This window comes from Duganella sp. CF458 (assembly GCF_900113115.1).
In the GTDB taxonomy this organism is placed as follows: domain Bacteria; phylum Pseudomonadota; class Gammaproteobacteria; order Burkholderiales; family Burkholderiaceae_D; genus Rugamonas.
In genome coordinates, this window is the sequence record NZ_FOOF01000014.1 from 1 (window position 1) to 114,174 (window position 114,174).

107 protein-coding genes are annotated in these 114,174 nt (G+C 62.8%); 64 read left to right on the top strand and 43 right to left on the bottom strand.

The window, feature by feature from the left end; genetic code table 11:
* Window positions 1–144: 144 nt before the first annotated feature.
* Window positions 145–1,446 (bottom strand): M20/M25/M40 family metallo-hydrolase, encoded by a 1,302-nt coding sequence (locus tag BM269_RS20710; RefSeq protein WP_170860444.1) that lies wholly within the window; start codon window positions 1,444–1,446, stop codon window positions 145–147.
* Window positions 1,447–1,497: 51 nt separating this feature from the next.
* On the opposite strand from BM269_RS20710, the gene BM269_RS20715 reads away from it, so the two are divergent.
* A complete protein-coding gene (locus tag BM269_RS20715) occupies window positions 1,498–2,247 on the top strand; it encodes a DUF72 domain-containing protein (RefSeq protein ID WP_090441426.1) in 750 nt (249 codons plus the stop codon).
* Here BM269_RS20715 and BM269_RS20720 read toward each other — a convergent pair.
* Together BM269_RS20720 and BM269_RS20725 are read right to left on the bottom strand one after the other, a co-directional pair.
* Entirely contained in the window at window positions 2,244–3,128 is an 885-nt protein-coding gene (locus tag BM269_RS20720; RefSeq protein WP_229204724.1) for an alpha/beta hydrolase family protein, read from the bottom strand. The genes BM269_RS20715 and BM269_RS20720 overlap by 4 nt on opposite strands.
* Complete coding sequence (locus BM269_RS20725) at window positions 3,125–3,709, bottom strand: TetR/AcrR family transcriptional regulator (RefSeq protein ID WP_229204725.1); 585 nt, start codon at window positions 3,707–3,709, stop codon at window positions 3,125–3,127. The genes BM269_RS20720 and BM269_RS20725 overlap by 4 nt, the downstream gene beginning before the upstream one ends.
* A 122-nt stretch (window positions 3,710–3,831) precedes the next feature.
* On the opposite strand from BM269_RS20725, the gene gmk reads away from it, so the two are divergent.
* The 3 genes from gmk to BM269_RS20740 are packed head-to-tail and all read left to right on the top strand — an operon-like array spanning window position 3,832 to window position 7,022.
* The gene (gene gmk, locus BM269_RS20730; RefSeq protein WP_090441428.1) at window positions 3,832–4,473 is read left to right on the top strand and encodes a guanylate kinase; all 642 of its coding nucleotides are present in this window, start codon (window positions 3,832–3,834) and stop codon (window positions 4,471–4,473) included.
* A 41-nt stretch (window positions 4,474–4,514) separates the two neighbouring features.
* Window positions 4,515–4,718 carry a DNA-directed RNA polymerase subunit omega gene (gene rpoZ / locus BM269_RS20735; RefSeq protein WP_090441431.1) on the top strand — a complete coding sequence of 68 codons (204 nt, stop codon included), beginning with the start codon at window positions 4,515–4,517 and terminating at the stop codon, window positions 4,716–4,718.
* A gap of 24 nt (window positions 4,719–4,742) precedes the next feature.
* Window positions 4,743–7,022, top strand: coding sequence for a RelA/SpoT family protein (locus BM269_RS20740; protein ID WP_090441434.1), 2,280 nt, complete (start codon window positions 4,743–4,745; stop codon window positions 7,020–7,022).
* 7 nt (window positions 7,023–7,029) lie between these two features.
* On the opposite strand, the gene BM269_RS20745 is transcribed toward BM269_RS20740, so the two are convergent.
* From BM269_RS20745 to greB, 6 genes are all read right to left on the bottom strand, one after another.
* On the bottom strand, window positions 7,030–7,668 hold the full coding sequence (locus BM269_RS20745) for a transposase (protein WP_090441437.1): 639 nt from the start codon (window positions 7,666–7,668) through the stop codon (window positions 7,030–7,032).
* 109 nt (window positions 7,669–7,777) lie between these two features.
* A complete protein-coding gene (locus BM269_RS20750; RefSeq protein WP_170860445.1) occupies window positions 7,778–9,001 on the bottom strand; it encodes an ABC transporter permease in 1,224 nt (407 codons plus the stop codon).
* A 14-nt stretch (window positions 9,002–9,015) separates the two neighbouring features.
* The gene (locus BM269_RS20755; protein WP_170860446.1) at window positions 9,016–9,699 is read right to left on the bottom strand and encodes an ABC transporter ATP-binding protein; all 684 of its coding nucleotides are present in this window, start codon (window positions 9,697–9,699) and stop codon (window positions 9,016–9,018) included.
* On the bottom strand, window positions 9,696–10,913 hold the full coding sequence (locus BM269_RS20760) for an efflux RND transporter periplasmic adaptor subunit (RefSeq protein WP_090441442.1): 1,218 nt from the start codon (window positions 10,911–10,913) through the stop codon (window positions 9,696–9,698). The genes BM269_RS20755 and BM269_RS20760 overlap by 4 nt, the downstream gene beginning before the upstream one ends.
* Before the next feature lie 7 nt (window positions 10,914–10,920).
* Entirely contained in the window at window positions 10,921–11,601 is a 681-nt protein-coding gene (locus BM269_RS20765) for a YIP1 family protein (RefSeq protein ID WP_090441445.1), read from the bottom strand.
* A gap of 96 nt (window positions 11,602–11,697) precedes the next feature.
* Window positions 11,698–12,261, bottom strand: coding sequence for a transcription elongation factor GreB (gene greB / locus BM269_RS20770; RefSeq protein WP_090441448.1), 564 nt, complete (start codon window positions 12,259–12,261; stop codon window positions 11,698–11,700).
* 39 nt (window positions 12,262–12,300) lie between these two features.
* Between greB and BM269_RS20775 the strand changes: the two genes are divergently transcribed.
* The 12 genes from BM269_RS20775 to BM269_RS20830 all read left to right on the top strand — a co-directional run bounded on the left by BM269_RS20775 (window position 12,301) and on the right by BM269_RS20830 (window position 24,536).
* Window positions 12,301–12,882, top strand: coding sequence for a hypothetical protein (locus BM269_RS20775; protein WP_090441451.1), 582 nt, complete (start codon window positions 12,301–12,303; stop codon window positions 12,880–12,882).
* Between the two features lie 15 nt (window positions 12,883–12,897).
* Window positions 12,898–13,989: a sensor histidine kinase gene (locus BM269_RS20780; RefSeq protein ID WP_090441455.1), complete on the top strand. Its 1,092-nt coding sequence runs from the start codon at window positions 12,898–12,900 to the stop codon at window positions 13,987–13,989.
* Window positions 13,982–14,629, top strand: coding sequence for a response regulator (locus tag BM269_RS20785; protein ID WP_090441458.1), 648 nt, complete (start codon window positions 13,982–13,984; stop codon window positions 14,627–14,629). The genes BM269_RS20780 and BM269_RS20785 overlap by 8 nt, the downstream gene beginning before the upstream one ends.
* A gap of 113 nt (window positions 14,630–14,742) precedes the next feature.
* Window positions 14,743–16,320: a GGDEF domain-containing protein gene (locus BM269_RS20790; RefSeq protein ID WP_090441461.1), complete on the top strand. Its 1,578-nt coding sequence runs from the start codon at window positions 14,743–14,745 to the stop codon at window positions 16,318–16,320.
* A gap of 290 nt (window positions 16,321–16,610) precedes the next feature.
* Window positions 16,611–18,071, top strand: coding sequence for a flagellin N-terminal helical domain-containing protein (locus BM269_RS20795; RefSeq protein WP_090441464.1), 1,461 nt, complete (start codon window positions 16,611–16,613; stop codon window positions 18,069–18,071).
* 76 nt (window positions 18,072–18,147) lie between these two features.
* Window positions 18,148–18,522: a flagellar protein FlaG gene (locus BM269_RS20800; RefSeq protein ID WP_090441467.1), complete on the top strand. Its 375-nt coding sequence runs from the start codon at window positions 18,148–18,150 to the stop codon at window positions 18,520–18,522.
* A 177-nt stretch (window positions 18,523–18,699) separates the two neighbouring features.
* Window positions 18,700–21,354 carry a flagellar filament capping protein FliD gene (fliD, locus tag BM269_RS20805; RefSeq protein ID WP_229204726.1) on the top strand — a complete coding sequence of 885 codons (2,655 nt, stop codon included), beginning with the start codon at window positions 18,700–18,702 and terminating at the stop codon, window positions 21,352–21,354.
* A 21-nt stretch (window positions 21,355–21,375) separates the two neighbouring features.
* Entirely contained in the window at window positions 21,376–21,813 is a 438-nt protein-coding gene (fliS, locus tag BM269_RS20810; RefSeq protein WP_090441470.1) for a flagellar export chaperone FliS, read from the top strand.
* A gap of 12 nt (window positions 21,814–21,825) precedes the next feature.
* Window positions 21,826–22,152 carry a flagellar protein FliT gene (locus BM269_RS20815; RefSeq protein ID WP_229204727.1) on the top strand — a complete coding sequence of 109 codons (327 nt, stop codon included), beginning with the start codon at window positions 21,826–21,828 and terminating at the stop codon, window positions 22,150–22,152.
* Between the two features lie 14 nt (window positions 22,153–22,166).
* Window positions 22,167–23,432 (top strand): flagellar hook-length control protein FliK, encoded by a 1,266-nt coding sequence (locus tag BM269_RS20820; RefSeq protein WP_090441473.1) that lies wholly within the window; start codon window positions 22,167–22,169, stop codon window positions 23,430–23,432.
* Window positions 23,419–23,775, top strand: a complete 357-nt coding sequence (locus BM269_RS20825; protein WP_090441476.1) for an EscU/YscU/HrcU family type III secretion system export apparatus switch protein — start codon at window positions 23,419–23,421, stop codon at window positions 23,773–23,775. The genes BM269_RS20820 and BM269_RS20825 overlap by 14 nt, the downstream gene beginning before the upstream one ends.
* A 26-nt stretch (window positions 23,776–23,801) precedes the next feature.
* Window positions 23,802–24,536 carry a flagellar brake protein gene (locus tag BM269_RS20830; RefSeq protein WP_090441952.1) on the top strand — a complete coding sequence of 245 codons (735 nt, stop codon included), beginning with the start codon at window positions 23,802–23,804 and terminating at the stop codon, window positions 24,534–24,536.
* A 74-nt stretch (window positions 24,537–24,610) separates the two neighbouring features.
* On the opposite strand, the gene fliE is transcribed toward BM269_RS20830, so the two are convergent.
* Window positions 24,611–24,952 (bottom strand): flagellar hook-basal body complex protein FliE, encoded by a 342-nt coding sequence (fliE, locus tag BM269_RS20835; protein WP_090441479.1) that lies wholly within the window; start codon window positions 24,950–24,952, stop codon window positions 24,611–24,613.
* Window positions 24,953–25,122: 170 nt separating this feature from the next.
* On the opposite strand from fliE, the gene fliF reads away from it, so the two are divergent.
* The 13 genes from fliF to fliR all read left to right on the top strand — a co-directional run bounded on the left by fliF (window position 25,123) and on the right by fliR (window position 36,525).
* Entirely contained in the window at window positions 25,123–26,859 is a 1,737-nt protein-coding gene (gene fliF / locus BM269_RS20840) for a flagellar basal-body MS-ring/collar protein FliF (RefSeq protein ID WP_090441482.1), read from the top strand.
* Window positions 26,852–27,850: a flagellar motor switch protein FliG gene (gene fliG, locus BM269_RS20845; RefSeq protein WP_055930739.1), complete on the top strand. Its 999-nt coding sequence runs from the start codon at window positions 26,852–26,854 to the stop codon at window positions 27,848–27,850. The genes fliF and fliG overlap by 8 nt, the downstream gene beginning before the upstream one ends.
* The gene (locus tag BM269_RS20850; protein ID WP_090441485.1) at window positions 27,850–28,602 is read left to right on the top strand and encodes a flagellar assembly protein FliH; all 753 of its coding nucleotides are present in this window, start codon (window positions 27,850–27,852) and stop codon (window positions 28,600–28,602) included. Before fliG ends, BM269_RS20850 begins: the two co-directional genes overlap by 1 nt.
* A gap of 1 nt (window position 28,603) precedes the next feature.
* Entirely contained in the window at window positions 28,604–30,007 is a 1,404-nt protein-coding gene (gene fliI / locus BM269_RS20855; protein WP_090441489.1) for a flagellar protein export ATPase FliI, read from the top strand.
* 34 nt (window positions 30,008–30,041) lie between these two features.
* On the top strand, window positions 30,042–30,482 hold the full coding sequence (gene fliJ / locus BM269_RS20860; RefSeq protein ID WP_090441492.1) for a flagellar export protein FliJ: 441 nt from the start codon (window positions 30,042–30,044) through the stop codon (window positions 30,480–30,482).
* 12 nt (window positions 30,483–30,494) lie between these two features.
* Window positions 30,495–31,955, top strand: a complete 1,461-nt coding sequence (locus BM269_RS20865) for a flagellar hook-length control protein FliK (RefSeq protein WP_090441495.1) — start codon at window positions 30,495–30,497, stop codon at window positions 31,953–31,955.
* A 129-nt stretch (window positions 31,956–32,084) separates the two neighbouring features.
* Window positions 32,085–32,603: a flagellar basal body-associated protein FliL gene (gene fliL, locus BM269_RS20870; protein WP_090441498.1), complete on the top strand. Its 519-nt coding sequence runs from the start codon at window positions 32,085–32,087 to the stop codon at window positions 32,601–32,603.
* A gap of 14 nt (window positions 32,604–32,617) precedes the next feature.
* Window positions 32,618–33,598, top strand: coding sequence for a flagellar motor switch protein FliM (gene fliM / locus BM269_RS20875; protein WP_090441501.1), 981 nt, complete (start codon window positions 32,618–32,620; stop codon window positions 33,596–33,598).
* A gap of 15 nt (window positions 33,599–33,613) precedes the next feature.
* Window positions 33,614–34,033: a flagellar motor switch protein FliN gene (gene fliN / locus BM269_RS20880; protein ID WP_055930721.1), complete on the top strand. Its 420-nt coding sequence runs from the start codon at window positions 33,614–33,616 to the stop codon at window positions 34,031–34,033.
* Entirely contained in the window at window positions 34,030–34,647 is a 618-nt protein-coding gene (gene fliO, locus BM269_RS20885) for a flagellar biosynthetic protein FliO (RefSeq protein WP_090441504.1), read from the top strand. Before fliN ends, fliO begins: the two co-directional genes overlap by 4 nt.
* Window positions 34,637–35,383 carry a flagellar type III secretion system pore protein FliP gene (gene fliP, locus BM269_RS20890; protein ID WP_090441507.1) on the top strand — a complete coding sequence of 249 codons (747 nt, stop codon included), beginning with the start codon at window positions 34,637–34,639 and terminating at the stop codon, window positions 35,381–35,383. The genes fliO and fliP overlap by 11 nt, the downstream gene beginning before the upstream one ends.
* 11 nt (window positions 35,384–35,394) lie before the next feature.
* Window positions 35,395–35,664, top strand: a complete 270-nt coding sequence (gene fliQ, locus BM269_RS20895; protein WP_055930712.1) for a flagellar biosynthesis protein FliQ — start codon at window positions 35,395–35,397, stop codon at window positions 35,662–35,664.
* 3 nt (window positions 35,665–35,667) lie between these two features.
* Window positions 35,668–36,525 (top strand): flagellar biosynthetic protein FliR, encoded by an 858-nt coding sequence (gene fliR / locus BM269_RS20900; RefSeq protein WP_090441510.1) that lies wholly within the window; start codon window positions 35,668–35,670, stop codon window positions 36,523–36,525.
* On the opposite strand, the gene flgL is transcribed toward fliR, so the two are convergent.
* From flgL to flgG, 6 genes are all read right to left on the bottom strand, one after another.
* Window positions 36,483–37,712: a flagellar hook-associated protein FlgL gene (gene flgL / locus BM269_RS20905; RefSeq protein WP_307154161.1), complete on the bottom strand. Its 1,230-nt coding sequence runs from the start codon at window positions 37,710–37,712 to the stop codon at window positions 36,483–36,485. The genes fliR and flgL overlap by 43 nt on opposite strands.
* A gap of 21 nt (window positions 37,713–37,733) precedes the next feature.
* The gene (gene flgK / locus BM269_RS20910; protein WP_090441513.1) at window positions 37,734–39,683 is read right to left on the bottom strand and encodes a flagellar hook-associated protein FlgK; all 1,950 of its coding nucleotides are present in this window, start codon (window positions 39,681–39,683) and stop codon (window positions 37,734–37,736) included.
* A gap of 62 nt (window positions 39,684–39,745) precedes the next feature.
* Window positions 39,746–40,675 carry a flagellar assembly peptidoglycan hydrolase FlgJ gene (flgJ, locus tag BM269_RS20915; RefSeq protein WP_090441516.1) on the bottom strand — a complete coding sequence of 310 codons (930 nt, stop codon included), beginning with the start codon at window positions 40,673–40,675 and terminating at the stop codon, window positions 39,746–39,748.
* Between the two features lie 10 nt (window positions 40,676–40,685).
* Window positions 40,686–41,792, bottom strand: coding sequence for a flagellar basal body P-ring protein FlgI (locus BM269_RS20920; RefSeq protein WP_090441519.1), 1,107 nt, complete (start codon window positions 41,790–41,792; stop codon window positions 40,686–40,688).
* A gap of 2 nt (window positions 41,793–41,794) precedes the next feature.
* The gene (locus tag BM269_RS20925) at window positions 41,795–42,451 is read right to left on the bottom strand and encodes a flagellar basal body L-ring protein FlgH (protein WP_090441522.1); all 657 of its coding nucleotides are present in this window, start codon (window positions 42,449–42,451) and stop codon (window positions 41,795–41,797) included.
* 15 nt (window positions 42,452–42,466) lie between these two features.
* The gene (flgG, locus tag BM269_RS20930) at window positions 42,467–43,249 is read right to left on the bottom strand and encodes a flagellar basal-body rod protein FlgG (RefSeq protein WP_090441524.1); all 783 of its coding nucleotides are present in this window, start codon (window positions 43,247–43,249) and stop codon (window positions 42,467–42,469) included.
* A gap of 166 nt (window positions 43,250–43,415) precedes the next feature.
* Between flgG and BM269_RS20935 the strand changes: the two genes are divergently transcribed.
* From BM269_RS20935 to BM269_RS20945, 3 genes are read left to right on the top strand one after another with little or no spacing between them, the layout of a single operon-like run.
* Window positions 43,416–46,688: a type VI secretion system Vgr family protein gene (locus tag BM269_RS20935; RefSeq protein ID WP_090441527.1), complete on the top strand. Its 3,273-nt coding sequence runs from the start codon at window positions 43,416–43,418 to the stop codon at window positions 46,686–46,688.
* Window positions 46,689–46,695: 7 nt separating this feature from the next.
* Window positions 46,696–49,275 (top strand): phospholipase D-like domain-containing protein, encoded by a 2,580-nt coding sequence (locus BM269_RS20940; protein WP_090441530.1) that lies wholly within the window; start codon window positions 46,696–46,698, stop codon window positions 49,273–49,275.
* Window positions 49,276–49,303: 28 nt separating this feature from the next.
* Complete coding sequence (locus BM269_RS20945) at window positions 49,304–50,722, top strand: PilZ domain-containing protein (RefSeq protein ID WP_139232816.1); 1,419 nt, start codon at window positions 49,304–49,306, stop codon at window positions 50,720–50,722.
* 41 nt (window positions 50,723–50,763) lie between these two features.
* Here the strand turns inward: BM269_RS20945 and BM269_RS20950 are convergent, their stop codons facing one another.
* The 6 genes from BM269_RS20950 to flgB form a co-directional block, all read right to left on the bottom strand.
* On the bottom strand, window positions 50,764–53,091 hold the full coding sequence (locus BM269_RS20950) for an EAL domain-containing protein (protein WP_090441536.1): 2,328 nt from the start codon (window positions 53,089–53,091) through the stop codon (window positions 50,764–50,766).
* Window positions 53,092–53,197: 106 nt separating this feature from the next.
* A complete protein-coding gene (flgF, locus tag BM269_RS20955; protein WP_090441539.1) occupies window positions 53,198–53,941 on the bottom strand; it encodes a flagellar basal-body rod protein FlgF in 744 nt (247 codons plus the stop codon).
* A gap of 20 nt (window positions 53,942–53,961) precedes the next feature.
* The gene (locus tag BM269_RS20960; protein ID WP_090441542.1) at window positions 53,962–55,503 is read right to left on the bottom strand and encodes a flagellar hook protein FlgE; all 1,542 of its coding nucleotides are present in this window, start codon (window positions 55,501–55,503) and stop codon (window positions 53,962–53,964) included.
* A gap of 24 nt (window positions 55,504–55,527) precedes the next feature.
* On the bottom strand, window positions 55,528–56,220 hold the full coding sequence (locus BM269_RS20965; protein WP_090441545.1) for a flagellar hook assembly protein FlgD: 693 nt from the start codon (window positions 56,218–56,220) through the stop codon (window positions 55,528–55,530).
* A 2-nt stretch (window positions 56,221–56,222) separates the two neighbouring features.
* Window positions 56,223–56,627 (bottom strand): flagellar basal body rod protein FlgC, encoded by a 405-nt coding sequence (flgC, locus tag BM269_RS20970; protein ID WP_055930683.1) that lies wholly within the window; start codon window positions 56,625–56,627, stop codon window positions 56,223–56,225.
* Complete coding sequence (gene flgB, locus BM269_RS20975; RefSeq protein ID WP_090441548.1) at window positions 56,627–57,046, bottom strand: flagellar basal body rod protein FlgB; 420 nt, start codon at window positions 57,044–57,046, stop codon at window positions 56,627–56,629. Before flgB ends, flgC begins: the two co-directional genes overlap by 1 nt.
* A gap of 128 nt (window positions 57,047–57,174) precedes the next feature.
* Between flgB and flgA the strand changes: the two genes are divergently transcribed.
* The 4 genes from flgA to BM269_RS20995 all read left to right on the top strand — a co-directional run bounded on the left by flgA (window position 57,175) and on the right by BM269_RS20995 (window position 60,391).
* Complete coding sequence (flgA, locus tag BM269_RS20980) at window positions 57,175–57,861, top strand: flagellar basal body P-ring formation chaperone FlgA (RefSeq protein ID WP_090441958.1); 687 nt, start codon at window positions 57,175–57,177, stop codon at window positions 57,859–57,861.
* Window positions 57,862–57,956: 95 nt separating this feature from the next.
* Complete coding sequence (gene flgM / locus BM269_RS20985) at window positions 57,957–58,280, top strand: flagellar biosynthesis anti-sigma factor FlgM (protein ID WP_090441552.1); 324 nt, start codon at window positions 57,957–57,959, stop codon at window positions 58,278–58,280.
* Window positions 58,281–58,286: 6 nt separating this feature from the next.
* A complete protein-coding gene (locus BM269_RS20990; RefSeq protein ID WP_229204729.1) occupies window positions 58,287–58,751 on the top strand; it encodes a flagella synthesis protein FlgN in 465 nt (154 codons plus the stop codon).
* A gap of 74 nt (window positions 58,752–58,825) precedes the next feature.
* Window positions 58,826–60,391 (top strand): hypothetical protein, encoded by a 1,566-nt coding sequence (locus BM269_RS20995; RefSeq protein ID WP_211482732.1) that lies wholly within the window; start codon window positions 58,826–58,828, stop codon window positions 60,389–60,391.
* A 1-nt stretch (window position 60,392) separates the two neighbouring features.
* On the opposite strand, the gene motD is transcribed toward BM269_RS20995, so the two are convergent.
* The 8 genes from motD to BM269_RS21035 form a co-directional block, all read right to left on the bottom strand.
* Complete coding sequence (gene motD / locus BM269_RS21000) at window positions 60,393–61,154, bottom strand: flagellar motor protein MotD (RefSeq protein ID WP_090441557.1); 762 nt, start codon at window positions 61,152–61,154, stop codon at window positions 60,393–60,395.
* A gap of 1 nt (window position 61,155) precedes the next feature.
* Entirely contained in the window at window positions 61,156–61,902 is a 747-nt protein-coding gene (locus BM269_RS21005; RefSeq protein ID WP_090441560.1) for a flagellar motor protein, read from the bottom strand.
* Window positions 61,884–62,615 carry an RNA polymerase sigma factor FliA gene (locus tag BM269_RS21010; protein ID WP_090441563.1) on the bottom strand — a complete coding sequence of 244 codons (732 nt, stop codon included), beginning with the start codon at window positions 62,613–62,615 and terminating at the stop codon, window positions 61,884–61,886. Before BM269_RS21010 ends, BM269_RS21005 begins: the two co-directional genes overlap by 19 nt.
* A gap of 17 nt (window positions 62,616–62,632) precedes the next feature.
* Window positions 62,633–63,433 carry a MinD/ParA family ATP-binding protein gene (locus tag BM269_RS21015; protein WP_090441565.1) on the bottom strand — a complete coding sequence of 267 codons (801 nt, stop codon included), beginning with the start codon at window positions 63,431–63,433 and terminating at the stop codon, window positions 62,633–62,635.
* A complete protein-coding gene (gene flhF, locus BM269_RS21020; protein ID WP_090441568.1) occupies window positions 63,426–64,811 on the bottom strand; it encodes a flagellar biosynthesis GTPase FlhF in 1,386 nt (461 codons plus the stop codon). Before flhF ends, BM269_RS21015 begins: the two co-directional genes overlap by 8 nt.
* 132 nt (window positions 64,812–64,943) lie before the next feature.
* The gene (flhA, locus tag BM269_RS21025) at window positions 64,944–67,073 is read right to left on the bottom strand and encodes a flagellar biosynthesis protein FlhA (RefSeq protein WP_090441570.1); all 2,130 of its coding nucleotides are present in this window, start codon (window positions 67,071–67,073) and stop codon (window positions 64,944–64,946) included.
* A 34-nt stretch (window positions 67,074–67,107) separates the two neighbouring features.
* The gene (gene flhB, locus BM269_RS21030) at window positions 67,108–68,247 is read right to left on the bottom strand and encodes a flagellar biosynthesis protein FlhB (protein ID WP_090441571.1); all 1,140 of its coding nucleotides are present in this window, start codon (window positions 68,245–68,247) and stop codon (window positions 67,108–67,110) included.
* Window positions 68,248–68,328: 81 nt separating this feature from the next.
* Window positions 68,329–69,360, bottom strand: a complete 1,032-nt coding sequence (locus BM269_RS21035; protein WP_090441574.1) for a fumarylacetoacetate hydrolase family protein — start codon at window positions 69,358–69,360, stop codon at window positions 68,329–68,331.
* A 92-nt stretch (window positions 69,361–69,452) separates the two neighbouring features.
* Here BM269_RS21035 and BM269_RS21040 point away from each other — a divergent pair, with 92 nt between their 5' ends.
* On the top strand, window positions 69,453–69,851 hold the full coding sequence (locus BM269_RS21040; protein WP_090441577.1) for a DUF2061 domain-containing protein: 399 nt from the start codon (window positions 69,453–69,455) through the stop codon (window positions 69,849–69,851).
* Window positions 69,852–69,870: 19 nt separating this feature from the next.
* On the opposite strand, the gene BM269_RS21045 is transcribed toward BM269_RS21040, so the two are convergent.
* The gene (locus tag BM269_RS21045; protein WP_090441580.1) at window positions 69,871–70,905 is read right to left on the bottom strand and encodes an Rpn family recombination-promoting nuclease/putative transposase; all 1,035 of its coding nucleotides are present in this window, start codon (window positions 70,903–70,905) and stop codon (window positions 69,871–69,873) included.
* 150 nt (window positions 70,906–71,055) lie between these two features.
* On the opposite strand from BM269_RS21045, the gene BM269_RS21050 reads away from it, so the two are divergent.
* Window positions 71,056–71,433 (top strand): VOC family protein, encoded by a 378-nt coding sequence (locus BM269_RS21050; protein WP_090441584.1) that lies wholly within the window; start codon window positions 71,056–71,058, stop codon window positions 71,431–71,433.
* 9 nt (window positions 71,434–71,442) lie between these two features.
* A complete protein-coding gene (locus tag BM269_RS21055) occupies window positions 71,443–71,865 on the top strand; it encodes an EF-hand domain-containing protein (protein ID WP_090441587.1) in 423 nt (140 codons plus the stop codon).
* On the opposite strand, the gene BM269_RS21060 is transcribed toward BM269_RS21055, so the two are convergent.
* On the bottom strand, window positions 71,866–72,582 hold the full coding sequence (locus BM269_RS21060) for a pseudouridine synthase (protein ID WP_090441590.1): 717 nt from the start codon (window positions 72,580–72,582) through the stop codon (window positions 71,866–71,868).
* Between the two features lie 143 nt (window positions 72,583–72,725).
* Here BM269_RS21060 and BM269_RS21065 point away from each other — a divergent pair, with 143 nt between their 5' ends.
* Window positions 72,726–73,019, top strand: a complete 294-nt coding sequence (locus tag BM269_RS21065; RefSeq protein ID WP_090441593.1) for a hypothetical protein — start codon at window positions 72,726–72,728, stop codon at window positions 73,017–73,019.
* Window positions 73,020–73,158: 139 nt separating this feature from the next.
* On the opposite strand, the gene BM269_RS21070 is transcribed toward BM269_RS21065, so the two are convergent.
* From BM269_RS21070 to BM269_RS21085, 4 genes are read right to left on the bottom strand one after another with little or no spacing between them, the layout of a single operon-like run.
* Window positions 73,159–74,157 (bottom strand): S49 family peptidase, encoded by a 999-nt coding sequence (locus BM269_RS21070; protein WP_090441596.1) that lies wholly within the window; start codon window positions 74,155–74,157, stop codon window positions 73,159–73,161.
* Complete coding sequence (locus tag BM269_RS21075) at window positions 74,154–74,519, bottom strand: Rieske (2Fe-2S) protein (RefSeq protein WP_090441599.1); 366 nt, start codon at window positions 74,517–74,519, stop codon at window positions 74,154–74,156. Before BM269_RS21075 ends, BM269_RS21070 begins: the two co-directional genes overlap by 4 nt.
* The gene (locus BM269_RS21080) at window positions 74,519–75,178 is read right to left on the bottom strand and encodes an HAD-IA family hydrolase (protein WP_090441602.1); all 660 of its coding nucleotides are present in this window, start codon (window positions 75,176–75,178) and stop codon (window positions 74,519–74,521) included. Before BM269_RS21080 ends, BM269_RS21075 begins: the two co-directional genes overlap by 1 nt.
* Window positions 75,179–75,188: 10 nt before the next feature.
* Window positions 75,189–76,208: an RluA family pseudouridine synthase gene (locus BM269_RS21085; protein ID WP_090441605.1), complete on the bottom strand. Its 1,020-nt coding sequence runs from the start codon at window positions 76,206–76,208 to the stop codon at window positions 75,189–75,191.
* A 572-nt stretch (window positions 76,209–76,780) separates the two neighbouring features.
* Between BM269_RS21085 and BM269_RS21090 the strand changes: the two genes are divergently transcribed.
* Genes BM269_RS21090 through glp form a run of 4 tightly spaced genes read left to right on the top strand, consistent with a single transcriptional unit; the run spans window position 76,781 to window position 84,340 of the window.
* Complete coding sequence (locus BM269_RS21090) at window positions 76,781–79,963, top strand: Rne/Rng family ribonuclease (RefSeq protein ID WP_090441608.1); 3,183 nt, start codon at window positions 76,781–76,783, stop codon at window positions 79,961–79,963.
* Complete coding sequence (chrA, locus tag BM269_RS21095) at window positions 79,956–81,317, top strand: chromate efflux transporter (protein WP_090441611.1); 1,362 nt, start codon at window positions 79,956–79,958, stop codon at window positions 81,315–81,317. Before BM269_RS21090 ends, chrA begins: the two co-directional genes overlap by 8 nt.
* A 13-nt stretch (window positions 81,318–81,330) precedes the next feature.
* Window positions 81,331–82,443 (top strand): GTP 3',8-cyclase MoaA, encoded by a 1,113-nt coding sequence (gene moaA / locus BM269_RS21100; RefSeq protein ID WP_090441614.1) that lies wholly within the window; start codon window positions 81,331–81,333, stop codon window positions 82,441–82,443.
* Between the two features lie 7 nt (window positions 82,444–82,450).
* Window positions 82,451–84,340: a molybdopterin molybdotransferase MoeA gene (gene glp, locus BM269_RS21105; protein WP_090441618.1), complete on the top strand. Its 1,890-nt coding sequence runs from the start codon at window positions 82,451–82,453 to the stop codon at window positions 84,338–84,340.
* A gap of 24 nt (window positions 84,341–84,364) precedes the next feature.
* Here glp and BM269_RS21110 read toward each other — a convergent pair whose 3' ends face one another.
* The 5 genes from BM269_RS21110 to BM269_RS21130 all read right to left on the bottom strand — a co-directional run bounded on the left by BM269_RS21110 (window position 84,365) and on the right by BM269_RS21130 (window position 88,369).
* Window positions 84,365–85,420 (bottom strand): hypothetical protein, encoded by a 1,056-nt coding sequence (locus BM269_RS21110; RefSeq protein WP_139232817.1) that lies wholly within the window; start codon window positions 85,418–85,420, stop codon window positions 84,365–84,367.
* Between the two features lie 14 nt (window positions 85,421–85,434).
* On the bottom strand, window positions 85,435–86,187 hold the full coding sequence (locus BM269_RS21115) for a hypothetical protein (protein WP_139232818.1): 753 nt from the start codon (window positions 86,185–86,187) through the stop codon (window positions 85,435–85,437).
* Between the two features lie 200 nt (window positions 86,188–86,387).
* A complete protein-coding gene (locus BM269_RS21120) occupies window positions 86,388–86,726 on the bottom strand; it encodes a hypothetical protein (protein WP_090441625.1) in 339 nt (112 codons plus the stop codon).
* Window positions 86,727–87,977, bottom strand: a complete 1,251-nt coding sequence (locus tag BM269_RS21125) for a DNA recombination protein RmuC (protein WP_090441628.1) — start codon at window positions 87,975–87,977, stop codon at window positions 86,727–86,729.
* Window positions 87,977–88,369, bottom strand: coding sequence for a group II truncated hemoglobin (locus BM269_RS21130; protein ID WP_170860447.1), 393 nt, complete (start codon window positions 88,367–88,369; stop codon window positions 87,977–87,979). Before BM269_RS21130 ends, BM269_RS21125 begins: the two co-directional genes overlap by 1 nt.
* Window positions 88,370–88,460: 91 nt before the next feature.
* Here BM269_RS21130 and BM269_RS21135 point away from each other — a divergent pair, with 91 nt between their 5' ends.
* Both BM269_RS21135 and BM269_RS21140 read left to right on the top strand, forming a co-directional pair.
* Window positions 88,461–89,690, top strand: coding sequence for a sensor histidine kinase (locus BM269_RS21135; RefSeq protein WP_090441960.1), 1,230 nt, complete (start codon window positions 88,461–88,463; stop codon window positions 89,688–89,690).
* A gap of 3 nt (window positions 89,691–89,693) precedes the next feature.
* Window positions 89,694–90,689, top strand: coding sequence for a response regulator (locus BM269_RS21140; protein ID WP_090441634.1), 996 nt, complete (start codon window positions 89,694–89,696; stop codon window positions 90,687–90,689).
* Window positions 90,690–90,694: 5 nt separating this feature from the next.
* Here the strand turns inward: BM269_RS21140 and BM269_RS21145 are convergent, their stop codons facing one another.
* A complete protein-coding gene (locus BM269_RS21145) occupies window positions 90,695–93,220 on the bottom strand; it encodes an ABC transporter permease (protein WP_090441637.1) in 2,526 nt (841 codons plus the stop codon).
* A gap of 16 nt (window positions 93,221–93,236) precedes the next feature.
* Entirely contained in the window at window positions 93,237–94,250 is a 1,014-nt protein-coding gene (locus BM269_RS21150; protein WP_090441640.1) for an adenosine deaminase, read from the bottom strand.
* A 328-nt stretch (window positions 94,251–94,578) separates the two neighbouring features.
* On the opposite strand from BM269_RS21150, the gene BM269_RS21155 reads away from it, so the two are divergent.
* The 18 genes from BM269_RS21155 (at window position 94,579) to BM269_RS21240 (ending at window position 114,173) form a co-directional block, all read left to right on the top strand.
* Entirely contained in the window at window positions 94,579–96,501 is a 1,923-nt protein-coding gene (locus BM269_RS21155; protein WP_057260456.1) for a PrkA family serine protein kinase, read from the top strand.
* 49 nt (window positions 96,502–96,550) lie between these two features.
* Window positions 96,551–97,819 carry a YeaH/YhbH family protein gene (locus BM269_RS21160; protein ID WP_090441643.1) on the top strand — a complete coding sequence of 423 codons (1,269 nt, stop codon included), beginning with the start codon at window positions 96,551–96,553 and terminating at the stop codon, window positions 97,817–97,819.
* Window positions 97,820–97,824: 5 nt separating this feature from the next.
* Entirely contained in the window at window positions 97,825–99,354 is a 1,530-nt protein-coding gene (locus tag BM269_RS21165) for a SpoVR family protein (protein WP_090441964.1), read from the top strand.
* 366 nt (window positions 99,355–99,720) lie between these two features.
* The gene (locus BM269_RS21170) at window positions 99,721–100,383 is read left to right on the top strand and encodes an energy transducer TonB (RefSeq protein ID WP_090441646.1); all 663 of its coding nucleotides are present in this window, start codon (window positions 99,721–99,723) and stop codon (window positions 100,381–100,383) included.
* Between the two features lie 87 nt (window positions 100,384–100,470).
* Window positions 100,471–101,391, top strand: coding sequence for a MotA/TolQ/ExbB proton channel family protein (locus BM269_RS21175; RefSeq protein WP_211482733.1), 921 nt, complete (start codon window positions 100,471–100,473; stop codon window positions 101,389–101,391).
* Window positions 101,392–101,395: 4 nt separating this feature from the next.
* The gene (locus BM269_RS21180; protein WP_090441649.1) at window positions 101,396–101,821 is read left to right on the top strand and encodes an ExbD/TolR family protein; all 426 of its coding nucleotides are present in this window, start codon (window positions 101,396–101,398) and stop codon (window positions 101,819–101,821) included.
* A gap of 54 nt (window positions 101,822–101,875) precedes the next feature.
* The gene (locus BM269_RS21185) at window positions 101,876–102,298 is read left to right on the top strand and encodes an ExbD/TolR family protein (RefSeq protein WP_090441651.1); all 423 of its coding nucleotides are present in this window, start codon (window positions 101,876–101,878) and stop codon (window positions 102,296–102,298) included.
* An 84-nt stretch (window positions 102,299–102,382) separates the two neighbouring features.
* Window positions 102,383–103,594, top strand: coding sequence for a tetratricopeptide repeat protein (locus BM269_RS21190; protein ID WP_229204730.1), 1,212 nt, complete (start codon window positions 102,383–102,385; stop codon window positions 103,592–103,594).
* A gap of 101 nt (window positions 103,595–103,695) precedes the next feature.
* The gene (locus BM269_RS21195; protein WP_090441657.1) at window positions 103,696–104,646 is read left to right on the top strand and encodes a bifunctional riboflavin kinase/FAD synthetase; all 951 of its coding nucleotides are present in this window, start codon (window positions 103,696–103,698) and stop codon (window positions 104,644–104,646) included.
* 11 nt (window positions 104,647–104,657) lie between these two features.
* Window positions 104,658–107,522 carry an isoleucine--tRNA ligase gene (gene ileS, locus BM269_RS21200; protein ID WP_090441660.1) on the top strand — a complete coding sequence of 955 codons (2,865 nt, stop codon included), beginning with the start codon at window positions 104,658–104,660 and terminating at the stop codon, window positions 107,520–107,522.
* A 50-nt stretch (window positions 107,523–107,572) separates the two neighbouring features.
* The gene (gene lspA / locus BM269_RS21205) at window positions 107,573–108,085 is read left to right on the top strand and encodes a signal peptidase II (RefSeq protein WP_090441664.1); all 513 of its coding nucleotides are present in this window, start codon (window positions 107,573–107,575) and stop codon (window positions 108,083–108,085) included.
* A gap of 10 nt (window positions 108,086–108,095) precedes the next feature.
* Complete coding sequence (coaBC, locus tag BM269_RS21210; protein WP_170860448.1) at window positions 108,096–109,316, top strand: bifunctional phosphopantothenoylcysteine decarboxylase/phosphopantothenate--cysteine ligase CoaBC; 1,221 nt, start codon at window positions 108,096–108,098, stop codon at window positions 109,314–109,316.
* Window positions 109,313–109,762 carry a dUTP diphosphatase gene (dut, locus tag BM269_RS21215; protein ID WP_090441670.1) on the top strand — a complete coding sequence of 150 codons (450 nt, stop codon included), beginning with the start codon at window positions 109,313–109,315 and terminating at the stop codon, window positions 109,760–109,762. Before coaBC ends, dut begins: the two co-directional genes overlap by 4 nt.
* 10 nt (window positions 109,763–109,772) lie before the next feature.
* Window positions 109,773–110,882 (top strand): M48 family metallopeptidase, encoded by a 1,110-nt coding sequence (locus BM269_RS21220; protein WP_090441674.1) that lies wholly within the window; start codon window positions 109,773–109,775, stop codon window positions 110,880–110,882.
* Window positions 110,879–111,268 carry a surface-adhesin E family protein gene (locus tag BM269_RS21225; protein ID WP_090441677.1) on the top strand — a complete coding sequence of 130 codons (390 nt, stop codon included), beginning with the start codon at window positions 110,879–110,881 and terminating at the stop codon, window positions 111,266–111,268. Before BM269_RS21220 ends, BM269_RS21225 begins: the two co-directional genes overlap by 4 nt.
* Window positions 111,269–111,288: 20 nt before the next feature.
* Complete coding sequence (locus tag BM269_RS21230; RefSeq protein ID WP_090441681.1) at window positions 111,289–112,296, top strand: XdhC family protein; 1,008 nt, start codon at window positions 111,289–111,291, stop codon at window positions 112,294–112,296.
* A 69-nt stretch (window positions 112,297–112,365) separates the two neighbouring features.
* A complete protein-coding gene (locus BM269_RS21235) occupies window positions 112,366–113,265 on the top strand; it encodes a DMT family transporter (protein ID WP_090441686.1) in 900 nt (299 codons plus the stop codon).
* Window positions 113,262–114,173, top strand: coding sequence for a DNA-3-methyladenine glycosylase 2 (locus BM269_RS21240; protein ID WP_090441689.1), 912 nt, complete (start codon window positions 113,262–113,264; stop codon window positions 114,171–114,173). The genes BM269_RS21235 and BM269_RS21240 overlap by 4 nt, the downstream gene beginning before the upstream one ends.
* Window position 114,174 lies beyond the last annotated feature (1 nt).

Consider the following 114,174-nt stretch of genomic DNA (forward strand, 5'->3'; position numbering starts at 1 on the left):
GGCTTCCACTCTGTTCGGTGAGACCTTGCCCCGCCGCCTTCAGAATCCTAATATCTTTTTCTAAAGGTGCAGATTCAATATACGAGCTCTGGCAACCGGACATTCGCGCAGCGAATGTCCGGTTGCCAGAGCTGACCCCGACTTTTATCTTGTAAGACGGTACAGCAGCACGGCTGTCCGAATCGCTCCCTGCTCGATCGAGCGCACATCCAGATCTTCTCCCGGCGCATGGGCGCCTTTGCCGGTGGCGCCGAGGCCATCCAGGCTGTCGACGTAGGGTGCGACGAATTGCACGTCGCCGGCGCCGCGCAAGCCTGGTGGGAGCGCGGCGATCGGGCCCAGGCCGGCGTCGGCGCTGGCTTTCGAATACAGCTCCAGTACTTTCAGATTGCCGTCGGTCGGCGCCATTGGCGGGTAGCCGTCCTGGAAGCGGATCCGGGCGCTGGTGCCGGGCAGGCTCTGCCCGACGATAGAACGCATGCGGGCGCGCGCTTGCTCGCCCTGCTCCGGCGTCAGGAAGCGCAGATCGCCTTTCACCGTTGCGCTGTTGGCGATCACATTCGACTTGCCGAAGGCTGTGCCCTTGGCCGCGGTGCCGTCGACAGTGACTTCGGTGCCCCCAAGGACCAGGCCGGGATTGAAGGTCAGGTTCGGTTCCTGCAGCTGCTGGCGGAAGGTATCCAGGATGCGGGCCGTTTCGTACACTGCGCCATAACCTGCATCGGCGTTGAAGATGCCGGACGAATGGCCTTGCTTGCCTGTTACCTCCAGTTGCCAAGAGGTCGAGGAGCGGCGACCGATCGTGCCGGTGGCCTTGCCATTGTCGTCCAGCACCGTCGATTCAAAGGCCAGCGCGACGTCGCTGCGCTTGGCCAGGTTGACCATGTCGCGCCGCGAGATTTCTTTCGGGTCGCCGGCATTTTCTTCGTCGCCAGTGAAAATCACGCTGATGGTGGTGTTGTCCAACGCGCCCACGGCGTGCAGCGCCCGCAGCGCTTCGATGACGATGACGTCGCCGCCCTTCATGTCGTTGACGCCTTGGCCGCCGGCACGCTCGCCCTGGCGCTCCCACTTCTGCATCGGTGCATTCGCTTCGAACACGGTGTCGAGGTGGCCGATCATCAGCACGCGCTTGCCCTGCCTGCCTTCACGGGTGGCGACCAGGTGACCGGCGCGCTGCATCTCCTTCGGCATGTCGACCCACTGCGTCTTGAATCCGAGCTTGTCCAGTTCGGCGCGGAATACTTTGCCGACTTCGCGCACACCCTGGTGATTCATGGTGCCGCTGTTGATGTTGACGGTCTTTTCCAGCAGGGCCAGCGCATTGCCCGAATTGGCCTTGACCAGGCCGACGATGCGTTGTTCTTCGGGGGACAGCGATTGCGCCGCAGCGCCTCCCATCAATCCGGCAGTGAGCAGCGAAACGAACAGGCGGGACATACGCATTTCTGGCATCCTCCTTGAAGTGTGTTCGCAACTCTACTACGGAAAATTCGAATGGACATTCGCGTTGGCATCGGCGGCTGGGACTTTGCTCCCTGGCGCGACACCTTCTACCCGCCCGAAGTTCCCCTCAAGCGCGCGCTGGAATACGCCAGCAGCGTGTTGACCAGCATCGAGATCAACGGCACTTTCTACCGCAATGCCAAGCCGGAGCATTTCGCCGGCTGGGCCGAGCGCACGCCTGACAATTTCGTCTTTGCGGTGAAGGCTTCGCGTTACGCGACCAATCGCAAGGTGCTTGGCGAGGCGGGTGAATCGATCGAGCGCTTCATGGATAGCGGCTTGACGGAACTGGGCGACAAGCTTGGCCCGATCCTGTGGCAACTGGCAGCAACCAAGCGCTTCGATCCGGACGACCTGGAGGCCTTTTTCAAACTCTTGCCGAAGAAGCTGGGCAAGCGCAAGCTGCAGCACGTGCTGGATGCACGCCACGACAGCTTCATGTGCCCAGAGTACCTGAAGCTGGCGCGCAAGTACAAGATCGCGACCGTGATCACGGATTCACCGAAATTCCCGAACTTCACTGAGGTGACGGGCGATTTCGTCTATGCGCGCCTGATGGACGCTCAAAGCGAGATCGCCACAGGCTACACCAAGCCCGCCTTGAAGAAATGGGCTGCACAGGCGCAGGAGTGGACCGATGGCGGCAAGCGCGACGTATTCGTCTATTTCATCAACGGCGCCAAGGAGCGGGCACCGGCGGCGGCGCAGGAGCTGCTGCGCGTGCTGGGCGCGAAACCTTAGCGCGCCAGTCCGTCGAACCACTCCAGCGTGCGCACCCACAGCGGCTGCGCATGCTGGCGGAAGTAGCCCATGTGCCCCAGCTTGCCCAGTCCCGTGGCGGCGGGGTCGATATCCACGCCGTGCCACGGCGCGTTGCGGTAGCCGGACATCAGCGCATCGCGCGACAGCGGCGGCGCCCACAGGTCGTCGGTCGCGTTCAAGGCCAGGATGGGCGTGCGCACGGTGGCGAAAGCCTCGGCAATCTCCGGCACTTTCGGGTCATCGAGGAAGTAGCGCGGGAATTTGCACCAATGTTTCCACTGCCGATACACGCCCATCGGCAAGTCCTCGCCCATGCCCAGCTTGCTCCACGCCAGGCGCCCTTTCCAGCGCGTGACGATCGGTCCCACCACATGCCACATGGCCAACACGCGCAGGCGTTCCAGGCGCGGCATCCAGCCATGCCAGCCGGCACCGACGCCGAACAGGTAGACCCCGGCGATCTTTTCGTGGTTCGGCACCAGGCCCAGCGCATGGCCGCCGTAGGAATGACCCACCATGTACAGCGGCGTGCTGTCGGCAGGCGCGAAGAATTCGATCACGGCGTTCAGGTCCAGCCGTGCCCAATCGAGGAAGCTGGCTTCGAAACCACGCAGCGATTTCGGCGCCGAGCCGCCGACGCCGCGATAGTCGAAGGTCAGCACGGTGTAGCCCTGCCCTGCCGCGAATTCGGCGAAGCGGCGGTAAAAGCCTTGCGGCACACCGGTGGCGCCGGCTACCAGCAGGCGCGCCTTTTCCGGGCCGCGTGCGCGATAGCGCATGGCGGACAAGGGGTAGCCGTCGACCGCGCGCAGTTCCAGTTTTTCCGCCAGCAGCAAGGCGGCGGCAGGCATATGGCTCATGTTCTTTTCTCCACTTTCAGCATTGGCATCAGGGCGTCCATGGTCTGCACCATGGGCGCGGTGTCGCCCGCCACGCGGGCTTGCAGCAGCCCTCCTTCGTAGGCGGCGAGGATCAGGGCGGCGATGCCCTCGGCGCGCAGGCGTTCGTGGCCGGCCTGCGCCAGCGCGTCGGCCATGCGGCCGCGCAGGCTGGCGAAGCCGGTTTTCAGCGCGTTGCGGATGTCGACGTCGTCGGCGGTGGATTCCAGCGCCACCGCAGCCAGCGGGCAACCCAGTTCGAACTCGCTGTCGTCCAGGCCGCGCAGGGCGCGCAGGATCCAGGCTTGTAGCGCGGCGACGACATCGGGCTCGCGCTCCATATATGTATCGAGCTTGTGCACCAGGAAGCTGAAGGTGGCTTCGATGGCGGCCACCGCCAGCTGGTCTTTGCCGCCGGGGAAATGGTGGTACATCACGCCTTTCGGCGCCTTGGCCGTGGCCAGGATTTCGCTCAGGCCGGCGCCATGCAGGCCGCGGTGCTGCAGCGTGGTGATCATGGCGTTGATCAGGCGTTCGCGGGTGGTGAGTTGGTGGGTGCTCATGCGGTTTACTCTATAGACCGGTCGGTCCAGTGTCAAGGACGGCCTGCACGCCCGGTTTCAACTCTGCTTGCTCCTTGGTAAAATACTTCTTTGGGCGACAGCCTAGCTTTCGAGAATTGCAAATGAGCCAACATTTTTCCGGCAGCCTGTTCATGGTTGCTGCACCATCCGGCGCCGGTAAATCTACGCTGGTCAATGCCCTGCTGGCACAGGAACCGGCCATCAAGCTGTCGATCTCGACCACCACGCGCCAGCCGCGTCCGGGCGAGCAGCATGGCCGCGAGTACTTCTTCACCACCGCCGAAGACTTCCGCAAGCGCGCCGCCGAGGGCGAGTTCCTGGAGTGGGCCGAAGTGCACGGCAATTACTACGGCACGTCGCGTATCTTCGTGGAGCAGCAGATGAAGGCCGGCACCGACATCTTGCTGGAGATCGATTGGCAGGGCGCGCGCCAGGTCAAGAAGCAATTCCCGCAAGCGGCCGGCATCTTCATCCTGCCGCCATCGTTCGCGGCGCTGGAAGAACGGCTGCACAAACGCGGCCAGGACGAGGTCCACGTGATCAACCGCCGCCTGCTGGCAGCGGGCGGCGAAATCGCCCACGCGCCCGAGTTTGAGTATGTTATTATCAACGAAGAGTTCCCGGTCGCCTTGTCGGAGCTAAGCGCGATCGTCCGATCGGCCCGTTGCCGGTTTGCGCAACAAGCCGCCCGCAATGCCAGGTTGATGTCCGAACTGGGCATCCACGCAGAACACGCAGAATAACCACCAACGCATTCAGTACCGCATTTACCCAGGAGTTAAGCATGGCCCGTATTACTATTGAAGATTGCCTGAAAAACGTACCGAACCGCTTCCAGCTGACCCTGGCAGCCACCTACCGCGCACGCCAGCTGCTGCAAGGCCACACCCCGAAGGTCGAAGCCAAGGACAAGCCAACCGTTATCGCCCTGCGCGAAATCGCCGCCGGCAAAGTAGGCCTGGAAATGCTGAAAAAGGTCCCTATGTAAGCTGGGAACCTTTTTGTTCCCGATATGAACCTGACTTCCGCCGATCCCAACATCAGCGAACAGCCCGCACGGCGGGCACGGCGCCCGGCTAAGCAACAGCCGGGCGTTGACGTTTCTGCACCATCCGTTTCCACTTCGGCATTAGCCGCGCCCACCGTGGCCACCGGCGTCGCCACCATCACCCACCTGACCGAAAAGCTCGCCGAGTACATGGCCGAGGCCGACCTGAAAAAGGTCAAGGAAGCCTACCGTTTCTCGGACGAGATGCACCTGGGCCAGGTACGCAAGTCGGGTGAGCCGTACATCTCGCACCCGATTGCGGTGGCCGAGATCTGCGCCGAGTGGAAGCTGGACGCGCAAGCCATCATGGCGGCGCTGCTGCACGATGTGATGGAAGACCAGGACGTCAAGAAGGACGAGCTGATCGAGCGCTTCGGCGCCCAGGTGGCGCACCTGGTCGACGGCCTGTCCAAGCTGGAAAAAATCGAGTTCCAGAGCCAGATCGAAGCGCAGGCGGAGAACTTCCGCAAGATGCTGCTGGCCATGGCCTCGGACGTGCGCGTGATCCTGATCAAGCTGGCCGACCGCCTGCACAATATGCGCACGCTGGAAGTGATGATCCCGGCCAAGAAGCGCCGCATCGCGGCCGAGACGATGGAAGTCTACGTCCCCATCGCGCACCGCCTTGGCCTGAACAACATCTACCGCGAACTGCAGGACCTGTCCTTCTCGCACCTGTACCCGGTGCGCTACCACGTGCTGCACAAGGCCGTGAAAGCGGCGCGCGGCAACCGGCGCGAGGTGGTGTCGAAGATCCTGGACGCGGTGAAGAACACCTTGTCGACGGCCGGCATCGAGGCCGAAGTCTACGGCCGCGAAAAAACCCTGTACGGCATCTACAAGAAGATGCGCTCCAAGCACCTGTCGTTCTCGCAGGTGCTGGACGTGTACGGCTTCCGCGTGGTGGTCGACAGCTTCCCAAACTGCTACGTGGCGCTGGGCACCCTGCACTCGCTGTACAAGCCGATGCCGGGCAAGTTCAAGGATTACATCGCGATCCGTAAGCTGAACGGCTACCAGTCGCTGCACACCACCTTGATCGGCCCTTACGGCACGCCGGTGGAATTCCAGATCCGCACCCAGGAAATGCACCGCACCGCCGAATCGGGCGTGGCGGCGCACTGGCTGTACAAGAGTAACGACGCCAACATCTCGGACATGCAGCAGCGCACCCACGCCTGGCTGCAGTCGCTGCTCGACATCCAGCAGCAGACCGGCGATTCGGCCGAGTTCCTGGAGCACGTCAAGGTCGACCTGTTCCCCGATTCGGTCTACGTATTCACGCCGAAGTCGAAGATCATCGCCCTGCCCCGCGGCGCGACGCCGATCGACTTCGCGTATTCGATCCACACCGGCATCGGCGACCATACGGTATCGGTCAACATCAACGGCGAAGCGGCCCAGCTGCGCACCGAGCTGCGCAACGGCGACATCGTGGAAATCGTCACCGATCCGAACTCGCGCCCGAGCCCGACCTGGCTGTCCTTCGTCCGCACCGGCAAGGCGCGCTCGGCGATCCGCCACCACCTGCGCACGATCAACCTGCCGGAATCGATCCGCCTTGGCCAGCAGCTGCTGGCGCAGGCGCTTGACGCGATCAACGTGCCGGAAGAGCTGCCGCCGCCGCTGATGGAGCGCCTGCTGAACGAATCCTCGGCCAAGTCGATGGAAGAGCTGTATGCCGACATCGGCATCGGCAAGCGCATGGCCGCGCTGGTGGCGCGCCACATCTTCGGCCTGCTGGGCGGCGAATCGGCCAGCGCGCCGATCGAGCACACCAGCCCGAAGGAGCTCGACCCGGTCACGATCTACGGCAGCGAAGGCGTGTCGGTGCAGTTGGCGCCATGCTGCCTGCCGATCCCGGGCGACCATATCGTCGGCCAGTTGCGCCGCGACCAGGGCCTGCAGGTGCACACCGGCGACTGCTCGGTGGCCAAGCGCTCGAAGCAGAAAGAACCCGAACGCTGGATCGCCGTCAAATGGGGTACCGAGATCAACCGCCGCTTCGACAGCCGCATCCGCCTGATCATCAACAATGAAAAGGGCATCCTGGCGCGCGTGGCAGCGGAAATCGGCGAAAGCGATGGCAACATCACCTTCGTCGGCATGGACGAAGACCGTGAGCATGTATTGCACCAGCTGCGCTTCACGATCCAGGTGAAAGACCGCGTGCACCTGGCAGCCCTGATCCGCAACGTCAGAAAAGTCGCCGGCGTCAACCGCGTCACCCGCGAGCGCGCATGATGGCGGGTCAGACCCTTGGGTCTGACCCAGATTTACCGGTTTTCATCAAGGCAAAATCATTCTGCGCCGCAAACCGAATTCTCTGCAAATCCTTTTCGGCCAGAGGTATGTCAAACAGTGCTTTGTACGCCGACTGGCGAGACTCAGCATCACGCCCCAAGCCCATGAAAACAGGATGCGGCGTCAATAAATTGCTCCCCTTACCTTCCGCATTGGCCCGATAGCTGGACCAACGATACTCAGCAGGCAAGTCCACCATCCCCGCGCGTACCGGGTTAAGTTCAATATAGCGCTGGCAAATCAAAAGATACGCCTCGCTTGCTATATGCGAAGAATGGTATCGGCCGTCCCACATCGTCCCGGAACCGCCGTGCCGCCTATGCACCCAATATGCGGTCTGCTGCGATAGATCCTTCATGAACCTGGACTGGGCATTGCGTTCACGCACAGTCAGCAGAATGTGAACGTGGTTGGTCATCAATACGTACGCATGCAAGTCGCAGTGATATTTGCGACTGTATTGCGCCATTAGTTCCAAGTACCGTATCCGCTCTTCATCATCGTAGAAGCATGCACGGCGGTTGTCGCCACGTTGGACTATGTGCAGGCAACTGTCAGCAGGGAAATTGCGGAGGGGGCGGACCATCTTTTCTCCTTTGAAACAGGTAAACCTGGGTCCGACCCAAGGGTCGGACCCGCCTGTTCAATGGATAGCGCTGCTGCGTTGGGGCGCTTTGTGCGGACGCAATTGCCGCCTATTCGTACCTTAAAGCTTCAATCGGGTCGAGCTTGGCGGCTTTGGCGGCGGGCAGCACGCCGAAGATCACGCCGACTCCGGCGGAAAACATCACCGACAGCGCCACTGCCCACCACGGCACGTACGCGCCTGGGAAGTCGGGAATGATGCTGGCAATCGCGTGGCCCAGTCCATACCCCAGCAGCACGCCTAGCGCGCCGCCCAGCATCGACAAGGTCACCGCTTCGATCAGGAACTGCATCAGGATGTCGCGGCTGCGCGCGCCGATCGCCTTGCAGATGCCGATCTCGCGCGTGCGCTCGCTGACCGAGACCAGCATGATGTTCATGATCCCGATTCCGCCCACCAGCAATGCAATGCCCACCACCCCGCCCATCACCAGCGTGACGGTGGTGGTCACCGTCTCGAAGCTCTTGAGGAACTGGTCGGAAGACTCGATCTCGAAATCATCCTTCTGGTCCGCATGCAGGCGGTGCGACTGCCGCATCACCGTGGCAATACGGGACTTGATTTCTTCGGCGCGGCCGATGTCGCTGATCGACACCGTGATCGACATGCTCGGCTTGCGCGTATTGCCGATCAGGCTTTGGCCGGTGCGGAACGGCACCAGCACCTGGTCGTCCTGCGACATGCCGAGGATCTCGCCCTTCTTCTCCAGCACCCCGACGATCTTGAACCATTCGTCGGAAAACTGGATGAATTCACCCAGGGGATTTTCCGGCAGGTGCAGCAGTTCGATCATTTTTTCGCCGATCACGCACACGCGCCGGGCGCCCGCATTATCGGACTCGCTGATGAAGCGCCCCAAGCGCGGGTAGCTGCCATTCACTTCCATGAATGCCGCGCTCACCGCCAACTGCTGGCGGCTCGATGCGGTCTGGTTGCCGTAGCGGATTTCACCGCCCGGGAACATGAACGCCGGGCTCAGTTCGCGAATGCCGTCCACGTGCCCGCGCAACTGCTCCACGTCTTCAAACTGCAGGTAATTGACCTTGCCGCGCATGACGTCCTTGAAGTCGTTCTTGGCGTGCACCGTCAATGCATTGCCGCCCAGGCCTTCAAACTGGCGCGTGATCGATTGCGACAAGCCCTGGATCAGGGAGATAACCGTGATCACCGACGCCACGCCGATGATGATGCCCAGCGAGGTCAGGAAACTGCGCATGCGGTGCGCGCGGATCGCCGCCATGGCCGAACGCAGCGCTTCGATAAAGATGTACATCGCCTGCCCTCCCCTCAATGGCCCGGTATGCGGTGGTCGGACAGCACGCGCCCATCCTGCAGCCGCACGATGCGCTGGCATTGTTCGGCGATGTCCGGTTCGTGCGTCACCATCACCACCGTCTGGCCGTTGCGGTGCACATCCTTGATCAAGGCCATGATTTCGCGCGTAGTGGCCGAATCGAGGTTGCCGGTCGGTTCGTCGGCCAGCAGGATCGACGGTTTGCCCACCAACGCACGCGCGATCGCCACGCGCTGCCGCTGCCCGCCCGACAGCTCGTTGGGCCGGTGATGCATGCGTTCGCCCAGCCCCACGTGCTGCAGCGCTTCGCGCGCCATGCGCTTGCGCTCGGACGGCGGAATGCCGCGATAGATCAGCGGCTGCGCCACATTGTCCAGCGCCGTATGGCGCGGCAGCAGGTGGAAACTCTGGAAGATGAAGCCGATTTCCTCATTGCGCACCTGGGCCAGGTCGTCGCTGGCCATGGTCGCCACGTCCTTCCCGTTCAGGAAATACGTGCCGCCGCTCGGGCGGTCCAGGCAGCCGACGATGTTCATCATGGTCGACTTGCCCGAACCGGAAGCGCCGATGAAGGCCACCAGCTCATTGCGTTCGATGTGCAGGTCAACGCCCTGCAAGGCGTGCACGGTCTGGTCCCCCATCTGGTACTGCTTGGTGATGCCGCTCAGTGTGATCACGGTTTGCTTCCGTCCGCAACCTTGAGCGGCTTGGCCTCCAGCGCCTTCGCCTTGACTGCCGTGCCTTCGCGCAGGTCGCGCAAGGTGCGCGCCGGCCCCACGGCAACCGTTTCGCCAAGCGCCAGGCCCTTGGTGATTTCCTGGTTGCTGTCGTCCGACAGGCCCAGCTCCACCGTGCGCTTCTTCGCCACGCCATCGACAATCGCGTAGACATAATTGCTGCGCCTGCCCTTGCCTTCCGACGCCTCCGTCAACTGCACCGCCTGCAGCGGGACCACCGGACGCGGCGCGCCGTCGCCCGTCACGATCTCGGCGCGGCAGGTCATGCCGGAGCGCAGCGCCAACTGGTGGGCTGCCAGCTTGACCTTCACCACGTAGCTGCGGCCCTGGTTGGCCGCCTGTCCCAAAGCCTGGGCCCTCGGCGCCAGCGAGACCGATTCCACGCTGCCCGTCAGCGGCCGGTCGGCATAGGCCGAGGGGAAGATCCGCGTCTTCAGCCCCGGCGCCACATTGGCGATATCGCCCTCGTCGACGTTGACTTCCGCGATCATCGACCCGACATCGGCAATCGTCATCAGGCTGGAACCGGCAATGCCGGTGGCACTGGCCACGGCCGTTTCGCCGGCCTTGATCGACACACTGGTGGCAGTGCCCGAGATCGGCGAGCGCACCTCGGTCTTGGCCAGCCGCTCCTGTGCCAGCGCCAGCATGGCCATGGCCTGCTGGCGGCTCTCGCGCGCACTGCGCAGCGCCACTACCGCCAGGTCCACCGCCAGCTTCGCATCGTCCAGGCGCGACACGTCGATGAACTTGGCTGCGGCCAGCTGGCGCGAGCGCTCCAGCTTGCGCTGCTGGTTTTCCAGGTCGATCTGCGCGCGGTCAACACTGACGGCCGCGTTACGCACCGCAGCTTCCTGCTGCGCCACGTCGGCCTTGTAGGTACTCGGATCGAGGCGCAGCACAACCTGCCCTTGTTCGATCCGGTCGCCTTCCTTCACCAGCACCTCCGACACCTTGCCGATCACCTCGGGCGACAGCTGGACCTCCTGGCGGAACACCAGGCTGCCGGAAGCCAGCACCGCCGGATAGATCGCCTTGTTCTCGACCTTGGCCAGCTCGGCTTCGACCTTCGGCGGCGCACTGCCGAACTTGATGGCGACCGGAATGCCGATCATGGCCATGATCACGGCCAATGCAATCAGTTTGCGCTTCATGGCCGCCTCAATTCTTGAACAGGATCCAGGCGGCCCAGCAGCCGTAAATCAGCACATACGGCAGCGCCGCGATGATGGCGCAGGTGGTGCCGCTCTTGCCGGTCCAGGTGCGCAGGCCGATCGTGGTCAGCACGATGACCCAGATATCGGTCAGCTTGAGCGCGCTGGCAATGCCGAACCATGGCGTATGCGGCGCGGCATGCACCAGCAGGAAGTTCAGCGACAGCATGTCGGCGTTTTCAAATGCCAGCTGGCCCTTGCTGGTGGCGATCTGCAGCGCCATCAGGGGCACGCTGATCAGGCTCGGCAGCGAGGCCCAGGCCACCAGGGCGAAGCCGGACTTGAAACCGAGCTCCATGCTGGCCAACTTCCCCGCCAGCCAATAGTAGAAGCCATACAGGCTGAAGATCACCAGTGTGCCAAGCACGACGCCGGCAATGCCGAAGCCCATCATCACGCCGCGCGTCATGGACTGGCCGGCGGCCTCGCGCTGTTCGGCGGACAGGTCCGGCGGCAGGGTGGCCGCCTTCATCCATTCCCAATCGACGGTCTGGAAATACCAGACCACCATGCTGATGCCGGCCACGTACAGCAACAGCAGCGGCAGCCAGGCCCGCGGCCGTTCCTTCAGCGCTGCGAACGCGGCCGAGGGTTCATAGAAGACTTGCGTCAGTTGAGCGAATGCCATGCGCGCACCTTGCCATAAAAATAATTAAAAATTAATTATAACAACCTGGCAATGTTGCGCGAAAATACTTTGGCGCGATTCAAGGCGCGACGTGAGTCAAGGCGCCGGGGCGGGGTAGCTGACTTCGAGGATGTCCAGTTCTTCGGCGCCGTTCGGCGTGTGCAGCAGGACCGTGTCGCCTTCACGGGCTTTGGTGAGCGTGCGGGCTACCGGGCTGATCCAGCTCACCTTGCCCTTCAGCGGATCGAATTCGTCGATGCCAACGATGGTGATCGTCTGTTCTACCCCATCGTGCTTGGCATAGGTCACCGTGGCGCCGAAGAACACCTGGTCATTGCCATGGTGGATGCTGGGATCGACCACCTCGGCCAGGTCCATGCGCTTGGTCAAGAAACGAATGCGGCGATCGATTTCGCGCAAGCGGCGCTTGCCATAAATGTAATCGCCGTTTTCCGAACGGTCGCCGTTCGATGCCGCCCAGTGCACCACCTTCACCACTTCCGGACGCTCGACGTCGATCAACTGCAGCAGCTCGTCCTTGATGCGCTGGTAGCCGGCCGGCGTAATGTAATTCTTGGACCCGGGAGGAATCGGCGGCGCGCCTGGCGGCAGGTCGTCGTCATCGTCCTGCTCGCTCTCTTTGACAAAAGCTTTGTTCATAACCGTTTTCTAATTGTTTGGTGCAATAATGGCAGCGACATGAAGCGATTGTACACACTCAGGCGGCGCCTGTTCGCCCCCCTCGTCTACGCGGCTGCCCTGTTCCTGATCTTCGAGGAATGGCTGTGGGATGTGGGAGCGCGCCTGATGGCGCAGCTGGCCGCGTTGCCGCCGCTGCGGGCGCTGGAGCGCATCATCTGCAGCCTGGGCCCGGCCGCCGCCATGGCCGTGTTCCTGCTGCCGGCGCTGCTGCTGTTTCCCGTCAAGCTGCTGGCCCTGTTCGCGCTGGCGCGCGGCCATGCGTTCATGGGCATCAGCGTTTTCCTGCTGGCCAAGCTGGCCGGCGCCGCTGCGGTCGCGCGGCTGTATGCCCTGACCCGCCCCGCCCTGCTGCGCCTGCGCTGGTTCGCCTGGCTGCACGGCCGCTTCATGGCAGTCAAAGAACGCTGGATCGCGCGCCTGAAAGCCACTGCCGCCTGGCGCGAATGCCGTGCCTTGGTCGACCAGCTGCGCGCGCGCCTGCGCCGCTGGCGCGCCGGCTGGCGCCGCGGCCGTTTCGCGGCGCGCCCGATGCGCGTGCTGCGCCGCTTCAGCGCGTTCTGGCGCATGCGCCGCCGCTGACCCTGCAACCACCTTATGCGCCCTGCCTTGCCGACCGCCCTGCACCATATCGCCGCCAACGCTCCCGGATTGGTCTACCAGTTTCGCCGCCATGCCGACGGCAGCGTGTCCTTTCCCTATGTGAGCGACGGCTGCCTGGCCCTGCTGGGCATTAACGCCGCCGAACTGCAGGCCGAGCCGGAACGCTTCCTGTCGCTGGTGCTGCCGGAAGACCGCCCGGCCTACCTGGAATCGATGCAGTCGTCCGCCACCTCGCTGTGGAGCTGGAACTGGGAAGGCCGCATCTGGGTCGAGGCCTGGAAAGACGTCAAGTGGATCAACCTGCGCAGCACCCCGCATGCCTTGCCCGACGGCGGCGTGCAGTGGGAAGGCATGATGTCCAACATCACCGAGAGCAAGCAGGAGCAGCTCGAAGTGCGTGCCAGCCGCGCCCGCCTGGCCGAATTGACCGCCCACATCGAACGGGTCAAGGAGCAGGAGCGCGAGCGCATCGCGCGCGAAATCCACGACGACCTGGGCGGCAACCTGACCGCCATCAAGATGGCCCTGGCCATGCTCACCGCGCGCCTGCCGCAAGGCGATGAAACCCTGCAGCAAAAGGCCGCCTACGTCGACGCCCTGGTCGACCGCACCATCGATGCGGTGCACCGCCTGACCTTGGACCTGCGCCCTTCCGTGCTCGACTTCGGCCTGCTGCCCGCGCTCGAATGGCAGGTCAAGGAATTCGAAGCCCAGGCCGGCATTGCCTGCCGCCTGCAAGCCAGCATGCAAGAGCTCGAGCTCGATCCCGAACCGGCCGCCGCGCTGTTCCGCATTGCGCAGGAAGCGTTGACCAATATCGCCAAGCACGCGCAAGCGAGCGCGGTCAGCGTCAAGCTGACGCGCAGCCGTGGTGTGCTGACCCTGAAGATTGTCGACAACGGCCGCGGCATCCATCCGGCCGACCGCGCCAAGCCCGACTCCTTCGGCCTGCGCGGCATGGCCGAGCGCGCGCGGGCGCTGGGCGGCACGCTGAACGTTGGCCATGCGGCCGGCGGCGGCACCGAAGTGGCGCTCAAAATCCGCCTCCCGGCCAGCGCGCCAGACGTTACAATTGGCCATGAGTGAAAAAGCCGTCATCAAAGTTTTTATTGCCGACGACCATGCCATCGTGCGCGAAGGCTTGAAGCAGATTCTGGCCGAAACCAAGGACATCGTGGTGGCCGGCGAAGCGGAGAATGGCCTCGATGCCATCAAGCTGTTCCGCAAGTCCGGCTGCCATGTTTTACTACTCGATATTTCCTTGCCAGATCGCAACGGCATCGAAGTGCTGAAGCAGGTCAAGAAGGACAAACCCGAACTGTCGGTGCTGATGTTGTCCATGCATCGCGAAGACCAGTACGCCATCCGCTCGCTCAAGGCCGGCGCCGCCGGCTACCTCACCAAACAAAGTGCACCGAAAGAGTTAGTAAATGCAATCCGCCAGTGCGCAGCGGGGTTAAAATATGTTAGCCCGGCATTGGCCCAGGAATTAGCCAACCATGTCGGCGAGGACCATCAGGTGGCGCCGCACGAAACCTTGTCCGACCGCGAGTACCAGACCCTGACCATGATCGCCTCCGGCAAGACGGTAGGCACCATTGCCAAGGAACTATCGCTCTCGGTCAAGACCGTCAGCGAGTACCGCGCCCGCCTGCTGGCCAAGATGAACCTGAAGAACAGCGCCGAGCTGACACACTACGCCATCAAGAACCAGCTGATCGATTAGAAAATGATGCTAGGAAGTAAGCACATTTTCTCCCGTTTATCACCGAATCGGGCAGCTGGACAGTGGCTTACTATGCTGGTAATCGGTAAACCTTCGTAAAGGCTGTACGTCAGATGTCTAGCAAACCCACCAATCCAGCCGCGGCGGACACGAATCCGGCTGATATCGCGCGCGAGGCATTCCGCCGCCTCGCCGTGCGCCGGATTGCCCCGACGCCGGACGCGTATCGCGACATCTACAATGAAATCGCCGGCATCGTGCCGGCACCGCCGGCCCCGGTGGTGCAGGAAGGCCCGGCAGAAACCATGCTGGCCCAGTTCGCCGCGCGCCTGACCGACCAGCCGGGCGACCTGGCCGACTTCGGCCGCCGTTTCAACCGCGCCGTCAAGGCGCGCGACTGGGATACCTATGCCCGCACCCTGGCCGCGCTGGCCGAGCGCCCGCTGGTCAAGGTGGGCGCGGGCGGCCTGGTGCCCGAAGAGAATAATGAGCAGGCGCGCCTGTTGCGAGAACTGCTGAGCCGTACCCTGACCTTTGCCGTCGCTTCCCTGCTGTCCGACAGCCCCAACCTGGTGGCCGAAGCCGAGTCGCTGGGCGCCGCGACCAAGGAAGCCCACACCGAGGCTGCCCTGGCCGAGATCGGCACCCGCCTGAAGGAACTGTGTTACCAGATCGAGATCCGCAGCGGCGACACCGCCGAGCAGCAGGAATTGCTGCTGCGCCTGTTCCGCCTGCTGCTGGAAAACGTCAGCGAACTGCTGGACGACGACTCCTGGCTGCGCGGCCAGATCGATGCCGTGCAAAACCTGATTGCCGGCCCGATCGACCAGCGCGCGCTGGAAGAAGCCACCCGCAGCCTGAAAGACGTCATCTATAAACAGAGCCAGCTCAAGCACTCGATCACCGACGTCAAGGCCACCGTCAAGAACATGATGATGACCTTCATCGACCGCCTGGGCGCCGTGGCGATCTCGACCGGCGACTTCCACGAAAAGATCGGTGGCTATTCCGACAAGATCCGCGCCGCGCGCGATATCGGCGAGCTCAACCAGATCCTCGACGATGTATTGAAGGAAACCCGCCAGGTCCAGAGCGAAGCGCTGAAGGCGCGCGACAATATGATGGTGGCGCGGCAGGAAGTGCAGGATGCCGAGGCGCGCATCCACGCGCTGGAAGCCAAGCTGCAGCACTTGAGCGAACTGGTGCGCGAGGACCAGTTGACCGGCTCGCTCAACCGGCGCGGCCTGGACGATGTGTTCGAACGCGAGACCGCGCGCAGCGACCGGCGCGGCACCCCGCTCTGCATCGCGGTGCTGGACCTGGACGATTTCAAGAAGCTCAACGACACCATGGGCCACATCGCCGGCGACAATGCGCTCAAGCATCTGGTCAAGGTTGTCAAAGAGACCCTGCGCTCGATGGACGTGATCGCCCGTTTCGGCGGCGAGGAATTCCTGATCCTGCTGCCGGAGACCACCATCGAGGCGGCCGAGGCCACCATGACGCGCCTGCAGCGCGAGCTGACCCGCCACTTCTTCATGCACGAAAACGAGAAGGTGCTGATCACCTTTTCCGCCGGGGTCGCGCTGCGCCGTCCGCACGAAGTCCAGGCCGACTTGGTCAAGCGCGCCGACGAGGCCATGTACAAGGCCAAGAAATCCGGCAAGAACCGGGTCGTCGTTGCCGGGTAGGCAATGACACTCCAGCAAGCCCGCCCCTGCCGGCGGGCTTTTTTTATTTTCTTTGCCCGTGAAAAATATTTTTTTTCGGCCTAAAGTTCAGGGAAAGCCCGCCGTTTAAGCGGCACTCCGTAGGCAACTTGAGGGTAAGCACCGGGCGATTTAGCAGCGAAACCGCGCTAAAGGTTCCCATGCGGCAACCGTTACCCATTACAACAGCGGCTTGATCGTTACAGAACAGCGTGGCGGGCCAAAGTGAATGAGCAAACTGCCCAATCAGTAGTACCGAATGGAGAAACACCATGGCTTCCGTAATTAACACCAACATCTCGTCCCTGAACTCGCAGCGCAACCTGAACGCATCCCAGAGCAGCCTGTCGACCTCCCTGCAACGTCTGTCCTCCGGCCTGCGTATCAACAGCGCTAAGGACGATGCGGCTGGCCTGGCAATTTCCGACCGTATGAATTCCCAGATTCGCGGTATGAACCAGGCAATGCGTAACGCCAACGACGGCGTCTCGCTGGCTCAGACCGCAGAAGGCGCGCTGGCATCCTCCGGCGACATCCTGCAGCGTATCCGTGAACTGGCGGTGCAGTCGTCCAACGCCACCAACTCGGCTTCGGACCGTCAAGCGCTGCAGACCGAAGTTGGCGAACTGGCATCGGAACTGAACCGCGTTGCCCAGACCACCAACTTCAACGGCAAAAACCTGCTGGACGGCTCGATGGGCACCGCGACCTTCCAGGTCGGCGCTGACGCGAACCAGACCATCCAGGCTGTAGGCGCCAACTTCCTGACCAGCACCTACGGCGACAACCGTATCGAAGGCTCGCCTGCTGCCGTAACCGCTGCCAATACCTCGGCTGCCACCACCGCCACCATCAACGGTTCCCGCGGTTCGGCAACCATCACCACCTTGGCCGCCACCAGCACCGCCAAGTCGGTTGCTGCCAGCATCAATGCACAGACCGCCAACACCGGCGTCACCGCTTCGGCCAAAACCGACGCGGCACTGACCCTGGGCGCTGAGTCCTACACCATGACCGTGGAAGGTGACAACGCTGGCTCGCCAGTGACCGTGTCCTTCACCATCGGCACCGGTGCCAACTCGGCTGACGACTACGCTTCGGCGATCAATGCTTTCAATGCGCAATCGTCCAAGACTGGCGTTACTGCCCAGTACGACGAAGCCAACAACAAGCTGAAGCTGTCGCACTCGACCGGCTCCGACATCAAGCTGACCAACACCAAGGTTGGCGGTAACACGGTGGCAAGCGCGCAGAACTACACCGCCGCTGGCGCACTGAACGGCGCCGCCAATGCGATGACCGCAGCTGCCGCTGTGTCGACCGTGATGGGCCGTGTGACCATGGACTCCGAGAACTCGTTCTCGGTGACGGAAGCCGCTGCAACCGGCTTCAGCCTGGCTGGTGGTTCGACCTTGAAGTCGGTCGCCACCCTGGACGTGACCACCTTCGACAATGCCCAGCTGGCAATCAAGATCGCTGACGCCGCCCTGGCTTCGGTGAACAGCCAGCGCGCATCGTTCGGTGCACTGCAGTCCCGTTTCTCCTCGACGATCTCGAACCTGAGCGCGACGACCGAGAACCTGTCTGCATCGCGTAGCCGTATCGTGGACACCGACTTTGCTGCAGAAACCGCCAGCCTGACCCGCGGCCAGATCCTGCAACAAGCTGGTACCGCCATGCTGGCCCAGGCGAACTCGCTGCCTAACGGCGTGCTGAGCCTGCTGCGCGGCTAATCGCCACCAAGCTAAGAAAAAAAGCGGTTCCCCGCTCCGGTTCGCCGGACCGGGGAATTTTCCGTAGGAGGTCCGTATGACTATCGATTCAATTACTGCTACTGCGCCACGGGCCGACCGTGGCAGCGCGGCCCCGGATTTCGTGGCCCTCCCGGTGGCAGGCCGCAGCCCGGCCGCCGCGGTGGAAACCATCGATGCGGTCAAGGCCAAGCAGGCCACGCCGTCCAAGAAAGATGTGGAAGAGGCGGTTGCCAAGCTGAACAAGTCAGTGCAGGACCGGGCCCAGGGCCTGGAATTCTCCATCGACGACGACAGCCAACGCACCATCGTCAAGGTGATTGACCAAAGCACCAAGGAAGTACTGCGCCAGATTCCGACCCCGGAAGCGTTGCAGATTGCCAAGGCCATCGACGCCCGCAAGGGCGGCTTGCTGGTCGACCACCAAGCCTGACTGCTGCACCTCAGTTGAGCCCGGCCTGCCGATGCGGCAGCCCGGGCTTTTTTGCGTTATGCTGTCCTGGCCAGGTTGTCATTTCGGACAGGAATAAACAGGTATTTCCCCCTCTCAAGTCCCCTTTGAATCTGCCGTAAACAAGTTAGACTTATCTTGTTTCCTCAGGAGTTTGCCGTGGCCCTTTCCAGCACCCCAGCACTGTCATCCCCCGGTATCGGATCGGGCTTGCAGGTCAACGACATCGTCGACAAACTGATGGCAGCCGAAGCCGCGCCCTTGGCAGGCTACGACCGCAAGGCGGCGTCCTACCAGGCCAAGGTGAGCGCCTTCGGTTCGCTGACTGCAGCCGTCGGCGTGTTCCAGAGCGCCTTGGGCGGCTTGACCTCGGCCAACGCCTTCAAAGGCTTCTCGACGACGGTAGGCAACAAGGATTTGCTGACCGCCAGCGCTTCGGCCAAGGCGGTGGCGGGCAATTACAAGATCAATGTCACCCAGTTGGCCCAGGCGCAGACCCTGATGACCACTGGCCTGGCGAGCAAGACCTCGACCATCGGCCTGGGCGGCTCGACCACCCTGTCCTTCCAGTTCGGCTCGGCCAGCGGCAGCTTCGGCTTGCAGGGCACCGGCTTGAGCTCGTCCATGCTGACCAACGGGCTGGCCAATGGCTCACTCAGCATCAACGGCACCGCGATTGCCACCTCGAGCGGCACCAACAGCGCCACCGCGCTGGCCAATGCCATCAATGACAAGACCAGCACCACCGGCGTCACCGCCAGCGTGGCGAATATCTTCTCGACCTTTGGCGACGTGGCCACCGACGGCACTGGCTCGTACGCGCTGAAAGTAGGCAATGTCACCATCGCCAGCCAGGGTGCAGGCGTCGCCGCCGGCGCCGGCGTCACCGCCGCGTCCCTCGATGCCGACCTGGCCAATGCCAGCGGCGCTACCGCGACCGCGCTGGCAGCCGCCGGCATCACGTTTACCGGCAGTGCCGCTGCCGGCACCCTGGAATTCCGCAGCGCCAGCGGTGCCAGTGTGGCCATCACCGAAACGGCAAGCGGTGTCACCGGCGGCGCCAAGACCGCGGCCGGCGCCGCGAATGCCGGCGCCACTTACGCATCGGCCAGCAGCGTCACCCTAACCTCGGCCAACGGCAGCCCGATTACCATCGCCGGCAACAATCCGGCCGCCGCCGGCCTGACGGCCGGCACCGGCGGCAGCATGCTAGGCGGCGGCTTCAGCCAGGATGCCAGCCAGCCTTCGGGCTCGGTGGTCATCGACAGCACCAACAACACGCTGCAAGGCGTGGCTGACGCCATCAACAAGGCCAGCCTGGGCGTGACTGCCACCATCGTGTCCGATGGCAGCGCCAGCCCTTACCGCCTGGTGCTGACGTCGAACAAGACCGGCGAAAACGCCGCCATGAAGATCAGCCTGAGTGGCGACGGCAGCAACCCGCCGGACGCCGCCCTGAACAGCCTGCTCAGCTACGACCCGGCAGGTACCCAGTCGATGCAGCAAACCAGTGCCGCCCAGGACACCAAGCTGACCGTCAACGGCATTGCCGTCAGCAGCCACTCGAACACCGTCAACGAATCGATCCAGGGCGTGGGCCTGACGGTCAACCAGGTGGGCAGCACCACGCTGAACGTGGCGCGCGATACCAATAGCGTCAAGACCAACCTGACGGCCTTCGTCAAGGCGTACAACGAACTCAACGGTGCGCTGAAAAAGCTCACCGCCTATGATCCGGAAACCAAGAAGGCTGGCGCGCTGCAGGGCGATCCGACCGCCCAGTCCATGCAGGCGCAACTGCGCCGCATGATGAGCGGGCAGATCACCGGCCTGTCCGGCAGCCTGACCAATATGGGCCAGGTCGGCATTTCCTTTGCCAAAGACGGCACGCTGAGCCTGGATGACGCCAAGCTGAACAAGGCAATCGAAAAGAATTTCGGCGACATCGCCGGCCTGTTTACCGCCATCGGCAATGCCAGCGACCCGAACGTCAGCTTTGTCAGCTCGACGGCAAAAACCAAACCGGGCAGCTATGCGCTGAACATCACGGCGCTGGCCAGCCAAGGCGCGCTGACCAGCTCGGCAGCGCTGGGCAGCACCACGATTGCCGCCAATACCACCTGGGCGGTGACCTTGAACGACACCTCGCCCAGCAACGCCAAGAATATCGCCAATGTCACCATCCCGGCAGGCACCTACGCGCCGGCCGAGCTGGCCAAAATCGTGCAGTCGACGATCAACGGCACGGCCGCCTTCGCGGATACCGGCTCCAGCGTTACCGCCGCGATTGACGGTAGCGGTAAATTGGTGCTGTCTTCCAGCAAATACGGTTCGGCCTCGAATATCGCGCTGACCAGCGTCAGCGGCAGCACCGTGGACAGCGTGTTCGGCGGCGCGGCGCCGGTGGCCGGTACCGACGTGGCCGGCACCTTGGGCGGCAAGGCAGTGGTCGGCACCGGCCAGTCCCTCACCGGCGCCGAAGGGACCGACGCGGAAGGCCTGAAAATCGACATTACCGGCGGCGCCCTGGGCGACCGCGGCACCGTCTCGTTCTCGCAAGGCTATGCCTACCAGCTCAACAACCTGGCCACCTCCTTCCTGGGCAGCAAAGGCTTGCTGACCACGGTGACCGACGGCTTGAACAAGAGCATCAAAGACGTGGCCAAGCAGCGCGACGCCTTCTCGTCCAAGCTGGACGACATCGAAAAACGCTACCGCACCCAGTTCACGCGGCTCGATGCCACCCTGGCGAAAATGCAGAGCACGCAAGCGTATTTGACTCAGCAGTTGGCGGCCATCGCCTCCAACAGCTGATCGCAGGAATAAGGAGAGATTATGTTTGGAACTACTTCACGCGGTGTCAATGCCTACGCGAAAGTCGGCCTGGAAACCGGCGTCAGCTCCGCCTCGCCCCACAAACTGATTGTCATGCTGTACGACGGCGCCCTGGCGGCGATCATGACTGCGGCCACCCAGATGAACGCCGGCAATGTTCAGGAAAAAGGCAAGGCGATCTCCAAAGCCATTCGCATCATCGACGACGGGCTGCGCGCCAGCCTGGACAAGGAAGCCGGCGGCGAGATCGCGCGCAACCTGGACGCCCTGTATGACTACATGAGCCGCCGCCTGCTGGAAGCGAACATCCAGAACAGCCCGGAAGTGCTGGAAGAAGTGCGCAGCCTGCTGGCCGACTTGCGCGACACCTGGAACCAGATCGGCGGCAACCCAGCCGCGACCAATAATACCCAGCCTGCTGCCTTGGCCAGCATGTAATCGAGGATGACAATGACGAACCTGGAAGTTTTGACCGCCTACAGCGCCATGGCCGCACTGACCCACCAGATGGTGGCCGCGGCAACGATATCCGACTGGGACGGTCTGGAAGTACTGGAGAGCCAGGTAGCGGCCCAGGTTGCCCTGCTGCGCGGGACGGAGGAAACGGTGGTGCTGGACGCTGGCCAGCGCCAGCAAAAGCTGGGCCTGATCAAGCAAATGCTGGACGACGACCGCCAGATCCGCGACCTGACCATGCCGTGGATGGCCCAGCTGTCCAAACTGATCAACAACACCGGCACTGAACGGCGCCTGGCCGCCGCCTACGGCGCCGTCTGAGCGGGGCGGCTGCCATGCTGCCCCCGCGCCTGGATGTCCGGGGCGTCGGCGCCACCAGCGCGGCGTCCGCCGCGCCCGCCGTGGCCGCACCGCGCCAGGAAGCCTTCCAGCGCGCCCTCTCGCAAATGGTCGGGCAAACCCTGCCCGCCCAGGTCCTCAGCAAATTCTCCGATGGCAGTTTCCTGGTGCGCGTGGCCGACACCAATGCGCGCATGCTGCTGCCGGCCGGGGTCAATGCCGGCGACGACCTGCCGCTGACCGTGATCAGCGCGCAGCCGCGCCCCACCCTGCAAGTGGGCGCCGGCAGCCCGCAAGCCGGGCAGATGGCCACCTTTGTCGCCGGCGACCAGATGCCCGAGCTGCCGACGGCGCGCCTGCCGTCGCAGGAAGCGGCCATTCTCAACCTCAGCGGTAAGCAACCGCAGGCGGCCGGCGCCGAAGCCGGCCAGGCCGGCGCGGCCCAGGGCCGGGCGCTCAGTCCGGGCGCGGCCCTGCTCAGCAAAGCCCCGCTGGTGCCGGCCGACCAGTTGCCCGCGCTCGGCAAGGACACCCCGCCAGCCGCCCTCAGCCCCGCCGCGCGCGCCATCGCCAGCGCATTGGCCTCGGCCTACACCACGCCCGGCGTGCCGGTCACCATCAACGGCAAAACGCCGCTGAGCGCAGGCGGCCCGCCCGACACGGGCAAGCTCAGCCAAGGCTTGCAGCGCGCCCTGGGCGATAGCGGCCTGTTCTACGAATCCCATGTGGCCGAATGGGCCGAAGGCAAGCGGCCGCTGCAAGACTTGCAGCGCGAACCGCAGATGCAGCGCCACGCTGCCGCGCAAGGCGCAGGGCAAAGCCAGGCCGATGCGATCGCCAAGGCACTGGGCGGCCCCGACCTGTCGGCCGCCCAGATGATCAACCAGCAGTTGCACACCCACGAACAGGGCAAGGTCATGTGGCAAGGCGAAGCCTGGCCCGGCCAGCAGATGCAATGGCAGGTGGAACGCCAGCAGCAAGGCGAGGCCGGCGGCCAGGGCGGCAGCGGCGAAGGCCGCGATGGCGAAGCCGACCCGGTCTGGCGCAGCGGCGTGCGCTTCCGCTTCCCGCTGCTGGGCCAGGTGGCCGCCCAGGTCACGCTGGTGGGCGACCAGGTGCACATTGCGGTCCAGTCCGGCTCGGAAGACAGCGCCGCCACGCTGCGCGCCTGGGCCGGCGCCTTGCAGCACGCCCTGGATGCCGCCGGCGCCCCGCTGGCCTCGCTCGCCATCAACGCCGAGGCCAAAGATGACGCAGCGTGACCCCAGCGAAACGCCGCGCAAGCCGCTGCAAAGCGCCGTCGCCCTCGCCTACAAGAGCGGCCAGGCGGCACCAAAAGTCGTCGCCAAGGGACGCGGCTTGGTTGCCGAGCAGATCATCGCCGTGGCGGCCGAACATGGCGTGCACATCCACGAGTCGAAAGAACTGGTGTCACTGCTGATGGAAGTCGACCTGGACCAGCAGATCCCGCCACTGCTCTACCGTGTAATTGCGGAACTGTTAGCCTGGCTTTATCATATTGAAGCAGCGCAAAAGACCGGCCAGCCCCCGCCTGCGGCGCCTGATCTCAGCGTACCGAATGACACCCCAACAAACGGACTTTGATGCACAGCTATATTTCGGAATCGGACATGGAAAACTGGCATGATTTCGAGGTTGCTTCGCCCCGCGAGATCACGGCGCTGCTGCGCAGTATCGGCGAGAAGAACCAGTTGATCCGCATGCTCATCAAAGGCGAGTCCGACGTCTGCGTCACCTCCATCCTGGACGTCGATGCCGATGGCGGCAAGCTGATCCTGGACTGCTCCATCAGTCCCGACCAGAACCGGCGCATCCTCGGCGCCAAGCGGCTTTCCTTCGAAACCACGCTGGACAAGATCCGCATCATGTTCAGCGGCGAGCACATCGAATCGACCACCTTCGAAGGCAGCCCGGCGTTCAAGATGCCGCTGCCGGCCAGCCTGGTGCGCCTGCAGCGCCGCGAGTTCTACCGCATTGCCACGCCGGTCACCAACCCGGTGCGCGTGCTGATCCCGCAGCCGGCCGAACTGGGCGGCGGCAGCAAGCCGTTTCCGCTGTCCGACATCAGTTGCGGCGGCATTGCCATCCTCGACAACAGCCTGGAACTGGGCGACACGATCGGCAAGGTCTACAGCGACTGCCGTATCGAACTGCCTGAAGTGGCCACGATTTCCACCGGCCTGCAGATCCGCAACTCGCTCGACCTGACGCTTTTAAACAACAAAACCAACCGCCGCCTCGGCTGCCAGTTTGTCGACATGCCGCGCTCCTCGCTGACAGCCGTGCAGCGCTACATCACCAAGCTCGAGCGCGAACGCAACGCCCGCATCGCCGGCCTCGAATAATCAACAGCTTAAAAAATAGGGACGTACCCCATTTTTTGAAAATGGGGTACGTCCCTATTTTTTAAGCTGTTGATTTACACCTGCATATTCATGATGTCGTGGTAGGCCTGCACCAGCTTGTTGCGCACCTGCACGGTGGCCTGGAAGTTGATGCTGGCTTTTTGCATCGAGATCATCACGTCCGACAGGTTGACCGAGTCGTCCCCCATCTGGAAGCGCTTGGTCAGGCCTTCGGCTTGGTTCTGGCTGGCCTGCACCGCGTCCAGCGCGCCTTTCAGGGCGTTGGTGAAGTCCGGCTTGTCCGCCACCTTCTCGGTCTGGATCACCGGCGGCGTCGCAGACGGCCGTGTGGCCGCAGCATGCAGCTGGGCGATCATGGCCTGGATTTGGCTAGAATCAATTCCGCCTGTTCTCATTAGTTGACTCCAAGATACAATATTCCTGTTTTCAGGCTTCCAGAATACCCGCGTCAAAACAAGGGGATAGGCTTGAGCAGCAAGGCAAACAGCCGCCTATTCCTGCCTTTAACGGGCGCAACATCGCCTGATAATGTGCAACAGGCCCATTAACCCCACAGTGACTACCCATGGCTGCAGCCGCCGAACAAATCGATATCGACGATCCCGAAGCCCAGCAGGCGGCCAGGGGCCGCTTCGCCTTCTTCCAGACCCCGATGGGCAAGATGGTGATGCGCGGGGCCGCCGTGGCGGGCATCCTGGCGCTGATCCTGATCCTGTGGATGTGGAACAGGGAACCGGACTACAAGGTCCTGTTCGCCAATTACACCGACAAGGATGGCGGTGCCATCACCGCTGCGCTGGACCAGATGCAGGTCAAGTACAAGCTGGCCGAGGGTGGCCAGGCCATCCTGGTGCCGGCCGAGCAAGTGCACAATGTGCGCCTGCGCCTGGCCCAGCAGGGCTTGCCGAAAGGCGGCAATGTCGGCTTTGAAGTCATGGAAAACCAGAAGCTGGGCGTGTCCCAGTTCCTGGAACAGGTCAACTACCAGCGCGCGCTGGAAGGAGAACTGGCGCGCTCGATCCAGTCCATCGGCGCCGTCGAGTCGGCCCGCGTGCACCTGGCCCTGCCCAAGCCTTCGGTGTTCGTGCGCGACCAGCAAAAGCCCACCGCTTCCGTCATCCTGCAGTTGCATGCCAGCCGCATGATCGATCCGGCCCAGGTCAGCGCCATCGTGCACCTGGTCGCTTCGTCCGTGCCGGAACTGTCGCCGGCCAACGTGACCGTGGTGGACCAGGCCGGCAACCTGGTGTCCGACACCAACAAGAACGGCAACGCGGCCAACAACGCCAAGAACCTTGATGCGTCCCAGCTCAAGTATGTGCAGGAGATGCAAAAGCAAGTCATCAAGCAGGTCGAGTCCATCATCACGCCGATCGTGGGCGAAGGCAATGTGCGCGCCGAAGCGGTGGCCGACGTCGATTTCTCGGCCATCGAACAGGCTGCCGAGACCTACAAGCCGAATTCGCCGCCTGCCGCGTCCGCCATCCGCAGCCAACAGAACAGCGAAACCAGCGGCAATGCCAACGCCAATCCGGGCGGCATTCCGGGCGCCTTGTCGAACCAGCCGCCGGGCGTCGCGACGGCCCCGCTGACCACCACGCCGCCCGGCGCTGCCGGTGCGCCGGGCCAGCCGGGCACGGGCGCCGCCCCCACCGCGACCGGACCCAGCCATAAGGAATCGACCACCAATTACGAAGTCGACAAGACCGTGCGCTATGAACAGAAAGCCATGGCCGGACTGAAGCGCATGACCGTCGGTGTCGTAGTAAACTATCGTCGGACCATCGATAAAAACGGCAAGGTCGTCGTCAAGCCGCTGAGTGCTGACGAAATGGCCAAGATCAACAGCCTGGTGAAGGAAGCCATGGGCTACAACCAGGACCGCGGCGACTCCGTCAGCGTGGCCAATGCGCCATTCGACGGTGTCGACCGGGAACCGGAAGCGCCGCTCGAATGGTGGCGCGATCCGGCCAACCTGCCGCTGGCCAAGGAGTTGGCGAAGTTCCTGATCACGGCCCTGATCCTGCTCTACATCCTGCTGCGTATCGTGCGTCCAATGATGCGTCCGGTGTTCAAGAAGATCGATGCGATCAACGAACCGGAACCGGAGCCGGAGCCAGCGCCGATCGTCGAGCCGCTGGGGCCGACACCGGAAGAATTGCTGGCGGAGGAGATCGCCAAGATGGAAGAAAACACGGCCCGCACCTACCGCGACAACCTGGCGCTGGCGAAGAAACTGGCCGCGGAAGACCCGCGCATCGTCGCCAACGTCATCAAGGAATGGATAGGCAATAATGACTGAGAATACCGGACTGCAAAAGGCTGCCATCCTGATGCTGGCGATGGGCGAAGGCGAAGCGGCCGAGGTGATGAAATACCTCGGCCCGCGCGAAGTGCTGAAACTGGGCGCCTCGATGGCAACCATGAAGAACATCCCGCATGAGATGGTGGTCGACGTGCTGGACGATTTCCGCGACCAGTACGCGGCGGCCTCGACCGTGGGCATCGATTCGGACGAATACATCCGCCAAGTGCTGACCAAGGCGCTGGGCGACGACAAGGCGTCGGTGCTGCTGTCGCGCATCCTGGGCGGCAAGGATGCGTCCGGCATCGAATCGCTGAAGTGGATGGATTCGCAATCGGTGGCCGAACTGATCCGTAACGAACACCCGCAGATCATTGCCACCATCCTGGTGCACCTGGAGCGCGACCAGGCGTGCGAAATCCTGGGTCACTTCACCGACCGCCTGCGCAACGACGCGGTGCTGCGGATCGCCACGCTGGACGGCGTGCAGCCGCAGGCCTTGCGCGAGCTGAACGACGTGCTGACCAAGCTCCTGTCCGGCAACGAAAACATCAAGAAATCGACCCTGGGCGGCGTGCGCGCCGCGGCCGAGATCCTGAACTTCATGTCCGGTGAGCAGGAACAGAATGTGATGGACAACATCAAGAACTACGACAACGATATGGCGCAGAAGATCATGGACGAGATGTTCGTGTTCGACAACCTGATCGATGTCGACGACCGCGGCATCCAGCTGCTGCTGCGCGAAGTGCAGTCCGAAATGCTGATCATCGCGCTGAAGGGCGCGTCGCCGGACTTGCGCGACAAGGTCTTCAAGAACATGTCGGCGCGCGCCTCGGAGATGATGCGCGAAGACCTGGAAAACAAAGGCCCGGTACGCCTGTCCGAAGTGGAGACGCAGCAGAAGCAGATCCTGCAGATCGTGCGCCGCCTGGCCGATGAAGGCCAGATCGTACTGGGTGGTAAGGGCGAGGATTCCTTCGTTTGATGTCGAATATTCCAAAAGAAAAACAGACTGCCTATCAGCGCTGGGAGCTGCAATCCTTCGGCGACTCGCGCCCGAGCATGGTGGCCCAGCGCGAACGCGAGGAAGCGGAAGTGCGCGCCGCCCTGGCCGCCGAAGCCGCCGCGCAGGCGGAAGTCGAGCAAGCCGAATACGCGGCGGAACAGGCGCCGGCCCCCGCCCCCGATTACCCGAGCGACGAAGAACTGGCCGCCATCCGCGAGGAAGCGCGCCAGCAAGGCTATGACGCCGGCTTCAAGACCGGCCACGACGATGGCGCCGCCCAGGCATTGGACGAAGCGCGCGCCGCCACCGCGCAAGCGCTGGCGCCGGTACGCGAGATCGCCGACAACTTCAGCGCTGCGCTGCGCGAGGCCGACCAGGCCATCAGCAACGAAGTGCTGGAACTGGCGCTGCACCTGGCCAAGGGCATGATCAAGACCGCCCTGCGCGTGAAACCGGAACTGATCCTGCCGATCGTGCGCGAAGCGATCGAATACCTGCCGGTGCTGCAACAGCCGGCGCTGCTGATCCTGAACCCGGACGATGCCGCCGTGGTGCGGGACGGCATTGCGGAAGAGCTCGACAAAGGCGGCTGGCGCGTGATCGACGACCCGACTGTCGAGCGTGGCGGCTGCAAGGTCGATACCGCCTCCAACCAGATCGATGCCACGGTGGCGTCGCGCTGGCAACGCCTGAGCCTTGCGCTCGGCAAGGACATCGATTGGATCGACTGAGATGGGCGCTGCCGATCCCCAAGTGCACGCCGGGCGCTGGCGCTCTTACCTGAACGATTGCGCCACGCTGGTCGATTTCGTCGAACCGATGCAAGTGTCGGGCCGCGTCACGCGCGTGGCCGGCCTGGTCATGGAAGCGGTCGGCCTGCGCCTGGCCGTGGGCGCCGCCTGCACCGTGCCGCTGCCCTCCGGCGGCAAGGTCGAGGCCGAAGTGGTCGGCTTTGAAGGCGACAAGCTGTTCCTGATGCCGCAAAGCGATGTCGAAGGCATCATTCCCGGCACCCGCGTGTTTCCGGTCGAACAGAGCGTGCCGAAACCGGGCAGCGTCAGCCACCCGCGCCGTCGTCCCAGCGACCGCGCGCGCCACTTGCCGGTCGGCCCTGAACTGCTGGGCCGGGTGGTCGATGGCGCCGGCCGCCCGCTGGATGGCCTGGGCCCGATCCAGACCAGCGATTCGGCGCCGATCAATGTGCGCCCCGCCAATCCGCTGGGCCGCGCGCCCATCGTGGAAACGCTGGACGTCGGCGTGCGCTGCATCAACGCCATGCTGACCGTGGGCCGCGGCCAGCGCATGGGCCTGTTCGCCGGCTCCGGCGTCGGCAAGTCCGTCCTGCTCGGCATGATGGCGCGCTATACCGAGGCCGATGTCATCGTGGTGGGCCTGATCGGCGAACGGGGCCGTGAGGTCAAGGAATTCATCGAGCAGATCCTGGGCGAGGAAGGCTTGCGCCGTTCGGTGGTGGTGGCCGCACCGGCCGACACGCCGCCGCTGATGCGCATGCAGGGCGCCGCCTACTCCACCGCAATTGCCGAGCACTTCCGCGACAAGGGCCAGAACGTGCTGCTGATCATGGATTCGCTGACCCGCTACGCCATGGCCCAGCGCGAAATCGCCCTGGCCATCGGCGAACCGCCGGCCACCAAAGGTTACCCGCCTTCCGTGTTTGCGAAATTGCCCGTGCTGGTGGAGCGCGCCGGCAATGGCGAAGTGGGCGGCGGTTCGATCACCGCTTTCTACACCGTACTGACCGAGGGCGACGACCAGCAAGACCCGATTGCGGACTCGGCGCGCGCGATCCTGGACGGCCACATCGTGCTGAACCGGCGCCTGGCCGAAGCCGGCCACTACCCGGCAATTGATATCGAACAGTCAATCTCCCGCGCCATGCATTCGATCACCTCGCACGGCCACCAAAACCAGGCACGGCGGCTGAAACAGTTGTTTTCGCGCTACGAACGCAGCCGCGACCTGATTGCCGTCGGGGCGTACACGCCGGGCACCGATCCGGTGCTTGACCAGGCCATCAAGCTGCACGATAAGATTGAACAATTCCTGCAACAGCAAATTACGGAACAGGTGACCATGCCGGAGAGCTTGGGGCAGTTAACCACGCTATTCGACTGATCGATGCGCTCGGCCTTGCCTATAATGGACCATCATGGCCTCTACCCAGCAACTTGAAACCCTGATCGACCTGGCCCAGCGGGAAACCGACGATGCGGCCAAGCGCCTTGGCGCGGCCCTGAAAGCCGTGGCGGACGCGGAAGAGAAGCTGAACATGTTGGTTGGCTACCGCGACGAGTACGGCCGCCGCTTCGACGCTTCGCAACAGCAAGGCATTACGCCGATGGCATATCGCAATTTCCAGGCCTTCATGGAAAAGCTGGATACGGCGATCCAGGGCCAGCAGGAAGTGCTGCGCCACAGCAAGGCGCGCGGCGACAAAGAGAAGCAATTATGGCAAGACGCCGAACGCAAGCGCATGTCGTATTCCACCTTGCGCGACCGGGCCGAAGCCCAGGAGCTCAAGAAGGAAGCCAAGCGCGACCAGAAGGCCATGGATGAACACGCCTCCCGCCAGGCATTTTTCAAACGCTAGACTGATTCGATCATGCAAACCCAGACTGTACAGAACTCCCCTCTTCTTTCCGGCAACACGACTACCGGTCGCTCGTCCAATGCCGCGCAGGAAGACCATCAGTTCGCACAGGCGCTGAACAACCAGATCGAACGCCAGGCCCAGTCCTTGCCTCCGGCGCTGCAACCGCAAGCCAATGCCGCCACGCGCCGCGCCGAGGCACCCAAGCCGGCCGCCCAGCAGCCGAGCCAGCAACCGAAGCAGGCGTCCCATGCACCGGCCCCAGCCAACAAGCCTGCCGCACAGGCCCCGGCCAAGGCCCCGCAAAGCGAGCCGGCGAACCAGGCCGACCATGCCGCAGCGCCGGCCAACGCGCAGCCGGCAGCGACCGGTGGCGCAGCGGCCAACGGCAGCGCCGCCGGGACGGCCACCAGCGCCGCTGCAGCCACCGACAAAACCGATCGCCAGCAAACCGCCAGCGATGCCGTGGCCGATATGCTGGCCATGATCCAGGGCCTGGCCCAGCCAACGGCAACTGACGCTGCCAGCGCGGCTGCTGCCGCTGCCGCCGCCGCCGCGTCCGGCAAGGACGGTGGCGCTACCGATGCCGAACTGGCTGGTGACGCCGTCCTGTCCGGCCGAGGCGGAAAGTCCGGCGTTGCCGAGCGGCTGCCGGCCGAAGGCATGCCCGTCGACCAGACAGCCTTGTTGGCGGCGAAAGCTGCTGCCGAAGGCGCCGGCAAGACAAACGATCCCACGCTGGCAGACGCCTTGGCGCAAGGCCGCCACGCTGCAGTGGCCGATGCCGGCGCCACCCATGCCTCCGCCGCAGCCACCGCGGGCGGCGACCAGGCCGCCGCCGCACCACGCAGCGATTTCCAGGCCGCCCTGCAGCACGCCAGCGCCGACGCCGGCAAGGCCGCCGATGCCGCTGCGCTGGACGCCAGGCACGCCATCCAGCCGCAGGCTGGCGCCTTGCAGGCCGCCGCTACCGCCCTCGCGCCGGCCGGCGCCGCGAACGCCCAAGCCGCCCAGGCCCTGGCCGGCAACCAGCTGCACGCCCGCGTCGGCAGCCAGGGCTGGGACCACCAGCTGGGCCAGAAAGTGGTGTGGATGGTCAATGGCGGCGAGCAAAGCGCCACCCTGACCCTGAACCCGCCCGACCTCGGTCCACTGCAAGTGGTACTGAGCGTCTCCAATGACCAGGCCAGCGTCGCCTTCAGTGCGGCCCAGCCGGAAGTCCGGCAAGCCCTCGAGCAAGCGCTGCCGAAATTGCGCGAAACCATGGGCGAAGCCGGCATCACGCTGGGCGATGCCAGCGTCTCGTCCGGCAGCCAGGACCAGCAGAAAGCCTTTGCCGAGATGGAAGCGGCGGCAGCCGCCGGCCGTGGCCGCGGTGGGGCCAATGGCCAGAATGACCATGCCGACAACGCCGCGCAGGCCGCCCCACAAGTGCGCCGCGGCGTGCTGAGCGCGGTCGATACGTTCGCCTAAGGCAGAGATAGCCCTGCTTCCCGCCTCTTTTCGGCGCTTCGCTCCCCGAAAGATTTCGCGATAATGACATAATGGCGTCATGATCCAACTCTTGCATCCAAGGCAGCAGAATTGAAAGCGAATCCAAAAATGAAGGCTGATGCGAAGGCAGAAGCAGCACCGCCGGCCGGTGGCGGAAAGAAAAAGCTGATCATCATCCTGGCCGGCGTGCTGGTGCTCGCCCTGGCCGGTGGCGGCGGCGCATGGTTCATGCTGAAGAGCGATAGCGGCGAAGAGCATGCGGAAGAAGCCAAGCCGGGCAAGAAGGCCAAGAAGCCGGCCAAGAAAGCCGGTCCGCCCGTCTATATTCCAGTCGAGCAATTCACGGTCAACCTGCAGCCGGAAAACGGCGACCAGTACCTGCAGCTGGCGATCACGCTGCAGGCCAGCAGCCTGGAAGAGTCCGAGATCATCAAGACCAATATGCCGAAGGTGCGCAGCCGCATCCTGCTGCTGCTGTCGAGCAAACGCGCATCCGAGATCAATACTCCGGAAGGCAAGCAGCAACTGAGCAAGGACATCATGGAAGCGGTCAACCTGCCGTTTGAAAACGGCGGCGAAGTGCAGGAAGTATCCGAAGTCTTGTTTACCGCATTCATCATCCAGTAAGGCCCGGGTGAAGCATGGCTGATAATTTTCTCTCCCAGGAAGAAGTCGATGCCCTCTTGAAGGGCGTCAACGGCGACCAGGACGACGTCGCTGCGCCCGAGGAGGCATCGGGTGTCCGCACCTACAACCTGGCGACGCAGGAACGCATCGTCCGGGGTCGGATGCCGACCCTGGAAATTATCAACGAGCGTTTCGCGCGCCTGCTGCGCGTGGGCCTGTTCAACTTCCTGCGCCGCAGCGCCGAAGTATCGGTCGGCTCGGTACGCGTGTCCAAGTATTCCGAATTCATCCGTAACCTGGTGGTGCCGACCAACCTCAACCTGGTGCACATGAAGCCGCTGCGCGGCACGGCCCTGATGGTGTTCGACCCGGGCTTGGTGTTCCTGCTGGTCGACAACCTGTTCGGCGGCGACGGCCGTTTCCACACCCGCGTCGAGGGCCGCGACTTTACCCAGACCGAGCAGCGCATCATCCTGCGCATCCTCGACATCGTGTTCGAGGCGTATACCAAATCGTGGGAACCGGTGTACCCGGTGGAGTTCGAGTACATCCGTTCCGAAATGAATACGCAGTTCGCCAACATCGCCACGCCAAACGAGGTGGTGGTGGCGTCCACCTTCACCGTCGAACTCGGTTCGGTGTCCGGCCAGATCCACTTCTGCATGCCGTACTCGATGATCGAGCCGATCCGCGATGCGCTGACCTCGTCCCTGCAGGGCGAGGCGCTGGAAGTGGACAAGCGCTGGATCCGCCTGATGACGCAGCAGATCCAGATCGCCGAGGTGGAACTGGTGGCCAAGCTCGGCACCGCCAAGGTCAGCTTCGACGAAATCCTGAACATGAAAGCCGGCGACGTGATCCCGCTGTCCATCCCGGAAACCATCGAGGCGACCGTGGATGGCGTGCCTGTGCTCGACTGCACCTACGGGGTGTTGAACGGGCAATACGCATTGAAAGTGGAGAAACTGCTGGCAAACGCGGATAATATGAAATAAAGCTAGGAGAGAAACATGGCGGATAATCAAGACGACGATACAAGCATGGATGACGATTGGGGCGCCGCGATTGCCGAGCAGGCCGCTGCCGAGGCTGCTGCCATGCAGAACCAGGCCGCCACTGCCGCCGTGTTCAAGGACTTTTCCAAGCAGCCGAACAAGACCGAAACCCATAACGATATCGACTTCATCCTCGATATCCCGGTCCAGCTCACCGTGGAATTGGGCCGCACCAAGATCGCCATCAAGAACCTGCTGCAACTGGCGCAGGGCTCGGTGGTGGAACTGGACGGCCTGGCCGGCGAACCGATGGACGTGCTGGTCAACGGCTGCCTGATCGCCCAGGGCGAGGTGGTGGTGGTGAACGACAAGTTCGGGATCCGCCTGACGGACATCATCACGCCTTCCGAACGCATCCGAAAACTGAATAAATGAAGCAGAGAATCACTGCCTTTCACCTGCTGCGGCCGCTGAGCTTGGCGGCCGCCCTCGGCCTCGCCGGCGCACCCGCCTCGGCGCAGCAAGCCCCCGCCCCCGACACCATTTCCAGCAGCGTGCAAGCGGCGCCGGCCAACGCCGCCAGCCCGGTTGCGCCGCCCGCCGGCGCGCCCGCCGCCACACCCGAGCAACAGGCCGCCCTGGCCGGAGCCCGCGCCGCCGCCACACCGGCGCCGGCCAATGCGCTGGCCGCCCAGGCGCCCTCCGCTGCCGGCTCGCTGCTGCAGACCATTGTGTCGCTGGGCTTCGTCATCGCCCTGCTGGTCGGCCTGGCCTGGCTGCTGAAGCGCTTCGGCCCGAAACACATGAGCGGCGGCAGCCAGGTCAAGCTGGTCGGTGCGCTCAGCGTCGGCGCCCGCGAACGCATCCTGGTGGTGGAAGTCGGCGAGCAATGGATCGTGGTGGGCGCCTCGCCCGGCCGCATGAATGCCCTGGCCACCATGCCGCGCCAGCCAGCCGACGACGCCGACCTGGCCGCGGGCCAAGCCGCGCCCGGCGCCAATTTCGCCGAGTGGTTCAAGCAGACGATTGACAAGCGCAATGGCAAATAAACGCGCACTGTGCCTGGCTGCCGGCGCCGCGTTGATCCTGCCGCTGATCGCTGCCGCCGAACCGACCATCCCTGCCTTCACCAGTACGCCGGCGGCGGGCGGCGGCACCAATTACGGCCTGACGCTGCAAACGCTGATCCTGATGACGGCGCTGACCTTCATCCCGGCAGCGCTGTTGATGATGACCGGCTTCACCCGCATCGTAATCGTGCTGTCGCTGCTGCGCCAGGCGCTCGGTACCCAGTCGGCGCCGCCCAACCAGGTCATCATCGGCCTGTCGCTGTTTCTCACCTTCTTCGTGATGAGCCCGGTGTTCGACAGGATCTACACGGAGGCCTGGGTGCCGCTGCAAGACAACAAGATCAGCATGCAGCAAGCGATGGAACGTTCGGCCGCGCCGCTGAAAACCTTCATGCTGAAGCAGACCCGCCAGTCCGACCTGGCGCTGTTCGTCAAGATTTCGCGCAGCCAGGAATTGCAGGGGCCGGAAGACGTGCCGCTGAAGATCCTGGTGCCGGCCTTCATCACGTCCGAACTGAAGACCGCCTTCCAGATCGGCTTTGCCATCTTCATCCCCTTTCTCATCATCGACATGGTGGTGGCCTCGGTGCTGATGTCGATGGGTATGATGATGATGTCGCCCGCCGTGATTTCGCTGCCGTTCAAACTGATGCTGTTCGTGCTGGTCGATGGCTGGCAACTGCTGCTGGGTTCGCTGTCCCAGAGCTTCTATTAGCGAGGTGTGCGATGACGCCTGAAACCGTCATGACCATGGGCCGCCAGGCCATGGAAGTCACGCTGATGGTGGCCGCCCCGCTGCTGCTGGTGGCGCTGCTGATCGGCCTGGTGGTCTCGATCTTCCAGGCCGCCACCCAGATCAATGAAGCCACCTTGTCCTTCATCCCGAAACTGGTCGGCGTATTCGTCACCCTGGTGGTGGCGGGACCGTGGATGATTTCCGTGATGGTCGACTATATGCGCCAGGTGCTGACCGGCATTCCATCGCTGGTCTCGTGACCGATGCTGGTCGTTACCGCCGCCGAATTGAATACCTGGATCGCCGCCCTGCTGTGGCCGGCGGCGCGCATCCTGTCGCTGATTGCGGCCTCCCCTATTTTCGGCAATGCCCGCATCCCGCAGAACGTCAAGCTCGCGCTGGGCGTGCTGATCGCCCTGGTGGTCGCGCCGGCGGTGCCGGCCATGCCGGCCCTGGATCCTGCCGGCTGGGCCGGCCTGTCGGTGCTGGCGCGCGAAATCGTGATAGGCGTCGGCATGGGGTTCGCATTGCGCCTGGTGTTTGCCGCAGTGGAAATGGCGGGCGAGATCTCCAGCCTGACCATGGGCCTCGGTTTTGCCAGCTTTTTCGACCCGATGTCGCAAGGCCGTTCCTCGGCGGTATCGCAGTTCCTGGTGTGGGTCATGACGCTGGCGGTGCTGGCGGTGAATGCCCACCTGGTCCTGATCGAAGCGCTGGCGGAAAGCTTTTACACGCTGCCGGTGGCAGCCATTTCCTTCCACAACGATGGCTTCTGGGAACTCGCGCTGTGGGGCTCGAAGATCTTCAGCGCGGGCCTGCAGCTGTCGCTGCCGATCGTCGCTGCGCTGCTGATCACCAACGTGGCGCTGGGCATCCTGACGCGCGCCGCGCCACAGCTGAACCTGTTCGGCATCGGTTTTCCGATCACGCTGGGCGTCGGCTTCCTGACGCTGACGATGGCCTTGCCTTACATGAGCATGCCGCTCCAGGTGCTGGTCAACGAGGGCATAGAAAAAGCGCGGCAATTGCCGCGCGAGTGGGATAGCAGGAGCGCCCGGCCACCGAAGCCGGGCAAGCCTCAGATCAAATTGAACAGCGACAAGCCTGCCAGCGCCTTGTAGGACTTCTGGGCGGCTTCCAGCGTGGTTTGCTGCTGGGTGAAGCGCGAGATGGCTTCCACCGGGTCGAGGTCGACCAGGTCCGAAATCTGGCTCGCATACTGCAGGTTCAGGTCGTCGCCGGCGCTGTCGAGGTGATCGAGTTCACTCAGGCGGGCACCGACCGAGGCGCGCACCGACAGCACGTTGTCCAGCGAATTCGTAATGTTCTGGTTGGCCAGGTTCAGTGCATTGGTCAGTGCGGTACCGGCCTGCGGCGTCCCGGACGGGCCGCGCAACGCGGCGATCAGCGTGGTCATGGTCTCGAACACCGACTGGTTCTTGCTGGGGTCAACATTGAAGACGTCGCCGTTGGCCGGCGCCCCGGTGATGTCCATCTGAATGCCGTCGAAGGCGATCGGCTGGCCGGACACATACGGGACGTTCGACGCCACCGCCGTGCCGGCGGTCACGTCGTTGACGGTATAGGTGGTCACCGCCGGCGTACCGGTCACGCTGAAGTTCAACGTGTAGTTGTGGCCGGTCACAGCCGACGGGGTCTTCACCACGCCCGGTGAAATGATGCCGGTGCCGCCGCGCGTGTAGTTGGCTGGATCGACGCTGGTCTGGAAGGTGCCGTTGCCTGTGATATTGCTTTCAAAGATGGCCGAGCCGGTTTCGCTGGTGGCCAGCTTGCGCGACGATGCCACCTGCAGTTCGCGCTGGCCCTGGTCGCCATTGTAGGTGGCGCCGGTGGCGGAGCGGGTGAACGGCTTGATATCGCTCTTGTAGCCGGAGAACAGGTAGGCGCCGGTGCCGTCGGTGGCATTGGCCTGGCCCAGCAAGTCTTCCAGGCGCCCTTCCAGCTCCTTGGCCAACGCCTCGCGGTCGGCCAGCGTAAAGCCAGGGTTGCCGGCCGCCACGATCTTGCTCTTCACTTCCTGCAGCAGGTCGTCGGTGTTCGCCAGCGTATTGTCCACCAGCGACAGCGAGGAATTGGCATTGCTGCGGTTGGTGACGAACTGGGTGTTCATTTCCTTGGACTGCGACACTTCCAGCGCGCGCGCCGAGGCGACCGGGTCGTCCGACGGCGTCACCACGCGGCGGCCGGTCGACAGCTGCATCTGGGTCTTCTGCAGTTGCGCCTGCAGCGTGTTCAGCTGGCTGACGCCGTTCTCATAAATCGTCCGGGTGGCAATACGCATGACCATGGTGCTATTCCTTCAAAAAGCTTACCTGCCGAGCGACAGCAGGGTATCGAACAATTCGCTTGCCACCTGGATCACTTTGCCAGAGGCCTGGTAGGCTTGCTGGTAACGCAACAGGTTGGAAGCTTCTTCGTCCAGGTTCACGCCCGACACCGAATCGCGCGCGGCCTGGGCCTGCTCCACGGTGGTATCGGCCGCCGCGCCGGCGATCTGCACTTCGCGCGTCTTGTTGCCGACGAAGTTGACCATCTGCGCATAGCTGGCCTGGAAAGTGGCGTGGCCATCGTCCAGGATATTTTTCGTCTGCAAGCCCGCCAGCAGCACGCCATTGCGCGCATCGCCGACGCCGCTGCCAGGCGAAACGGTGAACTTGTCGTTGTTGGCCAGGTTGCCGCTGATCTCGATTTCGATGCCCTGGAAGGTCATCTTGGCGCCGGCGGTGTATGGCACCGGCGTGCCGGCCGGATAGTTGGTGGTGGTGCCATTGACCGTAACGTCCACCGCCGTGGGGAAGCCGCTCAGCTGGTTGGTCGCACTGTTATAAGTCAGCGTCACCGGCGCCGCCAGCTGGTTGCCCGGCAACAGGTAGTTCGCGTTCACCGCGCCGGCGCTGATCTTGCCGGTGCCGGTATTGGTGCCCGGCGCCGCAGTGCTGATCGGCGCGCCCAGCGCAATCTTGTTGCGGTCCTTCAGCTCGACGCCGAAATCCTGCGCCGCGTTATAGGTCGGGCGCACCAGGAAGTGGTCGGGGCCACCTGCGGCACCGGTGATCGAGAAGGCCACGCCGTCGATCACTTGTGGCTGGGTCTGCGGATACGGCGCGATGGTGGTGGTCGCACCATCGCTGGCGCGCGTCACGATGAAGTTGGTGCCGTTGTAATTGATGTCGTAATCGGAGGTGGTCAGCTTGGCCGCGTCGACCACCACCGCATCGACCTTCACCGTGCTCGATGGCGAGTTGCGGGTGTCGTAGCCGACATAGGCGTGGATGTCCTTGAAGAAGTTGCCGCCCAGGTTGCCATCCAGGTCGATGCCGAGCTTGTGCTGGTCGTTGAACGCATCGGCCAGGCCGGCCGCGATCTTGCCGAGGTTGGCATTGGCCACGTCCAGGCCGCTATTCCGGAAATCGATCAGGCCGCCCAACTGGCCACCGGTCAGCACGCTGTCCGGCAGTTGCGAGAAGGTGCCGGCCTGGGTACGGTAGCCCACCACGATGCGCTCCGGGTCCGATGGCGAGGCGGCCGTCGCCAGTTCCTGGCTGCGGTTGCCGATCACCAGCGGTTGGCCGGTGCCGAACGAGACATTCAGCATATTGTTCTCGGCCGGCATCACGGTAACCTTGATCTGCTTGTTCATTTCGGCGATCAGGGCGTCGCGCTGGTCCATCAGGTCGCTCGGCAGGGCCGAAGGATCGACCGACAGGCCGGCAATCGTATTGTTCATCTCGGCGATACGGCGCGCGAAGGAATTGATCTCGTTGACGCTGGCGGTGACGCCGGAGTTCACGCCTTCGTTCAATTCCTTCATGCGGCTGGACAGGCCATTGAAGCGCGACGCCAGCGATTCAGCGCCCGACAGCATGGCCTGGCGCGCGGCGGTCGATTGCGGGTTCGAGTTGGCATTCTGCACGCCGCTGAAGAAGCTCTGCAGTGCCGGACCCAGGCCGACGGTGGTATCGGCCAGCAGGTTGTCGATCTGGCTGACCTGGTTGAAATAGGTATCGAGCTGGGCCTGGTTGGTCTGTGCGCCCAGCAGTTGCCGGTTCAGGAAGTCGTCATAGACGCGCTTGATCTGCGCCACTTCGGTGCCGGTGCCGATGAAGCCTTCCCCGGTCTGCAGCGGCGGCGTGGTGCCCTGCACCACCACCTGCCGGTTATAGCCGAGCACATTAGCGTTGGTAATGTTGTGCCCAGTGGTGGCCAGGCCCGTCTGGGCAGCCAACAAACCACTTCTACCGATGCTGAGTAAGGACATTTTGATAATTACCTTCGCGAGATATACAGTTTACGGCACATCCGGACAAAACTTGATGTTCGTCAGGCAAGAGTGCGCTGGATAATGCCGGCCAGCTTGGTGGCATAGTTGGGGTCGGTGGCGTAGCCGGCGCGTTGCAGGTTCCTGGCGAAGCCGGCCGCATCCGTGCTGCCGGCCGCCGCCAGCGCTTTTTCATAGCGCGGGTTGCTGCTCAGCAGGCGGGCGTAATCCTTGAAGCTGTCCGCATAGCTGTCGTAGGCACGGAACTTCTCGACGCGGGTCTGCGGCTGGCAGTTCACGTATTCGGTTGTGGCCGTTTCGACAACGCGGCCCTTCCAGTCCGGGCCGGCCTTGATGCCGAACAGGTTGTGGCTGTTGCTGCCATCGCGGCCCTTGATTTCGCGGCGCCCCCAGCCGGTTTCCAGCGCGGCCTGGCCCAGCATGAACTTGGCGGGGATGCCGGACGCGCGGCTGGCTTCTTCCGCGTGGCTGGACAGTTTCTCCTGGAAGCTGCGCACATGGGCCGGCTTGTCGGCAGCTGCCGCCGTGCTGGCATGGGTATGGGTATTGGCCTTGGCCACGGCCGCCGCACCGCCACTGGCTTCGATCGAACGTTGCAGCCGGGCTTGCTCCATCAGGGCGCGCGCCATGCCCGGGTCGGTCGGCACGCCGTCTTGCGGCAGCGACTTCGACAACTGGCGCACCAGGACGTCGGCCAGGCCCAGGCCCTTCTTGGCGATATCCTGGCTGGTCTGCTGGTCCAGCATGCTGGTGAACATCTTGGTTTGCTGGTTGTCCATCAAACCGTCTTGCGGCGTGGCGTCGCGCATGCTCTTCATCATCATGTTGACAAACATGGCTTCGAACTGGGTGGCCGCGGTTTTCAGTGCTTCCGGCGAACCGGCACGGGCCGACTGGCGCAGCTCGGACATGCCCTTGGTGTCGATGGCAAGATTGGCGCTCAGGTCGGTGGAGCCGGTACGCGGGATCATGGCTGCGTCCTCAAATGATTTCCAGCTCGGCGCGCAGCGAACCCGCTGCCTTCATCGCCTGCAGGATGGCCAGCAAGTCTTGCGGCGAAGCGCCGATGGCGTTGAGGGCTTTCACCACGTCGGCCAGCGACGCGCCGCCTTTCAGCATGATGACCTTGCCGGAGTCTTTCTTGATGTCGACACTGCCCTGCTGGGCTACCACGGTCTGGCCACCGCTGAGTGGGTTCGGCTGGCTGACCTGAGTGTCGGCGTTAACCGATACTGACAGGTTGCCGTGCGAAATGGCGCACGTCTCAAGCGTAACTTCCTGGTTCATCACCACCGAGCCGGTGCGGGCGTTCATGATGACCTTGGCGGCCTGGCGTGCCGGGCGCACATCCATGCTTTCCAGTTCACCGATGAAGGCCACCCGTGCATCGCTGGACGATGGCGCGGTGACGCGGATGGTGCGGCCATCCTGCGCATAGGCCACGCCGGCGCCGTATTTGTCGTTGATGGCATGCACCACGCGGCTGGCCGTGGCAAAGTCGGTATTGTTCAGTTCAAGCCGGATCTGGTTGCCTTCGCCAAGCGTGGTCGGCACCGCGCGTTCCACCGTGGCGCCGCCGGAAATGCGGCCGACCGACAGGTGGTTCACCACCACAGCCGCACCGCCGCCCGGCGCCTGCGCCCCGACGCCGCCAACCAGCACATTGCCTTGCGCCATGCCGTACACCTGGCCGTCGGCGCCTTTCAACGGGGTCATCAGCAACGTGCCGCCGCGCAGCGATTTGGCGTTACCCATCGAAGACACGGTCACGTCGATCTGCTGGCCCGGCTGGGCGAAGGCCGGCAGGCTGGTGGTGACCATCACGGCCGCCACGTTTTTCAATTGCAGCGTGGTGCCCGGCGGCAGCGCAATGCCCATCTGCTGCAGCATCGAGGCCACCGATTGGACGGTAAACGGCGTTTGCGTGGTCTGGTCGCCCGAGCCGTCCAGGCCGACCACCAGACCGTAACCCATCAGCTGGTTCTGGCGCACGCCGGCAATGCTGGCCAGGTCCTTCAGGCGTTCAGCCTGGGCGGCTGGCGCCAGCAGCAAGGCGGCACAGAGGGCGAGGAGCGTGAAATTCTTCATGATCAGAAAGGCAGCAGGCTGAGGAAGAAGCGCGACAGCATCGACTGCACTTCGGCGCCATCGATATTGCTCTTGGTACGGTATTCGACGCGGGCATCGGCGATCGAGGTCGAGGCCACCGAATTGCCGTTGATCGAATCGGGGTTCACCATGCCGGAAATGCGGATGTACTCGGTGGCCTTGTTCATGCCGACCTGCTTTTCGCCAGCAATGATCAGGTTACCGTTCGACAGCACTTCCACCACGGTAGCGCCGATGGTGCCGCGGAAGCTGTTGCTCAGGCTCTGGCTGTCGGCATCGGCAAACTTGTTGTCGGCGCTGGTGGCAACGTTGGTGCCGAAGCGGTTCTGCAGCACGCCCGGAATGCCGAAGTTGACACTGCCCGACTTGCTGCCGGCGCTGGCGCCATTCTTGACGGCGGAGGTGCTTTCCGTGATGACGACATTGATCACGTCGCCCACATGGCGCGCGCGGCGGTCTTCAAACGCCGGGCGGTAGCTGCTGGCCTGGAAGATCGCGCCATTGTTCTGCGCCACGGGCGGGTACGGCGGCGGCAGCGGGCGCGCGCTGGTCGGGCCATTGACGATCGAGGTTGGCGCGCCGGCGCAGGCGGACAGCAGCGCGGCGGCGGAGATGGAGGCGGCAAGACGGAGGCGCATGGCGGGCTCGCTCGATTACAGCTGCGACAGGCGCTGCAGCATCTGGTCGGAGGTGGTAATCGCCTTCGAATTGATTTCGTACGCGCGCTGGGTCTGGATCATGTTCACCATTTCCTCGACCACGTTGACGTTGGACGTCTCCACATAGCCCTGCAGGATCACGCCGGTGCCATTGGTGCCCGGCTGGTTCTGCGTGGCGGCGCCGGAAGAACCGGTTTCCACGTACAGGTTTTCGCCCTTCGACTCGAGACCGGTCGGGTTGATGAAGGTGGCCAGCTGGATGGCGCCGATCTGCTGCGCCGCCGCCTGGCCCGGCAGGGTGACCGACACGATGCCGTCGCGGCCGACCGTGATGCTGGTGGCATTGATCGGGATGGTGATGGCCGGCTGCAGCACGAAGCCGCTGGACGTGACCATCTGGCCATTGTTATCGCGCTGGAAGGAGCCATCGCGGGTGTAAGCCGTGGTGCCGTCGGGCAGCAGGACCGGGAAGAAGCCGTTGCCGTTGACCATCAGGTCCTTGTCGTTGCCGGTCGACTGCGGGTTGCCCTGGGTATGGATGCGTTCAATGGCCACCGGACGCACGCCGGTACCGATCTGCATTCCCGATGGCAGCTGGGTTTGCTGGGACGAGGCCGCGCCCGGCTGGCGGATGTTCTGGTACAGCAAGTCCTCGAAGACGGCGCGCGACTTCTTGAAGCCGTTGGTGCTGACGTTCGCCAGGTTATTGGACACCACGTCCATCTGGGTCTGCTGCGCCTCCATGCCAGTCTTGGCAATCCACAGTGATCGAATCATTTGCCTGCTCCAAAAACGGTTTTCCTATGCAGGCATTATCGAGGAGCAACGGTCAAGTCAAAGCCTCGATCTGGCCGGTTTTCTCCCGCCTATTCAAGCGTGTGGCAGGAATCATTCAGCTCTGCTATTGTTTGCGATTTGACAATTGTTGCCATAAAGACAGAATATGCGGACTGAACTCCTGTCCCAGGCGTATGCCGCCCTCGCCCAGTTCGCCAGTGAAAGCCGGCTATACGAGCTCACCTTGGAAAGCGACGGCGATGGCGGCGCCGGCGGGCTGCTGGTCGAAGCCTTCCTGGCCGACGACTGCCTGCAGGAAATTGCCTCCCGCGACGTGATCGCCCTGTCGACCAGTGCCACCATCGATCCTGCCAGCTTGCTGGGCCGGCGCGCCTGCCTGCAAGCCAGTTTGGCCGATGGCAGCCGCACCGCCTTCCATGGCTATATCAGCCATGCCGCGATGCTAGGCAGCGAAGGCGGTTTTGCGCGCTATCGCCTGCGCATGTCATCCTGGCTGTGGCTAGCCACCCAGACGCGTAACAGCCGCGTATGGCAGGACCGGGGCGTGGCCGATATCGTGGACCAGGTGTTCGCGCGCTTCGCTCCCTACGCCACATGGCAATGGAGCGACGATGCGCGCGCCCTGCTCGACGCCATCCCGCTGCGCAGCTACTGCTGCCAGTACCGTGAATCCGATTACGACTTCGTGCGCCGCCTGCTGACGGAAGAAGGCTGCGCCTGGCGCTGCGCGGACGGTGAAGAGGAGCAGACCCTGGTGCTGTTTGCCGACAGCAGCCAGCAATCGGCCACGCCGGAAGACGCCAGCAGCGCGGCCGGCCAGGGCCTGCGCTACCACGCAGCGCGCGCCGGCGAACAGTTCGACACCATCCAGTCCCTGCAGCCGATGCGCCAACTGGTCAGCGGCGCGGTGGCCGTGCTCAGTTATGATTACCAGGCCAAGGCCGCCGTCAGCGCCACTGTGCCGACGCGCGTGAACGATCTGGGCAAGCACGCTTATCAGCCGGAGAGCTACGACTACCCGGGCCAGTACTTCTACAGCGACGGCGCGCAGGCCGAACGCTACGCCACGCTGCACATGCAACTGCAAGAGGCGCGCGGCCAGCAATGCCAGGGCCGCTCCACGGTGCGCACGCTGCGTGCCGGCACCCGCTTCACGATGACCCAAGGCGCCCTGTTCGCCAACGACGAAGACACCTGCTATGTCGCCCTGCGCGTGCTTGGCGTGGGTGTCAACAACCTGCCGATTGCCGCCAAGCGCGGCCTGGCCGAACTGTTCGGTCCCATCCCCGAGCTGCTCGACACACTGGCCACCCAAACACGCGACCTGCCGCAAGATTTCGCCACCACGGTGGAAAAGGCGTCCGCCAGCGGCTATGCCAATAGCTTCGCCGCCCTGGCGGCAGACGTGCCGTGGCGCCCGGCTCACCATGACGGCGAAGGCCGGCAACATGCCAAGCCAACCGCACTGGGCGCCCAGAGCGCTATCGTGGTTGGCGCAGACGGCCAGCACCTGCCCCAGGGCGGCAATGAGATCCATTGCGACCGCCTGGGCCGGGTGCGGATCCGCTTCCACTGGCAGGACAGCGCCGACGCCACTTGCTGGGTGCGTGTGGCACAACGCTCGGCCGGCGGCAGCATGGGCAGCCAATTCCTGCCGCGCATCGGCCAGGAAGTGCTGGTGCAGTTCATCGAGAACGACATCGACCGCCCGGTCATCGTCGCTGCCTTGTACAACGGCCAGGGCGAAAGCGGCAACGCGCCAACGCCGGGCGGCAGCAGCGCGCAGGAAGGCTCCGACTATTTCGGCCAGGCCCATGACCACGCCACCTCGGCACAGGGCAACCTGGTCGGCGGCAATGGCCCGGTGTGGCACGGTTCCGGCGGCGGCAGCGGCGCCCACCGCAACGCATCCGCGCTGTGGGGGGTGCGCAGCAAGGAGTTCGGCGGCAGCGGCTACAACCAACTCTTGTTCGACGACACCGACCACCAGGGCCGGCTGCAACTGCGCACCACCCAGGCCGCGACAGAGCTGAACCTGGGCCACCTGGTCCACAACACCGACAACTACCGCGGCAGCCTGCGCGGCCAGGGCGCCGAATTGCGCACCGATGCCTACGGCGCGGTGCGCGCCGGCGCCGGCCTGCTGGTCACCAGCTACAAGCTGACGCACAGCCCCGCGCAGCGCGAGCCGGCGGGCGACAACACGGCCGGCATCGCGCTGCTGAAACAGGCCGTCAAGCTGGGCGAGACCTTCAGCGACATCGCCGTGAAGCACGGCACCGTCGGCCTGGCCTCGCACATGGGCGCGCACAAGACTCATGCCAGTGCGCTCGATGACAACGAAGCCCCGCTGAAATCGCTGCTGAGCGCCGTCTCCGGCATGGTGGATGACGCCAGCCTCGACGCCGCGCAAGCCGACGCCGGCGCGCGCAAGGCTGGCGCTGGCGCGGGCAAATTGCCGCACAGCGCCGATCCGATCATCGCCGTCAGCGCCAAGGATGGCCTGTCGATCAGCGCCGCGCGCGACCTCCAAATGGCCGCAGGCGAGACCGCTACCGTGATGAGCGGCGCCGATACGCAACTGGCAACCGGCGGCCAGATGCGCATCCATACGCAGCAAACGATCGGCATGTTGGGGGGCGCGGTCAAGCCCGGCGAGCAGGACATCGGCGTACAAGTGATCGCGGCGCGCGATCCGATCGACCTGCAGGCGCAGGCCGGCGCCATGCTGGTGCAGGCGCTGGACGTGATCAACGTGAAGAGCGCCAACGCCCATATCGACTGGGCCGCGGCGAAGAAGATCAGCCTGTCCACCGTCGGCGGTGCAAACATCACCATCGATGGCGGCAACATCACCGTGCAATGCCCGGGCAAGATTGAGATCAAGGCGGGCAAGAAGTCCTTCATCGGACCAGCGCAGCACGCGTACACGCTTCCTGTCATGCCTCGAAGCGAGATGAAAGAAGAACCGTTTAACTTCAAGCTTGAACTACTGGACGTACCGGGCAAGCATGGTAGGCCCCTCGCGGGACGTCCATGGCGAATTATCACCTTGAAGAACGCATCCGGGGATCCTTACGAAGAAAAGCATATTCGCAGGGAGATCGCGTCCGGAGTAAGCACGCCAAGCGGCGAGTGCGCTCTTAATGAGGCACAGAAGAAAGACCTATGGCGCGAGGTGAACCTGGCGCAAGGCACGACATTTCTGGTTTGCGGTCCAAATGTCACCCCGCTAGGTATGTCTAATTTGACCGCAAGCGCCGTTGATAAAGATGAGCGCAAGGTGCTGGACGCGCATAACTACGCCGTTGCACCTGGACATGCTGACGACGCCCATAAGATGCTGTTGAAGCACTGGGCTGAACTTGACTATGAAACCCGATTGACCGGCTCGCCAAAAGGCGAAACAACCGTTTGAAGAGAACATGAACGACGCACTTCCACTCGAGGCACAACTTTCCTTATATGGCGACACGATGTGCCGCGATACGGGCCAATACTTTTGCAATGCCAGGCCGTTTTCCAACCCGCGATTTGGCAACAAGGTGTCGCTCCTCAGTTGCGGGAAGTCGGCGTTTCGTGAAATGTGCAGTGCAATGCGCAACGCCAAGCGGTTCATCTGGATCGCCGATTGGCAAATGTCGCACGACGTCGAACTGGCACGGTCTGATGCACCGGGGCATCCGTTTCGACTGCATCAAGTCATCGAGGACATCATTAAGTCGAAACCGGTACATGTTCGCGTCCTCATATACAAGTCGATCAACGACACAATTCCGGGAACGTATGACGACGACGCCAGGGACAAGCTGGAGTCCCTTAACCAAAAGGGCTATCCCGGTACAGTCTCCGTTCTTCTGCAAAGTCCCACTACCGCGCAAAACGATGGAATCGACTATTCCCACCACCAGAAGTTTGTCGTTGTTGACGGCATCACAGGATTTATTGGCGGCATCGATCTTGCAAACGGTCGCTGGGAAACGCCAAACTTCGACGTCGTAGTCGACCCTTTGCGGTTTAAAGTAAATGAAATGTATAACCCCGGCGCCATGAGAGTGCGAGGGGCAAACACATTTGAAAAGAGATTGATTGAGGACTATTCCTTTTCTAAACCATGGGGCGGCGTTTTGCTTGACGAAGGCTGCCAGCCACGTATGCCCTGGCAAGACGTCCATGTGAAATTGGAAGGCCCGTCAGTCGTCGATATCCATCGTAACTTTGTTCGACGATGGAATATGACCTTTGACGATGTGTTTTGGTTCAACAAGGGGCGGCATGCCACGCCTATCGATAAGGACTGGCTCACCAGAATCAAGGCTTGGGACGTGCTGCAGGAAGCCCAGCAAAGCAAAGCCGGTTCTACTCTCGTACAAATCGTGCGCTCCGTATCCAACTATCACTTGCACCACGAAGGTCCTGTCTATGACGACTTGGAACTTTACGCTGATGCACGAGAACGGAAGCTTTGGCGTGAGTGTCTTCCAAAATGGAAAACCACGCACCAGAACAATATTCTCAATGCAGTGGTCAACTGCATCCGCAGCGCCGACAACTATATTTATATAGAAACGCAATTCTTCATATCCGGCTTTGGCCGCTGGGGCAAGATCGACTCACGCAAAGTAGGCAACGAGGACAATGGCATTCGCAATCAAGTTGGTGATGAGCTCGCGAAGCGCATCTGTTTCCATATCAAAGCGAAGACACCTTTCCACGTCTACCTGGTTGTGCCAGCTCATCCGGAAGGCGCCATCAGCACGGGTTCGGTATGGAAGCAACAGTGGTTGGCGCTTGGCTCAATCAAGCATGGCACTGACAGCGTCATTAACCAGGTAAAGAAGCAATTGAAGGCGGTAGGTCGCCCTGAATCGGACTGGAACAAGTACCTAACCGTGCTGAACATGCGCAATTTTGGTGCTACCGTGCAGTACGCGCGGGACCCTGTGACCAATAACGAAGACTTCAATTGCGAGATTGGCCGTTACGTCGTTTCCGAACAGATCTACATTCATTCCAAACTGCTGATCGTAGACGATGCCGTTGCGATCATCGGCAGCGCCAACACGAACGATAGGAGCTTGACCGGCAATGGCGATACAGAAATTGCTGCGGTAATCGTTGACACGGAGGACGTACAACTTCGTGATCTGGGCTCGCCCCACTACACGGTTCGAACTCGAAAATTTGCGCGTGAACTTCGACGACAATTGTGGACAAAGCATTTTGGATTCATGATTGATTCTGAAGACTATTTCCGATCGACGCAACGAGCGACGCGGGCCAGGGTGAGTGTTCCAATGGAAGTTCCTCATCCTCCGAGAAGGAGAACCGCGCCCGATGCATTGGTCGACATAACGAAAGGCGTCTCCTTAGAAGAAATTCTTGACAAGCCATGTGCCCCTGATGTCGTCAAAGCGATCCAGGCCATCGCCGCGCACAACCGTCGTACTTACGAAGCCGTCTTCACGCATACGCCGCGAAACTTCAGGAAATTTGATGCCGGCTTGAAGCATTTCACCTTGCCCTACCCACTTTCGGTTGATTTGAATTCCAGTTATTCACTCGCAAGACTCGACGACCCGCTAACGAGCCACTTCGACAGCCAGCCAATGACTGAGGAGCGCAAGACGAAAATCAATGCGACCAAGGAAGCCTTGTATAACTACGAAATTGCTCCAGTCATCAAAGAAAAGAAGCATGTTGGGGTCGTTCCGCCCAAACTCCAACCGGAGTTCATGACGAAGAAATTAGCACGGCATCAGGTGGGCGGATTGAAACAGATAAAATTTGGACGTAGGCAGCAGATTTACGATGACGGCACAATACACGACGTCGATAAGGCAATCATGCATCTTCAAAACCAACTTATAGGCTTTTTCGTTGAAGCACCTTTAAATTGGGGAATGGAGACCGAGGTTAATTGGAATCCCACCAAGGAAACTGCAGTAGGTATCGACGTCGCTGACATCGGACGCATGACCGGTTCGGGACCAAATAGGGGCTAACATGTACCGAAACATACTTGTATTGTTGATGACGATCGCCCCTCAAGTGCCCGTTGTTGCTGCCTGCTTTAAAGCCGATCCACTAGTTCCCCCCACCAAGGAAATGAAGTCCTTGGTCGACTATCAACAAAACGGCATGGTGGGATTCGGCGAGTCGCCTTATGGGAGAAGTCAGCCAGGATATCCCCCTACCGTGACCGAGACGACGCTGAAGCTCAATGCGCGACGCACGATGGGCATTGGAGAGTCGGGCAAGGTTTCGTATTTTGAGCCGGCACCAAACGGCACCTGGCGGGTTTGTCGCGTAGACCTTTGGGTTCCGAAACGGGATAGCGAGGACCACCGTATCATGTCAGAAAGGACGCTGCGCTATAGCGCGGGAAACGATTTTTTGGGCACGCTGGTTCAGCAGGACAGAAACCTAGCTTACAGCACGGTCTACTCGTACGATACCAAGGGACGTATCGATCGTATCGAGAAGGCCAACTTCTCAGAGCGACCGAAGACCACATTCAAAGCGAAACATTGCCGCCGTTATGACGAGAGGGATAATGTAGTGCTTTGGGTGAGCCCTGAGCATACGAACAAATGCCCGAGCGGAGACCCTTCTTCGCAGGATGAATGGCGTCAGTTCAAGTACGGACAGTACAACGGCGAACAAGTGGAACTGCTGTCGAGATGGCATATCCCCAAGGAGGATGGCCGATGGAAGGAACAGTGGGAGCCGTTCCAAATCTCGCCAACACCGGGTTCTGCCCGCGGGCATGCCAATGTTGATTCTCAACGAGGTGTATGGGAAATATTTGGATCGAACTACGGGCGGCTGGACAACAACGCCGCGAATATGGTGGTTGACGAATTCGGACATTGGAACGGGTCAAATTATTATTTCCCCAAGCCGCCGGTTCCGATGACAGTCCTGGAGAAACCTGAGGAAATATATAAACTCGAACGGCGTCGAGTGTCGAGAGTGGACAATCAGATCCGGCTGGTCGAGCTATTTAAGCCCAATGAGCACGTTTCGCGCCATCGCTTTTATACGTTGGATGGAAATGTACTGCGTCACGAACAGCTAAATCAAAAAGGCAAGATCACACGAATCATCACGATCAACGATTGGCGGCAACCACGGCCTGGGTCGAAGCCGGATTTCGATGACAGGCTCCTGAGTACGTCTACGCCACGCGTTGCCGGTCTCAAAATTTATCATCGCGTTTACGACATCATGGCAAATGGCCGAGCAAGCCTTGTTGCTGTGAGCTGGGATGCATCTAATCGACTTCCGTTCCAGGATGCGCCAGTTTCAGTTTCCAACCTGGCATATGGCACGCCAGACGGGAAAATAAGATGGCGCAGCGCCGAAGATTTCAATAGGGCATTCGACACGAGTGATAACGCCAGCCAGGTCTATCCCGACAAACAGAACATCGACATCGGCAGCGATTAGGACGAGTAAGCAACCGTGCGTCAGCAGGCCAGGGCAGGCGGTCACACGACATCGGCCGCCTGGGCTGCCGGCAAAGGTTGCGGCCGCCCTACGCCATAGCCCTGGGCGAAATCGACACCCATGGCGCGCAGGCAAGCCAGCACTGCATCATCTTCCACGAACTCGGCGATGGTCTGCTTGCCCATCACATGGGCGATCTGGTTGATCGATTCGACCATGGCGCGCTCGGTCGGGCTGTGCAGGATGCCTTTGATGAAGCTGCCGTCGATTTTCACGTAGTCGACCGGCAAGTGTTTCAGGTAGGCGAAGGACGACATGCCGGCACCGAAGTCGTCCAGTGCAAAGCGGGCGCCTTGCGCTTGCAGGTCCTGGATCAACGTCGCGGCCTGGGCCAGGTTGGCCACTGCCACGGTTTCCGTGATTTCAAAACATACATCTTCCAGTGCCACGCCGGTGCGGCGCCGCTGCTCCAGCACATACTCCAGCAAGCCCTCATCGCACACCGAGGCGCCGGACAGGTTGATGGCCCAGCTGGTGCCGGGCGCCTGCTGCGCCAGCGCTGCGAAGGCGTGGCGGATCACCCAGCGATCAAGCAGCGGCATCAGGTCGTAGCGTTCGGCGGCAGGGATGAAGGCCATCGGCGGCACCAGGCCACCGTCCTCGTCCAGCATGCGCACCAGCACCTCGGCATGGGCGCGGCCGCCGGGCCGCAGCGGGGCGATGGTTTGCAGGTGCAGGCAGAAGCGGTCGTTTTCCAGCGCGGCGCGGATGCGCGACACGGCTTCCATTTCCGTCTGCCGGACCGACAGTTCGGCGTCGTCGTCGCTGTACAGGTGGATGCGGTTGCGGCCCTTCTCTTTGGCCATGTAACAGGCGGCGTCGGCCGCTTTCATCACTTCTTTCAAGCTGCTGCTGCGGCTATCGAGCAGCACCAGTCCGATGCTGACGCCGATGCGGTAGCTGCGCACGCCCCAGGCGAAATGCAGGTCCACCACGGCCTTGCGCACTTTCTCCGCCACGCGCAAGGCGTCGTCGTGGCTGCACGGGGTCAGCATGATGCCGAATTCATCGCCGCCCAGCCGGCCGACGATGTCGCGTTCGCGCAGTGTGGCTTGCAGCAGTTGGCTGACTTGCTTGATCAATTCGTCGCCGGCCGCGTGGCCGCTGGTGTCGTTGACGATCTTGAAGCGGTCCAGGTCGAGGTACAGTACGGCATGTTCGCCGCCGCTGCCCTGGCGCAGGGCCGCCAGCAATTCGCGCAGGCGCCGCTCGAACTCGCGCCGGTTCAGGATGTCGGTCAGGTCGTCGTGCGTGGCCTGGTAGCTCAGTTGCGCGGCATGCCGGCGCGCTTCGCTGGCGTCGTGCAGCACGATGACCTGGCCGATGGCACTGCCGTCGGGCGCGTGGATCGGCGCCGCCGAGCGGTCGACCGGCAGCGGCGTGCCGTCGCCTGCCAGGACATGCAAGGCGCCGGCCTCGCCTTCCAGCCGGCATACTTCATCGAGCGGGCGTCCCAGCATCTCGGCGCCGGACATGCCCAGCATCTGTTCGGCATTACGGTTGCTGTAGCTGACGCGCTGCTGGCGGTCGGTGGTGATGACGGCGTCGGCAATCGACGCGAGTGTCACCTGCACCAGTTCCTTTTCGGCGAATGCTTCCGCCTCGCTTTGGCGCAGTTGCTGCAGCAGCCGTTCGCGGCGCGCGAAGGAGCGGCGCAGGTAGCTGTTGCCGCTCCAGGCCAGCACGGCAGCAGCCAGCAGCAGCACGGCCAGCAAGGCATGCGAGACCTGGCGCGCGGCATCGTTGATGGCGGCGGCAAAGCCGATGGCGAGCGGGGTCAGGCGGCGGTCGATTTCCTGGATTTCCAGCAGCACGACCGGGGCGGGGCGGGCGGCCGGCGGCATCGCGTGCACGCGCTCCCCTAAATCGCGCAGGCGCAGCAGGTGCTGGTCGCTGTGTTCCCAGTAGGTGATGGCACGCGCCATCAGGTAGAGGTCTTTGAAATTACGGTACAGCCAGACCATGCCGCGGATATCTTCCTCGGCATTGCGGCCGCCCAGGAAGCCCGCGCGCACCACGTCCCAATCCATCTCATCCTTCTCCATTTCGCGCCGGGCGCGCATGTCCGCCAGCGGCACCGCCAGTTCGGCTTGGAATTGGGTGAAGTCCAGTTCGTCGGATGTGACAAGGTAGCGCTGCAGGGAGGCGATGGCGGCCTTCTGGCCCTTGGACCAATGGCTTTCGCCGCCGACGTAGGCGCGCAGGGTGGCCGCTACCGACAGGCTGAATACGGCCACCAGGGTGAGCGCCGCCACTGCCAGTACAAACGGCAGGACGACGGTGGCGTAGCGTTCTTCGGAGCGAGCCATACAGTTGCACTGCTGGGACGAAAAGTCCCATGATGGGCAATCCCGGCGATGCGCGCAATGGCAGCCACCTTAATCGTTGCCACAAGGCAACAACATTGGTGCAATATTAATTCAACGCTAAGATTTGCGTGGCTTTCGCGGCATTGTTTTCCGCGTTTTTCAGCAAACTCATCTGCGTTTCGAACGAGCGTGCCAAGGTGATCATATTGACCATGGCGTCGATCGGGTTGACGTTGCTGCCTTCCAGCGTGCCGTCGGCCAGGCGCACGCCCTGGTCGGGGTCGGCCGGCAAACCGCTTTGCTGGCGGAACAGGCCATCGTCGCCGCGCACCAGTCCCTTGACGTCGGGGTTCACCAGCTTGATGCGGCCCAGCACATTCGACGGGCCGGGCTGGGTCTGGGTGGTGTCGATGGCCGAGACGGTACCGTCGGCGGCAATCGCCACCTGGGCGTCGGGCGGAATCGCGATCGGACCGTTCTCGCCCACCAGGGTCAGGCCGGCGGCCGTTTGCAGCATGCCGTTTTCGCTGACCTTCAGGCTGCCGTTGCGGGTATAGGCTTCGGAGCCGTCGCTGGATTGCACGGCAATGAAACCGTCGCCGCGCAAGGCCACGTCCAATGGCCGCCCCGTGGTCTGCATGGCGCCGGCGCGGAAATCCGAACCGACCGTGTTGTCGACCACGAAGGTACGGGTCGGCAAACCTTCCGCCACCACCGGCACGGCGCGGAAGGAGTCGAGCTGGGCGCGGAAGCCGGTCGTGGTGGCATTGGCCAGGTTGTTCGACGTGGTGGCCTGCTGCTCCAGGATGTGGCGCGCGCCGGTGGCGGCGGTGTAGACAAGGCGGTCCATCGCTTGCTCGCTTTAGTCGTTTAACGCAGGTTGACCAGGGTTTGCAGTACCGAGTCCTGGGTCTTGATGGTCTGCGCATTGGCCTGGTAGACGCGCTGCGCGGTGATCATGTCGACCAGTTCCTTGGTCAGGTCCACGTTGGACGATTCGACCGAAGAAGAACGCAATTGGCCCAGGCCGCCCTCCCCCGGCGCGCCGACCTGCGGCGCGCCCGATGCCGAACTTTCGGCCCAGACGTTGTTGCCGAGCGGGATCAGGCCGTCCGGGCTGGCGAAATTGGCCAGCACGAATTGCGCCAGCGGCCGCGACTTGCCGTTGCTGTACTGGCCGATGATGGTGCCGCTGGCATCGGTGGAGAAGCGCTGCAGGCTGCCCGACGAATAGCCGTTCTGGACCGATTCCTTCTCGCTGGTCGGCGAACCGTATTGCGTGGTGCCGACGAAGTTGGTGGAAATCGTCATCGTCAAGTCGGCGCCGTTGTCCGGGAAGATCGGCAGGTTGATGGTGAACGGCAAGGTCTGCGGTGGCGTCAACAGCGCCATGCGCGCTGCGCTCAACTGGCCGTTGGTGTCGAAGGCCAGGGTGCCGACCTTGACGGCCGGGACCGTGATGGCCGCCGCCAGTTTCTGGTCGATGATGTCAGGCGTATTGCCCGGGACGGCGCCGACGTCGGTCGGCGGCGTGTAGACCGCCGCCAGTTTCGCCAGCTGCGCCGGGGTGGCGCCCGCCGCAGTCGCGGCCGCGGTCATGGCCGCGCCGGCAGCAGCGGAATACGCTTGCTGGGCCGCCAGCATGCCGGCCGCATTGCCGGCCGCCGCTGCCGTGTTGTAGGCGGTGCGCGCCGCCTGCGACGCCGGGTCGGTCAGCACGGCTTGCGCAATCTTCTTGGAGTCGATCTGCACGCCATCGCTGCCGGCGTACACATCCCACACGCCGCTACCCTTGTTCACATAGAACACCGACATGGTGTGGGCATTGCCCAGGCTGTCGAACACATCCATCACGGTCTGCTTGGTGTACGTCAGCGGATCGGTGGCGTCGAACGGCACCTTGGTCGGTACCGGCGAGGTGGACGACAGGTTGATCTTGAAGTTCGCTTCGGTGGTCTCGACCGGGGTCAGGTCGGCCGTATCGATCTTGATCGGCACCGGCGCGCCGGCCAGGATCACCCCGCTCTGGTTGGCCAGGTAGCCGGTGATCGCATTGCCTTGGGCATTGGTGATGATGCCGTTCTTATCGAGCAGGAACTGGCCATTGCGCGAATACTGCACTTCGCCGCTTGGCGCCACGGTGCGGAAGAAGCCGCCGCCGTTGATGGACACGTCCAGCGGGTTGTTGGTGGTTTCGATATTGCCCTGCGTGAATTGCTGCGCGATGCGCGCGATGCTCACGCCGATACCGGGGTTGGTGCCCGCCACGCCGTTCAGGGAATTGGCGTACAGGTCGGCAAACTGCGCCTGCGAACTCTTGAAGCCCACCGTGCTCGCGTTGGCGATGTTGTTGCCGATCACGTCGAGCGACTTGCCTGCGGCGTTCAGACCGCTGAGACCTTGTTGAAACATGGTATTTCCCCTATCAGGTTGGGCTTACAAAACTTGTTTGATATCATCCATGGTCAATTGACCGATGGCTGGAACATTGAGCTTGGTGCCGCCGGCGCCGGTGGACACGCTGGCCACGGTGCCGAAGGTGAGCGCTTGCACGCCTTCGGCCGCCTTGCCGCCCAGGGTGCCGCTGACGCTGACGGTATACATGCCGTCCGCCGCGGTGGTGCCGTCTGCCAGCTTGCCATCCCAGCCCAGCGGCAGCACGCCCGCATCGACCGCCTGCAGCGTCTGCGTGTGCACCACTTTGCCGGCGGCATTCTTGATGTCGATTTGCAGGGTGTCGACCGCGTTCTTCAGCTCAACGCCGAACAGGCCCTTGCCCGACACCAGTTGCAGGTTCTTGCCGGCCGCCAGCACGCCATGGTTGATCAGGTTGGTCGCCTGCAGCGAAGCGGAATTGGCGTAATCCTTTTTCAGCGATTCGATCGTCTCGTTCAGCTTGTTGATGCCGGTGACGGTCTGCAATTGCGCCAGCTGGCTGGTGACTTGCGCGTTGTCCAGTGGGTTGAGCGGGTCCTGGTTCTTGAGCTGCGTGATCAGCAGCGTCATGAATTTATCCTGGTCGGCCGACACGCTCTTGTCCGAGCCGCTGTTGCCGCGGGTGTTGACCGCGTTGAGCAAGGCTTGCGACGGCGCGCTGCCGCCGGTGACGGGGGTATTGGTGATGGCCATGGTTATTGTCCGATCGTCAGGGTTTTCAGCAGCATGGTCTTGGCTGCGTTCATGGTTTCGACATTGGTCTGGTAAGAACGCGAGGCCGACAGCATATTCACCATCTCATCGACCACATTCACATTCGGCATCGTCACATAGCCCTTCTCGTCCGCCAGCGGGTGCTTCGGATCGTAGACTTGCTTGAGCGGCGACGGGTCTTCCACCACCTTGCTCACCTTGACCGAGGTGGCGGCGCCGTTGGCGCTCGGGGTGGCTTCGAACACCACCTGCTTGGCGCGGTAGGCTTCGCCGCTGGCCGAGGTGGCGCTGTCGGCGTTGGCCAGGTTGGAGGCCACCACGTTCAGGCGCTGCGCCTGGGCGCTCATGGCCGAACCGGAAACGTTGAAGATGCTGAACAAGGACATTACTGGCCTCCCTGGATCGCGGCCAGCAGGCCTTTGATCTGCGAATTAATAAAGGTCACCCCGGCTTCGTAGCGCAAGGCATTGTCGGCAAAGTTGTTACGCTCGACATCCATGTCGACCGTGTTGCCGTCCACTGCGCCCTGCGCGGGGTGGCGGAACAGCAGCGCGGTGCCGTCCGCCAGCGTGCTGCCATCCTGCGCTGGACGCGGGAAATGCCGGTTGGCCGTGGTCGTCAACGGCTGCGGGGTGGCCGCGCGCTGCATGGCTGCCTGCAGGTTGGCGGAAAAGTCGATGTCGCGCGCCTTGTAATGCGGCGTGTCGGCATTGGCAATGTTCGACGCCAGCACGGCCTGGCGCTTTTCGCGCAGGCTGAGGGCGGTTTCGTTGAACAGCAGGTAGTTGTCGAGTTTGCCTAACATGGCACTTCTCCGCTTGATGACAGGTTCGATGATACGGAGCAATGTGCTGGCTTGATCGGCAGAGAAAGGCCGGATTGTGGCCCCTATTCCCGGCTTGCCGCTGCCGCGCGAAGGCTAAGATGGGCAGCATGAAACCAGTCCTCTTCATGGCAAGCCTGTTTGCCGCCGGCGTGGCCGGCGCCGCTCCAGCCCGCATGGAGCCTGCCGCCCTGCGCCAGGCGGCCGAACAATTCCTGCAAGTCCAGACGGCCGGCCTGCCGGGCAAGGTCACGGTCAGCGTCGGTGCGGTCGATCCGCGCCTGCACCTGGCGCCCTGCCCCGCGCCGGAAGCCTTCCTGATGCCGGGTGCACGCGCCTGGGGCAAGACCACCGTCGGCGTGCGTTGTGCGGCGCCTTCGCCGTGGACGGTATATATTCAGTCCCAGGTATCGGTGTTGGGCAGCTATGTGGCCGCCGCCGTGCCGCTGGTCCAGGGCCAGGCCATCGAAGACGGACAGTTGGCAATGATGCAAGGCGAACTGACCGCCCTGCCGCCGGGCATTGCCACCGACAAGGCGCAATTGATTGGCAAGTCCAGCAGCATGTCGATCTCGGCCGGCACCCCGCTGCGGGTGGACATGGTGAAAGCCAAGCCGGTGATCCTGTTGGGCCAACTGGTCAAGCTGGTCACCAGGGGCCATGGCTTTTCGGTCTCGGCCGAGGGCAAGGCCGCCGGTTCGGCGGCCGAGGGCCAGGTGGTGGCCGTGCGCACCGGGAATGGCCAGCAAATCAGCGGGATCGCCCGCTTGGGCGGTCTGGTCGAAGTAGCTTTTTGAACAAGTTTCACGATGCCAGCTAAAGTTTGGCCGCAGGTTGCCGTAATAGACTCGTATGCCGGGGTAAAGTACTCCAACCAGACGAGGATAATGCTGTGAAGATCAACGATACATTGAAGAACACGCCGGGCTTGCCAAGTTCGCCCGCGACGAGCACGAACGCGCGCAGCGCGGACAAGGCCGCCGCTGCGACTTCGACCGCACCACAGGCAGGTACCGACAATGTGCGCCTGTCCTCGCAAGGACAGGCAATGGCGGCCAGTGGCGCTGCAGCCAGCAATGCCGTGTTCGACACCAAAAAAGTCGAACGCATCAAGATGGCAATTGCTGACGGACAGTTCCAGGTCAATTCGGAAAAGGTGGCAGACGGCTTGCTGGACACGGTCCGCGACCTGCTGCACGCCCGTAAGCAACGCTAAGGAAGCATGATGGCCGCTGTCTCCCCGAAACACAGCCTGCAGGCTGAGTTGAACAAGATCACGGAATTGCTGGACGTCCTGAAACAGGAACAGCAAGACCTGGTCGCGGCCGACATCGACCACCTGACCTCGCTGACCCCACACAAGTCGGCTCTGGTCAATGAAATGGCCACCCTGGCCACCGCGCGCCACCAGGCGCTCGCCGAGGCCGGCTATCCGGCCCTGGAACTGGGCATGGAGTCGTGGCTGGAAGCCCAGCAGGACGATGCTGCCAATTTCCTCTGGCAGCAGTTGCTGGACCAGACCCGCGCGGCGAAGGAATTGAACCGCCTGAACGGCGTGTTGATCAACAAGCACCTGGGCCATACCCAGGGCGCACTGCAAGCGCTGCGCCCGCAGCAAACCACGGTCTACGGCCCGAGCGGCATGACCACCGGGGGCACCACCCGCCGCGGCTTCATTGCCGGCTAAGGCGCTCACCGCCGGCGCGCCGCCGGACCATTCAAAATAATGACTTTTTATGCAACTCTCTGCATAATGGGCGCATGCGTACATTTCTCTCAGGAATTATTCTGGCGGCCACGACCGCCCAAGCCGGTGCTGCCCCGGTTCATTCCGCTCTTGGCGGCGAACAATTCGGCTTGCAGCCCGCCGACAATTTCCGCCTGGCCAACGGCCGCTGTACCGACTGCGGCCAGAAACCAGCCTTGTGGTATTTCCAGGACGAGCTGATCGCCCTGCCGCTGGCCGGCGCCAAGGATGCGCCGGGCCTGGTCTGGCTCGGTTCACCGCAATTGGTGCCGCAGGCGCGCTTTGACGGCAAGTCGCTGCACACGGCCGATGGCGGCGCCCTGCAGTTTCGCCTGGCGCCGAAGATCGCCAGCAACCGTTCCTACTTCGATGCCAGCTCGGAAGCCTTCTTCCGCCAGCGCGAGGTGCGCGTGCGCGGCCACTGGGATGAGGCAGGCCAGCAGTTCGTCGCCCGCACCATCTGGCCGCGCGACTATGTGATCGACGCGGGCCAGCTGCCGCTGCAGCCGCTGTCCGGTGGCGACGACCTGCAAGGCTTCGTGCGGCATGCCGAGGGCGGCGCGCGCGCCGAGTACGCGGTACGCAAGGTATGGCAACGTCCCGGTGCCGCGCCGGCCGACCTGGCGGGCAAGCCGGTGCTGGCCATGATGTTGAGCGGCGCCCAGGGCGATGACGACGAAGCGTATGGCGGCCATTTCGCCATCGCCACCGGCCGCCTGGGGCCGCAGGGCGAATGGTCGGACTGGCTGGTGAATAACTTCTACGGCCTGGATTCCTATAGCGAAAAAGGCATCGTTGCGTCGGCGCTGCCGGCGGACAACTACCTGATGGACTTGAACAGCGGCCAGCAGTATTACCGGCCGTCGTACATGCTGGTGGCGGTGCTGAAAGACCCGCGCACGGCACAGGCTTACCAGGCCAACGTGAACCAGGTGTTCCGCGAGTTCTATGCCCATCATTTCACCTACCAGCATGCGGCAGCCAACTGCACCGGGATCAACGTCGACGTGCTGCGCAAGCTGGGCTGGCAATGGCCGCTGCAGGGACCGACCAATCGCCTGAAGGCGGTGGGCGCTTTTGCCTACATGGCGGCCAAGGACCTGAGCGTTGCCAGCGGCAGGAAGGCCTTCAGCTATTTCACCGAGGAGCAGACCCGCTTGCATCCGGCGGTGGCGTTCGATGCGCTGGGCCAGGACTTGCTCAATGTGCTGGGCGGCCAGGCCGGGCGCCAGTTGAGCGGGTTCGAGCAGCAGTTGCTGTCCGATGTGGAGGCGGTGCTGCTGGTGCGCATTCCGCAAGTGCCTTCCAGCCGCGCGTTCGGCTCGGCGCCGGCATATTCGATCGATGAATTCATGGCGCGCGCGCCGGCGGATCGCAGCAACTGGCAGGTGGTGCCGACGCAGCCGCGGCCGTTTCCCGAAGCATTGATGGACGAGCAGGCGAAGAAGAATTTGCAGGCGTCGGCGTGGCCGGTGGCGGCGCTGGTGCTGCTGGTGGCGGCGATCGGCACGGCGTGGAGCTGGCGGCGCAGGCAGCGGCTGCGCGCGGCGGTGCCGCATCCGGAGCGGCTGCGCGCCTGACCTACAGGTTTGGAATTTCGGTCGCCGGATCCGGAATTCCCGACAGGATGGTCACCGCAACCCGCCGATTCCGGGCCCGCGACTCCGCATCATCGTTCGAAGCCACCGGCTGGTTGTCCGCATGCCCGACCGCCGTCATGCGCGAAGCGGCGATCCCCGACTCGATAAACAGCCGGACCACTGTCCCCGCCCGTACCGCCGACAATTCCCAGTTCGACGGAAATGCCGCATTCCGGATCGGCACATTGTCGGTGTGCCCTTCCACCTGCACATTGTGCGGGTCGTCCTTCAACAGCGTGGCCACCGCCGTCAGCGCCTCGCGCGATTCATCGGTCAGGCTCGCATCGCCGGCCCGGAACAGCACCGAGGCATTGATCTCCACGCTGACCCCCCGGCTATTCTGCGTCACCCGCACCTTGCCCTCCTTGACCAGGGGCGCCAGGGTACTGGCCAGATCCTTGGCCAGGCGCGTCATCTGCTCCTTTTCCTTCTTGATCGCCTCGTTGCGCTTGCGCGAAGCCGGATTCGGAATCGGCAAACTCTGGACTTCGGTATTGGTAGGCGGTGCCGCCCCGGCGCCGCCAAAGGCATCGCCCAGGGCGTCGGAAAACACCTTGTACTTGCCCACGTTGACCGAGGACACCGCGTACATCACCACAAAGAAAGCAAACAACAGCGTAATGAAATCCGCGTAGGAAATCAGCCAGCGCTCGTGGTTCTCGGGATCGTCGTCGAACTTGCGGCGCGCGCGGCGGTTCTGCATGTCACGGCTCCCGCATCAGGGTCGCGATCCGTTCATCGATAACGCGCGTGAAATCGCCGGTGGCGATGTCGTACATCACCGAAGCGGTCAGCTCCTGCAGGTAGACCTGGCGCGTAACGATGGTCTTGAGCTTGTTGGCAATCGGATAGAAGAACAGGTTGGCCAGGCCGACGCCATAGATGGTCGACACGAATGCCACCGCAATGCCGGAACCGAGCTTGCTCGGGTCGGTCAGGTTTTCCATCACGTGGATCAGGCCCAGCACCGCGCCCAGGATGCCGATGGTCGGCGAATAGCCGGCCGCCGATTCCCAGATCCGCACCGCCTGGCGTTCCGCCGTTTCGAAGGCGGTGATTTCCATATCGAGCATCTGGCGCATCTTGTCCGGATTGATGCCGTCCACGATCATGCGCAAGCCCTTGGCCACGAACTTGTCCTTGGCGCCCAGCATGGGACGCTCCAACGCCAGCAGCCCGTCGCGGCGGGCCAGCATGCTCCAGTTGTTGATATCGCGCGCCAACTGGGCGCGGTTGTCAGGCGGCGGCTTGAAGACCCAGCGCAGCATGGTCAGGCCGCGGCGCAGGGTCGGCAAACGGGTTTGCAGCATGACTGCGCCGAAGGTGCCGATCACCACGATGGCAAAGGCCGCAGGCTGCAGCAAGGAACTGATCTTGCCGCCTTCCAGCCCCTGGCCGACGATGATGCCGGCCAGCGCCAGCAGCACACCGGCTACGCTGGACCAGTCCATGCCTGCTCCCGCAGCGAGGCACGCAGGCGTGCCACGGCTTGTGTGTGCAATTGCGATACCCGCGACTCGGACACGCCCATCACGGCGCCGATCTCTTTCAGGTTCAGCTCTTCCTCGTAGTAAAGGCCCATCAGCATTTTCTCACGTGGGGGCAGCGCATCAATCGCATCGATCACAGCCTGGCGGAAGTCGGTGTCGAGCAGCGCGCGCAGCGGATCGGCATCTTCATCATGGGCGTAGCGGTCGAGGAAGCTGTCGTTGCCGTCCTCGTCATGAAAATCTTCGTAATACACCAGTTGGTGGCCGCCGCCCTCGGACAGCATTTCCTGGTAATCGGCCAGCGACAGCTTGAGCGATTTCGCCACTTCCGATTCGGTCGGCGGGCGGCCCAGGCGCTGCTGCAGCGTGGCCATGGCGCTTTCAATCTTGCGCATATCCTGCCGCATCGAACGCGGCATCCAGTCGGAAGAGCGCAATTCATCGAGCATGGCGCCGCGGATGCGCATCACCGCATACGTCTCGAACTGGGCGCCGTGGGTTTCCTCATATCGATTGATAGCGTCCAGCAAGCCGATCATGCCGGCCTGTACCAGGTCATCCACTTCCACGCTGGGCGGCAATTTTGCCTTCATATGGTGAGCCAGACGCTTCACCAACGGCATGTGCTCCGTCAGCAAGGAATCCTTGTCCACCTTCCCTTTGACCGTGTACATAAAGGTTCTAGTTCTTTTCAGGCTCTAAAATGGTTGCAGCTCCCCATCGCAAAACGCCCGGCCAACTGGCGGAAGGCCACAGAAGCCCCGGCCAATGGGAAGGCGTCCACCACCGCACGACCCAGGCGGGCTGCACGCTGCAGGTATTCGTCGGCCGGCACAGACCCCATGGAAACGAGGTTGACTGCCAGGTAACGGCTTGCCGCATGCGCCATATTATCGTAAACCACCCTTGCTTCGGCCTCCGAAGCGCCGGTGACCAGGATGCCGAACGGCCGGCGGCCCAGTTCATGGCTGAGCCGCTTGATCATCATATAGGCATTCTTGATCGAAGTTGCACTGTTGGACACTTGCACCACGATCTCGGAACTGGCCATCAGGGGCACCGGGAAGGCTTCGCCGTCGAATTCCCCATCCACCAGCACGATGCCGCTCTGGCTGGCCAGCACGCCGAAGGCCTTGGCCAGGCGGCGCCCTTCGTCCGGGCCGCGGCGCGACTCGCCGCGCGTCATCGACACCACGTTGAAGCCCTGCGGTGCAGCATGCAGGACCTGGTTCAGGCCGCAGCGCTGGCGTGCCACGTCGAGCAGGCTGGCGCCGTGGTCCAGTCCGAGGCGGGAGACCACGCCGTGGGCGCTGGCGCAGGCATCGACCAGCAGCACGTCGTTGCCGGCCTGCGATAACGACGCGCCCAGGTTAACCAGCATGGCGCCCTTGTCGTCCTGCGGCGTGGCCGACAGGAAGGTGATGATGCGTGGCCGGGGGCCGGCCAGCATCCGGCGCAGGCCTTCGGCCTGGTCGAAGTCGAAATTAGCCAAAGCGTACCTCGCGCAGCATCGGGTCATGGGCGGCGCCGGCCATTAGCAGCGGCAGTTCGGCGTCGCCGTATTTCGAGGCGGCCAGGCCGCCAAAGGCACGCTCTACCAGCGCCGCCGGATCGGCCAGGTGCAGGTCTTCCGGCACGCGCTGGCCGTTGGACGCATAGAACAGGCGCAGCTTGTGGCGGATCACCACGTCCAGCGCGGAGCCGATCGAGGCGGCTTCGTCCAGTTTGGTGACGATGGCGCCGGCCAGGCCGCTGCCCTGGTAGGCGCGCACCACTTCGGACAGGGTTTCCTGGGTCGAGGTGGCGTTCATGCACAGGATGCGCTGTACGTCGGTGCCGACACCCTGCAGCATAGCAACCTGCTCGGCCACCATCTGGTCGCGCTGGCTGACACCGACGGTATCGATCAGCACGGTGTGCTTGTTGCGCAACTCATTCAGGGCGATGCGCAGGTCTGCTTCGTCTTTCACCGAATGCACCATCACGCCCAGGATCTTGCCGTAGATGCGCAGTTGCTCGTGGGCGCCGATACGGTAGGCGTCGGTGGTGATCAGGGCCAGCTTTTCCGGACCGTGGCGCATCACGCAGCGCGCCGCCAGCTTGGCGGTGGTGGTGGTCTTGCCGACGCCGGTCGGGCCGACCAGGGCAAATACGCCGCCCTTTTCCAGCAGCGCATCTTCATTGTTCATGGCGTTGATGTTACGGGCCAGGACGGTGCGCATCCATTGCAGGGCCTCGGCGCTGTCGCGGGTGCTGGGCAGCTTGTCGGTCATGTAGCGCGCCAGGCTGGCGGAGAAGCCGGCGGCCAGCAGTTCGCGCAGCACCACGGTCTTGTGCGGTTCGCGTTGCTGGGTGTTGGCGAAAGCCAGTTCGTTGAGCTGGGTCTCCATCATGCCGCGCATGGCGCGCAGTTCGCTCATCATGCTGGTCATTTCGGCAGCAGCCGTGGCTTTGGCGCTGGCGACGGCTTCGGCGACCAGGGACGAAATGCGGTCCATGTCGACTGCCGGTGCGGCCGGGGCCGGAACGATCGGGACCGCAGCGATCGGGCGGGCCGCTGCGCGCGGGGCCGCCGGCGCCGGGCGGGCGCTGGCACGTACCACCGGCGCGGCCGGCTGGGACACCAGGGCCGGCGCGTAATCTGCAGCCGGCGCGGCTGGCGCCAGGTCCAGCTGCGGCGCCGGCGCGGACATCGGGGAATCCGGGGAGTGCGGGGCCAGGGCAGCGGCATCGTCGCCGGCCAAGGCCAGGATTTCCACCGCGCCGTCAACGGCGCGATTGGAAAGGATCACCGCATCCGGGCCGAGCGTTTCGCGTACCTTGCGCAGCGCTTCACGGGATGTTGGGGCGGTAAATTTTTTGACGTTCATTTGCTGCTACTCCGACAGATTCGCACATGGTCAAATTATTGACGATGCATCGAGGTAACAATCGGTGGAATAGCTTGGGAAATGCAGCCCAATTCAAAACCGGTAACCAGGGCCTGGCCCTGGCTTACCGGCTTACTGCGCGCCCACCAGAGCGGTGACCCGAATAGTCTTCGTCTCCGGAATCTCCGAATGCGACAGCACCTTCAACTGCGGCAGCGCGCGGCGCAGGAACTTGGACAGCAGCGGACGCAAGACCCCCGGCACCAGGAGCACCGGCGTCACACCCAGCGCCTCCTGTTGCTGCGTCGCTGTCGCAGCCTGCTGCGCAATGGTATCGGCCAGCCCCGGCTCGATGCCTGCCGCATCGCCGCCGCCGCTGGTCATGGCCTGCATCAGCAAGCGTTCCAGGCGGTTATCCAGCGTCATGACCGACAATTCGCCGCCAGCCGGGAACAACTGCTGCACGATCGCCCGGCCCAGTGCCACGCGCACCTGCGCCGTGAGATCATTCGGATCCTGGGTATGCGGAGTGAATTCGGCCAGCGTCTCAATAATGGTGCGCATATCGCGGATGTGCACGCCTTCCGCCAACAGGTTCTGCAGCACCTTCTGCAAGGTCGACAGCGAGAGCATCTTCGGCACCAGGTCTTCCACCAGTTTCGGCGCATCCTTGCCCAGGTGATCCAGCAGCGACTGCACTTCCGCGCGGCCAAGCAGTTCCGAGGCATGCGACGTAATCAGGTGGTTCAAGTGCGTCGCCACCACTGTGCCGGCATCGACCACGGTGTAACCCATGCCGGTCGCCTGGTCGCGCAGCGAAGCGTCGATCCAGATGGCAGGCAGGCCAAAGGCCGGATCGGTGGTGACCATGCCAGGCAGCGTACCGCTTGCCATGCCCGGATTGATCGCCAGGTACTGGCCGTTGAAGGCCTCGCCGGTGCCGACTTCCACGCCTTTCAAGGTGATGCGGTAGGCGGAAGGCTTCAGTTCCAGGTTGTCGCGGATATGCACCGGCGGCGCCAGGAAGCCGACCTCCTGGGCAAACTTCTTGCGGATGCCCTTGATCCGTTTCAGCAGTTCGCCGCCCTGGGTCTTGTCGACCAGCGGGATCAGGCGATAGCCCACTTCCAGGCCGAGGGTATCGACCGCCAGCACGTCCTGCCAGGTCGCCTCTTCCTGCTCGGTTGCCGCCTGCGCACCGCCCGCCGCACCGGCAGCGGCGCCGCCACCTGCTCCGCCGGCTTCCTGGGCCGCCACCGTTTCCCCCTTTTCCCTGGCCTTCTTCTGCAGCATGTAGCCGGAGCCGATCAGGGTCGCCGCCAGCAGGATGAACACCAGGTTCGGCATGCCTGGAATCAGGCCCAGGCCGCCGATGATGGCGCCGGTGATGAACAGCACTTGCGGCTTGCCGAACAGCTGGCTGATCAGCTGGGTTCCGATGTCGGTCTCGGAGGCCACGCGCGACACCACGATACCGGCTGCAATCGAGATGATCAGCGAAGGGATCTGCGCCACCAGGCCGTCACCGATCGCCAGCAGCACATAGTTTTTCAACGCATCGGCAAAGCCCATATCGTGCTGGATCATGCCCACCAGCAGGCCGCCCACCACGTTGATGACGGTTACCAGGATGCCGGCCACGGCGTCGCCGCGCACGTATTTCGATGCACCATCCATGGCGCCGTAAAATTCGGCCTCCTGCGACACCTCGTTGCGGCGCCGCTTCGCCTCAGGCTCGCCGATCAGGCCAGCATTCAGGTCGGCGTCAATCGCCATCTGCTTGCCAGGCATTGCATCGAGAGCGAATCGCGCGCCCACTTCAGCGATACGGCCAGCGCCCTTGGTCACCACCACGAAGTTGATGATGGTCAGGATCACGAACACCACGATACCGACGGTGTAATTGCCGCCGATCAGGAAGTGGCCGAAGGCCTCGATCACCTTGCCTGCCGCATCCGGGCCGGTGTGGCCTTCGGTCAGCACAACACGGGTCGATGCCACGTTCAACGAAAGGCGCAGCATGGTCGATACCAGCAGCACGGTCGGGAACGCCATGAAGTCGAGCGGCTTGACCGTGTACAGGCTGGTCAGCAGCACGATGATCGACAGGGCGATATTGAAGCTGAAGAACAGGTCGAGCACGAATGCCGGCAACGGCAGGATCATCATTGCCAGCAGCATGATGATCAGGATTGGCGCAGCCAAGGCTTGGCCGTTACCGGCAATGCCTTTCAGCCACGGCGGCATGTTCAGGGCGTTCATTCTCGCTTACTCCGTTGGTTATTGCTTTATTGCTTTACTGCGTCTGGTGCAGTGGGTCCATATCATCCGGCACATCGAGCTTGGCCGGACGATCCGGGTAACGCAAGCCTGGACGATAAGCCTTGATCTGGTACACATACGCCAATACTTCCGCCACGGCGGCGTACAGGCGCGGCGGGATCTCATCGCCGATTTCGGTATGCTTGTGCAGCGCACGCGCCAGCGGCGGCGCTTCCAGGATGGCGACGCGATGCTCTTTCGCCAATTCGCGGATCTTGGCCGCCACTTCGTCGGTGCCCTTGGCCACCACGCGCGGCGCGCCCTGCCCGCCCTCGGCGTATTTCAGCGCCACCGCATAGTGGGTCGGGTTGGTCACCACGACGTCGGCTGTCGGCACTTCCTGCATCATGCGTTTCTTCGCCATGTCGCGCTGCAGCTGGCGGATTTTGCCCTTGATTTGCGGGTTGCCGTCCGACTCCTTGGATTCCTGGATCAGTTCCTGGCGGGTCATTTTCAGCTTGTTCGCGTAATGCCATATCTGGTACGGCGCATCGATCAAGGCGATGAAACCCAGTGCGCCAACGATTACGATGAAGCTGAAGCCCAGCATATTCATCACGTGCGTGCTGCCGGTATGCAGCGGTTCGACCATCAGGCCGATCGCCTCCTGCTGCTGGCGCGAGATGACCATATAGGCCACCACGCCCACCACGATGGACTTGATGATGGCCTTGATCAGTTCCACCAGCGAGTTGGTGGAGAACATATTGCCGATGCCCGTGATGGGATTCAGCTTCATGAAATTCGGTGTAAAGGCCTTGGCCGAAAACAGCCAGCCGCCGACCAGCAGCGGCGATGCCAGGGCCACCACCATCACGGCGACGGCGATCGGCAGGCAGGCCAGCATCACCTGCACCACATCGACCAGGATGCGGGTAGTCAGGACATCGGGATTGAAGACCTGCTCGCGCGTCAGCGACAGCCCCGAGGTGAGGCTGCGGCTCAATTCGCGCACCAGGCCGGAACCGGTCATCCACAGGCCGGCGCCCGCTGCCATGAGAACAGTAAAGGTCGCGACTTCGCGCGACCTGGGCACGTCCCCTTCTTCACGCGCCTGCTCGAGGCGCCTCTGTGACGCGGGTTCTGTTTTCTCGGCTTCGCTGTCTTCAGCCATTGACCGCTCCTGTTATCGACCGTGCCATTATCGCTGCGGCCGGGCAAGAGCTATCGCTGGAAAAGGGAGGTAAATCGGGCTTTACTCGGCGGGGGCCGCCTCCGGAGCCTGCACCGGCGTAGCTTTCGGACGGCCCAATTGCCAGACTTGCTGGTCGATGGCGCCGAAGATGGACTTGCCGTCGGCGTCCAGCATGTCGATCTTGATGGTATCGCCGAAGGACATGAAGGGAGTTGTCGGTTTGCCATCGGCGATCATCTCCAGGCAGCGCTTTTCGGCGATGCAGGAATAGCCCTTTTTCGCATCCTTGTTGGAGACGGTGCCGGAGCCGACGATGGTCCCGGCGCGGGCATTGCGGGTTTTTACCAGGTGCGAGATCAACTGCGCGAAGTTGAAGACCATGTCCACGCCGGCATTGGGCTGGCCTACCAGCTTGCCATTCCAGGTCGAGCGCAGCGGCAGGTGGACCTTGGCATCCTTCCAGGCATCGCCCAGTTCGTCCGGCGTAACGGCCACCGGCGAGAAGCTGCTGGCCGGCTTGGACTGGAAAAAGCCGAAGCCTTTGGCCAGTTCCTCGGGGATCAGGTTGCGCAGGGATACGTCGTTGACCAGCATCAGCAGGCGAATCTGCTGGAAGGCCAGGTCGGGCGTGGCGCCCATTGGCACATCGTCGGTAATCACGGCGATTTCCGATTCGAAATCGATGCCCCATTCCTCGTGTTTCAGCGCGATGTCGTCGCAAGGACCGATGAAATCATCGCTGCCACCCTGGTACATCAACGGGTCTTCCCAGAACGACGCCGGCATTTCCGCGTTGCGTGCCTTGCGTACCAGTTCAACGTGATTGACGTAGGTGGAGCCGTCGGCCCATTGATAGGCGCGTGGCAGCGGCGCCATGCAATGCTTCGGTTCGAAGTCGAAGCTGCGGCGGGCCTTGCCCTCGTTGAGTTGGCGGTACAAGTCGTCGAGCTGGGCCGAGATGAAACTCCAGTCATCCAGCGCGCGCTGCAAATTGCGGGCAATGCCATCGGCGACCACGGCGGTCTTCAGGTCGCGGGAAACGACGAGCAACTGGCCGTCGCGGGTGCCGTCTTTGAGGGTGGCTAGTTTCATTTTAGGAATGCTATCGAATCGGTAGAGATAATCAATTTTACCTCTTAGATGCGAATCATTACCATTTGACTCAACCGGAAAGGATTTCGATCATGGCAACCGCAGCGAAGAAAATGAGCCAAGTCACTGCCCATATGGGTATCGCCTTCGGCCTGATGTACGTCCTGACCGGCTCGTTGGCATTCGGCGGCCTGGCTGCGCTGCTCGAGCCGGTGATCAATGTCGTGCTGCTGCCCTTCCATGAACGGGCCTGGCATGCCTTGCGCACGCGCCATAGCGGACGCCGGTTGGCGCTTGTCGCGGCAGAAAAGGTGTCGCAAACGCTGCTGCACGCCCTGGTTGCCTTCGCCACGCTGTACGCCGCCACCGGCTCATTCGCCTTCGGCGGGCTGGCAGCCGTATTGGAGCCGATCATCAATGTGATCGCCCTGCCCTTCCACGACCGCCTGTTTGACCGCCATGTGCTCCGGACCGTTTCAATGGCAGCGTAATCATCGGTGCCGCGCCAATTCAAGCAGGCGATAGTTCAGGTGGCAGCTTCCCGGCCTCGATAACCATATGAATCCAGTCAAGCAACTGGTCTGGTGTGGCATTCTCCAACGCTCGCGTTCCAGCCTCCGATAACGACATTCCAGCATGCTTGAGCAGTAGCGCCAAAGTGTTTCGCCGCTCAGCTAAAAGGGCTTTCGTCGCTCCTTCTCGCAACCCCTCTTGCTGTCCCTCTTGCCGTCCTTCTTGCCGTCCTTCTTGCCGTCCTTCCTGACGCCCCATCTCTAATCCCTCGCGCCGTCCACGGAGCAGGGTTCGGTACTCAAGTACCTCGGTATAGTTGCGAAAATCATGTTCAAACATCATGGCAATTTTCTCCATCGTTAACTCCTGTACCAGCGTCGCATCAGGAAACTGATCTTGGAGTCGCATCTGTAGCCAAGCGGTTAGCGTCCTCGACAGCACAGCATTATTTTGACGCTTAAGCCAGGCCGACAATTTCCGTATCAGCGCTGGTATATCTGTGCGCTCATCGTCTGCCTGGTTTAGCTCCAGCAAGGCGCCGATTACGCCTGGTCCGATGCTTCGACTAACCAGCACATAATTTAGTTCCGGTTGCAGATGTTCAAGCCCCGGAGGGGACAGCGGGCGCAATGCCCCGAGGCAAGGACGATACGGCCAGGCGTCACGTCCACTATAGACAACAATCGGCAGCAACAACGGCTCCCGACCGTGCGTTGCCCTGCGCTGTTTGGTGAGGTCTTCGGACAACAGCGCCGCATACCCTTGCATGCGTGTTGCCATCCAGCGGTCCGGGGCCGATTGGAATTCAACAAGCATGTAAATGCAGGGGCGACGATCCCGATGGAGGCACCACACCACGTCGTCATGGCGGTGGGTGCCGTTGGGGGACACATAGCTGGCGTTGATGCGCGCAAAATCGCCCGGGCGAGTCCTGGCCGTCCATCGCTGTGGCACGGCAGTGCGCAACAGCTCCCGTGCCAGTTCGGGAAACGAGAACAATTGTTTAAAGGCGGTATCGCTGGGAAAAGCCATGCACCCAGTCTAAATGTCCGCAGTCTGAGGCAACTTGGCTGTACGCAAGGCTCGGCGATAAATCAGCCAGGCCGGTGTGCGACATCTAACTGACATCGTTCGTCAAGTGACTTAGCCTCCACAAATCAATCAACGGCCCGGAGATGAACCATGCTTGCCGATATAGATGCGATTGCCATGATTGCGGTAAAGGACCTGGCGGCCGCTGCGAAATTTTATGGCGAAGTGCTCGGGCTGGAAAAGCTCGGCAGCCCGGAGCAGGAAGTCCTGATTTTCCGTAGTGGGGCAAGCAAGATCAACGTCTATCGCTCGGCATTCGCCGGCACCAACAAGGCCACTTGCGTCATGTGGAATACAGGCGGTGAATTGGAAGCGGTTGCGGCGCGCCTGAAGGCGCAAGGCGTGCAGTTCGAGCATTACGACACGCCGGGCCTGACACGCGAGGGCGACATCCACGTCGGCGGCCAGATGAAGGTAGCGTGGTTCAAGGACGTCGACGGCAATATTCTCAGCATCGTGAGCGGCTAGGAGGCCAATATGAAAGCACTCAGCTTGATCGCAGGCGCCCTGCTTTCGGCCCAGGCAATCGCCGGGCCGGACATCGACAAGGAGTTTACTGCAATGGATGCGGACCGGGACGGGAAGGTATCCGCAGCCGAGCATGCCGCCGGGGCGAAGCTGATGTTCGCCAAGATGGACGCCAATCATGACGGCAAAGTGAGCGCTGCAGAAATGACGGCGGCGCACCAGGCCGTCACGGGCCAGGCGGCCAAGAAGACGGACATGTCGGCAGCCGACAAAATCAAGGCCGTCGATTCCGACGGCGATGGCGTGCTCACTGCCGAGGAGCACGCCAAGGCATCGACATCGATGTTCACGAAAATGGAAGCCAACAAGGATGGCTTCCTCAGCAAGGAAGAGATGACCGCAGGGCATGCGGCCATGATGAAGAAGCAGTGATTAGGTCGGCGCCAGCAGCGCGAGCTGTTCGGGAGTGAGGTAGCACCACTCGCCTTCCTGCAGGCCGAGCGAGTCAAGCTGCAGTTGGCCGATGGCGGACCGATGCAGTGCCGAGCAATGATTGCCGGCGGCGGCCAGCATGCGTTTGACCTGGTGGTATTTGCCCTGCTCGAGCACGATCTCGAGCTGGTTCTCGCCGCGCTTGATGCAGGTAACAGCCGCCAGCGGAGCAGGCTCATCGTGCAACTGGACGCCAGCCAGCATCTGCGCAACCAGCTCGCCGGTCACCGGTTCAGCCGTCGTGGCCAGGTAGACCTTCGGCACGTGGCGCTTTGGCGAAGACTGGGCATGGATGAATGGCCCATCGTCGGACATCAGCAGCATGCCGGTGGTGTCATGATCGAGACGGCCGACCGGCTGGACTTCGCGCCAGGTGAATTGCTCAGGGAGCAAGGTCAGCACGCCAGGGTGATGGCTGGGCTTGCGGGAGCATTCGTAGTCGGATGGCTTGTACAGTGCAATATAGAGGTGTTCGCGATAGACCCACTCTTCGCCAAACACTTCCAGCACCAGGCCGTCGGTTTCGATCGTCGCTTTATAGTTGTCCTGCACTGCGCCGCCGATGGAAACGTCACCGTCTTCGATCAGGGCGCGGCAGTATTTACGGGTGCCGAAGCCTTGCGACTGCAGGATTCGGTCCAGGGATAATTTACTCATGGGGCGGGATTTTACCGGATTTACGTTACCGCAAGCTTCCCTATTGATGCAGATCAAAGGGCGTGACAGTCGAGTTGGTACACTTAAATAGCATTAGGAATCCGCTGACTGGGCTATAGGAATTTCTTTGGGAGATCTCAGCAATGAAGCTCTATATCAACCGTAAATCGTTGGCACAGGCCCATGCCGCTTCGTTGGAAACCAAGTTGGCAGTGGCGCGCTGGAGTGGCCAGGCAGGGGCAATGCCGCAAGCGTTGTGGCGGCGTCAACAGGGAACCGAGTTGCTGGAATGGCTGGTGCATGGTGGCTTTTCGAGCGAGGACCAGAATCCAGAAACGAAAACAGCGGCCAAGGGCCGCCGTTCTCTTGCCTCCCAAAGAGACAGTGACGAGGAATGTGAATTCACTCAAGTCCGCATCCGTAATGCGGCTGCGTAGTCTGCCTCAAGTATTGATTGCTAATCGCCCTCCCCTTGAATCGAACTACACCGTCAATATAGTCCACGTCGGGGAAATGGCAAGGCAAAATCTAGGCAAAAATGCCAAGGTTAACTGCTGAGCCACTTCCGCGCACGGTCTAGTGCAGGCTCGGCTTGGCGGCATCGGCAGCAGCCTTGATCGCACCATAACCGACTGCCGCGCCAAACTTCTTCAGCACGCGCTCCGGCAGGTTTTCATGCTGGGTGTAGTCGACGATATCCTCGGCTTTCACCACCTCGCGCGCCACGCTGTCGACACTGCCCAGGTCGTCGGCCAGGCCCATCTCGATGGCGCGTGCCCCCGTCCAGTACAGGCCGGAGAACATGTCGGGCGTTTCCCTCAGGCGCTTGCCGCGGCCGGTCCGCACCACGTCGATGAATTGCCCGTGGATTTCCTTCAGCATGGTCTGGGCATGCTGCTTCTGCTTGTCGGATTGCGGGCTGAACGGGTCCATGAAGCCCTTGTTCTCGCCGGCGGTCAGCAAGCGCCGCTCGACGCCCAGCTTTTCCATGGTGCCGGTAAAACCGAAGCCATCCATCAGCACACCGATCGAGCCAATGATGCTGGCCTTGTTGACGTAGATGCGGTCGGCGGCCGACGCGATGTAATAGCCACCCGACGCGCAGATTTCATCGACCACGACGTACAGCGGTTTTTGCGGGTAGCCAAGGCGCAGCCGGCGGATCTCGTCCACGATCATGCCCGCCTGGACGGCACTGCCGCCGGGGCTGTTGATGTGCAGGACGATGGCCACCGAGCCCGTGTCCGAGAAGGCCTTGTTCAATGCCGGGATCACCACATCCGCCGCGCCGCTGCCTTCGGCCTCGATGCTGCCCTCGATTTCGATCAGGGCCGTGTGGCGGCCCAGTGCTTCGGCATCGCCGCCCATCAGGTTGACCCCAAAGTAGCTGGCCAGGGCGAAGAAAATGATGGCCAGGGTCGATACCTTGAAGAAGATGCTCCAGCGGCGATTGGCACGCTGTTCCTTCAACGTGGCGAACACCAGCTTTTCAAGGACTTCACGTTCCCACTTGATCGGTGGATTCTCGGCCGGTGCGGCCGGCTGGCTGGTATTGTTTTCGTTGTTATCACTCATGGTCGTGGGCGCACATAGTCGTCGGGCTGCCAATAAATGTTTTCATCGCGCTCAGTCACGGCAATCGGGCGCAGGCGGCCGCCGCGGCAGGGACCGCCGGCACATTGGCCATTCTCAGGCATATAAATGGCGCCGTGGGTGGAACACATAATATAGAGGCCGCTCGATTCGAAGAACTCGCCCTCGGCCCAATCCAGCTCGATCGGGACATGGGCGCAGCGGTTCAGGTAGCCATACACCTTGCCGCCATAGCGCAGCACGAAGCCGGTCGTGTCTTCACCGCCGGCGCGCAACGGGAAACGGATACCCTTGCCGCCCTCCAGCAGCGCCTCGGCGGCGCAAACCAGGATTTCAGCATCCATCACGCATACTCATTCAGCCACTGGTGCAACTGCGGCACCGTACGCGCGGAATATACCGGGTTGCACGCGGCCAGTTGATCGAGGGGGTGGGCACCGTATTCGACGGCAATGCCGGACGAACCCGCATTTTGCGCCATCATCAGGTCATGCGTGGTGTCGCCGATCATGACGGTGCGGCGCAGGTCCTGGCCCAGCTCGCGGGTCAGTTCCTGCAGCATGGCCGGGTGCGGCTTGGAGAAGGTTTCGTCGGCGCAGCGCGTGGCATCAAAAGTCGACAGCAGGCCGGCCGCGTTCAGCGCCCGATTCAGGCCGACGCGGCTCTTGCCGGTCGCAACCGCCAGGAAGAAGCCTTGCTGCGACAAATCATGCAGCATCTCCGGCACGCCCTCAAACAGCGTCAATTCATGGTCTTTTGCCAGGTAATGGTAGCGATAGCGCTCGATCATGCGCGGATACACCTTGGGGTCAAGACCCGGCATGGCCACTTGCATGGCTTCCCCCAGGCCCAGGCCGATGACGTGGGCGGCCTGTTCCCGGCTGGGGATCGGCAGGGCCAGGTCCTTGGCGGCAGCCTGGATGCATTTCACGATGGTGGCGGTGCTATCCATGAGCGTGCCATCCCAATCGAAGACGATCAGGTCAAATTGCTTGCGCGGCATTATTTTTTTCTCAATTCAATGGTTTCCCCAAGCTTACCAAGAATCGCTGGCATTCGGCGGCCAAAGGCGCATTCAAGGTCATCGGCTTGCCCGTTTCCGGGTGGGTAAACGTAATCTGGTGGGCATGCAGGAACATGCGCTTCAGCGCGCCGCGGCTTTCGTTGGCTTTCTGCAGCGCCTTGTTCAAGGCGAAATCGCCGTATTTATCGTCACCTGCGATGGGGAAGCCGGACGATTGCAGGTGAACCCGAATCTGGTGGGTGCGGCCGGTTTTCAGCTCGGCTTCCAGCAGCGCAAAACCGTCGAACTTCTGCAGCAGGCTGAACACGGTGTGCGAGGCCTGGCCATCGGCCTGCACGCGCACCCGCCGTTCGCCGTCCGGCAGCGTGAATTTATGCAATGCCAACTTGACGTGCTGGCGCTTGTTTTTCCAGTCGCCCACGGCCAGGGCCAGGTAGCGCTTGTCGGTCAGGCCGTCGCGCATCTGGTCGTGCAGGTTGGTCAAGGCGGTGCGTTTCTTGGCAATCAACAGCAGGCCGGAGGTTTCACGGTCCAGTCGGTGCACCAGTTCCAGGAACTTGGCGTCCGGGCGGGCAGCGCGCAACTGCTCGATCACCCCAAACGAGACGCCGGAACCGCCATGCACGGCCACGCCACAGGGTTTGTTAATCACCAGCAGGTTGGCGTCTTCGAAAATGACCTCGAATTCGGCCGCCGGCACAGTGACCTCTTGCTTTTCAGCAATACGAATCGGCGGAATACGCACCAGGTCGCCGGCATTCAGGCGGTACAACTGGTCGATACGGCCCTTGTTGACCCGTACTTCGCCCGAGCGCAGGATACGATAGACGTGGCTCTTCGGCACACCTTTGCAAACACGCAACAGGTAGTTATCGATGCGCTGACCGGCCTCTTCCTCAGTGATTGTGACGAATTGTGCTTGCGGCAGGACCTGTTGGGGGGCGGCGGAATCGGCCTGTTGCGGCTTGTTTTGGCCCGGCTTCCCAGAATTTCTCTCTAAGTCCTTCATTTTGAATATATAATCGTTTTGCCGCAGTTTTTAAATTGCTGCATGTGTAAAGAATTAAACGTACATTTTACACAGGGGCGTATCCACTGGCCCCGCCAAACGCACTACGGTGGTAAAAAAGAATTGTATACGCACATTCGTGCGCCGATCAGGGTCGCAACCACTGTTGCCATCGGCTCGAGCGCTCGTGTGCTGAATTAGACTGGCTGGATTGTTAGGATAAGTCCGGCGAGCAAGCACTACAGTCGTTGCTCGCTGGTTGATGAAGTGGATAACGCTTGCCGTTTCGCTAAGGCACCATACAAGATGCCCTGGCCCGACGATGTGCGCACGCCTGCATTCTCCCGCCACCCGGCAACGCTCGGGCCGTTGGATGATGTTGCACGCTGTGCGCAAACTCGGCATGACGATCGGCTTCATGCGCCCAATGCGGCGGCAGCGCTTAGCGCAGCTGCGCCGCATGACGTGGCATTTCCCCCTACAGCCTCCTTAATTCACGCGTATATCCTTGTACTTCGCCGTCTCCCCGGAGGCGGCTTTGACATGGCCCAAGGGTCGCGGAGTTAATAAAAATGAAACGCATGTTGTTTAATGCTACGCAGCAAGAGGAGTTGCGCGTAGCAATTGTCGACGGTCAAAAATTGATCGATATCGACATCGAGACCGCCGGACGAGAGCAGCGCAAGTCCAATATCTACAAAGGCGTCATCACCCGTATCGAACCCTCCCTCGAAGCTTGCTTCGTCAGCTACGGCGAAGACCGCCACGGCTTCCTCCCCTTTAAAGAAGTTGCCCGTTCCTATTTCCGCGAAGGCGTCGACGTGCGCAATGCCTCCGTCAAGGAAGCGCTGCGCGAAGGCCAGGAAATCATGGTGCAGGTGGAGAAGGAAGAACGCGGCAATAAAGGCGCGGCACTGACCTCCTTTATTTCGCTGGCTGGCCGTTACCTGGTGCTGATGCCGAACAATCCGCGCGGTGGCGGTGTATCGCGCCGTGTGGAAGGCGAAGAGCGCCAGGAACTGCGCGAAACCATGGACAAGCTGGACCTGCCGCAAGGCATGTCGGTGATCGCGCGTACCGCCGGCATCGGCCGTACCGTGGAAGAGCTGCAGTGGGACTTGAACTACCTGATGCAACTGTGGCGTGCGATCGAAGGCGCCTCCAAGGCAGCTAATGGCGCGTTCCTGATCTACCAGGAATCGTCCCTGGTGATCCGCGCCATTCGCGACTACTTCCAGCCGGATATCGGCGAGATCCTGATCGACACCGACGAGATCTACGAACAGGCGCACCAGTTCATGTCGCACGTGATGCCGGACATGGTGCACCGCGTGAAGCGCTACAGCGACGACGTGCCGCTGTTCTCGCGCTTCCAGATCGAACACCAGATCGAAACCGCCTACTCGCGCACCGTGCCGCTGCCATCCGGCGGCGCCATCGTGATCGACCATACCGAAGCGCTGGTCTCGATCGACGTCAACTCGGCCCGCGCCACCCGCGGTTCGGACATCGAAACCACCGCCTTCCACACCAACTGCGAAGCCGCCGACGAAGTGGCCCGCCAGCTGCGCCTGCGCGACCTGGGCGGCCTGATCGTCATCGACTTCATCGACATGGAAGTGTCGAAGAACCAGCGCGAAGTCGAACAGCGCCTGAAAGACGCCCTGCACCACGACCGTGCGCGCGTCCAGATGGGCAAGATTTCCCGCTTCGGCCTGATGGAACTGTCGCGCCAGCGCCTGCGCCCTTCCCTGTCGGAAGGCTCGCACGTGACCTGCCCGCGCTGCTCCGGCACCGGCCACATCCGCGATACCGAATCGTCCGCCCTGCAGGTGCTGCGCATCATCCAGGAAGAGGCGATGAAGGAAAATTCCGCCGCCATCCACGTGCAGGTGCCAGTTGACGTGGCTGCCTTCCTGCTCAACGAGAAGCGCGGCGAAGTGCTGAAGATCGAGACCCGTCACCGCATTACCGTGATCCTGATCCCGAACAAGCACCTGGAAACCCCGCACTACAAGCTGGAACGCATCAAGCACGACGACCCACGCCTGGAAGACCACGCCGCTTCCTACACCATGGCAGAAGCTGCCGAGACCGACATGTCGTTCTCCAAGCGCCACAAGGAAGAAGCCAAGCCGCGCCAGGAAGCCGTCGTCAAGACCATTACCCCAGAGCAACCAGCTCCGGTGGTGGAACATAAGCCGGAAGCTGCCAAGCCAGCCGCTGCCGCGCCACGCGCAGCAGCAGTAGCGGCGCCAGCGGAAAAAGGCTTCTTCGCCAAGCTGATCTCCTTCTTCAGCGGTGGCGACAAGGAACAACCGGTGCAGCCGAAAGCTCCTGTCATCGTCACCAAGGCGCCAGCCAACGCTGAACGCGGCGACCGCAAGGATCGCGGCCAGCGCGGCCGGAACCGTGGCGGCAAAGGCGGCCGTGGCGAGCGTGAAGACCGCGAACCAGGTGCCCGTCCAGGCGCCGAGGAAGCCAAGCCGGCAGCGGAGGCGCGCAAGCCACGCGAACAGCGTGAACCGCGTGAGCCACGCCAGCCGCGTGAAGCACGCGAGCCGCGCGAAGCTGCTGAAGCAGTCCAGGCGCAAGGCCAGCGCACCGAGCGTGAACCGCGCGAGCAGCGTGAGCCACGCGAACCGCGCCAGCCACGCCAGCCGCGTGAGCCACGCGCCGAGAAGCCGGTTGCAGCAGAAGCCAAGGCCGAGGAATTGGCCCTGGCAGCGGCCGGCGTCGGTCCGGTGGGTACCGGCACCGGCGCGCCTGAAACGCCTGTGCTGGTGAAAGCGGTCGGCAACACCGGTCCAGAGAGTGAAGAGCAGGACGGCGCGGAAGGTGGCGACGAGCCACGCCGCCGCCGCCGCCGCGGTGGTCGCAACCGTAATCGTCGTGAACGCGATGGCGCTGAGGGCGCGGAAGGTGCGGAAGGCGCCGAGGGCGCAACCGAAGCAACGTTCACGGTTGCCCCAGCCGAAGGCGAAGTTGCCCCGGCCGCCGGCGACGCGGTGCCTGCCGTCCCGACAGTAGCCGCGGCTCCTGCCGCTGTTGCCGTTGAACCGGCATCCGCCGAGGCTGCCGGCACTCCGGTTGCCGAAGATGCTGCGGCGCACACTGTCGCTACTGCTGCTGTCGAGGCGCCTGCGGTTGCCGAGCCAGTCGCAGCCACCCCAGCCGCAGCCCCGGCCGCCCCGGCGCCAGCCGCAGCCGCCCCGGTTGCTCCGGCTCCAGTGGCGCCAGCCGCTGTGGAGCTGCCGGTCGCCGCGCCAGCAGCCGACGCGCCAATCGCCGCTGAGCCGGTTGCTGCTGAGCCGGTTGCTGCTGAGCCGGTCGACACCGCCCCGGCGTCGCCACAAGGCGTGCTGCCGTTCGCTGAAGCCACTCCAGTTGCCGTCGAGCCGGCAACGGCGGAAGAAGTTGCCGCCGAGGTGATCGAGCCTGCCGCTGCCGCCCCGGTAGCAGCGCCAGCACCGGCCGCTCCGGTTGTGGCCGCTGCGGCACCAGCCCCGGTGGCACCAGCGCCCGCACCGGCCGCTGCGCCAGCGCCGGCCGCCGCCAAGGTTGACGTCGACACCATGCTGGCCGCCGCCGGCCTGTCGATGGCGGTGACCGACCCGGCCAAGGTGCGCGCTGCACAGGAAGCTGCTGCCGCTGCCGCCACCGCCCAGCCGATCCGCGTGCCACGCGAGCGCAAGCCGCAGCCGCCGGTCGCCAGCGAGCCGCTGGTGCAGGTTGAAACCAAGGCGAATGGCTGACCAGTCGATCGCTGACGAAAAAGGGAAGCCGAGTGCTTCCCTTTTTTATGTCCCATTGCGGGAAGCCGTCCTGTACTGGCTCAAGCTAGGCTTCATCAGCTTCGGCGGCCCGGCCGGCCAGATCGCCATGATGCACGCCGAGCTGGTTGAGCGCCGGCGCTGGATTTCCGAACACCGCTTCCTGCACGCCCTGAATTACTGCATGCTGCTGCCCGGCCCCGAGGCCACGCAGCTTGCCGTCTACATCGGCTGGCTGATGCACCGCACCCTGGGCGGCATCCTGGCCGGCGTATTGTTTGTCCTCCCATCGCTGCTGCTGCTGATCGGCCTGTCCTGGGCCTATTTGGCGTATGGCAGCCTGCCCGCCGTCGCCGGCATCCTGTACGGCATGAAGCCCGCCGTCGTCGCCATTGTGCTGGCCGCCGCCTGGCGCATCGGCCAGCGCACCCTGCGCAATCGCCCACTGATGGCGATCGCGCTGCTGGCCTTCATCGCCATCAGTTTCATCAAACTGCCCTTCCCCGCCATCGTCGCCACAGCTGCCCTGCTGGGCTGGGCCGGCGGTCGCCTGCGCCCGGACCTGTTTACATTGAGCGCCGCCGCGCATGGCCCGGCAGCGTTGCAAGGCGCACACGGCCCGGCCCTGATCGACGACGACACGCCGCCCCCGCCGCACGCGCGCTTCACTTGGGCCGGGCTGGCGCGCGTTGCCGCCGCCGGCATTCTGCTGATGGCAGGCGCCTGGCTGCTGCTGGCCTGGTGTTGCGGCATCGACCAGCCGCTGGCGCAAATGGGCTGGTTCTTTACCAAGGCCGCCATGATGACGTTTGGCGGAGCCTACGCCGTCCTGCCCTACGTCTACCAGGGTGGGGTCGAGCATTTTCACTGGCTGACCGCGGCCCAGATGGTGGACGGCCTGGCGCTGGGCGAAACCACGCCCGGCCCGCTCATCATGGTGGTCGCCTTCGTCGGCTTCGTCGGCGCCTGGACGCACGAAGCCATCGCCGGCAACCCGGCGCTGGCTGGCGTCGCCGGTGCCGCGGTCGCGGCCTGGTTTACCTTCGTGCCTTCCTTCATCTTCATCCTGGCAGGCGGCCCCCTGGTCGAATCGACACGCGGCAATATCCGCATGACTGCCCCGCTGACCGCGATTTCCGCCGCCGTGGTCGGGGTCATTGCCAGCCTGGCACTATTTTTCGGCATGCACGTGTTCCATCCAGCCGGACGCTGGGAATGGCCGGCCGTGGCCATCGCCGCCGTCGCCGCCGTCGCCTTAATGCAGTACAAGCAAGGAACCATCCGCGTATTACTGGCCTGTGCAATTGCTGGCATCGTGCTATCGTACCGGGTGTAACCGACCACCCAGCATGACCGAAAAAATCATCCTCCTGAATGATGGCCGCAGCCAGGCGCCGGCCATCCCGGCAATACTAGAGGCGCCGACTGGCAGCCTTCTGGACCGTTTCGCCCGTCCACTGCACGACCTGCGTATTTCCATCACCGACCGCTGCAACTTCCGCTGCGTCTACTGCATGCCGAAGGAAGTGTTCGACAAGGACTACCAGTACCTGCCGCACAATGCCCTGCTGACGTTTGAAGAGATCACGCGCATCGCGCGCCTGTTCGTCGCACACGGCGTCGAGAAGATCCGCCTCACCGGCGGCGAACCGCTGCTGCGCAAGGACCTGGAGCGGCTGGTGGCCATGCTGGCGGCACTGCGCACGGTGAGCGGCAAGCCGCTCGACCTGACACTGACCACCAATGGCTCGCTGCTGGCCCGCAAGGCCCAGTCCCTGAAAGACGCGGGCCTTCAGCGCATCACTGTCTCCCTCGATGCGCTGGACGATGCCACCTTCAAGCGCATGAACGACGTCGACTTCGCGGTTGAAGACGTGCTGCATGGGATCGACGTCGCGCACAACGTCGGCCTGGGCCCGGTCAAAGTGAACATGGTGGTCAAGCGCGGCATGAACGAGCAGGAGATCTTGCCGATGGCGCGCCATTTCAAAGGCTCTGCCGCCATCCTGCGCTTCATCGAATTCATGGACGTGGGCACGTCCAACGGCTGGAACATGCACGACGTGGTGCCTTCGGCGGAAGTGGTGCGCATGATCGGCGCTGAGATGCCGCTGGTACCGGTCGACCCGAACTACACCGGCGAAACGGCCGAACGCTGGCGCTATGCCGATGGCGGCGGCGAAATCGGCGTGATCTCCAGTGTGACGCACGCCTTCTGCAAGGATTGCTCGCGCGCCCGACTGTCGACCGAGGGCAAGCTGTACACCTGCCTGTTCGCCTCGCGCGGCCACGACCTGCGCGCACTGCTGCGCGACGGCCGCGGCGACGAGGAAATCTCGTCCGCCATCGGCGCGCTGTGGCGCGTGCGCGGCGACCGCTATTCCGAACTGCGCACCATCAATACCGAAGGCCTGGCGCTGGGCGCCGACCGCAAAGTCGAAATGTCATATATCGGGGGCTAACCTGGCGATGGAACAGAACATCAGTGCATTGATCCTGGCAGGCGGCCGCGGCACCCGCATGGGCCGCGTAGACAAAGGCTTGCAGCCATTTCGCGGCGGCACGCTGGCTTCGCATGTGCTGCAGCGGCTTGCGCCGCAGGTGGCCAGCGTCACCATCAACGCCAACCGCAACATCGGCGCATATAGCGCGCTCGGTGTGGCGGTGCTGCCCGATGAACTGGAAGGCTACGAAGGCCCGTTGGCCGGACTGCAAACCGGGCTGCGTCATTGCGCCACTGACCTGCTGCTAACCGCACCCTGCGACTCTCCCTTCCTGCCGCCCGATCTGGCGCAGCGCCTGTACGATGCGCTGAACGCCCAAGGCGCCGACCTCGCCGTGGCGGCCACGCTGGAAACCGGCGAAGACGGCAAGGCCCGCACGCAACTGCATCCCGTATTCTGCCTGGTGCGCAAGAGCGCCCTGCCCGTGCTGGACGACTACCTGCAAACCGGTTCGCGCAAGATGGATGGCTGGTACAAGTCGGTCAAGGTGGCCGAAGTGCTGTTCAACGACGCGGCCGCCTTCCGCAACATCAATACGCTGAGCGAGTTGCAGAACGAGGAAGATGCCGCCGCCAATCCTTCGCTGAAAGATGTGGCGAGCTGCCTGTCCGGCTACGATCCGGACGCGCTGCCGGTGCGTCATGCGCAGCGCATCATCCGCGACTTCATCCAGCCGGTGCGCGGCATAGAAAAAGTCGCCCTGCGCAGCGCCCTGGACCGCGTGCTGGCGGCCGATGTGATTTCGCCGATCAACGTTCCCGCGCATGACAATTCCGCCATGGACGGTTTTGCCTTTGCGGGCGCCCAGCTCAAGGCCGAGGGCAATACCACGCTGAAGGTGATCGGCACCGTCTACGCCGGCCGCCCCTCCGCATTGAAACCGGGTCCTGGTGAATCCGTACGCATCATGACCGGCGGCGTCATGCCCGATGGCTGCGACACCGTGCTGCCGCAGGAGCTGGCCGCAGACCTGAGCGAGGTCGCCGTGACGATCGCGCCGAATTCCGTGCGCACCGGCGACAACCGCCGCTTCAAGGGCGAGGACCTGGCCGCCGGCACGCCCGCCCTGCGGCAAGGCAAGGTGTTGCGTCCGGCCGACCTGGGCCTGCTCGCCTCGCTCGGCCTGGCCGAAGTGCCGGTACAACGCCGCCTGCGGGTAGCCTTCTTCTCCACCGGCGACGAGTTGCGCTCGATCGGCGAGCCGCTGGCCGAAGGCTGCGTCTACGACAGCAACCGCTACACCCTGTTCGGCATGCTGCAGCGGCTTGGCTGCGATATCGTCGACATGGGCATCGTGAAGGATGACGCGGCATCGCTCGAAGAAGCCTTGCGTACAGCCTGCGAGTGCGCCGACGCCGTGATCACGTCCGGCGGCGTCTCAGTCGGTGCGGCGGATTACACCAGGCAGGTCATGGCCACGCTGGGCGACGTGCACTTCTGGAAGATCGGCATGCGCCCCGGCCGCCCGATGGCGTTCGGCCGCATCCGCTCCAACGGCCACAGCGCCTACCTGTTTGGCTTGCCGGGCAACCCGGTGGCCGTGATGGTTACCTTTTACTTCTTCGCCCGCCATGCGCTGTTGCGCATGATGGGCGCCGACGCGCCCGGCGACCAGTTGCTGCGGGCCCGGTCCGCCCAGGCTATCCGCAAGAAGCCCGGCCGCACCGAATACCAGCGCGGCATCCTGTCCACCTCAATGGATGGCACCTGCGAAGTCCGCATCACCGGCTCGCAAGGCTCCGGCATCCTGCGCTCGATGTCGGAAGCGAACTGCATGGTGGTGCTTCATGACGAACAAGGCAATGTCGCCGAGGGCGACCCGGTTGAGGTCATCGTCTTCGAAGGGCTCACCTAATCTTGCTCGCGGCGGTTCCAGGGTTCATCCTTTCGCGCACATGATGTTGAGATAGGTCACGGCATACAGTACCCGCTCGCGCATGCCCGCCGCGTCAGGCAGCACGAGATGGACATTCCATTCAGCCACGCTGTACTTGGCGGGATCGAACCTGGTGGCGTTGGCGGTAAGGATGTCCGGGCTCCAGCCGCTGATGTAAGCCAGCCCCTGGTCCTGGAATGCGCCGGCATAGCTGCCATGCATGAACACGCCGTCGTTGTCGATCTTGACCTGGACGCGGCGCCAGTCGATGGGCTGCTGCCAGCGGTATACCGCCTCGAAAGTGACCGTATCCGAGGCCCAGAAGTCGTGATTGTAATGCAGCACGGTGCGTGCAGCGGAACTGGCAAGGGTGGAACACCGCTGCGTCGTTTTGAAGCTGACCCGGTCGCCCTCATTCTTCCAGTTATTGCCCGTCGAGCCGAGCGACGGCGCTTGCGGCCATGTGCTGCGGAAGGGCGTGCCTTGCGCCGTCACCGCCTCAAGAAACGCCTGGGCGTTCTCCACGGTTTCATATTCGCCGCCCCACTCGAACGGATGGCGTTGCCGGGCAAGATTCAACTGCGGCCCCGGCTGCCGGCTGGCCATTTGGCTCCGCAGCGCCGCCTGGCTCACTGCGTTCGACTTCCCGATCCGCGCGGCGGCATCGGCTTCCACCGCCTGCCACAGGTCGGTACCCGATCGCGCCACCAGCGCGGGCGCCACGTCCCCCGGGCCGGCACAGTACAACTGCTTATCCTTGAAGTAGCAATTCACCCGCTTGCCATTGCCCTCTGGCTGCGTCCCCGCGCCGGGGTCGACCTGGTACAGCACAATCTGTTCGGCGCCCTGGCTGGCGAGCAGCAACAGGCGTTTCTTGGGCGTCTCCCAGGCGAACTGCAGTTGCACGGGGCCCGGCCTGCTGGCATTGGCATCGGCGGCGGCAGCGAATTGCTTCCAGCCTTCCTGCTCGGTATCGAAGTTCAGCGTGGCGCAGGACGCCAGCAGCTGGCAGATGGCGCCGGCAACGGACAGCTTGAAGAGTGGCTTTACTGTATTCATGGAGGCGCTCTCGATCATTGGGCACTGGCGCGGGCGCACGCCTTGGTTTCCTGGCGTGCAGGGCAGCGCATGACTGCCGCGCAGGAACCGATCCGGGCGCCAAAGAAGTCGGCCGGTTTATCGCATTGCAGCGGGTCGAGCACGCCGGGATGGCCATTGCAGATCTTGCTGCGGTCAAGCGCCGCGTAATCCTTCTCCGCCCGGGCTTGCAGCATGATGATGGGCGTGAAATCGAGCTTTTGCGTATAGGCCGGGTAATCAAGCGTGCACTTTTCGGGCTGGGCCGGCATCTTCCTGCGCGCATCTTCGCGTGCTGTTACCAGCCGCTGCGCCTCTTGGGCGGAAAGCTGCAAGCGCTGCGCCTCCGCCGCGGCCAGCTTTTCCCGCCGCGTTTTCTCCGCCAGGGCAGCGGCTTCCTTCCGCTTGCGCTCGGCCTCCGCGTTCTGGCGCTCACGTTCGCGCTCGCGTGCCGCCTGGGCCGCCTTGGCTTGCCGCTCGCGCTGCAGGCGCGCCTCTTCGGCAGCGAGTTCCCGCTTCAGTTTGTCGGCAGCCGCCTGTTCCTGCGGCGACGCGGCCTTGCAGTAGCCCAGCGCGACGCATTTCACCTGGGTGACACAGTAGAGGTCTTCGATGTCATTGATCTGCATGCCGTTCGTATTCACTCTCAGGTGCGACCGGATATCGATGCTGCGCTTCTCTGCCTTGGCTTTGGCCCCCGTGCAAGGGAACCAGAAGCTTAGCTGGGCGTGGGCCAGGGAAGGCAGCATGCCCATGCATACCAACAGCACCAACGCGCGTAGCAGACGTCGAATGCAATCAGGTTTCGGATAATTCATTGGAGGATAGGGGCGTTTGTTAAAATCGCAGTTACACAATCTTACAATTACGCGAAGCGGTAAGCAAACTTAAGCGCTTACCAGGCCACTTCCCTGCCGCTTCTTTGCAACAACGGCCACCGCCGAGTCTTCTAATAGCGGTAGCAATGGGCCTGTTGCGGCTCGCTGCGCACCAGCGCGGTGGTCCAGGCGGGGTTGGTCGCCTGCTGGCATTTGACCAGGACTTCCGACCAGGCTTTCAGATTCGCTTCAGAGGCGTCCTTCTTCCACGCTTCATCCACGGCGCGGGCAAAGGGCGTTTGGCGGCGCGGGGCACTGAGCGGGCGGCCAAAGCTGTCGCGTGGCGGACTGACATCAAGCGCCGGGCGCACGCCAGGCTGGGCGGAGGGCAATTCAAGTTCGCCGCCCCACGCGCTGGCCAAGGCCGGCAGCAGCAATGCCAGCGTGAGGTGGGCGGCTGATTTCATCATTCAGGCGGGACTGTCGCCGTCGGCGTCAGCGCCATCGGCCGCCCCCAGCATGAGCAAGGCCTCGTCGGATGGCAGCGCTTCGACGGACTTGAGCTTGCGCGCCATCTGGCGGCTGCGGACCTCAGCGTTTTCAATATTGCGGGCGGCGCGTTCCAGCGTGGTCTTGGTGGCGGCCAGGACGTCGCCGAATTTGGCGAACTCGGTCTTCACGGCGCCCAGCACTTGCCATACTTCGGACGAGCGCTTTTCCAGCGCCAGCGTGCGGAAGCCCATTTGCAGGCTGTTCAACAGTGCGGTCAATGTCGAAGGACCGGCGATGCTGACCCGGTTCACGCGCTGCAGTTCGTCGGCCAGGCCGGGCCGGCGCATCACTTCCGCGTACAAGCCCTCGGTTGGCAGGAACAGGATCGCGAAGTCGGTCGTCAGCGGCGGCGCGAGGTATTTCTCCGCGATCGTCCTGGCCTCGCCGCGCACGGCGCGTTCCAGTTCCCGCCCGGCTGCGGCCACGGCGTCGGCGTCGGCACGGTCGGCGGCTTCCAGCAGGCGTTCGTATTGCTCTTTCGGGAATTTGGCGTCGATCGGCATCCACACCGGCGCCCCGCCCTCTTTCTGGCCCGGCAGTTTCAGCGCAAATTCCACGCGCGCATTGCTACCCGGGATGGTCTCGACGTTCTTGGCGTATTGGTCCGGCGTGAGGATTTGCTCGAGCAGCATTTCCAGCTGCACCTCGCCCCAGGTGCCGCGGGTCTTCACATTGGTCAGCACGCGCTTCAAATCGCCGACACCCAGCGCCAGTTGCTGCATTTCGCCCAGCCCCTGGTGCACGCGCTCCAGGCGTTCGGACACCTGGCGGAACGATTCCGTCAGGCGCGTTTCCAGCGTTTCGTGCAGCTTTTCATCGACCGTCTTGCGCATTTCCTCCAGCCGCGCGCCGTTGTCGGACTGCAGCTCGCGCATCTTGGTTTCCAGCGCCACGCGCACTTCCAGCAGGCGGCGCGTGTTCGATTCGGTCAACACTTCGATCTGGCGGCGCATGGTTTCGAGCTGCTGCACGGTGGCCGCATGCGACTGCGCGAGCATATTTCCCATCTCCTGGCGCTGCGCCTGCGCGGTGGCCTGCAATTGCAGGCGCACTTCGCGTTCGACACGGTCAAGTTGATCGGCCACGTCGCCGCCGCGGCTGCGCAGCAGCGAAACAATTTGCAGGACGATGATGACGGCGGCCAGCGCCAGCAGGATGGTCAACTCCATCAATCGGCCTTGTTCCGCATCCAGTCGGCGGTCTGGTAGAACGATTCCATCAGCCTGAGGCGCAGGTCTTCTGCGATGCCGACATCCTGCATCGCCCATGCCATGCAGCGCAGCCATTGGTCGCGCTCAGTCGAACCGACCGCGAAAGGCAGGTGGCGCGCCCGCAGGCGCGGGTGGCCGAAGCGTTCAATAAACAGGTCCGGACCGCCCATCCAGCCGCTCAGGAACCAGAACAGCTTGTCGCGCGAGCCGTCGGTGCTCGGCGGGTGCATGGCGCGGATGCCGGCGAATTCCGGCTCCAGCTCCATCAGGTCGTAAAAACGGTCAACCATCTGGCGCAGCTTGCTTTCGCCGCCGATGACTTCGTAAAGGGTGCGTGCTTCATCATTCATAAGGCAATGATAGCGCATGGACGTATTGATGTGGATCAAGCATAGTGCTGATTCTGCGCAAAATGCGCCCACAAACCGCCATGATTGCCAGATGATCCGACGCCTCATCCGAACCCGCCTGCGCGCCCGCAGTGTCGAGGAAATCGCCGACCTGCGCCTGGCCGCCTTAAGCTGGCTCGGAATCACCTGCTTTCCCCTGTATTACGCCATTTTCGGCTGGCTGGTGCCGCAACCTTACGAAAGCCTGGCGGCGCGCGCGATCGGCACCGCGCTCGGTATTGGCGGCCTGCTGGCACGCCGGCTGTCGCCGCGCCTGCGCAACCGCTACACCCTGCTGCTGGTGACCTATGAGCTGCCGTTCTTCTGCACCTTCATGTTCCTGATGAACCACGCCAACGTCACCTGGGCCCAGGTGATGCTCGTGATGCTGGTGGCACTGTTCCATTTCGAACCCCGCCTGGCGTTGCGCGCGGGCGCGATCGGCATCAGTGCGGCCACGCTGCTGGCGATCGCACTCGGCGCCGGCGGCGTCCTGTTCTCTGCTTCGGTGTTGCAACTGCTGCCCGTGCAATTGTTCCTGGTCGGCTGGATGTGGGTGTTTTCGCAAAGCCGCAAGGCGCTGGAAGAAGAAAAGCTGGACGGCCTGGGCGACGGCCTGGGCGCCGTGGCGCACGAAATGCGCACCCCGCTGGCCAGCCTGGATGCCAATGTGCGCGGCCTGTCGCGCATTCAGCAGCGCGCCGGACAGGACAATCCCGCGGTGCGCCAGGCACTGGGCCGCATGCAATACGAGGTGCGCCACATGAACCATATGATCGACCTGTTCCTGCTCAGCGCGCAGGCGGTGCGGCAGAAGCTCGATCCGCACGAAACCGTGTCCATGCTCGATACGGTCGAATCGGCGCTGCGCCGCTATCCTTTCACCGGAGAGGCCCAGCGCCAGCTCGTTGCGCTGCAAGTGCGCAGCGACTTCCGCTTCGGCGGCCAGAACGAGCTGGCCATCATGCTGCTGTTGAATCTCCTGCGCAATGCGATGCAGGCGGTGCAGCGCGCCGGCAAGGGACGGGTCAGGATCGTGATCGACGGCTGCCGGCCGGTGCCGCGCGTCCTGGTGATCGATACCGGCTGCGGTATTTCGCCGCAACACCTGCCAATGATTTTCCAGCGCTTCTTCACTTATCCAGAGCATAATGGCGCCGGTATCGGCCTGGCTTTGTGCCGCCAGGTGATGCAAGCGTGGCAAGCGAAACTACATTGTGTCTCCCGCGAGCACGCATATGCTATCTTTGTGCTTGAATTCCCCTTAAAAGCAAGCCGTTGAACCATGAAACTGCCCGTTTACGCCCACCCAACCATGACCGTCCTGGTGGACGACAGCGATACCTTCCTGCATAGCCTGGTATTCCAGCTCGATCCCATGCAGGCCAGCGTGTGCTTCCATGACCCCCTGCAGGCACTGGAATGGTTCAAGACCAATGCCCAGAGCAGCGAATTGCCGCTGCAGGTGGATTTCGACAATCCGAACCAGTCGGCCGAGCAGCGCAATGTGGCGGTGGACCTGGAGCAGATCTACCGGATTTCCGGCCAGCGCCAGCGTTTTTCCATTCCCTCAGTGCTGGTGGTCGATTACTCGATGCCGCAAATGAACGGCGTGGCGTTCTGCCAGGCGATCCAGCATCTGCCCTGCAAGAAGATCCTGTTCACCGGCCAGGCCGATGAAAAGATCGCGGTGGATGCGTTCAACCGCGGCCTGATCGACCGCTATATCAAGAAAAGCGCGGACGACGCCCTTGACCGGCTGGAAGAGGAAGTGGCGGCGCTGCAGAAGGCGTTCTTCCAGGAACAGTCGGAAACCCTGCTCGATATGCTGGTACTGCACGAGTTCAGCTTCCTGCGCTGCGGTGCGCTGGCCAAGGTCGTGCAGCAGTTATACCAGGAACACGGCTTCGTCGAGCACTACCCTTTCCCTAGCCCGAGCGGCATCCTGTTCTTCAAGGCCGACGGCTCGGCGCAACTGATGGTGGTGGAAACCCAGCGCGGTTACGAGTCGCAGGTGGAAATGGCGCGCGACAGCGGCGCCCCGCAATCGCTGGTGGAAGCGCTGGAAGAAAAGCGCATGCTGCCTTTCTTCCCGCCGGACGGCATGTATTCGGATGAAGTGGGCCAGCACTGGCACCGCTACTGCAAGGCGCCGCAGGTGTGCAAGGGGCTGGAAACCTATTACTGGGCCCTGTTCGAGGTCGACCCGGCCCTGCTCGATATCCAGCCTACCCCTTACGCGGAATTCCTGCGCCAGCATACGCCGCCGCTGGCCGCGTAATCCCCTCAAGCCTCCCGCAGCGTTTGCAGCGGGGGGTGGTTCAGCACATTGCGCAGGCCGAGCCAACCGCCGATCACGGCGCACAGCGCGCCCGCCAGCAAGCCTGCCAGCCAGACCCAGGGGCTGAAGCTCCAGGCGAACTTGAACTGGTAGGTTGCCAATCCCCATCCCATCAGGCCGGCTCCGGTGGCGGCCAGCAGGCCGCCCAGGCCGCCGACCAGCATGAACTCGATCAACTGCGCCCGAGCGAGCTGGCGGCGGGTGGCGCCAAGGGCGCGCAGCAGGCCCGCTTCGCGGCGCCGCTCGTCCTGGGAGCCCATCAAGGCCGCGTACAGCACCAGCACGCCGGACGCCAACGTGAAGGCAAACAGGAATTCCACTGCCTGGATCACCTGGTCCAGCACCGCTTGCACCTGGCGCAGAATGCCGCCCACGTCGATGATGGTCAGGTTGGGAAATTCGCGCGATACAGCATTGCCGGCAAGCAGGGCGTGTTTCGGCAGGTGGTAGGAGGTGATCCAGGTTTGCGGCGTATCGGCCATTACCGCCGGATTGATGATGACGAAGAAATTCACCCGCATCGAGCCCCATTCAAGCTTGCGCAGGCTGGTAATCTTCGCCTCCACCGGCGAACCGGCGATATCGAAGCGCATGCTGTCGCCCAGCTTCAGGCCCAGCGTCTTGGCAATGCCCTCCTCAACCGAGGCTACGCCCGCGGCGCCGTCCATCGCCCATGAGCCGGCAGTGACCTGGTTCTGCGCCGGCAGCGCGGTCATCGTCGACAGGTTGAATTCGCGTTCGGCCAGGCCTTTCGCGCGCTCGTCGGTATAGGTTTCGCTGGTGATGGCCTTGTCGTTCACCGCCACCAGGCGGCCGCGGATCATCGGGAACATCGGGATTTCCTTCACGCCGGCTTCTTTCAGGCGGGCGGCGATGGCATCCTTCTGGTCCGGCTGGATGTTGATGACGAAGCGGTTCGGCGCATCCGGCGGCATGGTATTGCGCCAGGCCGCCATCAGGTCGCCGCGCACCACGGTCAGCAGCAGCAAGGCCATCAGGCCGAGCGACAGCGACACCACCTGCACCACGGTGGCACCGGGCCGGCGCCGCAGCGAGGTCACCGCGAAACGCCATGACTGGTGCGGGAAGGCGTTGCGCAGTGGCCGTAATGCCTGCAGGCCAAGCCAGCCGATCAGGGCAAACACCGCGAAGCCAAGCAGGAAGCCGCCACCGGTCACGCCCGCCAGCTTGACGTCATTCGATTGCCACAGCAGCAGCGCGCCGAAAGCGGCGATGCCAAGGCCGTAGGTCGCCAGCGCGGCCGGCTTGGGCGCCGCGGCCTCGCGGCGGATGACGCGGTTATGCGCCACGTTGCGCAGCTGCAGGATCGGCGGCAGCGCAAAGCCGGCCAGCAGGACCATGCCGGTGGCCAGTCCCTGCAGCGCCGGCAGGATGGTCGGCGCCGGGATATCGGCGGCCACCAGGCTGCCAAGCAGTTGCAGCAGCACGTAGTGGGCGCCAAAGCCGGCCAGCACGCCGAGCAGGCTGCCGGCCAGGCCGACCAGCAGGAATTCGACCAGGTAAATCGCCGTCACCTGGTTTTGCGTCAGCCCCAGGCAGCGCAGCATGGCGCAGGAATCCAGGTGGCGCTGCATGAAGCGGCGCGCGGCCATCGCCACCGCCACTGCTGCCAGCATGGCCGACAGCAGGCCGACCAGCGACAGGAAGCGGTCGGCACGGTCGAGGGTGGCGCTCATTTCCGGGCGCCCTTCTTCCAGCGACTCGATGCGCACGCCGCGCACATTGTCCTTCTTGATCAAGGCTTTCAGCCAGTCGCCGTATTCCTGGGTCGGCTTGGCGCTGGCGCCGGGACCTGCCACCAGCAAGCGATAGCCAACGCGCGAGCCTTCCTGGACCAAGTTGGTGGCCGGCATGTCGCCTAGTGCGAGGAAGACGCGCGGCGCAAAGTTGATGAAACCGCCGCCCCGGTCCGGCTCCGCCGCAATCAGCTGCATCACGCGGAACTGCTTGTCGCCCAGTTGCAGCGTACCGCCTACGGCCACGTCCAGCGCAGTGGCCAGCGCCGGGTCGATCCACACCGTGCCCGGCTGCGGTGCCGCAGGCGCCGGCTGGCCGATGCTGTCATTGGCTTGTGCGAGATCGGTGTTGACCTTGACACGGCCGCGCAGCGGATAGCCCGGGCTGACCGCTTTCAGCGTCACCAGCACCGAGCGGGCGGCATCGCCCTGCCCTGCCTGCGCCATGCTGGGAAAGGCCAGCGTGTCGGCCACCAGCAAGCCGCGCTGCTGCGCTTCCGCGCGCCAGGCGGCAGGCACCGGGTTGTCGGCCACCACCACCAGATCGGCGCCCAGCAACTGGTGCGCATCGCGATTCAGCCCGCTGCGCAGGCGATCGATGAAGAAACCGGCGGCCGACAGCGCCGCCACTGCCACCACCAGCGCTACCAGCAGGAAGCGCAACTGCCCGGCGCGCCAGTCGCGCGCCGTCATCCTCAGGGCTTGTCGAAACATTGATTGTCAGACCACGTTAAACCACGTTAAAGGCGGAGAAATAGGTATCCACTTCATCCAGGAATTTCTGCTTGTCGTCCGCAGGCAGGAAGGCCGCCTCGAAACTGTTGCGCGCCAGCTGGTGCGCATGGGCCAAGCCCAGCGGCAGCGCATCGAACAGGGCGACCAGGTTGTCGTTCATATAGCCGCCGAAGTAAGCCGGGTCGTCCGAATTCACCATCGCCACCAGGCCCGCATCGAGCAGTGCCGGCAGGTTATGGTCTTGCATCTGGTCGAACACGCGCAGCTTGGTGTTGGACAGCGGGCAAACGGTCAGCGGCATGCGCAGCGCAGCCAGGCGCCGCGTCAGTGCCGGATCTTCCAGGCAGCGCACGCCGTGGTCGATGCGCTCCACCTTGAGCAGGTCGACCGCGGTTTCGATATAGGCCGGCGGGCCCTCTTCGCCGGCATGCGCCACCAGGTGCAGGCCCAGTTCGCGCGCACGTGCGAACACGCGGGCAAATTTTTCCGGCGGGTGGCCGACTTCGGACGAATCGAGGCCGACGCCGATGAATTGAGCGCGGTAAGGCAGCGCCGCTTCCAGCGTGGCAAGCGCGTCTTCCTCGCTCAGGTGGCGCAGGAAGCACAGGATCAACTGCGCGCTGATCGGGCCATCCGCGCAAGCGCGATGGATACCATGAATTACATCGGCCATCGGCACGCCGCGCGCGGTGTGGGTCTGCGGGTCGAAAAAGATCTCGGCGTGGCGCACATGGTCGGCCTTGGCGCGCTGCAGGTAGGCCATGGTCATGTCGTAAAAATCCTGCTCTGTCAGCAGCACGCTGGCGCCGGCGTAGTAGATGTCGAGGAAGGATTGCAGGTTGGTGAAGGCGTACGCGGCGCGCAGCGCTTCCACGCTCGGGTAAGCCAGCTTGACGCCATTGCGTTCGGCCAGCGCGAAAATCAGTTCCGGCTCCAGCGAGCCTTCGATATGGATATGCAGTTCGGCTTTCGGCATGTTTTGCACGATGGAGCGCATTTGGGTGGTCATGGTTGTTCTCTCTCGCTTGGGACGTTTCGAGCATCATACTTCACATGTGCTGCAGAGTCGGGCCAGCCGTGCTACTGTGGTGCCAACGCGCGAGGGGATGAGCACCGGCTTTACTTCTACATCCATTAGAGCAATAATAAATTTCATCAACGTAAGATGCGTTTCGAGCCCGGCAACCATCCCCCCGCCGGCTAATAATGATCCAGCTCTGAGCCTCGGGCAATCCCTGGCACCTCAAGCAAGCTGGCAAAGCATTGAGCAGGCCTGCAGCCCATAGCTTCGACTGCCGACCATGTGACGAGTAGATTTTTCATTAAAGGACATTCACATGACCATTTTTGACAACTACGCAGCACGCTACGAGCGCACCAAGGAAGAGGAGATGTCGCTCTCCGAGTATCTCGCGCTTTGCAAGAAGGACCGCCTGACCTATGCTTCGGCGGCGGAACGCATGCTGGCTGCGATTGGCGAACCGACCCTGGTTGATACGCGCAACGATACGCGCCTGTCCCGCATCTTCGCCAACAAGGTCATCAAGATTTATCCGGCTTTCCGCGAGTTCTACGGCATGGAAGACGTCATCGAACAGGTGGTCGCCTATTTCCGCCATGCCGCGCAAGGGCTGGAAGAGCGCAAGCAGATCCTCTACCTGCTGGGCCCGGTCGGTGGCGGCAAGTCCTCGATTGCGGAAAAGCTCAAGCAATTGATGGAGGAAGTGCCGTTCTACTGCCTGAAAGGCTCGCCGGTGAATGAGTCGCCACTCGGCCTGTTCAGCGAAGCCGAGGACGGCACCATCCTGGAAGAAGATTACGGCATCCCGCGCCGCTACCTGCGCAATATCCCGTCGCCGTGGGCGGTCAAGCGCCTGCATGAATTCAATGGCGATATCAACCAGTTCCGCGTGGTCAAGCGCTATCCTTCGGTGCTGAAGCAGACCGCCATTTCCAAGACCGAGCCGGGCGACGAGAATAACCAGGACATTTCCTCCCTGGTCGGCAAGGTCGATATCCGCAAGCTGGAAGACTATGCCCAGGACGATCCGGACGCCTACAGCTATTCCGGCGGCCTGTGCCTGGCCAACCAGGGCTTGATGGAATTCGTCGAGATGTTCAAGGCGCCGATCAAGGTGCTGCACCCGCTGCTGACCGCCACCCAGGAAGGCAACTACAAGGGCACCGAAGGCTTCGGCGCCATCCCCTTCGAAGGCATCATCCTGGCGCACTCGAACGAATCGGAATGGAAGAGCTTCAAGAACAACCGCAACAACGAGGCATTCCTCGACCGTATCTATATAGTGAAGGTGCCGTACTGCCTGCGCGTCACCGACGAAATCAAGATTTACGAGAAGCTGCTGCACAATTCCTCGCTCGACAAGGCGCCGTGCGCCCCCGGCACGCTGCGCATGATGTCGCAGTTTGCCATCCTGTCGCGCCTGAAAGAGCCGGAAAACTCGAGTATTTTCAGCAAGATGCTGGTGTACGACGGTGAAAACCTGAAGGATACCGACCCGAAAGCCAAGTCCATCCACGAATACGTCGACTATGCCGGGGTCGACGAGGGCATGAGCGGGCTGTCGACCCGGTTCGCCTTCAAGATCCTGTCCAAGGTGTTCAACTTCGACTCGACCGAGGTGGCGGCCAATCCGGTGCACCTGCTGTATGTGCTGGAACAGCAGGTCGAACGCGAACAGTTCCCGCCGGAGACCGAGCAAAAATACTTCTCCTATATAAAAGAGCACCTGGCCCAGCGCTATGTCGAATTCATCGGCAAGGAAATCCAGACTGCCTACCTAGAGAGCTACTCCGAATACGGCCAGAACATCTTCGACCGCTACGTGACCTTTGCCGACTTCTGGATCCAGGACCAGGAATACCGCGACCCGGATACCGGCGAAAGCTTCGACCGCGAATCGCTGAACAACGAACTGGAAAAAATCGAGAAGCCGGCCGGCATCTCGAATCCGAAAGACTTCCGTAATGAGATCGTCAACTTCGGGTTGCGCGCGCGCGCCAATAACGGCGGCAAGAACCCGGCCTGGACCAGTTACGAGAAATTCCGCACCGTGATCGAGAAGAAAATGTTCTCCAATACCGAAGAACTGCTGCCGGTGATCTCCTTCAACGCCAAGGCCAGCGCCGAGGACGCCAACAAGCACGCCGACTTCGTGGCGCGCATGGTGGAAAAGGGCTACACGGCCAAGCAGGTCCGGCTGCTGTGCGAATGGTATCTGCGCGTGAGGAAGTCGTCCTGATAGAGAAGTGGGATAATCAGGGCGCGCCAATCAAGCAGGCAGGAGGCACATGACTTACCTCATCGACCGTCGTTTGCAGGGCAAGAACAAGTCCGCGGTCAACCGCGAACGGTTTTTGCGGCGTTACAAAGGCCAGATCAAGGATGCCGTCGGGCGCGCCATCAAGGGGCGCTCGATCACCGACATCGAGAATGGCGAAAAAGTATCGATTCCCGTCAAGGACGTGAACGAGCCCTCGTTCGGCCACGCCCACGGCGGGGTCTGGGAAGTGGTCAATCCCGGCAACGAGGAATACCAGAAAGGCGACCAGATCAACCGTCCCAAGGGCGGCGGGGGCAGCGGCCGCGGCCGTGCAGGCAATAGCGACCAGACCAGCGAGGATGATTTCATCTTCGAACTGTCGCGCGAAGAATTCATGAACTACTTCTTCGAAGACCTGGAACTGCCGCACATGATCAAGACCCAGCTCACGGCGACCACCGAATTCAAGCCGCAACGGGCCGGTTACACGGTGTCGGGCACGCCGTCCAATATCCACGTGCTGCGCTCGCTGCGCGGCGCCCTGGGCCGCCGCATCGCGGTCGGCGGCAGTTCCCGCAAGCGCCTGATCGAGGCCGAGCGCGAACTGGAGGAACTGCTGGTGGCCGGCGCCCCGCTCGACGACCCGCAAGTGATCGAGCTGAAGAAACTGATCCACCACCTGCACACCCGGCTGCTGGCGATTCCATACATCGATCCTTTCGACCTGCGCTATTCCAACCGCATCAAGGTGCCGAAGCCGATGACCCAGGCCGTGATGTTCTGCATCATGGACGTGTCGGGTTCGATGGACGAGCAGCGCAAGGATACCGCCAAGCGCTTCTTCATCCTGCTTTACCTGTTCCTCAAACGCGTGTACGACAAGATCGAAGTGGTGTTCATCCGCCACCATACGGCCGCCTCGGAAGTGGACGAGAACGAATTCTTCCACTCGCGCGAATCGGGCGGCACCGTGGTGTCTTCCGCGCTGCACCTGCTGAACAAGATCATCGACGAGCGCTTTGGCAGCGGCAGCTGGAATGCCTATGTGGCGCAAGCGTCCGACGGCGACAACTGGGACAACGATTCCGTGCTGTGCCGGCAACTGCTGGTCAACACCATCATGCCCAAGGTGCAGTACTACACGTATGTCGAAATCACCGACGGCCCGCCACAGAACCTGTGGGAGCAATACGCCCAGATCCCTGAATACCACCAGCACTTCGCCATGCAGAAGATAGTCACGCCGGCCGATATCTATCCGGTGTTCCGCGAACTGTTCAAGAAGCAACCAAAATGAACCAGATGACCAAGCGCCCACCCCATCCCCGGGCCCTGCCGGAGCAATCCGAATGGACGTTTGAATTGATCGAGCAAGCGCACGAGGAAATCCGCCGCGTGGCCCACAACTTCGGGCTGGATACCTATCCCAACCAGCTGGAGATCATTACTGCCGAGCAAATGATGGATGCCTACACCTCCGTGGGCATGCCGGTATCGTATGCGCACTGGTCGTTCGGCAAGCATTTCCTCGCCACCGAGAAAGGCTACAAGCGCGGGCAGATGGGGTTGGCTTATGAGATCGTCATCAACTCCAACCCCTGCATCGCCTATTTAATGGAGGAGAACAGCCTGACCATGCAGGCGCTGGTGATTGCGCACGCGGCCTATGGCCACAATTCTTTCTTCAAGGGCAACTACCTGTTCAAGACCTGGACCGATGCCGACGCCATCATCGATTACATGGTGTTCGCCAAGAATTACATCACCGAGTGCGAACAGCGGCATGGCATCGATGCCATCGAATTGCTGCTCGATTCCTGCCACGCGATCCAGCACTATGGCGTCGACCGCTACAAGCGGCCGGCCAAGCTGTCGCTGGCGCAGGAAGCGATGAAGCAGAAAGAGCGCGAAGCCTACCTGCAATCGCAGATCAACGAATTGTGGCGCACCGTGCCGCGGCGCGAGGAAGAAGCGGTCGACAAGCCGGCGCCGCGCTTCCCGCCCGAGCCGGAAGAAAACCTGCTGTACTTTATAGAGAAGTACGCGCCGCTGCTGGAACCGTGGCAGCGCGAGATCGTGCGCATCGTGCGCAAGATCAGCCAGTATTTCTACCCGCAGCGCCAGACCCAGGTGATGAACGAGGGCTGGGCCACCTTCTGGCATTACACCATCCTCAACCAGTTGTACGACGAGGGCGTGATCAGCGATGGCTTCATGATGGAATTCCTGAAGAGCCATACCAATGTGGTGTACCAGCCGCCGGTGCATAGCCCCTATTACAACGGGATCAATCCCTATGCGCTGGGCTTCGCGATGATGTCAGACATCCGACGAATCTGCGAGAACCCCACGCAGGAAGACCGCGAATGGTTCCCCGATATCGCCGGCAGCGACTGGAAGAAGACGCTCGACTTCGCGATGCGCAATTTCAAGGACGAAAGTTTCATTGCCCAATACCTGTCGCCGCGCCTGATCCGCGAGTTCCACTTCTTTGCGGTATTAGATGACGACAAGAACGACAAGCTGGCGGTTTCGGCCATCCACGACGAGCTGGGCTACCGCTATGTGCGGCAAATGCTGGCCGACCAGTACAACCTGGGCAACCGCGAGCCCAATATACAGGTGTGGTCGGTCAATACCCGCGACGACCGCGCCCTGACACTGCGCCACACGCAGTACAACCGCCGCCCCCTCAACCAACAGGCCAATGAAGTCCTGAAGCACGTGGCCCGCCTCTGGGGATTCGACGTTCACCTGGATACGGTCGCGCCGGATGGCCAGGTGATCAGCACCATCGAGTGCAAGCGCGAGAAGCGCAACCGGGTGATCTGAGCGCCGCTTTTGACAGAGTTACGTCGAAGCAACAGACTTCACCAAATTTCCTTAGCCTGGCCGACGCTGTTGGCAAGCAATCTTTTGTCTTAAAGAAAAAGTGATGAAGATCAATCGCAGGGGCGAAAGATTGGTCAATTTTCTCTTGCTTTTTCTGCCAGACCACTTTGCAGTCGTCCGGTAACAGCCTGCCAATATGGGGCTAAGGGCATGAAATTTAAACGGTTTTCGGGACAAAATTCTATGCAAAAATCCAAAATTCGTATGTATAATTCGCCGACGTCCCGGATGCGGCTGTAGCTTTGTGTCGCCATTTTGGGGGTTTAAAAGGTAGCAACACAAGAGTTGGTATTGGAGAAAGCAGGCATGAATTTCAGTGATAACGAGAAAATTGCCGGGAAGAAGAACTATACGGGCATCGCGTTCGTCGTAGTCCTGCACCTTGTAGCTGGTTACGGCATCGTATCCGGCCTGGGCAAGAAAATGATTAGCAAGATGATCGAACCGGTGGAGACCAAGATCATCGAGGAGGTAGCCCCGCCTCCGCCAAAAGAACTGCCGCCACCGCCACCTCCACCAGAGATGAAGGCACCACCACCGCCATTCATTCCTCCGGTTGAAGTGAACGTGCAGCAACCGCCGCCAGCGCAGAACGTGATCGCTAACGCGACCAACGTGAAGCCAGCCACCACCGATATTCGCCCAGCCCCTCCAGCGGCACCAGCACCTGCAGCCCCTCCGGCAACTGGTGTACGTACCCCGGCTGTGGTCGACTTTGGTACCTGCGCCAAGCCAGAATGGCCAAAATCGTCGCTGCGTAACGAAGAAACCGGTACCGTGACCCTGTCGTTCCTGATCAGTGCGGACGGCCGTGTCGGCGATTCGAAAGTAGTGAAATCTAGTGGTTTCCGTGATTTGGACAAGGCGGCCGTGGTCGGTATCGCCAAGTGCAAATTCAAGCCAGCCACCGTGGATGGCCATCCACAAGAAACCTGGCAACAGATGCAATACGTCTGGACGCTGGAATAAACCTGAGGCAGAACACCGTCTCGCAACTAAGTAAGTCCGTTGTCGTTTAAGCCAGCGAACTGATTATTTTTCAAATTTGGAGGAAGCATGTTTAAGAATACCCGTTTGTCCGCTGTACTGGCCGCTGTGCTGTTCTCGGTGACCGCAGCTACCGCCCTGGTAAGCGCCCCAGCCATGGCTGACGCGCCTGCCCCGGCAGCCGCTACGGCTCCAGCCGCTGACGCACCTGCAGCGCCAGCAGCCGACGCGGCAGCCGCTCCAGCAGAAGCCGCAGCCGCTCCAGCTGCCGCCGCTGCTCCAGCTGCTAAAGAAGAAGTCGAAAACCCATTCGGTATCGCCGCTGTGTGGGAAGCCGGCTTCGTTGCTCGTGCTACCCTGATCATCCTGTCGATCATGTCGATCGGTTCCTGGTACATCATCGTGACCAAGATCTTCGACCAACAGAAGATCTTCAAACAGCAGAAAGAAACCGCTGCCAAGTTCTGGAAAGCATCCTCGATCGCTGCCGGCACCGCGACCCTGACCGAAGGTTCCCCATTCCGCTTCATCGCTGAATCCGGCACCAAGGCAACCGCTCACCACGACGGCGCCCTGCTGGAACAAATCGACCTGTCGACCTGGGTCACCATGTCCATCCAGCGCGCTGTTGACAAAGTGCAGTCCCGTCTGTCCGACGGCCTGTCCTTCCTGGCAACCGTTGGTTCGACCGCTCCGTTCATCGGCCTGTTCGGTACCGTGTGGGGTATTTACGGCGCGCTGACCAACATCGGCATGACCGGTAACGCATCGATCGACAAAGTGGCTGGCCCAGTGGGTGAAGCGCTGATCATGACCGCGTTCGGTCTGCTGGTCGCAGTTCCTGCAGTTCTGGGTTACAACTGGCTGCTGCGTCGTAACAAGACCGCCATGGAAGATGTACGTTCGTTCTCCGCTGACGTGCACTCCGTGCTGATCTCCGGCGCAATGTCCACCTCGAACGCTGCTGCTTCGTCGAAAAAAGTAGGTTAATACCATGTCGATGTCCGTAGGCTCCGAAGGCGGAGACGACAGCTTCAACAGTGAGATCAACACGACGCCGCTCGTGGACATCATGCTGGTGCTGCTGATCATCTTCCTGATCACGAGCCCGGTCGTTCTCAAACTGCAGAAGATCAACCTGCCGGAAGAGATCAACCAGGCAATCCAGACCAAGCCAGAGAACGTCAACATCGTTGTTAACAAGGATGGCGACATCTACTGGAACCAGAAGAAAATGCGCGACGCCAATGAGCTGTTCGATTTTCTGAAAGAGGAAGCTGTGAAGGTGCCTCAGCCTGAAGTTCATGTCCGCGGCGACAAAGACGCGAAGTATGAATCGATCGGCCGTGTGATCTACACCACCCAGCGCGCTGGCATCCAGAAGGTCGGTTTCATTACCGAACCACCTGATAAGATGTAAGAACAAGCCGCCCCTGGCTGTCACGGGGGCGGCCTTCTGAAAAGGAAACAATTCATGAGTATGAGCGTAGGTAGCTCCAGCGGCGAAGCAGAACCGATGATGGAAATGAACATGACGCCGATGATCGACGTCATGCTGGTTCTGATTATTCTGCTGATCATTACCATTCCAAAAGCGAACCACTCGGTCAACCTGAACATGCCGGTCGGCACCCCGCCACCGCCAACCAAGGAACCTGTGGTCGTGACCATCGACGTTGACTTCGACGGCACCATCCTGTGGGACAACGTGGTCGTACCTGACCGCCCTGCCCTGGAAAACAAGCTGATCGCCGTAGCGGCACAGGCTGACCAGCCTGAAGTGCACCTGCGCCCGAACAAGCTGGTTAACTACAGCGTGGTGGCAGGCGTGATGGCGTCGGCCCAGCGTCTGGGCGTCACCAAGATTGGTCTGGTCGGCAACGAGCAGTTCCAGTAAATAATTGGGCCAACACACCCTTTATTTTCCCAAATAGGCAGGTTATCCTGCCTATTTCGCATTTTGAAGAAAGAAAATCACCCCATGATTAAGTTTCGTCTCGCACATTTTGGCCTGGTAATGGCCGCAATCGGTTTCAATGCTGCCGTTCCAATGATGGGTGTTTCGTCCATCGCCTATGCCGAGAACGTGCGCGCTGAAGTGGGTAAGCCACTGCAGGAAGCGCAGAAGCTGGCCTCCTCCGGCCGTTACAAGGAAGCCCTCGCGAAACTGAAGGAAGCCGATGCAGTCGGCGGCAAGTCGGAACTGGAAAAATTCCAGATCGAATACACCCGTGGCTCGGCCGCGACCGCTGCCGGCGAGAACGAAACCGCGGCCCGCGCATTCGAACAAGTGCTGGCTTCCCCTAAGCTGTCGTCGGCACAAGCACCCAAGATTACCGAAGCCCTGGCCAGCATCTACCTGCGCGCCCGCGACTATCCAAAGGCGATCACCTACATCCAGAAGGTGCTGAAGGATAATCCGAACAACTCGCAGATGCGCGAGCAGCTGATCCAGACTTACTACCAGAGCGGCAAGCTGAACGAAGCGGCCAAGGAACTGCAAGGCGCCAAGTCCGAAGGCAGCCTGCAGATGCTGGCCAACATCCAGCTGAAGCAGAACGACAAGGCCGGCTACGTGCAGACCCTGGAAAAGCTGGCGGCGTCCTATCCGAAGGCATCCTACTGGGCTGACCTGCTGAACCGCGTGGTGGGCAAGCCAGGCTTCTCCTCGTCCCTGAACCTGGACGTGATGCGCCTCAAGCTGGCCCTGAAGCAGATCGCCAAGCCGGCTGAATTCATGGAAATGGGCCAGTTGTCCCTGCAAGCGGGCAATGCCGCTGAAGCGCTGAAGATCGTCGACGAAGGCTACAAGAAAGGTGCCCTGGGCACCGGCGCCGACGCCGGCCGCCACCAGCGCCTGAAAGACCTGGCCGCCAAGACCCTGGCCGACCAGCAGAAGAACGCCGCCACCCAGGAAGCCAACTTCCGCAAGGAAAAGGATGCCGACGGCCTGGCCAACCTGGGCTACGCCATGGTTTCCGACGGCAAGGCCGATGGCCTGAAGCTGATGGAAGAAGCGATCAAGCTGGGCACCGGCCGCAAGCCGGAAGAAATGAAGCTGCACTACGGCGTGGCGCAGTACATCGCCGGCAAGAAGGCTGCTGCAGTCAGCACCCTGAAGTCGGTGAAAGGCAGCGCCGGCGAGCCGGAACTGGCCCGCTACTGGACCATGTACATTAACAACCCGGTCTAAGCAAAGCCGGGCTGAGCCAAGAAAAGCGCTGCCTGCACCCGCAGGCAGCGCTTTTTGTCTTTCAGCACGTATAATCAAGCATTTACGCCAAGCAAACCAGCATGAAGGTATTTCGCGGACTCCCCAATGCAGCGGCGCGTGCGCCCTGCGCCCTGACGATCGGCAACTTCGACGGTGTCCACCGCGGCCACCAGGCGTTGCTGGCGCGCGTGCGCGCGGCCGCCGATCGCCTCGGGCTGGAATCGGCCGTGATGACCTTCGAGCCGCATCCGCGCGAATTCTTTGCCCGCAAGATGGGCGATCTGTCGAAAGCCCCGCCGCGCATCGCCAACCTGCGCGACAAGCTGCAGGCGTTGGAAAACAATGGCGTGGACCGCGTGATCGTCGAACACTTCTGCGACGCTTTCGCCGGCCAGTCGCCGCAAAGCTTCGTGGAGAAGGTGCTGGTGGAAGGCCTGCACGTGAAATGGCTGATGGTGGGCGACGATTTCTGCTATGGCGCCAGGCGCGCCGGCAATGTCGCCATGCTGGCCGAAGCGGGCCGGCAATACGGCTTTGAGGTCGAAGTGCTGCCGACGGTGCGCAATGGCGAGAACCGCATCTCCTCCTCCGCCGTGCGCAGCGCGCTTTCCGAGGGCGATTTCCCGCATGCGCAGGCGCTGCTGGGCCACCCTTACTCGATTTCCGGCCACGTGATCCACGGCGCCAAACTGGGACGCGATATCGGCTTCCCGACGCTGAACCTGCGCGTGCCGCACCGCCCTGCCCTGTCCGGCATCTTCATCGTGCAAGTGCACGGCCTGGACGGAAAGCCGCTGCCGGCCGTGGCCAGCCTGGGCGTACGCCCGACGGTGGAAGACGCCGGCCGCGTGCTGCTGGAAGTCCACGTTTTCGATTTCGCCCGGAATTGCTACGGCAAGGTGGTGCGCGTCGAATTCCTGCAGAAGATACGTGACGAAGAAAAGTTCGTTGACCTGCCAACCCTGGTCAAAGCCATCGAGCGCGACGCCGACCAAGCGCGCGCCTTCTTCGCCACCCGAAACAAAAACTAACGTTATTTATCATGTCCGACAACAAAGCAAAGAAGCCTGAAAGCAAATACCCGGTCAATATGACCGAAACCCCATTCCCTATGCGCGGCGACCTGGCCAAGCGCGAACCGGGCTGGGTCAAGCAATGGCAGGACAAGAAGATCTACGAACGCGTGCGCAAGGCTTCCGCCGGGCGCCCGAAGTTCGTGCTGCATGACGGTCCCCCGTACGCCAACGGCGACATCCACATCGGCCACGCCGTCAACAAGATCCTGAAGGACATCGTGGTCAAGTCGCGCACCCTGTCCGGCTTCGACGCGCCGTATGTGCCGGGCTGGGACTGCCACGGCATGCCGATCGAGATCCAGATCGAAAAACTGCACGGCAAGAACCTGCCGACCGCCGACGTGCTGGCCAAGGCCCGCGCCTACGCGCACGAGCAGGTCGAGCGCCAGAAGAAGGACTTCATCCGCCTGGGCGTGCTGGGCGAATGGGACAATCCTTACCTGACCATGAACTACGGTAACGAGGCCGACGAGCTGCGCGCCCTGGGCAAGCTGCTGGAAAAAGGCTACGTCTACCGCGGCCTGAAGCCGGTGAACTGGTGCTTCGATTGCGGCTCCGCGCTGGCGGAAGCGGAAGTGGAATACCAGAACAAGCGCGACCCGGCCATCGACGTCGGTTTCGCCTTCCATGAACACGACAAGCTGGCAGCCGCCTTCGGCCTGCCCGCCCTGCCGGCCGGCGACGGCTTCGTGGTGATCTGGACCACCACCCCCTGGACCATCCCGTCCAACCAGGCCCTGAACATGCACCACGAGGTGACCTACGCGCTGGTGCAGACCGAGCGCGAAGGCAAGCCCCTGCTGCTGATCCTGGCCAAGGACCTGGTGGCATCCTGCCTCGAACGCTACAAGCTCGAAGGCAGCGTCATCGCCACCGCCACCGGCGACAAGCTGGCCGGCATCTCCTTCAAGCACCCGCTGCACGCGCGCGACGCCTTCTACGACCGCCTGTCGCCGGTGTACATCGCCGACTACGTGACCACCGAGAGCGGTACCGGCGTGGTGCACTCGGCGCCGGCCTACGGCCAGGACGACTTTGTCTCCTGCAAATCGCACGGCATGAAGGATGACGACATCCTGAAGCCGGTGATGGGCGACGGCAAATACATCCCTTCCCTGCCGCTGTTCGGCGGCATGGGCATCTGGGAAGCCTCCAAGCCGATCTGCGAAGCGCTGCGCGAAGCGGGCGCCCTGTTCGAACTGAAGATGTTCGACCACAGCTACATGCACTGCTGGCGCCACAAGACCCCGATCGTCTACCGCGCCACTTCGCAGTGGTTCGCCGGCATGGACATCCAGCCGCTGGACGGCGGTTCCACCCTGCGCGAAACCGCGCTGGAAGGCATCGAAGCCACTGAATTCTTCCCTGACTGGGGCAAGGCGCGCCTGCACGGCATGATCGCCAACCGTCCTGACTGGACCCTGTCGCGCCAGCGCCAGTGGGGCGTGCCGATGGCCGTGTTCGTGCACAAGGAGAGCGGCGAGCTGCACCCGCGCACCGCGCAATTGCTGGAGCAGGTGGCCAAGCTGATCGAGCAAGGCGGCATCGAAGCCTGGCAGGCGCTGGATCCGGCTACCCTGCTGGGCGCGGAAGCCGAGCACTATGTGAAAAACAAGGACACCCTGGACGTGTGGTTCGACTCCGGCTGCACTCACCAGACCGTGCTGCGCGGCTCGCACCCCGAGCAGTCGCACTTCCCGGCCGACCTGTACCTGGAAGGCTCGGACCAGCACCGCGGCTGGTTCCACTCCTCGCTGCTGACCTCCTCGATGCTGAACGGCCGCCCGCCGTACAAGGCGCTGCTGACCCACGGCTTCGTGGTCGACGGCGAAGGCAAGAAGATGTCCAAGTCGATCGGCAACACTGTCGCGCCGCAGAAGGTGTCCGACACCCTGGGCGCCGACATCCTGCGCCTGTGGGTGGCCGCCACCGACTACACCTCCGAGCTGTCGATCTCCGACGAGATCCTGAAGCGCGTGACCGAATCGTACCGCCGCATCCGCAACACCCTGCGCTTCCTGCTGGCCAACACCTCGGACTTCGATCCGAAGGCGAACGCCGTGCCGGTCGCCGAACTGCTGGAGATCGACCGCTACGCGCTGGCCAATATGGCGGCGCTGCAAGCCGACCTGTCGCGCCACTACGAGCGCTACGAGTTCCACCCTGTGGTGTCCAAACTGCAGAACTTCTGCTCCGAAGACCTGGGCGGCTTCTACCTGGACATCCTGAAGGACCGCCTGTACACCACCGCGGTGGATTCCAGGGCGCGCCGTTCGGCGCAGACCGCACTGTGGCACATCACCCAGTCGTTGCTGCGCCTGATGGCCCCGATCCTGTGCTTCACCGCCGAAGAGGCGTGGGCCTCGTTCGCCGGCGAAGAAAGCTTCAAGGCCAGCGACGAAACCATCTACACCCAGACCTGGTGGCAGTTGCCTGAACTGGCGGACGCGCAAGCCCTGATGGCCAAGTACGCGACCATCATCGCGGTGCGCGCCGACGTCACCAAGCAGCTGGAAGAACTGCGCGGCTCCGGCGCGATCGGCTCCTCGCTGCAGGCGGAACTGGAGATCAAGGCCTCGGGTGACAAATTCAAGGTGCTGTCCTCGCTGGACGACGACCTGAAGTTCATCTTCATCACCTCGCTGGCCAAGGCCGTCGAAGTGGCAGCCGAAGCCGATGAAGCGGTCAACGTGGCCGCATCGACCGCGCAGAAGTGCGAGCGCTGCTGGCACTACCGCGCCGATGTGGGTGCGCACGCCGATCATCCGGGCCTGTGCGGCCGTTGCCACTCCAACCTGTTCGGCGCCGGCGAGTCCCGCAAGTTCGCCTGATAAGGCTTTGCCGCCGCGCTGCTGCGCGGCGGCCCTCACCTCGAATCTACATGGCCACCAAAAAGACTACCACCTTCAGCAGCAAACCCGCTTCCGGCAGCATGGCCCCATGGCTGGGCATCGCCTTCTTCATCATCCTGCTGGACCAGCTTTCCAAGATCACGATCAACAAGCTGTTCGTGTACGGCGAAGAAAAGGTCATCACCAGCTTCTTCAACCTGGTCCTGGCCTACAACAAGGGCGCCGCATTCAGCTTCCTGGCCAATGAAGGCGGCTGGCAGCGCCACCTGTTCACCGCGATCGGCGTCTTCGCAGCGCTGTACATCATCTACCTGCTGATGCGCCACAGCGGCCAGCGCATGTTCTGCTGGGCCCTGTCGCTGATCCTGGGCGGCGCCGTGGGCAACGTGATCGACCGCATCTGGCACGGCCATGTGATCGACTTCCTGGATTTCCACTGGAGCGGCTTCGGCCACTTCCCGGCCTTTAACATTGCCGACACCGCCATCTGCATTGGCGCCGCACTGTTCGTACTGGACGAACTGCGCCGCGTGAACAAGTAGGAGCCGTATCATGGAACTGACTGGCAAGAAAATCGTCCTGGGCCTGTCCGGCGGGGTGGCCTGCTACAAGGCCGCTGAACTGTGCCGCGCGCTGGCCAAGGAGGGCGCTTCGGTGCAGGTCGTGATGACCGACGCCGCCACCCATTTCATCACCCCGGTGACGATGCAGGCGCTGTCCGGCAAGCCGGTGTTCAGCAGCCAGTGGGATCCGCGCGTGAACAACAATATGGCCCACATCGACGTCACGCGCGACGCCGATGCCATCCTGATCGCGCCCTGCTCCGCCGACTTCATCTACAAGCTGGCGCACGGCGTGTGCGACGACCTGCTGTCGACCATGTGCCTGGCCCGGCCGAGCCGCGTGCCGCTGCTGATCGCCCCCGCCATGAACGTTGAGATGTGGTCCAACCCGGCCACCCAGCGCAACGTCGAGCAGGTGCGGGCGGACGGCATCACCGTGTTCGGCCCGGCAGCCGGCGACCAGGCCTGCGGCGAAGTTGGCCTGGGCCGCATGCTGGAACCGGAACAACTGCTGGCGGAAATGATCGCCGCCTTCCAGCCGAAAGTCCTGGCGGGCAAGCGCATCCTGGTGACCGCCGGCCCGACCTTCGAAGCCATCGACCCGGTGCGCGGCATCACCAATCTCTCTTCCGGCAAGATGGGCTATGCCGTGGCGCGCGCCGCGCGCGAAGCCGGCGCGGAAGTGACCCTGGTGTCCGGCCCGACCGCGCTGGCAACGCCATTCGGCGTCGAGCGCCGCGACGTCAAAAGCGCGCAGCAGATGTTCGACGCCGTGATGGACCATATCGGCGGCCAGCACGTGTTCATCTCCGTCGCCGCCGTGGCCGACTGGAAGGTGGTGAACCCGAGCGTGCAGAAGGTCAAGAAAACCGGCGACGGCAGCGTACCGGAACTGAAATTCGAACAGAACCCGGACATCCTGGCCAGCGTGGCCACCCGCACCAGCCTGGCCGGCTGGCCTTATTGCGTCGGCTTCGCCGCCGAATCGGAAAACCTGATCGAATACGGCGCCAGCAAACGCGAACGCAAAGGCATCCCCCTCCTGGTCGGCAACATCGGCCACAACACTTTCGGCCAGGACGACAACACCATCATCCTGTTTGACGAAAACGGACACACCATCCTGCCGCGCGCCGACAAGCTCACGCTGGCGCGCCAACTGATTTCCGAAATCGCCAAACGCATCGACAAGAACTCGCTATTCCAATGAAAACTGTAGACGTCAAAATCCTCGACCCGCGCATGAAAGACCAGATGCCGGCGTATGCCACTGCTGGTAGCGCAGGCCTCGACCTGCGCGCCTGCATCGAGGCGCCGCTGGTGATCGAGCCCGGCCAGACCGTGCTGGTGCCGACCGGCCTCGCCATCCACATTGCCGATCCAGGCTACGCCGCCATGATCCTGCCGCGCTCCGGCATGGGCCACAAGAACGGCATTGTTTTGGGGAATCTGGTAGGCTTGATTGACTCCGATTACCAGGGACAATTGATGGTGTCTACCTGGAACCGGGGCTTCAACACGTTTACGCTGAATCCCATGGAGCGCCTGGCGCAATTGATCATCGTGCCCGTGCTGCAGGTTGGCTTCAATGTTGTCGAAGACTTCGAAGCGAGCGACCGCGGCGCCGGAGGTTTCGGCAGCACTGGCAAGCACTGAGGAAAAATTTATGGCAGTAGAGCAACGCAATCACATCCCTTCGCCGGCCCGCCGGCTGACCTGGCCCGCGATTGCGGCCACGCTCCTGCTCTCTGCCTGTTCCACCCTCCAACCCGGCAGCGAGCCTGCCGCACCGGCGCAGCCGATGCCGCCGAGCGCGCCTGCCGCGCCGGTGGTGACGCCGCAAATGCAGGCCGCGCGCGACAACCTGAAAGTGATTGCCGGCCTGCAGGAACGGCTGTATCGCATCGCCGCCCCGCTGTTGATCAATAACGCCGACCTGTGCAAGGCGCAAGCGCGCAACCTGCTCGGCTTCACTGCCAAGAACAAATACTCCTACCCGGGCGAATACGCCGACGCTTCAAGCGCCGTGCTGGGCTACGATGAAGTGCTGCAAGTGTCCAGCGTGCTGGCCGGCAGCGGCGCCGCCAAAGCCGGCCTGCGCAAGGGCGACGACCTGGTAGCCGCCGGCGGCAAGCCGCTGCCGCGCGGCCGCGATGCCGAAAGCAAGGCCGCTGCCGTCTTTGGCCCGCTGACTGCCAACAGCGCCATGCTGAACATGACCATCGCCCGCAATGGCGCCAACCAGACCCTGAACGTGCCCGTCACCCGTGCCTGCGCCTTCCGCGTGGACCTGGGCAACTCGGACAATGTGAACGCCTACAACGACGGCAGCCGCGTCATGCTGACGCGCGGCATGATCAACTTCGCGCAAAACGATGAAGCGGTGGCTTACGTGCTGGCGAAAGAACTGGCGCATAACATCCTGGGCCATGCCGGCACCATGCGCAGCACGGCCACCATGGCCAGCATCATCGACAACCTGGCGTCCGTGCGGCCCGACCTGACCATGCTGGTCGGGACTGCCGGCGTGCGGCCGATGCCGGCCGATTACGACATTGCAGCCGACAACCTGGCGCTGTACATGCTGGCGCGTGCCGGCTACAACATCGGCAACGCGCATAGCTTCTGGCAACGCCTGTCCGGCCAGTATCCCGCCACCGCGCTGAACGGCTACACCGCGATCCATCCCAGCGTCACCGCACGCCTGGCCGCGATGGACCGCAGCGTTTCCGAAATCAAGGCCAAGCAGGCCGCCAAGCGCCCGCTGCTGCCATGAAAACGGCAGTCCTGCTGCTCGCCCTGGCGCCGGCCGTGGCGCTGGCGGGACCCTGGACCACCATTGCCAAGGAGCAGGACAGCACCCTCCTGCTCGACCGCAAATCGGTGCGCAGCGTTGCGGAAGGCCGCCAGGCCTGGACCATGGAAACCTTGCGCAAGCCGCAGACTGCGCCCGACGGCAAGATGTATCTTTCAGTGCGCTCGCTGCACCTGTACGCCTGCGACGCCGGCACCCGCACCCTGCTCAGCCAGACCTTCCACGCCGATGTCCTGGGCAAGGGCGAACCGGTCGGCACCTTCAAGTACGAAGCCTACGATCCCGAAACGATCGCACCCGACAGCCTGCCCGGCAAGGCCATGCAGGCCGTCTGCAAAAAGCGCTGACCCTTGCTATAGTTCGGTGCATGGACAGCATCGACCTCGAAGTACTCAAGACTTGCTCCGCCTGGCTGGCAGCGGGACACCGCTGCCAGCTGGTCACAGTCATCCGCACCTGGGGCTCCAGCCCGCGCCCGGTCGGCGCCACCCTGGCCATCTGCGACGATGGGCGCGTGGTCGGCTCAGTCTCCGGCGGCTGTATCGAGGACGACCTGATCGAGCGCGTGCGCGAGGAAGGCATTGTGCGCGAATTGCCCGAGGTGGTCAGCTACGGCATCACCGCCGACGAAGCCCACCGCTTCGGCCTGCCCTGCGGCGGTACCATCGAACTGGCACTCGAGCCCCTCGGCCCGCACAGCCGCATCGACGACTTGCTGGGACGGCTGGCCGCGCACGAACTGGTGGCGCGCACGCTCAACCTGGGCAATGGGACGGTCACCTTGGAACGCGCCCGCCCCGGAGCGGTGCTCGAGCACGGCGGCGAGCTGCTGGTTACCCAGCACGGCCCGCGCTGGCGCTTGCTGATCATCGGCGCAGGCCAGTTATCGCGCATGCTGGCGCAGATTGCCGCAGCAATGGATTACCACGTCACCGTGTGCGACCCGCGCGAAGAATACCGCGCCGGCTGGGCCCTGCCCGAGGTGCCGCTGGTGCACGCCATGCCGGACGACCTGGTGCTCGAGATGCAGCTGGACTCCCGCAGCGCGGTGGTCGCGCTGACCCACGACCCCAAGCTGGACGACATGGCCCTGATGGAAGCGCTCAAGTCCGACGCCTTCTACATCGGCGCGATCGGCTCGCGCGCCAACAATACGAAACGGCGCGAACGGTTGCTGCAATTCGACCTGACGGAAGCGCAGATTGCGCGCCTGCACGGCCCGATCGGCCTGTACATCGGCAGCAAGACGCCACCGGAAATCGCCATCTCCATCCTGGCCGAAATGACAGCGGTCAAGAACGGCGTCCCCGACGTCCTGCAGATCAACCACGCCGCCGCCCTGGCCACCGCCCCCGGCCCCGCCTGCCCGACATGAATTCAACAGCAAGAACCGGCTTGCCACAGCCCAGCCCGTGTCCCATCATGGGGACACAAACTGAACAGTATGAATACTTCAAACCTTCTCAAATTGATTTTTCTGGCTGCCATCTGGGGCGGCTCTTTCCTGTTCATGCGGATTGCCGCGCCGGTGCTGGGGCCGGGGGTGCTGATCGAGTATCGCGTGACGTTTGCGGCGCTGTTCCTGGCCGTGGTGGCGCTGGTGCTGCGCAAGCGGCTGGACCTGGGTAAGCACTGGAAGCATTACCTGGTGCTGGGCTTCTTTAACTCCGCCCTGCCCTTCCTGCTGTTCGCGTTTGCGGCCAAGACGCTGACGGCGTCCGTGCTGTCGGTGCTGAATGCGACCGCGCCGATCTGGGGTGCCATCGTCGGTGCTGTGTGGCATCGCCATATGGTGTCCGGGCGCGTGATGCTTGGCTTGGTGTTGGGCACGGCGGGCGTTGCGATGCTGGTCGGTTTCGACCACGTCAGCAGCAAGGAGGGCGCCGGACTGGCCATCGCGGCCGCTACCCTGGCCGCCTTCAGCTACAGCATCGCCACGACCTACACCAAGGTGTCCCCATCGGCACAGGGCGTGGAGCCGTTCGCCAACGCCCACGGCAGCATGTGGGCGGCGGCCTTGCTGACCCTCCCTTCCCTGGCCATTTTCCCGCAGCCGGGCGAGCCGACCATCGGCATCATGGGCGCGGCATTGGCGCTGGGGGTTCTGTGCAGCGGCATCGCTTACCTGCTGTACTTTGGTCTGGTGCGCGATGTGGGCCCGACTTCTGCGTTGACCGTTACATTCCTCAATCCCTTGTTCGGCATCCTGTGGGGCGCGTTGTTCCTGCATGAAGTGGTGGGCTGGTATACCGTGGCCGGCGCGGCCATCGTCATCACCGGCACCATGCTGGTTACCGGCTACAAGGTCAAGCTGCCGTGGATGCAAAAGACCGAAGCCGCATGAAGCATACTTTTTCGCTTGCCCTGCCCGCCGCGTATCGGGTGCAGGATGTGCTGGCCTTTCATGGCCGCGATGCGGAAAGCGTCGCGGAACAGGTAAGTCCCGATTCGATCCGCAAGGGCATGCTGCTGGATGGGGTGCCGGTGGTGCTGGACGTCACGCTGCCCAAGGGGCGCGCACGCTCCATCGGCTGCGAGGCCGATATTGACCTGCCGCGTGCCCGCAAGGTGCCTCCTGCGTTAGCGATGCAAATCGAAGCCGCCGCCAGCAACATCCTTGGCCTGCACATCGATCCAGCGCCATTCGTGGCGTTCGCACGCGAGGACGCGCTTCTCGGCCCCCTGGTTGCCCGCCAGCCCGGCCTGCGCATCGTGCAGTCGGCCACCGTATTCGAGGCCCTGACCTGGGCCATCATCGGCCAGCAAATCAACCTGTCCTTCGCGATCGCCCTGCGCCGCAGCTTCATTCTGCAGGCGGGTCGTCAGCACAAGGATGGCCTGTGGTGCTATCCGGAAGCTGCGGATGTGGCGAAGCTTGCCGTCGAAGACCTGACCACGCGCAAGTTTTCGCGCGCCAAGGCTGAAACCCTGATCCGCTTCGCCCAACTGGTCACTGCCGGCGAACTCGATATCGAGGAGCGCGCGGACAACCCGATCCCAACCATCTGCCGCAACCTGCTGGCGGTCAAAGGCATCGGTCCCTGGACCGTCAACTACGCCCTGCTGCGCGGCTATGGCTTCGCCGACTGCTCGCTGCACGGCGACGTCGCCATCCGCGCGGCGCTGCAACGCCTGCTGGGCGAGGACAGCAAGCCGGACATGGCCCGCACCGAAGTCCTGCTGCAGCGCTACTCCCCGCACCGCACGATGGCGGCAGCCCACCTGTGGGCCAGCCTGGCATTCGAGGCCTGAA

Coding starts and splice junctions, on each gene's coding strand:
- BM269_RS20750 (WP_170860445.1), bottom strand. CDS start 9,001: ATGTACATCTTTATCGAAGCGCTGCGTTCGGCCATGGCGGCGATCCGC.
- BM269_RS20815 (WP_229204727.1), top strand. CDS start 21,826: ATGACGAACCTGGAAGTTTTGACCGCCTACAGCGCCATGGCCGCACTG.
- chrA (WP_090441611.1), top strand. CDS start 79,956: ATGGCTGACCAGTCGATCGCTGACGAAAAAGGGAAGCCGAGTGCTTCC.
- gmk (WP_090441428.1), top strand. CDS start 3,832: ATGAGCCAACATTTTTCCGGCAGCCTGTTCATGGTTGCTGCACCATCC.
- BM269_RS21190 (WP_229204730.1), top strand. CDS start 102,383: ATGATTAAGTTTCGTCTCGCACATTTTGGCCTGGTAATGGCCGCAATC.
- BM269_RS20825 (WP_090441476.1), top strand. CDS start 23,419: ATGACGCAGCGTGACCCCAGCGAAACGCCGCGCAAGCCGCTGCAAAGC.
- ileS (WP_090441660.1), top strand. CDS start 104,658: ATGTCCGACAACAAAGCAAAGAAGCCTGAAAGCAAATACCCGGTCAAT.
- BM269_RS20720 (WP_229204724.1), bottom strand. CDS start 3,128: ATGAGCCATATGCCTGCCGCCGCCTTGCTGCTGGCGGAAAAACTGGAA.
- BM269_RS21225 (WP_090441677.1), top strand. CDS start 110,879: ATGAAAACGGCAGTCCTGCTGCTCGCCCTGGCGCCGGCCGTGGCGCTG.
- lspA (WP_090441664.1), top strand. CDS start 107,573: ATGGCCACCAAAAAGACTACCACCTTCAGCAGCAAACCCGCTTCCGGC.
- BM269_RS21125 (WP_090441628.1), bottom strand. CDS start 87,977: ATGGAGTTGACCATCCTGCTGGCGCTGGCCGCCGTCATCATCGTCCTG.
- BM269_RS20965 (WP_090441545.1), bottom strand. CDS start 56,220: ATGGCCATCACCAATACCCCCGTCACCGGCGGCAGCGCGCCGTCGCAA.
- flgC (WP_055930683.1), bottom strand. CDS start 56,627: ATGTCCTTGTTCAGCATCTTCAACGTTTCCGGTTCGGCCATGAGCGCC.
- BM269_RS21055 (WP_090441587.1), top strand. CDS start 71,443: ATGAAAGCACTCAGCTTGATCGCAGGCGCCCTGCTTTCGGCCCAGGCA.
- flgA (WP_090441958.1), top strand. CDS start 57,175: ATGAAACCAGTCCTCTTCATGGCAAGCCTGTTTGCCGCCGGCGTGGCC.
- BM269_RS21150 (WP_090441640.1), bottom strand. CDS start 94,250: ATGACCACCCAAATGCGCTCCATCGTGCAAAACATGCCGAAAGCCGAA.
- BM269_RS21090 (WP_090441608.1), top strand. CDS start 76,781: ATGAAACGCATGTTGTTTAATGCTACGCAGCAAGAGGAGTTGCGCGTA.
- BM269_RS21170 (WP_090441646.1), top strand. CDS start 99,721: ATGAATTTCAGTGATAACGAGAAAATTGCCGGGAAGAAGAACTATACG.
- BM269_RS21115 (WP_139232818.1), bottom strand. CDS start 86,187: ATGCTGCCTTCCCTGGCCCACGCCCAGCTAAGCTTCTGGTTCCCTTGC.
- BM269_RS20775 (WP_090441451.1), top strand. CDS start 12,301: ATGAAGCGATTGTACACACTCAGGCGGCGCCTGTTCGCCCCCCTCGTC.
- BM269_RS20795 (WP_090441464.1), top strand. CDS start 16,611: ATGGCTTCCGTAATTAACACCAACATCTCGTCCCTGAACTCGCAGCGC.
- BM269_RS21010 (WP_090441563.1), bottom strand. CDS start 62,615: ATGTACACGGTCAAAGGGAAGGTGGACAAGGATTCCTTGCTGACGGAG.
- BM269_RS20790 (WP_090441461.1), top strand. CDS start 14,743: ATGTCTAGCAAACCCACCAATCCAGCCGCGGCGGACACGAATCCGGCT.
- BM269_RS21165 (WP_090441964.1), top strand. CDS start 97,825: ATGACCAAGCGCCCACCCCATCCCCGGGCCCTGCCGGAGCAATCCGAA.
- fliM (WP_090441501.1), top strand. CDS start 32,618: ATGGCTGATAATTTTCTCTCCCAGGAAGAAGTCGATGCCCTCTTGAAG.
- fliQ (WP_055930712.1), top strand. CDS start 35,395: ATGACGCCTGAAACCGTCATGACCATGGGCCGCCAGGCCATGGAAGTC.
- BM269_RS21175 (WP_211482733.1), top strand. CDS start 100,471: ATGTTTAAGAATACCCGTTTGTCCGCTGTACTGGCCGCTGTGCTGTTC.
- BM269_RS20940 (WP_090441530.1), top strand. CDS start 46,696: ATGAACGACGCACTTCCACTCGAGGCACAACTTTCCTTATATGGCGAC.
- BM269_RS20780 (WP_090441455.1), top strand. CDS start 12,898: ATGCGCCCTGCCTTGCCGACCGCCCTGCACCATATCGCCGCCAACGCT.
- BM269_RS21240 (WP_090441689.1), top strand. CDS start 113,262: ATGAAGCATACTTTTTCGCTTGCCCTGCCCGCCGCGTATCGGGTGCAG.
- BM269_RS21145 (WP_090441637.1), bottom strand. CDS start 93,220: ATGTTTCGACAAGCCCTGAGGATGACGGCGCGCGACTGGCGCGCCGGG.
- fliL (WP_090441498.1), top strand. CDS start 32,085: ATGAAGGCTGATGCGAAGGCAGAAGCAGCACCGCCGGCCGGTGGCGGA.
- motD (WP_090441557.1), bottom strand. CDS start 61,154: ATGCAGAACCGCCGCGCGCGCCGCAAGTTCGACGACGATCCCGAGAAC.
- BM269_RS21120 (WP_090441625.1), bottom strand. CDS start 86,726: ATGATGAAATCAGCCGCCCACCTCACGCTGGCATTGCTGCTGCCGGCC.
- BM269_RS21180 (WP_090441649.1), top strand. CDS start 101,396: ATGTCGATGTCCGTAGGCTCCGAAGGCGGAGACGACAGCTTCAACAGT.
- fliN (WP_055930721.1), top strand. CDS start 33,614: ATGGCGGATAATCAAGACGACGATACAAGCATGGATGACGATTGGGGC.
- BM269_RS21220 (WP_090441674.1), top strand. CDS start 109,773: ATGGCAGTAGAGCAACGCAATCACATCCCTTCGCCGGCCCGCCGGCTG.
- BM269_RS21195 (WP_090441657.1), top strand. CDS start 103,696: ATGAAGGTATTTCGCGGACTCCCCAATGCAGCGGCGCGTGCGCCCTGC.
- fliF (WP_090441482.1), top strand. CDS start 25,123: ATGGCTGCAGCCGCCGAACAAATCGATATCGACGATCCCGAAGCCCAG.
- coaBC (WP_170860448.1), top strand. CDS start 108,096: ATGGAACTGACTGGCAAGAAAATCGTCCTGGGCCTGTCCGGCGGGGTG.
- BM269_RS20865 (WP_090441495.1), top strand. CDS start 30,495: ATGCAAACCCAGACTGTACAGAACTCCCCTCTTCTTTCCGGCAACACG.
- BM269_RS21140 (WP_090441634.1), top strand. CDS start 89,694: ATGAAACTGCCCGTTTACGCCCACCCAACCATGACCGTCCTGGTGGAC.
- BM269_RS21235 (WP_090441686.1), top strand. CDS start 112,366: ATGAATACTTCAAACCTTCTCAAATTGATTTTTCTGGCTGCCATCTGG.
- BM269_RS20740 (WP_090441434.1), top strand. CDS start 4,743: ATGAACCTGACTTCCGCCGATCCCAACATCAGCGAACAGCCCGCACGG.
- BM269_RS20935 (WP_090441527.1), top strand. CDS start 43,416: ATGCGGACTGAACTCCTGTCCCAGGCGTATGCCGCCCTCGCCCAGTTC.
- BM269_RS20785 (WP_090441458.1), top strand. CDS start 13,982: ATGAGTGAAAAAGCCGTCATCAAAGTTTTTATTGCCGACGACCATGCC.
- flgJ (WP_090441516.1), bottom strand. CDS start 40,675: ATGATCCCGCGTACCGGCTCCACCGACCTGAGCGCCAATCTTGCCATC.
- BM269_RS20995 (WP_211482732.1), top strand. CDS start 58,826: ATGCGTACATTTCTCTCAGGAATTATTCTGGCGGCCACGACCGCCCAA.
- flhB (WP_090441571.1), bottom strand. CDS start 68,247: ATGGCTGAAGACAGCGAAGCCGAGAAAACAGAACCCGCGTCACAGAGG.
- moaA (WP_090441614.1), top strand. CDS start 81,331: ATGACCGAAAAAATCATCCTCCTGAATGATGGCCGCAGCCAGGCGCCG.
- flhA (WP_090441570.1), bottom strand. CDS start 67,073: ATGAACGCCCTGAACATGCCGCCGTGGCTGAAAGGCATTGCCGGTAAC.
- BM269_RS20850 (WP_090441485.1), top strand. CDS start 27,850: ATGTCGAATATTCCAAAAGAAAAACAGACTGCCTATCAGCGCTGGGAG.
- BM269_RS21060 (WP_090441590.1), bottom strand. CDS start 72,582: ATGAGTAAATTATCCCTGGACCGAATCCTGCAGTCGCAAGGCTTCGGC.
- BM269_RS21040 (WP_090441577.1), top strand. CDS start 69,453: ATGGCAACCGCAGCGAAGAAAATGAGCCAAGTCACTGCCCATATGGGT.
- fliE (WP_090441479.1), bottom strand. CDS start 24,952: ATGAGAACAGGCGGAATTGATTCTAGCCAAATCCAGGCCATGATCGCC.
- BM269_RS20820 (WP_090441473.1), top strand. CDS start 22,167: ATGCTGCCCCCGCGCCTGGATGTCCGGGGCGTCGGCGCCACCAGCGCG.
- flgK (WP_090441513.1), bottom strand. CDS start 39,683: ATGTCCTTACTCAGCATCGGTAGAAGTGGTTTGTTGGCTGCCCAGACG.
- fliS (WP_090441470.1), top strand. CDS start 21,376: ATGTTTGGAACTACTTCACGCGGTGTCAATGCCTACGCGAAAGTCGGC.
- BM269_RS20830 (WP_090441952.1), top strand. CDS start 23,802: ATGGAAAACTGGCATGATTTCGAGGTTGCTTCGCCCCGCGAGATCACG.
- BM269_RS20710 (WP_170860444.1), bottom strand. CDS start 1,446: ATGCGTATGTCCCGCCTGTTCGTTTCGCTGCTCACTGCCGGATTGATG.
- BM269_RS21230 (WP_090441681.1), top strand. CDS start 111,289: ATGGACAGCATCGACCTCGAAGTACTCAAGACTTGCTCCGCCTGGCTG.
- BM269_RS20945 (WP_139232816.1), top strand. CDS start 49,304: ATGACGATCGCCCCTCAAGTGCCCGTTGTTGCTGCCTGCTTTAAAGCC.
- glp (WP_090441618.1), top strand. CDS start 82,451: ATGGAACAGAACATCAGTGCATTGATCCTGGCAGGCGGCCGCGGCACC.
- BM269_RS21005 (WP_090441560.1), bottom strand. CDS start 61,902: ATGGACTGGTCCAGCGTAGCCGGTGTGCTGCTGGCGCTGGCCGGCATC.
- BM269_RS21080 (WP_090441602.1), bottom strand. CDS start 75,178: ATGCCGCGCAAGCAATTTGACCTGATCGTCTTCGATTGGGATGGCACG.
- BM269_RS20950 (WP_090441536.1), bottom strand. CDS start 53,091: ATGGCTCGCTCCGAAGAACGCTACGCCACCGTCGTCCTGCCGTTTGTA.
- BM269_RS20800 (WP_090441467.1), top strand. CDS start 18,148: ATGACTATCGATTCAATTACTGCTACTGCGCCACGGGCCGACCGTGGC.
- BM269_RS21185 (WP_090441651.1), top strand. CDS start 101,876: ATGAGTATGAGCGTAGGTAGCTCCAGCGGCGAAGCAGAACCGATGATG.
- BM269_RS20920 (WP_090441519.1), bottom strand. CDS start 41,792: ATGAAGAATTTCACGCTCCTCGCCCTCTGTGCCGCCTTGCTGCTGGCG.
- rpoZ (WP_090441431.1), top strand. CDS start 4,515: ATGGCCCGTATTACTATTGAAGATTGCCTGAAAAACGTACCGAACCGC.
- BM269_RS21070 (WP_090441596.1), bottom strand. CDS start 74,157: ATGAGTGATAACAACGAAAACAATACCAGCCAGCCGGCCGCACCGGCC.
- BM269_RS20745 (WP_090441437.1), bottom strand. CDS start 7,668: ATGGTCCGCCCCCTCCGCAATTTCCCTGCTGACAGTTGCCTGCACATA.
- BM269_RS21130 (WP_170860447.1), bottom strand. CDS start 88,369: ATGAATGATGAAGCACGCACCCTTTACGAAGTCATCGGCGGCGAAAGC.
- BM269_RS20715 (WP_090441426.1), top strand. CDS start 1,498: ATGGACATTCGCGTTGGCATCGGCGGCTGGGACTTTGCTCCCTGGCGC.
- BM269_RS20990 (WP_229204729.1), top strand. CDS start 58,287: ATGATGGCCGCTGTCTCCCCGAAACACAGCCTGCAGGCTGAGTTGAAC.
- flgF (WP_090441539.1), bottom strand. CDS start 53,941: ATGGACCGCCTTGTCTACACCGCCGCCACCGGCGCGCGCCACATCCTG.
- BM269_RS21135 (WP_090441960.1), top strand. CDS start 88,461: ATGATCCGACGCCTCATCCGAACCCGCCTGCGCGCCCGCAGTGTCGAG.
- fliG (WP_055930739.1), top strand. CDS start 26,852: ATGACTGAGAATACCGGACTGCAAAAGGCTGCCATCCTGATGCTGGCG.
- dut (WP_090441670.1), top strand. CDS start 109,313: ATGAAAACTGTAGACGTCAAAATCCTCGACCCGCGCATGAAAGACCAG.
- BM269_RS21155 (WP_057260456.1), top strand. CDS start 94,579: ATGACCATTTTTGACAACTACGCAGCACGCTACGAGCGCACCAAGGAA.
- BM269_RS21075 (WP_090441599.1), bottom strand. CDS start 74,519: ATGGATGCTGAAATCCTGGTTTGCGCCGCCGAGGCGCTGCTGGAGGGC.
- BM269_RS21110 (WP_139232817.1), bottom strand. CDS start 85,420: ATGAATACAGTAAAGCCACTCTTCAAGCTGTCCGTTGCCGGCGCCATC.
- BM269_RS21085 (WP_090441605.1), bottom strand. CDS start 76,208: ATGAAGGACTTAGAGAGAAATTCTGGGAAGCCGGGCCAAAACAAGCCG.
- greB (WP_090441448.1), bottom strand. CDS start 12,261: ATGAACAAAGCTTTTGTCAAAGAGAGCGAGCAGGACGATGACGACGAC.
- flhF (WP_090441568.1), bottom strand. CDS start 64,811: ATGAACGTCAAAAAATTTACCGCCCCAACATCCCGTGAAGCGCTGCGC.
- BM269_RS21065 (WP_090441593.1), top strand. CDS start 72,726: ATGAAGCTCTATATCAACCGTAAATCGTTGGCACAGGCCCATGCCGCT.
- BM269_RS21035 (WP_090441574.1), bottom strand. CDS start 69,360: ATGAAACTAGCCACCCTCAAAGACGGCACCCGCGACGGCCAGTTGCTC.
- BM269_RS20925 (WP_090441522.1), bottom strand. CDS start 42,451: ATGCGCCTCCGTCTTGCCGCCTCCATCTCCGCCGCCGCGCTGCTGTCC.
- BM269_RS21050 (WP_090441584.1), top strand. CDS start 71,056: ATGCTTGCCGATATAGATGCGATTGCCATGATTGCGGTAAAGGACCTG.
- flgL (WP_307154161.1), bottom strand. CDS start 37,712: ATGGTCATGCGTATTGCCACCCGGACGATTTATGAGAACGGCGTCAGC.
- fliJ (WP_090441492.1), top strand. CDS start 30,042: ATGGCCTCTACCCAGCAACTTGAAACCCTGATCGACCTGGCCCAGCGG.
- BM269_RS21160 (WP_090441643.1), top strand. CDS start 96,551: ATGACTTACCTCATCGACCGTCGTTTGCAGGGCAAGAACAAGTCCGCG.
- BM269_RS20760 (WP_090441442.1), bottom strand. CDS start 10,913: ATGAAGCGCAAACTGATTGCATTGGCCGTGATCATGGCCATGATCGGC.
- fliO (WP_090441504.1), top strand. CDS start 34,030: ATGAAGCAGAGAATCACTGCCTTTCACCTGCTGCGGCCGCTGAGCTTG.
- flgB (WP_090441548.1), bottom strand. CDS start 57,046: ATGTTAGGCAAACTCGACAACTACCTGCTGTTCAACGAAACCGCCCTC.
- fliR (WP_090441510.1), top strand. CDS start 35,668: ATGCTGGTCGTTACCGCCGCCGAATTGAATACCTGGATCGCCGCCCTG.
- flgG (WP_090441524.1), bottom strand. CDS start 43,249: ATGATTCGATCACTGTGGATTGCCAAGACTGGCATGGAGGCGCAGCAG.
- BM269_RS20765 (WP_090441445.1), bottom strand. CDS start 11,601: ATGGCATTCGCTCAACTGACGCAAGTCTTCTATGAACCCTCGGCCGCG.
- BM269_RS20725 (WP_229204725.1), bottom strand. CDS start 3,709: ATGAGCACCCACCAACTCACCACCCGCGAACGCCTGATCAACGCCATG.
- fliP (WP_090441507.1), top strand. CDS start 34,637: ATGGCAAATAAACGCGCACTGTGCCTGGCTGCCGGCGCCGCGTTGATC.
- fliI (WP_090441489.1), top strand. CDS start 28,604: ATGGGCGCTGCCGATCCCCAAGTGCACGCCGGGCGCTGGCGCTCTTAC.
- BM269_RS21045 (WP_090441580.1), bottom strand. CDS start 70,905: ATGGCTTTTCCCAGCGATACCGCCTTTAAACAATTGTTCTCGTTTCCC.
- BM269_RS20960 (WP_090441542.1), bottom strand. CDS start 55,503: ATGTTTCAACAAGGTCTCAGCGGTCTGAACGCCGCAGGCAAGTCGCTC.